We start from the raw sequence: 111916 nt of genomic DNA on the forward strand, positions 1-111916 counted from the left end.
CCACACCGGGGCCGCCCCCCGGGGGCCCCCCCCCACCTTGGGGGGCGGGGCCGCCCCGCGCTTTTCCCGTACGGCGAGCCGCGGCATGTGCCCGGCGTCTCCCGTACGGCGAGCCGAGGCGTGTGCCCGGCGCTTCCGGTACGGCACGCCGTACGACGACCCGTGTGGTGAATGGCCTCGGGAGTGGGAAGTAGCAGGTATGCTTTCCTCCGGGCCTATTGCGGCCGGGGAATCCGGGCGCGAGGTCACGGCACGAAAGCCACGGTCGCTCGCAAGTGAACGGCCGGGAGTGCGGTCGTTTTGACGTCCTGCGCTGGGCTGGTAGTCTTTCCCTTCGTGCCCGTGGCTTCATGGGCTTTCATGCGTGCGCTCGTAAGAGTCTCCTCTGGAGGCTGAGAGCGTGGCGTGGTCTCTTCCCGGAGTCCGGCTTCGCAGGGTGTGGTGTGGCAAGAGCGCGACACACCCGACCGCGTGGGTCGGAGCGGGAGGAAAAACAGCAGGTCATGACACCGGCAGAACCTGCAAATGAACGACTTGGGCGAGAAACCGTGTCATCGGCACGGCGGATCTGCCCGACCAAATGACGAAACACCGGCCAGAGTACGAACGGAGACGCGGTGCCCACGATTCAGCAGCTGGTCCGCAAGGGCCGCCAGGACAAGGTCACCAAGACCAAGACTCCGGCGCTCAAGCAGAACCCTCAGCGGCGCGGTGTCTGCACGCGTGTGTACACCACGACCCCCAAGAAGCCGAACTCGGCGCTCCGCAAGGTGGCCCGTGTGCGGCTCACCAACGGCATCGAGGTCACGGCCTACATCCCGGGTGTCGGTCACAACCTTCAGGAGCACTCCATCGTGCTCGTGCGCGGCGGTCGTGTTAAGGACCTGCCGGGTGTTCGCTACAAGATCATCCGTGGTTCGCTGGACACCCAGGGTGTCCGCAACCGCAAGCAGGCCCGTAGCAAGTATGGCGCGAAGAAGGAGAAGAGCTGACATGCCGCGTAAGGGCCCCGCAGGTCGCCGGCCGCTTGTCGCCGACCCGGTGTACAGCTCCCCGCTGGTCACCGCTCTCATCAACAAGGTGTTGATGAGCGGCAAGCGTTCGCTGGCGCAGACGATCGTTTACAACGCCCTTGAGGGTTGCCGCGACAAGACCGGCAACGACCCCGTGGTCACCCTCAAGCGTGCGCTCGACAACGTCAAGCCCACCCTGGAGGTGCGCAGCCGCCGGGTCGGTGGCGCCACCTACCAGGTGCCGGTGGAGGTGCGCGCGGCGCGCAGCACCACGCTGGCGCTCCGCTGGCTGGTGCAGTACTCCCGCGCCCGCCGCGAGAAGACCATGACCGAGCGGCTGATGAACGAGCTGCTCGACGCGAGCAACGGCCTCGGCGCCAGTGTCAAGCGGCGCGAGGACACGCACAAGATGGCCGAGTCCAACAAGGCCTTCGCCCATTACCGCTGGTAGTTCCCAGCATCTAGACGAGACGACGAGGACGCGAGAGAAGTGGCCACCACGACCGCTCTTGACCTGGCGATGGTCCGCAACATCGGGATCATGGCCCACATCGACGCGGGCAAGACCACGACGACTGAGCGCATCCTGTTCTACACCGGTATCAACTACAAGATCGGTGAGGTCCACGAGGGCGCTGCCACGATGGACTGGATGGAGCAGGAGCAGGAGCGCGGCATCACCATCACTTCCGCCGCGACGACCTGTAGCTGGCTGGATCACACGATCAACATCATCGACACGCCCGGCCACGTGGACTTCACCGTCGAGGTGGAGCGCTCGCTGCGCGTTCTCGACGGTGCCGTCGCGGTGTTCGACGCGGTCGCGGGTGTTGAGCCTCAGTCGGAGACCGTTTGGCGTCAGGCCGACAGGTATGGCGTGCCGCGCATCTGCTTCGTCAACAAGATGGACCGGGTCGGCGCGGAGTTCCACCGTTGCGTGGACATGATCGTGACCCGTCTGGGCGCGACTCCGCTGGTCATCCAGCTCCCGCTCGGTGTCGAGGCTGACTTCAAGGGCGTCATCGACCTGGTGAAGATGAAGGCGCTGGTGTGGAGCACCGAGGCTGCCAAGGGTGAGATGTACGACACCCTCGACATCCCGGCCGACCACCTCGACGCCGCCCGCGAATGGCGCGACAAGCTCATCGAGACCGTGTCGGAGAACGACGACGAGCTGATGGAGCTCTACCTGGAGGGCATCGAGCCCACCGAGGAGCAGCTTGCCGCCGCGATCCGCCGGGCCACCGTGTCGAGCGCGCTCAACCCGGTCCTGTGTGGCACCGCCTTCAAGAACAAGGGCGTGCAGCCCCTGCTCGACGCGATCGTCGCCTACCTCCCCGCCCCGCTTGACATCCCGGCCATCAAGGGACATGCGGTCGGCAAGGAGGACGAACTCGTCGAGCGGCACCCCGACCCGGATGAGCCCTTCTCCGCGTTGGCGTTCAAGATCATGAGCGACCAGCACCTGGGCAGGCTCACCTACATCCGCATCTACTCGGGCACGCTCGAGACCGGCACGGGGGTCGTCAACTCCGTGAAGGGCAAGAAGGAGCGGATCGGGAAGATCTACCAGATGCACGCGAACAAGCGCGAGGAGCGCCCGTTCGCGAAGGCCGGGTCGATCGTCGCCGTGATGGGTCTGAAGGACACCACCACCGGCGACACCCTGTGCGACCCGACGAAGCAGGTCGTGCTGGAGTCGATGACGTTCCCCGCGCCTGTCATCAACGTCGCCATCGAGCCCAAGACGAAGGGCGACCAGGAGAAGCTCAGCACCGCCATCCAGCGGCTGGCCGAGGAGGACCCGTCCTTCCAGGTCCGTCGTGACGAAGAGACCGGTCAGACGGTCATCTGGGGCATGGGCGAGCTGCACCTGGAGATCCTCGTCGACCGCATGCGGCGCGAGTTCCGGGTCGAGGCCAACGTCGGCCGCCCGCAGGTGGCCTACCGCGAGACCATCCGCCGCAAGGTGGAGAAGGTCGACTACACCCACAAGAAGCAGACCGGTGGGTCGGGTCAGTTCGCGCGGGTCATCATCAACCTCGAGCCGCTGGGCGAAGGCAACGACGGCTACGAGTTCGCCAACAAGGTCACGGGCGGCCGCATCCCGAGGGAGTACATCCCCTCGGTCGACGCGGGCGCTCAGGAGGCAGCCGAGTTCGGCGTGCTGGCCGGCTACCCGATGGTGGGCGTGAAGGTGACGCTCACCGACGGTGCGGCGCACGACGTCGACTCCTCGGAAATGGCCTTCAAGATCGCCGGCTCGATGGCCTTCAAGGAGGCCGCGCGCAAGGCGGACGCCGTAATCCTGGAACCGATGATGGCCGTCGAGGTCCTCACGCCCGAGGATTACATGGGTGACGTCATCGGTGACCTCAACGGTCGCCGCGGGCAGATCCAGGCGATGGAAGACCGGACCGGGGCCAAGGTGATCACGGCCCTCGTCCCGCTGTCGGAGATGTTCGGTTACGTGGGTGACCTGCGAAGCAAGACCCAGGGCCGGGCCGTGTACAGCATGCAGTTCGACTCCTACTCGGAGGTGCCCCCGGGCATCGCCAAGGAGATCGTCGCGAAGGCGCGAGGCGAATAACACCGGCCTCGAGCCCGAGTGAGAAGAAGTCCAGTCAGAATCTCTAAGGAGAAAGACCAGTGGCCAAGGCCAAGTTCGAGCGGACCAAGCCGCACGTGAACATCGGCACCATTGGGCACATCGACCACGGCAAGACCACTCTGACCGCGGCGATCACCAAGGTGCTTCACGACCGTTTCCCCGACATCAATGAGTCGACTCCGTTCGACAAAATTGACAAGGCTCCCGAGGAGAAGGCGCGTGGAATCACCATCTCCATCGCGCACGTCGAGTACCAGACGGAGAAGCGTCACTACGCTCACGTCGACTGCCCCGGTCACGCCGACTATGTGAAGAACATGATCACGGGTGCCGCGCAGATGGACGGCGCGATTCTCGTGGTCGCCGCGACCGACGGCCCGATGCCGCAGACCAAGGAGCACGTGCTCCTGGCGCGCCAGGTCGGCGTTCCCTACATCGTCGTCGCTCTCAACAAGTCCGACATGGTGGACGACGAGGAGATCCTGGAGCTCGTCGAGCTCGAGGTTCGTGAGCTGCTCTCGGCTCAGGAGTTCCCCGGCGACGACCTGCCGGTGGTCCGCGTCTCCGCGCTGAAGGCGCTGGAGGGCGACACCAAGTGGGGCGACAGCATCATCGAGCTCATGAACGCCGTGGACGAGAGCGTCCCCGAGCCGGTTCGTGACATCGACAAGCCGTTCCTGATGCCGATCGAGGACGTGTTCTCGATCACCGGCCGCGGCACCGTCGTGACCGGCCGTATCGAGCGCGGCATCGTCAAGGTCAACGAGACCGTCGACATCATCGGCATCAAGGAGAAGGGCACCACGACGACCGTCACCGGCGTCGAGATGTTCCGCAAGCTCCTTGACGAGGGCCGGGCCGGAGACAACGTCGGCCTGCTCCTGCGCGGCATCAAGCGTGAGGACGTCGAGCGCGGCCAGTGCATCATCAAGCCGGGCACGACCACCCCGCACACCGAGTTCGAGGCCCAGGTCTACATCCTGGCCAAGGACGAGGGCGGCCGCCACACACCGTTCTTCAACAACTACCGCCCGCAGTTCTACTTCCGGACCACTGACGTGACCGGAGTCGTGAACCTGCCCGAGGGCACCGAGATGGTCATGCCCGGTGACAACACCGAGATGGTCGTGAACCTCATCCAGCCGATCGCGATGGAGGAAGGCCTCAAGTTCGCGATTCGTGAGGGTGGCCGCACCGTCGGCGCCGGTAACGTAATCAAGATCATCAAGTAGTTCGATCGCGGGCCGGCGGTCGGCCCCAGGGAAACCGGGGACCGACCGCCGAACCACGAGGGGCCGCCGGCCCATATGACCGGCGCTCCTGGCCCACGCGAACCGGGCCGTGATCTCGCAGCGGTTTCGACTCGATCGAAACACCTGCAAGATCACGGAGAGGGTTGGCAGGGCCGGCAATGACGGCGACACGCCGCATGATGCTTTCACAGGACGACAGCGAAGGACACCGAGGCCACTATGGCGGGACAGAAGATCCGCATCCGGCTTAAGGCCTATGACCACGAGGTCATTGACAGTTCGGCCAAGAAGATCGTCGAGACGGTGACGCGGACCGGCGCGAAGGTCGCGGGCCCGGTGCCGCTGCCGACCGAGAAGAACGTGTACTGCGTCATCCGTTCGCCGCACAAGTACAAGGACAGCCGCGAGCACTTTGAGATGCGCACGCACAAGCGGCTGATTGACATCATCGATCCGACGCCGAAGACGGTCGACTCGCTCATGCGGCTCGACCTTCCGGCTGGCGTCGACATCTCGATCAAGCTCTGAGGGAACGCACTGACATGGCTAACCAGATCAAGGGCGTCCTGGGCAAGAAGCTCGGCATGACCCAGGTCTTCGACGCGGACAACCGGATGGTCCCGGTCACCGTCGTCGAGGCCGGTCCGTGCGTGGTGACCCGGGTCCGCACCGCCGACAACGACGGTTACTCGGCCATCCAGCTTGGCTTCGGACAGGTCGACCCGCGCAAGGTCAACAAGCCGCTGGGTGACTACCTGCGCAAGCACGACATCACCCCGCGCCGTTACTTCGCCGAAGTCCGTACGGACGACGCCAACGAGTACACCATCGGTCAGGAACTGCTGGCCGACACCTTCGAAGCCGGCCAGTTCGTCGATGTGACGGGCAAGAGCAAGGGCAAGGGCTTCGCGGGTGTCATGAAGCGCCACGGTTTCAAGGGCCTGAGCGCCTCGCACGGTACCCAGCGCAAGCACCGCTCGCCGGGTTCCATCGGCGGCTGTGCCACTCCGGGCCGTGTCTTCAAGGGTCTGCGCATGGCGGGTCGGATGGGCAACATCCGCACCACCATCCAGAGCCTGAAGGTGCACGCCGTGGACGCCGAGAAGGGTCTCATCCTGATCAAGGGTGCGATTCCCGGCGCCAACGGCAGCCTGGTCATGATCCGTACCGCCACCAAGAAGGGGGCTGCCAAGTGAGCACGGTAGACGTCCTCGACCTGAGCGGTGCGAAGACCGGCTCCGTCGAACTGCCGGCGGAGATCTTCGGCACGAAGGTCAACATCCCGCTGATCCACCAGGTCGTCGTAGCCCAGCTCGCCGCTCGCCGGCAGGGCACCCACAAGGCCAAGACGCGTGGCGAGGTCCGCGGCGGCGGCAAGAAGCCGTACCGGCAGAAGGGCACCGGCCGGGCCCGTCAGGGTTCGACCCGCGCCCCGCAGTTCGCCGGCGGCGGCGTCGTCCACGGTCCCCTTCCGCGTGACTACGCGCAGAAGACGCCGAAGAAGATGAAGTCGGCGGCCCTGCGTGGCGCTCTGTCCGACCGCGCGAGCGGCGGCCGGATCCACGTGGTCAGCGGACTGGTGACCGGCGAGACCCCCAAGACCAAGGCGGCCATCGAGTCGCTGCGGAAGATCACGCAGGCCAGGACCGTGCTGGTCGTGGTGGACGAGGGTGACGAGCTCACCTGGCTCAGCCTGCGTAACGTGCCCGACGTCCACCTTCTGGACGCCGGTCAGCTGAACACTTATGACGTGCTCTGCAACGACGACCTGGTCTTCACCCAGGAGGCGTACGACCAGGTCGTGGCGCGGCTGAGCAACAGCGGGAAGGATGACGCCTGATGGAGAAGATCGCCGACCCGCGCGACATCATCATCAAGCCGGTTGTCTCTGAGAAGAGCTACGGCCTGATCGATGAGCACAACAAGTACACGTTCCTGGTGAAGAAGACCGCGAACAAGACCCAGGTCAAGATCGCGGTCGAGCAGATCTTCGGCGTCAAGGTCACCAGCGTGAACACCATCAACCGGCAGGGCAAGCGCAAGCGCACCCGGCAGGGCTTCGGCAAGCGGCCCGACACCAAGCGCGCGATCGTGAGCCTGGTGGACGGCGACCGGATCGACATCTTCGGTCAGGTCGGCTGAGCCGCCGACTAGCCAGAAGCCAGAACCGACGAGGGATGAACGAAAAAGATGGGCATCCGTAAATACAAGCCGACGACTCCTGGTCGACGCGGCGCGAGCGTCTCGGACTTTGCCGAGATCACGCGTAGCACGCCTGAGAAGTCGCTGCTTGCTCCCCTGCACAGCAAGGGTGGCCGCAACGTCCACGGCCGGGTTACCGCCCGGCACCAGGGCGGCGGTCACAAGCGCGCCTACCGGATCATCGATTTCCGGCGGAACGACAAGGACGGCATCCCGGCGAAGGTCGCTCACATCGAGTACGACCCCAACCGCACGTCCCGTATCGCGCTGCTGCACTTCGCCGACGGCGAGAAGCGCTACATCATCGCGCCGACCGGCCTCAAGCAGGGGGATCGCGTCGAGAACGGCCCCGGGGCCGACATCAAGCCCGGCAACTGCCTGCCGCTGCGCAACATTCCGACCGGTACCTTCATCCACGCGGTGGAGCTCCGGCCGGGCGGCGGCGCCAAGCTGGGCCGCTCCGCGGGAGCGCAGATCCAGCTCCTGGCCAAGGAGGGGCAATACGCCACGCTGCGTATGCCCTCCGGCGAAATGCGCATGGTCGACGTGCGCTGCCGGGCCTCCGTCGGCCAGGTGGGCAACGCCGAGCAGGCGAACATCAACATCGGTAAGGCCGGCCGTAACCGCTGGAAGGGCAAGCGCCCGACCGTCCGCGGTGTCGCCATGAACCCGATCGACCACCCGCACGGTGGTGGTGAGGGCAAGACCTCCGGCGGTCGCCACCCGGTTAACCCGAACGGTAAGCCGGAGGGTCGTACCCGCCAGGCGAACAAGTCAAGCGACCGGCTGATCATCCGTCGTCGGAGCAAGAGGAAGAAGCGGTAGGAGCAGCCGAAATGCCACGTAGCCTTAAGAAGGGCCCCTTCGTGGACCACCACCTGATCAAAAAGGTGGACGTCCAGAACGAAAAGGGCACCAAGAACGTCATCAAGACGTGGTCGCGGCGCTCCATGATCGTGCCCGACATGCTCGGCCACACGATCGCCGTACACGACGGCCGCAAGCACGTCCCGGTGTTCATCACCGAGTCGATGATCGGCCACAAGCTGGGCGAGTTCGCTCCTACGCGAACCTTCCGCAGCCATGTCAAGGAAGACCGCCGCAGCCGGCGATAAACGCCTTCAGAAGGTCAGAGGAGTAAGCGATGGAAGCCAGGGCTCAGGCGCGGTTCGTCCGCGTCACGCCCCAGAAGGCCCGCCGCGTGGTGGACCTTATTCGCGGGCTGCCCGCTTCGGAGGCGCAGGCCGTGCTGCAGTTCGCTCCCCAGGCGGCGAGCGAGCCCATCTTCAAGGTGCTCTCGAGCGCGATGGCGAACGCAGAGCACAACAACAAGCTCGACCGCGAGACGCTGGTCGTGAGCCGTGCGTGGGTCGATGAGGGCCCGACGCTCAAGCGGTTCCGTCCCCGCGCCCAGGGCCGTGCCTATCGGATCAACAAGCGGACGAGCCACATCACAGTGATCGTCGAGTCCCGGCCTGAGGGCCAGGGCAAGCCGAAGGGAAGGACCCGCTAGTGGGCCAGAAGGTTAACCCGCACGGGTTCCGCCTCGGCATCACGACCGACTTCAAGAGTCGGTGGTACGCCGACAAACTCTACAAGGCCTATGTCGCCGAGGATGTGTCGATCCGCCGCATGCTGCAGAAGGGCATGGAGCGGGCCGGCATCTCCAAGGTAGAGATCGAGCGGACCACCGACCGGGTTCAGGTCGACATCCACACCGCACGGCCGGGCATCGTCATCGGCCGCCGCGGCGCCGAGGCGGACCGTATCCGTGGCGATCTCGAAAAGCTGACCAAGAAGCAGGTTCAGCTCAACATTCTCGAGGTCAAGAACCCCGAGATCGACGCGCAGCTCGTCGCCCAGGGCGTGGCGGAGCAGCTGTCCAGCCGTGTCTCCTTCCGCCGGGCCATGCGTAAGGCCATGCAGTCGGCGATGAAGAGCGGCGCCAAGGGCATCCGGGTGCAGTGCTCGGGTCGCCTCGGTGGCGCTGAGATGTCCCGTTCGGAGTTCTACCGCGAGGGCCGCGTGCCCCTGCACACGCTCCGGGCGGACATCGACTACGGCTTCTACGAGGCCCGCACCACCTTCGGTCGGATCGGCGTGAAGGTGTGGATCTACAAGGGTGAGGCCCCGACCTCCCGCGCCGAGCGTGAGGCGGCGGCAGCAGCCGCGGCCGGCGCCCGCGCCGGGCAGCGCAGGGACCGCACCGATCGGCCGGCTCGCGGCGGTGGCGGTGGCCGCGGCGGCCGCGGCGGTCGCGACGGCGGCGCCCCGCGCAGCGGTGGCGGCGGTCGTGGACCGAAGACCGAGTCAACCGCGCCCGCAGGGGCGCCCGAGTCCGGCCCGGCGGAGCAGCCCGGTGCTGAGGGGAGCTGACCATGCTGATCCCACGCAGGGTCAAGCACCGCAAGCAGCACCGGCCCGACCGTCACGGCATGGCCACGGGCGGCACCAGGGTCGTCTTCGGCGAGTTCGGCATTCAGGCCGTTGAGCACAGCTATGTGACCAACCGCCAGATCGAGGCCGCTCGTATCGCGATGACCCGCCACATCAAGCGTGGCGGAAAGGTCTGGATCAACATCTACCCGGACCGTCCGCTCACCAAGAAGCCTGCCGAGACCCGGATGGGTTCCGGTAAGGGTTCGCCGGAGTGGTGGATCGCCAACGTCAAGCCGGGCCGCGTCATGTTCGAGCTGTCCGGTGTGGCCGAGCCTGTGGCCCGTGAGGCCCTCAGGCGCGCGATGCACAAACTGCCCATGAAGTGCCGTTTCGTCAAGCGAGAAGTGGGTGAGGCGTGATGGCACAGGGCCTGACCGCCGCTGATCTGCGTCAGCAGGACAAGGACGAGCTGGTCATCAAGCTGAAGGAAGCCAAGGAGGAGCTGTTCAACCTCCGCTTCCAGTCGGCGACCGGCCAGCTCGAGAGTTACGGGCGGCTCCGCGCCGTCCGTCGAGAGATCGCCCGTATCTACACCGTGATGCGGGAGCGGGAGCTTGGCATCATCACGGAAGTGAAGGAGCCGAGCGATGGCTGAGACCACGGAGAAGGACGACGCGGCGCGCGCGCGCAACTACCGCAAGACCCGTGAGGGTCTCGTCGTCGGCGACAAGATGGAGAAGACCGTCGTCGTCGCCGTCGAGGACCGCGTGAAGCACCCGCTGTACGGCAAGGTCATCCGCCGTACGACCAAGTACAAGGCGCACGACGAGGCCAACGAGTGTGGTGTCGGCGACCGCGTGCTGCTCATGGAGACCCGGCCGCTGTCCGCTACCAAGCGGTGGCGCGTCGTGGAGGTCCTTGAGAAGGCGAAGTAACGCGTCCCGTGGGGGTCCTCCCCACGAAGACGTCCAAGGGCGCGGGAGCGAGAGCTCCCGCGCCGCCTGCGGCGGCGGGCGTACGGTCCAGCGGGCCGTACGGCTGTCGCCGGGGGATCAAGACCACAGGAAGTTCCGCAAGGCTCACCGTCAGATGGTGAGAACCGGCGCGACACACAGGAGTTGACGTGATCCAGCAGGAGTCGCGACTCAAGGTCGCCGACAACACGGGTGCCAAGGAGATTCTCTGCATCCGCGTGCTCGGCGGCTCGGGTCGGCGCTACGCGGGTATCGGCGACATCATCGTCGCCACGGTGAAGGATGCCCTTCCCGGCGGTGGTGTGAAAAAGGGTGAGGTCGTCAAGGCTGTCGTGGTGCGTACCCGTAAGGAGCGCCGCCGCCCAGACGGCTCCTACATCCGCTTCGACGAGAACGCCGCGGTCATCATCAAGGACAGCGGTGACCCTCGGGGCACGCGTATCTTCGGTCCGGTCGGCCGCGAGCTGCGCGAGAAGAAGTTCATGCGCATCATCTCGCTCGCTCCGGAGGTGCTGTAATGGCGAAGCTGCACGTGAAGAAGGGTGACCTGGTTCAGGTCATCGCAGGTAAGGACAAGGGCGCCAAGGGTCGTGTGATCCTGGCACGTCCGAGCGACCAGCGTGTGGTCGTCGAGGGCGTGAACATGATCAAGAAGCACGCCAAGGAGACCCACCAGGGCCCGCGCGGCGCCAAGACCGGCGGCGTGCAGACCATGGAGGCCCCCATCCACGTGAGCAACGTCAAGAAGCTCAAGGATGACAAGCCGGCCAAGGACGAGAAGCCCGCGAAGAAGGCCGACGAGGCCGACAAGTCGGGTGAGGACAACTGATGACCGCCACGACACCAGAGCGCACGCTCCCGCGCCTCAAGCAGCGCTACCGCGAAGAGATCATCGCGCAGCTGCGTGAGCAGTTCGGTATCGAGAACATCATGCAGGTGCCCGGCCTGACCAAGATCAAGGTCAACATGGGGGTGGGCGAAGCCGCCCGCGACTCCAAGCTGATCGAGGGCGCGGTCCGCGACCTCACCGCGATCACCGGTCAGAAGCCGGCCGTGGCCAGGGCCCGCAAGTCCATCGCGCAGTTCAAGCTGCGTGAGGGCATGCCGATCGGCGCCCACGTCACGCTTCGTGGCGACCGCATGTGGGAGTTCCTGGACCGTCTGCTGTCCACGGCCCTGCCGCGTATCCGTGACTTCCGCGGCCTGTCGCCGAAGCAGTTCGACGGCAACGGCAACTACACCTTCGGTCTCACCGAGCAGGTCATGTTCCACGAGGTGGACCAGGACAAGGTCGACCGGCAGCGGGGCATGGACATCACTGTGGTGACCACCGCGACGAACGATGACCAGGGCCGGGCGCTGCTGAAGCTCCTCGGATTCCCGTTCAAGGAAGCATAGGAGAGGCCGGATCATGGCGAAGAAGTCGCTGATCGCCAAGGCGGGGCGCAAGGCCAAGTTCGATGTGAGGGCGTACACTCGGTGCTCGCGTTGCGGACGGCCCCGTGCGGTCTACCGCAAGTTCGGGCTGTGCCGCGTGTGCTTCCGTGAGATGGCGCACCGGGGCGAGCTGCCGGGCATCACCAAGTCCAGCTGGTAGAGCCCAGCCGTAGGTAAGAAGTCGTATTCACCGGGTGCCGCAATGGCGCCCATGACCACGCCGTAGGTCCTAAAGGAAACCGCGGCGAGGAAGGCCACCGGCCATGACGATGACCGACCCGATCGCAGACATGTTGACTCGTCTGCGAAACGCGAACTCGGCATACCACGAGAGTGTGGTCATGCCGTACTCGAAGATCAAGGCGCACATCGCCGAGATCCTCCAGCAGGAGGGTTACATCCAGACCTGGAACGTCGAAGACGCCAAGGTCGGGAAGAGCCTCGTGGTGGAGCTCAAGTTCGGGCCCACGCGTGAGCGGTCTATCGCTGGCCTGCGCCGGGTGTCGAAGCCCGGTCTGCGGGTCTATGCAAAGAAGGACAACCTGCCTCGCGTCCTGGGCGGGCTGGGCGTCGCGATCATCTCGACGTCCGGCGGGCTCATGACTGACAAGCAGGCCGGCAAGCGTGGTGTGGGCGGGGAAGTCCTCGCCTACGTTTGGTAACGAGGGGAGGAATTTCAGCATGTCGCGAATCGGACGGCTGCCCATCCCCGTACCGAACGGTGTCGAGATCACCATCGACGGCCGGGATGTCAGGGTTCAGGGGCCAAAGGGCACGCTTTCTCACACGGTAGCCGAGCCCATCAATGTGGCTCGCGCCGATGACGGCACCATCGCCGTCACCCGCCCCAACGACGAGAACAAGATCCGTGCGCTGCACGGGCTCTCTCGGACGCTGATCGCCAACATGGTGGCCGGTGTCACGGAGGGCTACTCCAAGTCGCTGGAGATCGTGGGTGTCGGTTACCGCGTCCAGGCGAAGGGCTCGACTCAGCTCGAGTTCTCGCTGGGCTTCAGTCACCCGGTGATCGTGGACGCCCCCGAGGGCGTCACCTTCCGCGTCGAGCGGCCGACTCTGTTCCACGTGGACGGCATCGACAAGCAGAAGGTCGGCGAGGTCGCCGCCAACATCCGTAAGTTGCGCAAGCCTGACCCGTACAAGGGCAAGGGCGTGCGTTACCAGGGCGAAGTAATCCGCCGCAAGGTCGGAAAGGCTGGTAAGTAGGCATGGCTCCCAAGACTGCGTTCGGCAAGCACACGGCCGCCCGCGCCGTCTCGCGGGCCCGCCGACACGGCCGAGTCCGCAAGAAGGTCGTCGGTACCGACCAGCGTCCGCGCATGGTCGTCAACCGTTCGACCCGGCATCTGTTCGTGCAGATCGTCGATGACACCCAGGGTCACACTCTGGTGAGCGCGTCCACCATGGACTCCTCGCTGCGGGTGGCCGAAGGGGACAAGACCGACAAGGCGAAGAAGGTCGGCGAGCTTCTCGCTCAGCGGGCCAAGGCTGCCGGGATCACCTCAGTCGTCTTCGACCGTGGTGGCAACCGCTACGCGGGGCGCCTCGCGGCCCTCGCGGACAGCGCGCGTGAAGGCGGGCTGGAGTTCTGATGACTCTTTCCCGAGGATCGCAACTGATGGTCCGTCGTATGAGCAACGAGAAGAGGAACCACTGATGGCTGCAGCTCCGCGCCGCGGCGCCGGTGGCGGTGGCGAGCGGCGAGACCGTCGTGACGATCGCCGCGGTGGCGCCGCCGACAAGGGCGTCTCCTACATCGAGCGCGTCGTGAAGATCAACCGAGTGGCCAAGGTCGTCAAGGGCGGACGGCGCTTCAGCTTCACCGCCCTGGTCATCGTGGGTGACGGCAACGGCCTGGTCGGCGTCGGATACGGCAAGGCCAAGGAGGTGCCCGCGGCGATCGCCAAGGGTGTCGAAGAGGCCAAGAAGCACTTCTTCAAGGTGCCGCGCATCCAGGGCACCATCCCGCACACCGTGCAGGGTGAGGAGGCCGCCGGAGTCGTGCTCCTGCGTCCCGCCTCGGCCGGTACCGGTGTCATCGCGGGTGGCCCGGTGCGCGCTGTCCTGGAGTGCGCCGGCATCCACGACGTGCTGTCCAAGTCGCTCGGCTCGGACAACCCGATCAACATCGTGCACGCCACGGTGGCGGCGCTGAAGGGCCTCTCGCGCCCTGAGGAGATCGCCGCCCGTCGTGGCCTGCCGATCGAGGACGTGGCGCCGAAGTCCATGCTCAAGGCTCGCGCCGAGGGCATCGCCGAGGCCGCGGCCGCTGCGAAGGCGGTGAGCTAGTCGATGGCGCGTCTCAAGATCAAGCAGGTACGCTCCAAGATCGGCGGCAAGCAGAACCAGCGTGACTCGCTGCGCTCGCTTGGCCTGAAGCGAATCGGCGATGTCGTCGTCAAGGAGGACCGCCCGGAGATCCGTGGCATGGTCTCCGTGGTGACGCACCTCGTCGAGGTGGAAGAGGTCGACTAGTCATGTCTGAGAACAGTCCGCTCCGCATTCACGACCTGCGTCCTGCTCGTGGCGCCAACAAGTCCAAGGTCCGCAAGGGCCGGGGCGAGGCGTCCAAGGGCAAGACCTCCGGTCGTGGCACCAAGGGCACCAAGGCGCGCAGGTCGGTGCCGCTCGGCTTCGAAGGTGGTCAGGTTCCGCTCCAGCGGCGGCTGCCGAAGCTGAAGGGCTTCTCCAACGCGCTCTTCAAGACGACCTATCAGGTCGTCAATCTGGACAAACTCGGCGAGTTGTTCCCCGAGGGTGGCGACGTCACCGTCGAGGCCCTGGTCGCCAAGGGCGCTGTCCGGAAGAATCAGCTCGTCAAGGTCCTGGGTACTGGGGATATCTCCGTCGCGGTGAACGTGCAGGCGCACGCCTTCTCCGCGTCAGCCAAGGAGAAGATCGCCACCGCCGGGGGCTCGACCACCGAGCTGTAGCCGTCATTATGAGGCGCGGGTGCTCGTTATGGGCTCCCGCGCCCATAGTGCGTTAGAGTTCGCTGGGCAGCGGGGCGTTTCGCCGAAGTGTCCCGTGTAGAAATGACTCGATGACAGAGACATTCCATGCACCCTCGCACCATCGCTGACCGATATCGCCTTTCAGGCGCGCAGGAGGGACCGTGCTGACCGCGATTACCCGAGCGTTCCGTACGCCGGACCTGCGCAACAAGTTGCTCTTCACGCTGGGCATCATCGCGCTCTTCCGGCTCGGCTCGGTTCTCCCGACTCCCGGCGTCAACGCCGAGAACGTCCGTCGATGCCTGGAACAGGCACAGGCGGGCGACGCCGGCAACATCTACGGCATGGTGCAGCTGTTCAGCGGCGGCGCGCTGCTGAAACTTTCAGTGTTCGCGCTCGGCATCATGCCGTACATCACCGCGAGCATTATCTTGCAGCTGCTGGTCGTGGTCATTCCACGACTTGAGGCCCTGAAGAAGGAGGGCCAGGCCGGCACGGCCAAGATCACGCAGTACACGCGTTATCTGACCATCGGCCTCTCGATCCTTCAGTCGACCGCGTTCGTCGCGCTCGCCAGGACCGGTCAGCTCTTCCAGCAGTGCCAGGAGGACGTGCTCCTCAACGACGACGTCTTCACCGTCGTGACGATGGTCATCACGATGACCGCGGGCACCGCCGTGATCATGTGGCTCGGTGAGCTCATCACCGACCGCGGCGTCGGCAACGGCATGTCCATTCTGATCTTCACCCAGGTGATCGCGGTCTTCCCGGCCGAGCTGGTCAACATCTTCCGGCAGAACAGCTTCGCCTTCGCCGCGGTGATGGTGGTCGGCGTCTTCATGATCGCCGCCGTCGTCTTCGTCGAGCAGGCCCAACGCCGCCTCCCCGTGCAGTACGCGAAACGCATGGTGGGACGCCGGATGTACGGCGGGACCTCGACGTACATCCCGCTCAAGGTCAACCAGGCGGGCATCATCCCCGTCATCTTCGCCTCGTCGCTGCTCTACCTGCCGCAGCTCGTCACCACGCTGTTCGCCGGCCAGGAGCAACCCAACGTGGTCGTTCAGTGGATCTCCACGAACCTGGCCACGGGTGACACTCCCGTCTACATGGCGACCTTCTTCCTGCTGATCGTGTTCTTCACCTACTTCTACGTGTCGATTACCTTCAACCCCGTTGAAGTCGCCGACAACATGAAGAAGTACGGTGGATTCATCCCGGGCATTCGTCCGGGCCGGCCGACGGCTGAGTACCTCAACTACGTGCTCACTCGCCTAACCGCGCCGGGTGCGTTGTATCTGGGCCTGATCTCCATGGTGCCGATCGTCGCGCTCGCGGTGGCCGGTGCGAGTCAGAACTTCCCGTTCGGAGGGACGAGCATTCTGATCATGGTTGGTGTTGGGCTAGACACCGTGAAGCAGATCGAGAGCCAGCTGCAGCAGCGTAACTACGAGGGTTTCCTGAAGTAGTGCGCCTCGTCCTGGTCGGGCCCCCCGGAGCGGGCAAGGGGACACAGGCCCAGTTCATCGCATCGAACCTGTCCATCCCGAAGATCTCGACAGGGGACATCTTCCGCGCCAACGTATCGGGCGGCACGGATCTCGGCAGGCTTGCCAAGGAGTACATGGACCGCGGCGACCTCGTACCCGACGAGGTGACCATCGCGATGGTCCGCGACCGGCTGGCGGAGGACGACGCGCAGGACGGGTTCCTGCTCGACGGCTTCCCCCGTAACGTGCCCCAGGCCGAGATCTTGAAGAAGATGCTCGCTGAGTGGAACGCCGGGCTGGACATCGTGCTGGAGCTCGTCGTGGACGATGAGGAGGTCGTCCGGCGTCTGGCCGGGCGGCGCACCTGCTCCCAGTGCGGGCGTATCTGGCACGTGGAGTTCGACGACAAGGTGGACGACGTCTGCGACGCCTGTGGCGGCCGTCTCTTCCAGCGCGACGACGACAAGGAAGACACGATCCGCCACCGGCTGGAGGTCTACCAGGAGCAGACGTCGCCGCTGGTCGCCTTCTACGCCGGTGAGCGCATTCTGGTCGGCGTCGACGCGACCGGCCCGGTGGAGGAGATCACCCAGCGGGCGATGGAGGCTCTGAGACCCTTCACCGACTGACATAGGTGTCGCACACGCCACTCAATGGGGTTCGTCCCATGAGTGGCGTGTTGTCGTTTAGGGCAGAATCGGGGGAATTGGGAACCCGTATCGCCCGTTCAACCACCCCAGGGGGTGCCGTAGGTGTTCAAGAAGAACAGGCATGGAATTCAGATCAAGTCGCAGGAGCAACTGGACAAGATGCGGGCGGCGGGTCTCGTTGTCGGGCGCACTCTGGAGCTCCTCCGCGGATCGGTGGAGCCCGGGATGACCCCGCTCGACCTGGACGCGATCGCGGAGAAGGCGATCCGGGCCGAGGGCGCGATCCCGTCCTTCAAGGGCTACCAGGGTTTCCCCGCCACCATCTGCGCCTCGGTCAACGACGAGGTCGTCCACGGCATCCCGAGGAACGCGCGGAGGCTGGCCGAAGGCGACATCATCTCCATCGACTGCGGCGCGATCCTTGAGGGCTGGCACGGGGACTCGGCCATCACGGTCGCGGTGGGCGAGGTCGATCCCCGGCTGACCGAGCTGATGCGGGTCACCGAGGAGGCCATGTGGCGCGGCATAGCGGCGCTCACGGTAGGGCGGCACCTTTCCGACATCGGCCACGAGGTCGAGCGTTACGTGCGTACTCAGGGCCGTTACGGCATACCTCAGGAGTACGGCGGGCACGGCATCGGCACCGAGATGCACATGGACCCCTGGGTGGCGAACCACGGCAAGCCGGGACGCGGGCCCAAGTTCGAGGCGGGGATGTGCCTGGCGATCGAGCCCATGGTCAATCTGGGCACCGACCGGACCAAGGTGCTGGGCGACGACTGGACCGTGGTGACCATCGACGGAAAGCCGTCCGCCCACTTCGAACACAGCGTCGCCGTGACACATAATGGGCCATGGGTGCTCACTGCCCTCGATGGGGGCGAACAACGCCTCAGCGACCTTCTCGGCGCGGGAGTGAATGATGATGGCGTCAAGCCCGGAGATGAGGGCGTCCGACTCTGACCGCGACCGGGTGGCCGGTCTGCTGCGCGAGCACTACGCGCAGGGCCGGCTGACCGTCGAGGAGTTCGACGAACGCCTGGAACAGCTCTACCAGAGCAAGACGTACGGCGAGCTCCAGGTGCTCACCGCGGACCTGCCGGACACCGACATGCGAGCCCTCGCCCGCCGTTCCGCCTCGAAGCCGGCCAAGACCGGCAACGCGGACAAGGGCATGCGGGCGGCCTGGGCGGCCTGGGGCACGGCCAGCGGCATCAACTGGGTGATCTGGCTGATCGTGGGCGTGACCGGGGGAAACATGGTCTATCCGTGGCCGCTGTGGGTGATGGGTCCCTGGGGAGTGGTTCTGCTGGTGGCGACCATCTCCGCGGGCGCCGGTAAGGGGCGGAACCGGTAATGATCCACGCGCGCCGGTGAGAGCGCGGTCCTGCCGGCACTTCGACCCGCGACTTCGACATCCGGGTGCGCGAGGGTGAGTCCTCACCCGGCTCCTCGTCCGACGGCCGGCCCGACGTCTTCCAGGCGTCTTCGTCGCCCCGGCGGGGTGTCTCTGACCTGGAAGGACCCGTCGATGACTTCGGTCATCGGCGGGTCCTCCGTCGTATGAACCCTTTTGTGGGGCAAGAGACACACTCTTTACCGCTGGTCGCAGTTGGCGGGGAAGCGGGTGGGTAACTGATCTTTGGGCGATAGGCCCACCGTGCCCGCTCACCTCCGGTATCGGCGGTACCAGAGGTGTGCGGGCACGGTCCCCGTGTGCGGTAGCCTTAGCGGTGGTGTCCTGACATCGGTCCGTGCGTTTCGCATTTCTGCACCGGTGCCGTACACTTCTTTGTCGGCTCACTATGACCATTGCGCATCGGCGGCCGAATTCGGCCGCCGCTCTCTCGAAGTTCGCGTGGTCGCGGCTGCGTAGTGATCCGATGCCTCAGACGACCGATCAGTGAAACGCGAGGGACATGGCCAAGAAAGACGGCGCCATCGAGATCGAGGGCACTGTGGTTGAGTCGCTCCCGAACGCGATGTTCCGGGTGCAACTCGACAACGGCCATAAGGTCCTGGCCCACATCAGCGGGAGGATGCGGATGCACTACATCCGGATCCTGCCTGACGACAGGGTTGTCGTCGAACTGAGCCCCTACGACCTGAGTCGTGGGCGGATCGTCTACAGATACAAGTAAAGCCGTCTGAGGAACAACGAGGACTATGAAGGTCAAGCCGAGCGTCAAGAAGATCTGCGACAAGTGCAAGGTGATCCGCCGGCACGGTCGCGTCATGGTGATCTGCGACAACCTGCGCCACAAGCAGCGCCAGGGCTAGTCGCCGCATGGCCCCGTTGAGTCCGCTCTCGTAGCGGGCTCGTCCCATGGGGCCGTGCAAACGTAATAGCGCGTCACACCCGTGCAGGCGGCGTAAGCCGTACCACGCGGGAGACCCCCGGTCGGAGGCCGGGGCCCTCGCTCCGGGCATTGGGGAGGGGAAGTGAGGCGCAAGACCTCCGCCACAAAGAAGGAGAATGCCCGACCATGGCTCGCCTGGTTGGCGTCGACCTCCCCCGCGACAAGCGGCTCGAGGTCGCTCTCACCTACATTTTCGGAATCGGCCGCACCCGTGCGCTGGAGACCCTCGCGGCCACCGGCGTAAGCGGGGACCTGCGGGTTCACCAGCTGTCGGACGAGGAACTCGTCCCGCTGCGTGACTACATCGAGGCCAACTTCAAGATCGAGGGCGACCTCCGCCGCGAAGTTCAGGCTGACATCCGACGCAAGATTGAAATCGGCTGCTACCAGGGCATCCGACACCGCCGCGGCCTCCCCGTGCACGGTCAGCGCACGCAGACCAACGCACGCACCCGCAAGGGCAAGAAGAAGACCGTGGCCGGCAAGAAGAAGCCCGGTAAGAAGTAGTCCCGCGCAGCAGGACCGACCACCTTTCGGAGATAGCGCTACATGCCTCCTAAGAGCCGCCAGGGTGCACCCAAGAAGGTGCGCCGCAAGGAAAAGAAGAACGTCGCTCACGGGCACGCCCACATCAAGAGCACGTTCAACAACACGATCGTCTCGATCACTGACCCGACGGGGAACGTGATCTCCTGGGCCAGTGCCGGCCACGTCGGGTTCAAGGGCTCCCGTAAGTCCACCCCGTTCGCCGCTCAGATGGCTGCGGAGAACGCCGCGCGCCGTGCCATGGAGCACGGCATGCGCAAGGTCGACGTGTTCGTCAAGGGTCCGGGTTCCGGCCGTGAGACCGCGATCCGCTCCCTCCAGGCCACCGGCCTCGAGGTGGGTTCGATCCAGGACGTCACCCCGGTCCCGCACAACGGCTGCCGTCCGCCCAAGCGCCGGCGCGTCTGAGCCCCAGGAGAAAACAGAGAAATGGCTCGTTACACCGGAGCGGACTGCAAGCTCTGCCGTCGTGAGAAGACCAAGCTCTTCCTCAAGGGCAAGAAGTGTGAGTCCGCGAAGTGCCCCATCGAAATCCGTCCTTACCCTCCGGGTGAGCACGGCCGCGGGCGTCCCAAGGAGTCTGAGTACCAGCTCCAGCTTCGTGAGAAGCAGAAGACGCGCCGCATCTACGGCATTCTCGAGAAGCAGTTCCACAACTACTACGTGGAAGCCAACCGCAAGTCGGGCAAGACCGGCGAGAACCTCCTCCAGATCCTGGAGAGCCGTCTCGACAACGTGGTCTACCGCGCGGGCTTCTCCGAGTCGCGTGATGCCGCTCGCCAGCAGGTGCGCCACGGCCACATCCTGGTGAACGGCAAGAAGGTCGACATCCCGTCGTACCGGGTGCGCGAGCACGACATCATCGAGGTCCGCGAGAAGTCGCGGAACCTGTTGCCGTACGAGGTCGCCAGGGCGACCGCGGGCGACAAGATCATCCCAGCCTGGCTGGGCGTGGTGCCGGACTCCATGCGAGTCCTCATCCACCAGCTCCCGGTTCGCCAGCAGATCGACACGCAGGTCCAGGAGCAGCTGATCGTCGAGCTCTACTCCAAGTAGTCGCTCGTTGGATGCGGTACGGCTGGCACAGCCGTACCGCATCTATGCTGTATGTATCGGAGTGGCGTCAAATAGCGGGCGCCACTTGAACAAGGGAATCACCACATGCTGATTGCTCAGCGCCCGACTCTTCTCGAGGAGTCCCTCGAAGAGACCCGCTCCCGGTTCGTCATCGAGCCGCTGGAGCCCGGATTCGGCTACACCATCGGCAACTCGCTGCGGCGCACGCTGCTGTCCTCCATTCCGGGGGCGGCCGTCACCAGCATCCGCATCGAGGGCGTGCTGCACGAGTTCTCGACCGTGCCGGGGGTCAAGGAGGATGTCACCGACATCATCCTGAACCTCAAGGAGCTGGTCGTCTCGTCCGAGCACGACGAGCCCGTCGTGATGTACCTGCGCAAGCAGGGTCCGGGTGAGGTCACCGCGGCCGACATCGCGCCGCCGGCCGGTGTCGAGGTGCACAACCCCGAACTGCGGATCGCCACGCTGAACGGCAAGGCGAAGCTGGAGATGGAGCTGACCGTCGAGCGCGGTCGCGGCTACGTCTCCGCCGCGCAGAACAAGCAGCCGGGTCAGGAGATCGGCCGGATTCCGATCGACTCCATCTACTCCCCGGTGCTCAAGGTCACCTACAAGGTCGAGGCGACCCGTGTCGAGCAGCGCACCGACTTCGACCGTCTGATCCTCGACGTCGAGACCAAGCCCAGCATGAAGCCGCGCGACGCCGTGGCCTCGGCGGGCAAGACCCTGGTCGAGCTGTTCGGCCTGGCCCGCGAGCTGAACGTCGAGGCCGAGGGCATCGACATCGGCCCGTCCCCGACGGACGCCGCGCTCGCCGCCGATCTGGCGCTGCCGATCGAGGAGCTGAACCTCACGGTTCGTTCCTACAACTGCCTCAAGCGCGAGGGCATCCACACCGTGGGTGAGCTCGTGGCCCGCAGTGAGCAGGACCTTCTCGATATAAGGAATTTCGGCGCCAAGTCGATCGAAGAGGTCAAGCAGAAGCTGCACGAGATGACGCTCGCGCTCAAGGACTCCCCGCCCGGGTTCGACCCGAGCGCGGTGGCCGGCGACTACAGCGACGACGACGACAGCCGCTACGTCGAGACCGAGCAGTACTGAGCTAGATCATCGGGGGCGCTCCACCGGGGCGCCCGCCGGCCCGACCCCGGTACCTAGTACGGCCGGGGCGGGTTCATCCAAAGGAGAACGCGATGCCCAAGCCCGCCAAGGGTGCCCGTCTCGGCGGCAGCCCGGCTCACGAGCGGCTGATCCTGTCGAACCTCGCGACCGAGCTGTTCCAGCACGGCCGTATCCGCACCACCGTGTCCAAGGCCAAGCGCCTCCGCCCGGTGGCGGAGCGCCTGATCACCAAGGCCAAGAAGGGCGACATCCACAACCGTCGCCAGGTGCTGACCGTCGTCAAGGACAAGGGTGTGGTTCACCACCTCTTCACCGAGATCGCCCCGACCTTCGCGGAGCGTCCCGGTGGCTACACCCGGATCACCAAGATCGGCCCGCGTAAGGGCGACAACGCGCCCATGGCGGTCATCGAACTCGTCACCGAGCCGATGAACCCGGTCAGCGTCTCCCGCCCGACCCCGGCCCCCGCCGCTGAGGCTCCGGCCCCGGTGGAGGAGAAGGACGAGGCCAAGGACGAGGTCACCGAGGCACCCGCCGAGGAGACCGCGGACGCCGCCGAGACCGACGCCCCCGCGGCCGAGGACAAGAAGAACGACGCCTGATCCATCAGGTCGCAACGGGCCCGCCGCCATCCGCGGCCGGGCCCGTTCCTTTTCCCGCGCCGGCACCGCACGGCGTGTGATCGTGAGTGTTGGAGCATGTGATGGAGTCCGTACGGCTTCGGCTTGATCTTGGATATGACGGCACGGACTTCTCCGGCTGGGCCGTGCAGCCCGGCCGGCGAACCGTGCAGGGTGAGATCGAGACGGCGCTCGGGAAGATCCTTCGGCTCGATCCGGCGCCGGCGCTGACCGTGGCGGGCCGTACGGACGCCGGGGTGCACGCGCGTGGTCAGGTCGCCCATGTGGACCTTCCGGTGGCGGCCGTGCAGGCCATCGGACGCGACGCGACGGCGGGAGTCGCTGAGCAGCTCCCTGGGCTGTTGAGACGCCTTGGTGGTGTTATGCCACTGGATGTGCGGGTTCGTCGGCTCAGCGTGGCCCCTGGGGGCTTCGACGCCCGGTTCTCCGCCCTGCACCGCCGCTACGCCTACCGGGTGAGCGACGCGCCCGGCGGCGTCGACCCGCTCCGCCGCCGCGAGGTCCTGTGGCACTCCCGTCCGCTGGACGCCGACGCGCTCAACGCCGCCGCCGCCCGGCTTCTCGGCGAGCACGACTTCGCCGCCTTCTGCAAGAAGCGGGAGGGCGCCACGACCATCCGCGAGCTTCAGAGACTCACCTGGGCACGAGGGGACGACGGGATCCTGGTCGCCACCGTGGTCGCCGACGCGTTCTGTCACTCGATGGTGCGGGCGCTGGTCGGCTCCCTGCTCTTCGTCGGGGACGGCCGCCGGGGGGTGGAGTGGCCCGGCGAGGTGCTGGCCAATGCCGTACGGGATGCCGGGGTGAACGTCGCACCCGCCCACGGGCTGTGCCTCGAAGAGGTCCGTTACCCGCCGCCTGGCGAGCTCGCCGCCCGCGCCGCAGAGACCCGCCGGGTACGCACCCTCGGCTCGTGACCTGCGGCTCGTGACCTGCGGCTCGTGACCTGCGGCTCGTGACCTGCGGCTCGTGACCTGCGGCTCGTGATCTGCGGCGCGCGTGCGGTGCGGGCCTTCATGTCCGCGTCGGGGTTCGCGTGAGCGTTGGGTTTCGGATGCGCAGTGTTTCGGGTGAGCCGCGTTTCGGGTGGGAGACGGTTTCGGGTGTCGGCTTTCCGGGTCGGGTGCCGCGTGGTGTCGGTGGCGGGGCGGGTCGCCGGGTCCCGGGAGCGGCTGGAGCGGGTGCGGATCGTTCTTCGGCCTGGTCGGTCTCAACGGAGCGGGCAAAACCACCTCGTTGTCGATGGCGGCGGGATTGCTGCGGATTTCGGGCGCGGGTGGTCGAGGGGTCAGCCGGTGATGCGGCGTTCCAGGACCAGGGCGGTGGTGTCGCGGAAGTCGCCGCTGATCTTGCCGATGGCCTTCTCCTTGGTGGTCGGGGTGTGGCCGTCGGCGTTCGTGGCGTAGCTGAACACGACGTAGCGGCCCCAGACGAGTCCGGACGCGTAGCCGCCCGCGATGTGGATCCGTTCCGCGCCGGTCCCGGCCTTGGCGGGCAGCGGCTTGAACCAGATGTTGTCGCCCAGCTTCTTCGCCTTGTCGGCCTGCATCGCGGTCTCCCGGGTGGGGAGCACGGCGATCCCGGTCGTCACGGCGTAGCGCTTCTTGCTGTCGACGTAGGTGGCGCGCAGCACACGGCTGCAGGCGTTCTTCTTCAGGGCGACCGCGAAGTCACCGGTGGCGGCCTTCGTGCAGTCGCCCACAAGGGACGTCTTGACCAAGGTGAACGTCATCCCGGAGACCTTCACCTTCTTGTCGGGGAAGGCCTCGTCGAGCGCGAGCGCCTGCGGATCGGTCTCCTCCGAGTTGAGCACCGACTTGCCGGCGTCGGGCGGCGCCGTGACCGGTGGCTCGGGGGCCGGTTGCGTCGCCGCCGTCGTGCCGTCCGGGTTCCCGGTGGGGGCCTGTCCCGTCCACGCCTGGTAACCCAGGTAACCGCCCGCGCCCACCATGGCGACCAGCACCGCCGCGCCCGCGGCGATCACCGCGGTCTTCCGCTTCGGCGGCGGGGGCCCGGCCGGGGCCCCGGGTTGCGGCGGCACGAACGGCCCGCGCGGCACCTCGGGCGTCAGCGTGCCGCCATCCGGCGGCGTCGGCAGGTCCGCGAACCCGGTGGATCCGGCGGGCGGCGTGCCGCGTCCGCCCGTGTTCGGGGCCCAGGGTTGCCAGCCGGTGTCCGTCTGGGGTCCCTGGGGGCCGGGGGGACGCGCCTGGCCCTGGGTGTCGGCCTGCGGTGTCCGGCTGTCCGGCCGACCGACCTTGGACGGGTGGCCTGCCCTGGCCCCGCGGGTGTCCGGCGGGAACGGCGGGAGCGTCTGGTTCCGGGCAGGCTGGTTCCACGGGGCCGGATCGTTCTGTGGCGCTCTGGTCTCGGACGGCTTCCCCGGCGACGCTGCATGGGGAGGCCGGTTGCCCAGGCTCGGCGGTGGCATGCCGGGACCGCCGTGGTTGGGCTGCGCCGGATCGCGCGTCGGAGGACCGGTCGGCGGGGCGTTGTGCGACGCCGTACCAGGAGCCCTCGGGCCGGACGCCTGGCCCGGCTGGTTCTGGCCCGCCGGGCCGCGCCCTGGCTGGGGAGGGGCCGGCCGGCCGGTGCCTGGGTGGTTCGGGTCGGCTGGGATGGGGTCCGCCTGGTTGCCGGTGATCGGATGGGACGGGCCGGCAGGGTGACCGGACTGGGGGAATCCCGTGTTCTGGACGCCGTGGGGCGGTCCGTGCGGGTCGTGCCGGGGAGCCGGTGCGCCTGGAGGCGGCGGGGGGAAGGGGCGCGGGTCTCCGGGCGCTGGTTCCACCCGGCCCTGCAGAATCGGTGGCCCGTCGTGGTCGCCGTGTGCCGGTGCCGCGTCGTGCTCGGGGGCGCGATAGGGAACCGGGCCGGCGGCGGGAGGGCCGGGAGGATGCTCGGGGCCGCCTCTGGCGGGCCGGGAGCCGTTGGTCTCTGAAGGCGATTGCTGGGTCACAGGAGATTCCGGCGGGGTCGGGGGAGCGAGCGGCGGTGCCGTGCCGTCATTACTCGCGATGGTCGGGGGGGTGGTCCCGCGTGGTGCGGGAACGGCGTGCTCTCCTGCGTCGTCGGTGATCGCCGGCAGCCGGGGGTTGGTGTCGTCTTCGGCTGACAGGGGCGGCCAGACATGTACGTCGCCGGGCTCCAGGCCGCGCTCCACGCGGTGGGTGGCTTCGCCCGGGGCCAGGTCGTGGGCTTCGTGGTGGGTCTCACGCTGCTCCAGGTCGTGTCCCGCGTGCTGGGCGGCTTCGCCTGGATCGGGGCCGAAGTCCGTGGGGTGGGTCGGTCCGCTCGGGTCGGGACGGGGGGCGCCGCCGCCGGCCCGGTCCGTTTCCGAGGGGCTCACGGCGGTGGCTGACCACTCGGTCGCGGCGTGCCGTTCCGCATCGGCAGGAGGTGGGTCGGCGCCCGGGTCCGTGCGGGCGAGCGTGGGGGAACCGGTGCCGGCGGGCGGCGCGGCGAGCGGGAGCACGTCAGGGGTGTGCGTCGTCCTCGACGTGTCGCGTGCGTCGCCGGTGGGAGTGCCGGGCGGGTTGTCGTGGTCGTGGTCGTCGCCGACGGGGGTGGTCCCGGACGGGAGATGATCGTCGGCGGCTGGAAGGTCTTCGACGGGTTCCCCGGTGGCGGCGGGCCAGGACAGGACGTCGGGGGCGGCGGGGCCGATCGACATGCCGGCGGCGGCGGCCGTGAAGGCGGGGGAGGGCTGCCACGGGAGGGAGCCGGGCTGGGCGGACCAGGGGGCGTTCGGATCGGGCGTCGAAGGGGATCGCTGCGCGCCCCAGGGCTGGTCGGGCACGGCGAAGCCGGGCTCCGCGTACCAGTAGCCGGGTTCCGGTTCGGCGTGCCAGTCGTAGGGGGAGCCGCCGTCGCCTGGCACTTCCCACGGGTCCGCTCCACCGGTCGAGAACCCCGGCGCGGACCGGTCGTCGGCCGACGACCGGGACACCTGGTCGGGCGTGCGCGCGGCCGGTGTCCCGGCAGGCTGGTGCCAGGGGGCCGCCGGTTCCGATGACCGGCCGGGCGAGGTGGGGGCCGACGGTGGGTACGGCGGGGCCGACGGTGGGTACGGCGGGTCCGCCGTGCTCCCGCCGGGCGCCCCGGGAGCGGTCTCCGGCCGGCCTTCAGGCCAGGACGCCGCGTCGCCCGCGAACGGGGACGCGGACACGGACGGGGACACGGACGGGGACACGGACGGCGGCGCGTGGGCGGCGACGTGACCTGGGTCAGGAGGCGTCACGGGCGCGGCGCCGGTGGACGGCCAGACCGGCGCGTCGGGGGCGACGGCGGGCCGAGCCCCCGGGCTCGTGAGTGATTCGTCCGGGATGTCCGGGGTCGTGGGTGGTGCGGGTGGGATGCCGGTAGCCGTGGGCGGCTCGGTCGGGGTGTCGGGGGGTTCGCGGGGTTCGCGGGGTTCGGGGGGTTCGGGGGGTGTGGTCGGTTCGGGTGGGAGGCCCGCGACCGTGGGGTGGCCCGGGCCGGGACTTACGTCGCCGGATGGGCCGGTCGGGGGCGTTGGTGACGCTGCGGGGTGGTCAGGAGACGGCGTGGAGTCGGCGGACGCGGAATCGGTGGGTTGCCCGAAGCTTGGCGGCGGAGTCGCCGGGGCGGTCGCGCCGTCGGTGTCAGATTCGTGATCGGACACGGGATCCTGGCCACGCATACGCCGAAGCGTACAGAGGCTCGAAGATCGTCATGCCGGTATGGCCGGATCCGACGCCCATTTCGTGGTGCTTGGAGGTGAATTAGGGCGTTTTGGTGGTCAGGTGGGGCGCCGTCCCGTCAGGGCTCTGGAGTCCAGTGCCGGGAATACGGTGGCGTCGGTGATGTCGCGGGCGGCCTGGTTCAGTTTCTTGCGCTCGGCGTCGGTCGGCGTGTGCCCGTCCTTGAACTGGAACCAGAGCAGCACCGCGTAGTGGCCGTGCCGCCAGGCGCCCGCGTTGGCCTGCCCGCTGCCGAGGGCCTTGGTGACGTCGTCCTTGCCGGGCAGCGGCTTGACATAGTCCTCCAGCTTGCCGCCGCCCGCCGCGCTGACGACCTTGGCGGCGAGCTTCGCCGTCTTCAGGTTGGCCACTCCCACGGTTCCGATGAGTTTTCCGGCCTTGTCGCGATAGCTGGCCCTCAGCACCTGGTTGCATTTCGCGTCCTTCAGCGCCTTGGTGAGCTTGCTCCCGGTGGCCGCCTCCTTGCAGGTCTTGTCCGAGCGCCGGGTCGTCATCGTGTAACTCCTGCCGGAGCTCTTGATCTTCTCCTTGGAGAACAGCTCCTTGAGGGTCAGCGGATGCTTGTCCGTGGACCGCGAGGCGGCGTATCCGTCCTTGCCCTCGGGGCCCTGGGGCGTCGGCGCGGGCGACGCCTGACTGGACGGCCGGTCGGCGGTCACGCTGGTGTCGGGATCCATGTTGCCCAGCATCCAGAGTCCGACGCCCCCCGCCACCAGCAGGAGAAGCCCGCCGATCGCGATGTAGATCGGCCGCCGCGACCGTGGCCCCTCGTCATAGGGGCTCCACATGTCGCGGCGCGGCGGCGGGGTCAGGCCCGAAGACTCCTTCCCCGACGACTTCCTGCCCGCGGGATCCTTGCCCGCCGGGGACTCCGCCGGCTTCGCGGCCTCAGGATCCTTCCCCCGCCGGCGCCTCCCCGGCGTCCCCTTGCCCTTGTCGCCCGGACCCTCCGGGCCGCCGGCCTCCTCCGGGCCGCTCCCGCCGTACGGGTGGCCGGCCTCGCCGCCCGGAGGCCGGGAGTCGGGCCCGGGGCTGAAGAAGGGGCCTGCCTCGCGCGCGCGGCGGCCGGCAGCGCGCGGCGGCCCGTCGTCGGGGCCGGGGCCCGGCCCGGGAGCCGGGCCTCTGCCCTGCGGCTGGCCGGGCTCCGGCTCCTTGCCGTACGGCAGGACAGGCTCAGGACCGGCTCCCCGCTCGCGGCGGCCCGGTTCGTCGCGCGGTGCGGCGTCGAACCAGCTCTCCCCAGGTGGGGCGGAGTCAGGGTCGTGGTACGGCTGGCGTCGTGGCGGTTCCCCGGGAAAACCCATGCGCCGAGATTAGCTGTGAACCCGCACAGAACAGGTCACGAATATCCGAAGTCCTGCGTCCACCATGGTCCGCCGGCCCCGTCGGCGACGCCCACGCCGATGGCCGTCAGGGAGCAGTTGAGGATGTTCGCACGGTGGCTGGGGCTGCCCATCCAGCCGCGTACCGCCTCTTCGGCGCTCTGATAGCCGCGGCCGATGTTCTCCGCGCCGCCGTTGGGATAACCGGCCCGTTCCATGCGCGTCCACGGTGAGGTTCCGTCGGGGGAATTGTGCGCGAAATGATTGCTCTCGGCCATCTCCGCCGAGTGCAGCCGCGCGGACTGGGCGAGCCTGGAGTCGATCCTGAGCGGCCGGCACCGCTGCTTGCGCCGTGCGTTGTTGGTCAACCGGACGACCTCGTCCTCCATCGTGGAGAACTGGCCCTCGTCCGCCTTCTCGCCCAGGTCGGGGCCCACGACCGTCTGGCTCTGCGTGGTCTCCAGGGAGCCGGGGATGGAGTTGCGCGGCGGCTGCTTGGTGACGCTGGTGGGCGGCTTGGTCCGTTTGGCGGTCAGTGTCCTGACCGGGGTGGGGCGGATCACCACCCCTAGGGGGGCGCGGCTCTGCGTCCCCTTCTTCGCGTGGTCCTCCTTCGGCTCGCGCGTGGGTTCGGGCGAGAGGACGCGAGGGGCGGCGTTGTTGAGGTAGACCTGATCCGGTACGTCGGGGCCGCGAGACTCCCGGCCGATCACGATTCCGGTGATCAGCACCGCCACGAGGCACGCCAACGCCCCCAGATGATTCCGGCGCCGGAAGTTCCGCTGGGGATGCCGGGGGCGAGAGGGCTGGCGCATACCGCAATCAACGATAGAGATGTTAGGTCTTGGGGTAGAAGAGGATAGACGTAACGAGATTCAACCGTTCTGTCATTCGTAGTCGGAACCCTCGACGGATCCCGGTAAGCTGTTGGTCGGCCCTGTCGTTTTGACCTGTGAGTGCCAGGGTCGGTAGTCTGCTATTTCGTTGTGTGCGGACCAGTCCTCTCGTGACTGGTGTGCGGCGCGTCCGGCGTCATCTCCCGTTGCGTGGAGACGGAAGGTCCGGGCTGTCGTGTGCCCGCACCTCCGACCACCAGCTGTCTCTTCCGACAGCCCAGAAGACGCGAGCAAAGAAGGCCTACGACCGTGCGCACGTACTCACCGAAGCCCGCCGACGTCCAGCGTCAGTGGTACGTCATCGACGCCGCCGATGTCGTCCTGGGCCGGCTGGCCAGCCACGTCGCGACGCTGCTCCGCGGTAAGCACAAGGCGATCTTCGCGCCCCACGTCGACACCGGTGACTTCGTCATCGTCATCAACGCCGACAAGATCGTGCTGACCGGCAACAAGCTTGAGCAGAAGAAGGCGTACCGCCACTCGGGTTACCCCGGCGGCCTGCGTGCAGTGCCCTACAGCGAGCTCATGGAGAAGCGTCCCGACCGCGCCGTGGAGAAGGCCGTCAAGGGCATGCTGCCCAAGAACGCCCTCGGCCGGAGGATGGCCAAGAAGCTGAAGGTCTACGCCGGCTCCGAGCACCCGCACCAGGCGCAGCAGCCGGTGCCGTTCGAGATCACCCAGATCGCCCAGTAGCAGCACCGTTGGCCGAGGCTGACGCCGAGCATCGAAACGAAAGTTAGAGGAGAACCGTGGCTGAGCCCACCGGTGTCGAGACGCCCGTCGAGGGCGCGCTGGAGGAACTCTCCGGCGAGAATTTCCCGTCCGAGTACACCAGCGAGTCCGCTGGCAGTAGCGAGACGGCCGTACGCAAGCCCATCACGACGGGCAACTCGTACGGCACCGGCCGCCGCAAGGAGGCTGTCGCCCGGGTGCGCATCGTGCCGGGCACCGGCAAGTGGACCATCAACGGCCGCTCGCTGGACACCTACTTCCCGAACAAGGTCCACCAGCAGCTGGTGAAGGAGCCGTTCGTCACGCTCGGCGCCGAGGACCAGTTCGACATCATGGCCCGCATCGACGGCGGCGGAGTGACCGGCCAGGCCGGTGCCCTGCGCATGGGCATCTCCCGCGCGCTCACCCTGCTCGACGCGGAGACCAACCGCGCGCCGCTGAAGAAGGCCGGCTTCCTGACTCGCGACTCCAGGAAGAAGGAGCGCTACAAGGCCGGTCTCAAGAAGGCCCGTAAGGCTCCCCAGTACAGCAAGCGTTGACGAGCCGCCTTTTCGGCACCGACGGGGTACGTGGGGTCGCGGGTCGCGACCTCACGGCCGAGCTCGCCATGGACCTCTCGGTCGCGGCGGCTCACGTCCTCGGGGATGCCGGCGCGTTCGTGGGCAGCACCGGGCGGCGTGGCCGCCCGGTCGCCGTCGTGGGCCGGGACCCGCGTGCCTCGGGGGAGTTCCTCGAGGCCTCAGTGGTCGCCGGCCTCGCGTCGTCAGGGGTCGACGTGCTCCGGCTGGGCGTGCTGCCCACGCCCGCGGTCGCGTACCTCACCTCCGCGCTCGGAGCAGACCTCGGCGTCATGCTCTCGGCCTCGCACAATCCCGCGCCGGACAACGGCATCAAGTTCCTGGCCAGGGGCGGCTTCAAGCTTCCCGACTCGGTCGAGAACGAGATCGAGCAGCGGCTCGGCGAGAAGTGGGAGCGCCCTGTCGGGTCCGCCGTCGGCCGGGTGCGGGAGGCGTACGGCGAGGCCGACCGCTACATCGCGCACCTGCTGACCACGTTGCCCCGCCGTCTTGAGGGCCTCAACGTCGTCGTCGACTGCGCGAACGGCGCGGCCCACGTGGTCGCCCCGGAGGCGTTGCTGCGTGCGGGAGCCCAGGTGGAGGCCATCGGGGCGCGTCCCGACGGGCTGAACATCAACGAGGGCTGCGGTTCGACCCATCTGGACAAGCTCCAGCAGGTCGTCGTGTCGCGCGGGGCCGACCTCGGGATCGCCTACGACGGTGACGCCGACCGTTGTCTCGCGGTGACCCACACCGGTGAGATCGTCGACGGTGACCAGATCATGGCCATCCTGGCGATGGCGATGCGCGCGCAGGGACAGCTCGCCGAGGACACGGTGGTGGCGACCGTCATGTCCAACCTGGGCTTCAAGATCGCACTGCGGAACGCCGGGATGCAGGTGATCGAGACCGCCGTGGGCGACCGTTACGTCCTGGAGGCGATGAAGGCCGGGGGCTACAACCTCGGCGGCGAGCAGTCGGGACACGTCCTGCTGCTCGACCACGCCACCACCGGGGACGGCCTGCTGACCTCGCTGCACCTGCTGGCCGAGGTGGCCCGTGAGGGACGCTCGCTGGCCGACCTCGCGTCGGTGATGACCCGGCTGCCCCAGGTGCTGATCAACGTCAGGGACATCGACAAGGCCAAGGCCGTGGCCTCCGCCGATTTGGCCGCCGCCATCGCGCGGGCCGAGGCCGACCTGGGCGAGACCGGCCGGGTCCTGATCCGTCCCAGCGGCACCGAGCCCATGATTCGCGTCATGGTCGAGGCCTCCTCCCACGACCAGGCGAATCTCGTGGCCACCGCGCTGGCCGACATCGTCCGTACCACCTGCGTCTGAACACGTCGAACCCCCGGCGCTCTCGCGAGAGAGGCCGGGGGTTTTTCGCGTTGGTCACTCGTCGCCGGTCAGGGAGAAGGAGCGCAGGCGCTGGCCGGACCAGACGACCGCGCCGAGGGTGACGATGATCAGGGCGGGAATGGCGAAGCCCAGGGCGACGGTGGAGGTCTGGTAGCTGGAGACGGAGATCTGGTCGGCGATCGACTGGGCCCACTGCTGGATGGAGAAGTCGCGGGCGCCGGGGACGAAGCCGCCGACGACGGACTCCCAGATCAGGGCGTAGACGAGGCCGATTGCCACCGCGTGTTTGGTGAACACGCCCAGCAGCAGGAACAGGGCCGCGTAGGCCACGCCGCCGGCGAGGGAGCCGACCGCGAAGCCGAACGCGATGCCGGACTCACCGCTGACCAGGAGGTAGGCCGCGACGAAGGTGGGCACGGCGGCGAAGAGGATCAGCAGGGAGGCCGCGACCAGGAACTTCGTCTGGGCGATGACGGGCCGGGAGATCGGCTTGGAGAGCAGGTGGATGATGGTGCCGTCGTCGATCTCCGGCGCGATCACCCCGGTGCCGACGATCAGGCCGAGCAGGGGCAGCATGGTGCCGATGGCGAACTTCTCCATGAGCAGCACCGCCGACCGCTCGTCGGCGCTGCCGAAGGCGAGCAGCAGTGCGGAGAGGCCGATCAGCACCAGCGGCAGCAGGATCAGCAACCAGACGCGCCGCCGCCCGAGCACGGCCCGGTAGCTGATTCCGGCGACAACAGGGTTCATCAGCTACTCCGGTTGATCAGATAGGAGAACACGCTTTCCAGGTCCTCGTCGGATGGGGCCACCTGGTAGACGTGGACACCGGCGTCGCGGGCGACGCGCGGGAGCAGCCAGGTGAAGCGCCGGAAGTCGACGGCCTGGATCTCCAGGCCGCCCGCCGAGACGGAGACCGAGCCGGAGGAGGCGTCGGCGATCAGGGCGGCGGCCAGGCGGCGGTCGTCGCTCGACTTGACGCGGAACAGGTGCGGCCGGTCGGTCATCCGCCTGCGGATCTCGCGGAAGTCGCCGGAGGCGGCGTGCCTGCCCGCGACGAGCACCTCGATCTGCTCGGCGACCCGCTCGACCTCCTCCAGGATGTGGGAGCTGAACAGGATGGTCTTCCCGGCGGCGCCCATCGCGCGGACCAGGTCCATCAGGTGCATGCGCTGGCGCGGGTCCATGCCGTTGAACGGCTCGTCGAGGAGCAGCACCTGCGGGTCGTGGACCATGGCGGCGGCGACCTTCACCCGCTGGCGCATGCCCTTGGAGTAGGTTTCGATCCGCCGGTCGGCGGCGTCCTCCATCTCCACGGTGGCCAGCGCGCGCCGTGCGGCCTCCTGCGGGTCGGGCAGGCGGTGCAGCCGGGCGCTGGACAGCACGAACTGCCGGCCGGTGAGGAAGCCGTAGACGGCCTCCCGCTCGGGGACGAGCCCGATCAGGCGGTAGATGTCGTGGTTGCGCCAGATGGGCCGGTCGTTCAACGTGACGACCCCGCCCGACGGCGCGAGGAACCCGGCCATCATGTGCAACAGCGTCGACTTGCCCGCCCCGTTGGGCCCGAGCAGCCCGGTCACGCCGGGGCCGATGCGCATGGTGACGTCGTTGACCGCCACCACGTTGCCGTACCAGCGCGAGACCTGGCGCAACTCGATGGCGGCGCCGGCGGTGGCCGTCGGGGTGTCCACGGTCTGCGCGGTCATGAGGAGGCCGCCTTCCGGTAGCGCATGATCAGAGCCAGTACGGCGAGCGCGATCAGGGCCAGCACGCCCAGCAGGGCGATGGGGCCGCCGAGCCCGTCGGGATAGCCGACGCCGTTCCCCGGCGGGGTGTCGAACAGCCACACCTGCACGGCGTCGACGGCGAAGAACGGGTTGATCAGCATCGCCCACTCCGCGGCGCCGTCGCGGCTCAGCGAGGCGAGCACCCCGTAGATCACCCCGGAGATGGCGGAGGTGAGCAGGTAGAAGGCGATGACGGCGGCGACGCCGAGTCCGCGCCTGGGGGTGAACGAGGCGATCGCGGTGCCCACGCAGGCCAGCATCACCGCGTAGAGCACGGAGGTGGCGAGGGCGGCGAAGAATTCCCCGGTGTGCCCCGGTCCCGGCAGGTCGGCGAGGAGTTCGCCGAGGAACATCACGGTCAGCGGGAGGACCATCAGCACCAGCATCGCCAGCGTCATCGCCGCCAGCTTCGCGCCGACGTAGTCGAGCACCGTCACGGGCCTGGACAGGTAGAGCGGCAGCACGCGGAAGCGCAGGTCGGGTGCGACCAGGTAGGGGGCCTGGGTGGCCAGGAAGATGGCGAGCACGGTCTGCATGGTCGCGGTGAAGCCGGGGTAGCCCATCCCCTGCTGTTTCACCAGCATCATGATGGCGACGGTCACCACGGCCGGCAGCAGCATGACGACCAGCAGCCCGAACGGCATGATCTTCGAACGGGCTGGCCGGCCGAGCCCGAAGACGCCGCGCAGGCTGTGCAGGGTCAGCGCGGCGACCGCGCTGCCGCGGCCGAGCCGCCGCCCGTCGTAGTGGCGGTAGCCGATGTCGTGGATGACGCCGGTCGGCTCGTGGATCGGGGTCGCGGTCATGCGGGCACCTGTCCTGCCAGGTCGAGCGCGGCGGCCGAGCCGCGGAAGACGTCCTCGATGCGCTGCCGGCCCTGCTCCAGGCGGATCAGGCGCAGGTCGAGGTCGCACACGGCGTCACGCACGGCGTCGTACGTCTCGGGTCCGGCGACCTGCACCATCAGCAGGCGGCCGTGCGGGGTCACGGTCTGCCCGAGGTCGGCGAGCCGGGCGGCGAGCTGCTCCTGGCCCTCCTCGACCTCCACCGCGACGGTCTGCGTGGCCTGGGTGAAGTCCGAGATCGCGGAGGAGCGCAGCAGCTTGCCCCCGTCGATCACGATCACGTGGTCGCAGACCCGTTCCAGCTCGCCGAGCAGGTGTGAGGTCACCAGCACGCTGATGCCGAACTCGGTGCCGATCCGCCGGATCAGCCCGAGCATCTCGTCGCGGCCCTGTGGGTCGAGGCCGTTGGTGGGCTCGTCGAGGAAGACGAGACGGGGGTCGTGCACCAGCGCCTGGGCGAGCTTGACCCGCTGTTTCATGCCGGTGGAGTAGCCCCCGATGGGGCGGTAGCGCTCTTCGTAGAGGCCCACGTGGCGCAGTGTGTCGGCGGCGCGTTCCCGGGCGTTGGTCCGTGGCAGGCCCGACATCTGGGCCATGTGCACCACGAACTCGGTCGCGGACACGTCGGGTGGCAGGCAGTCGTGCTCGGGCATGTAGCCCACGGCTCGCCGGATCTCCGCGCCTCTGGTGGTGACATCCATGTCGAGCACCTGGGCGTTGCCGGCGGTGGGTTCGAGAAGACCCAGCAGGATCTTGATGAGCGTGGACTTGCCCGCGCCGTTCGCGCCGACCAGGCCCGTCACGCCGGGCCCGACGGTGACCGAGAGCTGGTCGAGTGCCGTGACCCGGGGGAAGCGTCTGGTGAGCCCCTCGGTGGCGAGGATCGTCATGATCCGGACACTACCCCCCGCCGGATGGCCGCCACCTCGTCCAAACGTAGGAAGTCTCGCTCATCCTTCAGGGCCTGGGCCCCCTCTGAGGTGCCGCATGAGCTGGGTCGGGGCCTGCCTGCCGTACCTGGACCACAGGAAGCGCTGGAGGTAGAGCGTCGCGGTGCCTGAGATGATCATGCCGGTGATGTTGACGGCGAGCTGCGTCACCGATCCGCCGACCTCTTCCCACTGGCCGAGGGCGAGGGCCAGGGCCGCGTATCCGGCCGCCGGAACGGTCGTGACCGAGATGAACACGCCGATCAGCGCCGACGACTTGCCCGCCGTGGTCGACAGGACTCCGGCCGCCCCGGCGAGCAGCGCGACGATGAACGACCATCTGTCCGGCTTGACGATGAACTGCACTTCCTCGTGCCCCTCCAGGAGCATCTGGTAGTCGAGCCAGCCCAGGCCGCGCGAGACGGCGGTGCACGCGAGGGTGATGGCGATCGCCAAGGTGAAACCGATGACGAGGGTACGGCTCGCCTGCGCGACCAGCCGCCATCTGCCGTTGAGCAGTCCGAAGCAGACGGCGGACACCGGGCCGAACTCGGGCCCGAGCACCATGCCGCCGACGATCAGGATGGTGGAGTCGACCAGCACCCCGATCGCGGTGATCTGCACAGCTATCGCCAGGAACGCGAGGTACGCCCAGGTGACCCGGCTTTCCTGCGAGACCCGCCGGGCCAGCGCCTCCCAGACGACGGCGTCGTCGCTCTCGCCCGGCGCCTCCTCCTCCGCCCGCGCGGCGGCCTCCGACAGCGACAGGTCGATATGCCCGACGGAGATGGAGCCGACCACGTTGAGACGGAGCTGCTTGAGATGCCGGATCACGTCGTTGGCGGCCTCCCGCGCCACGTCGAAGAGCAGCAGGTCGCCCTCGGGCTTCCGGGCCGCGCCCGGCAGCGTCACGAGGTTGGTGACGCCCGTCGCCTTCTCCAGGAAGGAGACGGCCTCGCCGGTGAGCGAGGCGGGGCTGATCACCCTGATGTGTAGCACGAGGTCAACACTATTCAGGTGCGGCGCAGCCGTACCCTGCGCACCGCGTGGTCGGCGCCTTTCTGGAGGACGAGCCCGGCCCTGCCCCGGGTGGGCGCGATGTTCTCCACCAGGTTGCGCTCGTTGACCTCGCGCCACACGTTTCGCGCGAACTCGACGGCCTCGGTCTCGGACAGCGCGGCGACGTATTTGAAGTAGGACTTGGGATCGGCGAAGGCCGTGCGGCGCAGCTTCTGGAAACGCTCGATGTACCAGGTGCGGACGTCCTCGACCTTGGCGTCGACGTAGATGGAGAAGTCGAAGTAGTCGCACACGGCGAGGGAGGTGGGCGGCGCGGGCTGCAGGACGTTGAGGCCCTCGACGATGAGGATGTCGGGCCTGGTGACGGTCTGCCGGGCGCCGGGCACGATGTCGTACTCCAGGTGGCTGTAGACCGGCGCGGCGACCTCGGCCTGGCCCGCCTTGACCGCCGCGATGAACCTCACCAGCGCCCGGCGGTCGTAGCTCTCGGGGAACCCCTTGCGTTCAGTGATCCCCTTGTCGGCCAGGACCTGGTTGGGATACAGGAAGCTGTCGGTGGTGATCAGCTCGACCTTGGGGTGCTCGGGCCAGCGGGCCAGCAGCGTGTGCAACAGCCGGGCCGTGGTCGACTTGCCCACCGCGACGCTGCCGGCGATGCCCAGGATGTACGGCGGGGGCGGTTCCTTCTCGCCGAGGAAGGCGCTCACCGCGGCGCCACGCTGCCGCGCTCCGGTGAAATGGAGGTTGAGCAGCCGGGTGAGCGGCAGGTAGATGTCGGTGACCTCGGCCAGGTCGATGGGGTCCTGTACGCCGCGCAACTCTTCGAGCTCTTCGGCGGTGAGTGTGAGCGGGGTGCTTTTGCGCAGATCGCGCCACTGCTCCCGGCTCAGCTCGACGTACGGCGATGCCGTGACCGCAGGTGACCCGTTGACCATGACGGGCAGCCTACTGAGTGCCCGTCCGCCGGTTGGACCTGGGTCCTCCACAGGCTGTGGATAAATACATGGGATTACTTCGGGGCCGAATGGGGAAAGAGACGTGCTCGGGCGAGGGTGGATAAGCGAAATCCCGACATACGGTCATTCACGGTCATTTCATGGTCATTCGTGGTGTCATACGCGTGTCGTGAGCCGCCACGTGAGCAGGGAGCCGCACATGGAGCGCCGCCTTTTCCTGGCGGGGAGTGCCGTGCTGGCCGCGGCGGGCTGCGCCGACGGACCCTACGCCGGGGTCGCCCAGGCGGGGCGGCAGGGCAGTCCGCGTCCGGTGCACGGCTACGGGCCGCTGACGAAGGTCCCCGACGCGCGCGACGGCGAGGTCCGGCTGCACCTCCCCGAGGGCTTCGCCTACCGCTCGTTCAACGGGGCGGGCGAGCGGTTCACCGACGGGAGCGTGACGCCGGGGCGACACGACGGGATGGCCGCCTTCCGCGGGCCGGGGGGCGACGCGATCCTGATCCGCAACCACGAGGTCAACGGGCCGGTGGGCGCGTTCGGCGACCTCGGCAGGGCCTACGACCCGGCCGCCGGGGGCGGGACGGCGACACTCCGGGTCACCCGGCGCGGCAAGGTGATCGAATCGAGGCCGAGCCTGAACGGCACCCTGCTCAACTGTTCCGGCGGGCCCATGCCCTGGGGATCATGGGTGAGCTGCGAGGAGACGGTCAACGGGCCTGACGTGGGGAACGACTTCTCCGGCGGCGACAACTCCAAGCTGAAGAAGAAGCACGGATACATCTTCGAGGTGCCGCTGCGCGGGGCCGCGTCGGGGCCGATCCGCTCGGCCGGGCGCTTCGCCCACGAATCCGCCGCCTTCGATCCGGCCACCGAGGCGATCTATCTCACCGAGGACAACTTCAATTTTCCATCGGGCTTCTACCGCTATATCCCGCCGAAGAACCCGATGCGGGCCGGGCGCATCCTCGACGGGGGCCGGCTGCAGATGCTCGCCGTACGAGGCGAACCCGGCAAGGACCTGTCCACCGGTCAGCGGCGCGGCGCGGCCTTCGACGTCACCTGGGTGGACATCGAGGACCCCGATCCGGCCTTCACCGGCAGGCCCGACAACGACACGGCGATCCAGGCGGTCGGCGCGCAGGGCAGGAAGCGGGGCGCGGCGATCTTCTCCCGGCTCGAAGGGGCGATCACCCATCGCGGGAGCGTCTACTTCACCTCGACCCAGGGCGGGGCGACCGCCAGGGGCGACGAGCCGCAGCCGGGGTTCGGCAAGGGACGCGGCCAGGTGTGGGCCTACGACACCGCGCGAGGCAGGCTGCGGCTGGTCTACGAGTCGCCGGGCTCGATGGCCCTGGACCTGCCCGACAACATCACCACCAGCCCGCGCGGCACCCTGATCCTGTGCGAGGACGGCGCCGGCGACAACTACCTGCGCGGCCTCACCCGCAAGGGCGAGATCTTCGACTTCGCACGGCTCGCACCGGTCGCCGGTGACACGGGGGCCGAGTTCGCGGGCACGACCTTCGGCCCCGGCGGCCACACCCTCTACGTGAACGTCCAATCCATCCGAGGCCTGTCCTACGCCATCTGGGGCCCCTGGAGTCGCGGCGGCCTCTGACGATCCGGGCGCGTCGGGTGGCTGGGCGGGGGAAGCCGCCGGGTGTGAGCATCTGGGTCGCGGGGTGGGTTCGGGCGTGTCGGTGGCTGGACTGAGGAGCGTCTGAGTGACGGGGGAAGCCGCCGGGTGTGAGCATCTGGGTCGCGGGGTGGGTTCGGGCATGTCGGTGGCTGGGCCGAGGAGCGTCTGAGTGACGAGAGAAGCCGCCGGGTGTGAACGTGTGGGTGGCGGTGCGCGGGGTCCCGGTGTGAGCGTCCGAGTCCCGGCGCGTGGCGTCGTAGCCAAACAGATCCGGATGGGGCGCCCGAACCGGGGCGTGCGGTCGCATCTCAGGGTTAGCCTGTGCGGGTGATCGTGGGTATCGGGATCGACGTCGTGGACCTGCCGCGGTTCGCGGCCACGCTGGAACGCACCCCCCAACTGCGGACGCGGCTGTTCACCGAGGGCGAGCGCGGGCTGTCCGTCGAGTCGCTGGCGGCGCGGTTCGCGGCCAAGGAGGCGGTGGCCAAGGCGCTCGGCGCGCCGCCGGGGTTGCGGCACCTCGACGCGGAGGTGGTGACGGTCGAGCACGGCCGTCCCGAGCTGAAGGTGTCGGGCTCCGTCGCCGAGCGGGCCGCCGAGCTCGGGGTGCGCACCTGGCACATCTCCCTCACCCACGACGGGAGCGTCGCCATCGCCTACGTGATCGCCGAGAGATAGCGTCGGCACCATGCGTGCCGCCTACACCTCCGACCAGATCCGGGCCGCCGAGCGGACGCTCATGGCGCTGTTGCCCGAGGGCGCCCTCATGCAACGCGCCGCCGCCGGCCTCGCCGCCGCCTGCGCCGGAGCCCTCGGCAGGGGCCTGTACGGCGCGCGGGTGGTCATCCTGGCCGGCGGCGGCGACAACGGCGGCGACGCCCTCTACGCCGGAGCCAGGCTGGCCCGCAGGGGAGCCAGGGTCGAGGCGGTCCTCGCCGGGTCCCGCACCCACCAGGAGGCGCTGGCGGCCCTGCGGCAGGCGGGCGGCCGGGTGGCGGATCTCGCAAGGGCGCGCGAGGTGGCCGGGCGCGCCGACCTGATCGTGGACGGACTGGTCGGCATCGGCGGCTCGGGCGCGCTGCGCGAGCCGTACGCCGGGCTGGCCGCGGTCGCCTGCGAAGCGCCGGGCGTGGTGGTCGCGGTGGACGTGCCGAGCGGCGTGGCGGCGGGCAGCGGCCAGGTCGAGGGGAACGCCGTCAGGGCGAGCCTCACGGTGACCTTCGGCGCGCTCAAGACGGGCCTGCTGGTGGATCCCGGCGCGGAGTACGCCGGGCGGGTCGAGTTGGTCGACATCGGCCTCGGCCCGTATCTGCCGGACCCGGACGTGACCGCGCTGACCGACGCCGACGTCTCCGGCCTGCTGCCACGGCCGGGGGCCGAGTCCGACAAGTACCGCAGGGGGGTCGTCGGCATCGCGGCCGGTGGAGCCCGGTTCACCGGCGCGGCCGTGCTCTCGGTGGGCGGCGCGATCCGTTCGGGAGCGGGCATGGTCCGCTACGCCGGGCAGGAGCAACCGGTGTCGGTCGTCAGGAACCACTGGCCCGAGGCGGTGATCACGACGCTGCGGCCGGGCGAGGGCGTCGGCGGCGTGGGCCGGGTCCAGGCGTGGGTGCTCGGCCCCGGCCTGGGCACCGATGCCGACGCGCACCAGGTGGCCGCGTCCGTGCTGGCGAGCGACGTCCCCGTGCTGATCGACGCCGACGGGCTGACCGTGGTCGCCGCCGACAGGTCGCTGCTCCGCCGCAGGGCGCCGGTGCTCGTCACGCCGCACGCGGGCGAGCTGTCCCGGCTGCTCGGGGTGCCCAGGGAGCACATCGAGGCGGCGCGGCTGGAGCATGTGCGCGCGGCGGCGGCGGAGCTGGGGGTGACCGTCCTGCTCAAGGGCTCGACGACCCTGGTCGCCGAGCCCCTGACCGGGTCGGGCCCACCGGTGCGGGTCAACACCACCGGCTCGCCCTGGCTGGCGACCGCGGGCACCGGCGACGTGCTGTCCGGGATCGCGGGCACGCTGCTGGCCGCCGGTCTGAGCTGTTACGACGCGGCGTCGTGCGCGGCCTATCTGCACGGCGTCGCCGGCGGGATCGCCGCCGGGGGCACGGCGATCGCGGCGGCGGACGTGGTCACCGCCCTGCCCGCCGCGCTCAGGAAGGTGTCTCATCGGGAAGGCGCGCCTGCCAGACTGGGTGGATGAGTTCCCCGACTGAGGCGCGAGTCGATCTCGCGGCCATCCGGCACAACGTCGGGCTGTTGCGCGAGCACGCCGGTGGCGCCGAGATGATGGCGGCCGTCAAGGCCGACGCCTACGGTCACGGCCTGGTCCCGTGCGCGCGCGAGGTCATCGCCGCCGGTGTGGACAGGCTCGGCACCGCCTTCGTCGCCGAGGCCCTGGAGCTGCGGCAGGCCGGCGTCACCGCGCCGATCCTGTCGTGGATCATCACGCCGGGCGAGCGCCTCGACGACGCGCTGATCGCCGACGTGGAGCTCTCCACCGGCACGGCCTGGCTGCTCGACGACATCGTCGCGGCCGCGCGGCGCACCGGCCGTACGGCGATGATCCACCTGAAGGCCGACACCGGCATCACGCGCGGTGGGGCCACGGCCGCCGAGTGGGGCGGCCTCGTCGACCGGGCGATGGCCGCGGCGGCCGAGGGAGCGGTGCGGATCGTCGGGCTCTGGTCGCACCTGGCCTGCGCCGACATGCCCGGCCATCCGTCGATCGAGGTGCAGATCGCCAGGTTCGACGAGGCGCTCGCGGTGGCGGAGAAGGCCGGCGCGGGCGGTTCCCACGTCATCAGGCACCTGGCCAACTCGGCGGCCACCATGACGCTGCCGCAGACCCGCTACGACATGGTGCGGCCGGGCATCGCCGTCTACGGGCTGAGCCCGATCCCCGAGCTGGGCGACTTCGGGCTGCGCCCGGCGATGACGCTGGTGGCGAGGATCGCGGTCGCCAAGCGGGTGCCCGTGGGCACCGGTGTCTCCTACGGACACCATTACGTCACCGATCGCGAGACGACGCTTGGCCTGGTGCCGCTCGGGTATGCCGACGGCATTCCGCGGCAGGCGTCCGGCCGCGTCGAGGTGCTGGCCGCCGGGCGCAGGCGCGGGATCGCCGGGCGGATCTGCATGGACCAGTTCATGATCGATGTCGGCGACGACACACTGGCGGAGGGCGACGAGGTGCTCCTGTTCGGTTCCGGCGCGTACGGCGAGCCGACCACGCAGGAATGGGCGGATTCCCTCGGGACGATCACCCATGAGATCGTGACAAGGATCGGGGCGCGTGTCCCGCGCGTTTACCGATGAGACGGGGAAGAGGATGACGGTTCGGGTGGATGTGGCGGGGGCGGCGTTCGCGTGTCCGGACGCTCAGGGCAGAATGCCCGAGACTTCGCAGCCCCGGCGAAACCCGGTGCCGGGCACTCGGTGGTCGCAAGGAGGCCGGGGATGAGCACACGGCGCAGGGTCGGGATCGCCAGCGCGGTCGTCGGCATCGCCTCAGCGAGCGTGGCCGCCGCCGCGTTCGCCAAGCGGTACGCCGTGGGGCGCATCCGGCTGAGGCCGGACCCCGAGGCGAGCGAGCCCTTCGGGGAACTGCTCGGAGAGGTGGCCGAGGTCACCACCTCCGACGGAGTGGTGCTGCACGCGGAGATCGACGGCCCGGCGGACGCACCGCTGACCGTGGTCTTCTGCCACGGCTACACCCTGAGCCTCGACTCGTGGCACTACCAGCGGCGCGACCTGCGCGACTCCTACCGGCTCGTGTTCTGGGACCAGCGCTGCCACGGCCGGTCGCCGAAGACGGCCGCGGAAGACTGCACCATCGACCGGCTGGGCGACGACCTGGCGGAGCTGCTCGACGCGCTGGCCCCCGGGCCCTGCGTGCTGGTCGGGCACTCCATGGGCGGCATGACCATCATGGCGCTCGCCGACCGTCACCCCGAGCTGTTCGGCGACCGGGTCCGCGGGGTGGCGCTGATCTCCACCTCGGCGGGCAAACTGGCCGAGCTTTCCCTGGGCCTGCCCGCGCTGGTGTCGAAGGCCGTGCACAAGCTGGCGCCGGCCACGGTCTCCGCGATCGGCCGCAGCGGCAAGCTGGTCGACAGGGGCCGCCAGGTCGGCAACGACGTGTCCTTCCTCGCGGTCCGGCTGTTCGGCTTCGGCGACTCCAGGAACGTCAGCCCGACCGTCGTCGACTTCGTGGAGTCGATGATCCGCTCCACGCCCACCGAGGTGATCGCGGACTTCTACCCCGCGCTCATGTCGCACGACAAGCTGACCGCGCTCAACGTTCTCGACGACGTGCCGACGGCCATCCTGGTGGGCGAGAAGGACTGGCTGACTCCGCCCGAGCACAGCAGGGCCATCGCGGCGGCGCTGCCGCGTGCCCACTTCACCGAGGTCCCGGGCACCTCCCACCTCGTCCAGCTCGAACGTCCCGGCGTGGTCAACGACGCGCTGCGCGACCTGTTGAAGCGGGCGGCCCGGGAGGAATGACCATCGACGGCAGGCGGGTCGCCACCGCCGGGGAGATGCGCGAGTTCGGCGCCGAGCTGGCCGGTCGGCTGCGCCCGGGAGACCTGCTGGTCCTCTCCGGGCCGCTCGGCGCGGGCAAGACCACACTCGTCCAGGGCATCGCGGGCGGGCTCAAGGTACGCGGGCCGATCACCTCGCCGACGTTCGTGATCGCCCGCGTACACCCGTCCCTGTGCGGCGGCCCCGCGCTCGTCCACGCCGACGCCTACCGCCTCGGCGGCGACCTGGAGGTCGACGACCTCGATCTCGACGCCTCCCTGGAGGAGTCGGTGACGGTCGTGGAATGGGGGGAGGGCCTGGTCGAAGGGCTCGCCGACGACCGCCTGGAGGTCGCGATCGACCGCGGCGCGGCCGACGAGGAACGCGTCGTACGGCTGCGCGGCGTGGGAGATCGCTGGGCCGGCGTCTTCGTCTGACATATCCGCTTGGCCACGGCTTACTTCTTCGGCCACCATCGGGCACGGAATGCTGGCACGCTTGACGTCAGTCCCACTTGGTATAGATCATCGAGAATGAAGATCGCTTGGGGCGGGTTGGCCTGATTTTTCTGGGTATTCAGGATGGCAAGCGGTCCGGGTCGGACGGCGGAGCGGAGCGCGCGGTGTCAAGGGTCAGGCATGTCGCGATAGTCGGGGCCATCGCGGTGTTCGGCGCGGTGGGATGCACGGCGGAAGCGGGCACGGGCGGTTCGGCCCCCACTCCGGCGGCGACTCCCACGGCCTCACCCATGGCGGGCCGTGAGGACATCACGGTACGGCTCAACCCGGACCGGGTCATCGAGGGCGAGACGTCCACCGTCTGGATCCTGGCCAACTGCCCGGTGCCCACCGGCGGACCCGAGCACAGCGGCACCGGTAACTCCGACGCGTTCGTCCGCGCGGTCACCCTGGAGCCCGTGCCCCCGCCGACCTCCAAGGCGAGCCCGACGTCCACCGCCGCGCCCGAGGCCGTGCCGTGGGTGCGCGGCGACGCCCGGGTGCCGAGGGGCACCGACAAGGGCACCTACAACGTCGACGTCAAGTGCGAGGGCACCAACGACACCGGCAGGGCCAAGCTCCGGGTGGCCGCCGAGCCGAGCGTCGTGCCCACCAAGGCGCCACGGGCCGGCGGCGGTGGCACCGCGGCCGCCGCCGAGGACACCGGGGTGCCGATGGGTGTGACCGGGCTGGCGCTCGTCCTCGCCCTGGCGGGCGGCATCGGTGTGGCCGTGGTTCGCCGCCGCCGTTCCTGACCCTCGATGGCAGAGTCCCCCCGTTGGCTCAAGATCGTCGCGGCCGGCGCGATCACCGGCATGGTCCTGTTCGCGATGCGCGCCGCCGGCGACGGTGACCGCGATGACGACCAGGCCGAGCCGCGCGCCGCCGTGGTGCCGCGCAACCTCGACATCCCCGCCCTCGACCTTGAGGCGCCGTTGATGAAGCTCGGCATGACCAGCGGGGGAGAGGTCGAGCTGCCGCCGTACGAGAAGCCCTCGACGGCCGGGTGGTTCAAGCACAGCGCGGTCCCCGGCGACGACGGCGCCTCGGTGATCATCGGGCATGTGGACACCAAGACCGCGCCCGCCGTCTTCTACAAGCTGAAGCAACTGCGCAAGGGACAGAAGATCCGGGTGGAGCGCAGCGACGGCAAGACCGCGGAGTACAGCGTCGACTCGGTGGAACAGGTGCACAAGGACCGCTTCCCCACCCGCCGCGTCTACGTGGAGGACGGGCTCCGGCTGGTGACCTGCGGCGGAACCTTCGACTGGGCGACGCACGAATACCGCGACAACATCATCGTCTACGCCTCCCGCACCTGAACAACCACCCCACATCCCTTCGTACGGCAGCCCAGGCCCCTTGAGGCATTTGTACGGCAGGCCAGGCTGGCGCTGCTCGCCGTAGGGGGTTTCGGGTGTGGGTTCATGGTGCTGTGGAGTGGGTGGCCGGTCGCCGTGACCACTCGGACCCCGGCCATGGTCTCCGGTTCAGGCCCAGCCGGCGAAGCGGACCACGTGGGACGGATGCGTCCTCGTCGGGGATGACCAGATCGCCGCCCTTCGGTTTGGTCGGCTGGTCGGCATGTCGCTGACGGCGGGGAAGGGCCGGAGGTGGTCATGGGGGCGGGGATACGGACTAGGCTTGAGGTTTGTGCTGGTCCTGGCCTTTGATACCGCGACACCCGCCGTCACCGCCGCTCTGCACGACGGTGAACGGGTGCTCGCCGAGTCCACCACGGTCGACGCTCGGCGGCACGGAGAGCTGCTCATCCCGGCCGTCGAGATCGTGCTGCGCGAAGCCGGCGTCGTGTTGCGGGAGGTGACGGCGGTCGTCGCGGGTTCCGGCCCCGGGCCGTACACCGGGCTGCGCGTGGGGCTGATGACCGCGCAGGCGCTCGCCTCGACGCTGGGGGTGCCCGCGTATGGCATCTGCACGCTCGACGCCGTGGCGTACGCCTCAGGGCTGTCTGAGCCCTTTCTGGCGGTCACGGACGCCAGGCGGAAAGAGGTGTTCTGGGCGAGTTACGCCGACGCGCGGACCCGTCTCGGCGATCCTTCCGTCGACCGGCCGCAGGATCTGCCCACGGAACCGCCGCTCGTCGGCGCAGGCGCGCGGCTGTACGCGCCGGACCGGCTCGCGGAGAACGCCCCCGACTACCCGTTCGCGGGGGCACTGGCAGCGCTCGCGGCCGAGCGTCTCGCGGCCGGTGACGAGCTCGGCCCGGCCCGGCCCATCTACCTTCGCCGTCCCGACGCCAAGGTCCCCGGAGCCCCGAAGAAGGTGACGGCGTGACCGAGGCCGAGGCTTCCCGGAGAAGCGGCGAGGGCGACTCCGCGCGGGCGGCCGTGTTGCGCGGCATGACGGTCGAGGACGTGCCCGCGGTGCTCGTGGTGGAGCGGGCGACCTTTCCCGCCGACGCGTGGAGCGAGGGGATGCTCCGCGGTGAGCTGGCGGACCAGCCCCGCACCCGGCACTACGTCGTGGCGCTGGTCGCGGGCGAGATCGTGGGATACGCCGGGCTCGCCGCCGCGGCCGACCAGGCCGACGTCCAGACCATCGCGGTGGTCGCCGAGCACCAGGGCGCGGGCATCGGCGGGCTGCTGCTGAACGAACTGCTGGCCGAGGCGTCCCGGCGCGGGGCCGGCTCGGTGTTCCTCGAGGTCCGCGCCGACAACCCGCAGGCGCGTGGCGTCTACGACCACTTCGGCTTCGAGAAGGTCGGCATCCGGGCGCGTTACTACGAGGACGGCACCGACGCGATCATGATGATGAGGAAGCTCGGTGATTCCAATGGCTGACGAACCGCTGGTGCTCGGGATCGAGACCTCCTGCGACGAGACCGGCGTGGGCATCGTGCGCGGCCACACCCTGCTGGCCGACACCGTCGCCTCCAGCGTCGAGGAGCACGCCAGGTTCGGCGGGGTCGTGCCGGAGGTGGCGTCCCGCGCCCACCTGGAGGCGATGACGCCGACCGTGGAGCGGGCCCTCGAACGCGCGGGCCTGGCCTTCTCCGACCTCGACGCGATCGCCGTCACGGCCGGCCCGGGGCTCGCCGGAGCGCTGCTGGTCGGGGTCGCCGCCGCGAAGGCGTACTCGCTCGGCCTCGGAGTGCCGCTCTACGGCGTCAACCACCTGGCCGCGCACGTCGCGGTAGACCAACTCGAACACGGCCCGCTGCCCAAGCCGTGCATCGCGATGCTGGTCTCGGGCGGCCACTCCTCGCTGCTCCTGGTGCCCGACGTGGCCAAGGAGGTGATCCCGCTGGGCTCGACCGTGGACGACGCGGCGGGCGAGGCGTTCGACAAGGTGGCCAGGGTGCTCGGCCTGCCTTTCCCCGGCGGGCCGTACATCGATCGCGAGGCCCGGCAGGGCTCGGGTACGGCGGTCGCCTTCCCCCGGGGCAAGTACGACGACGGGACGCTCGACTTCTCCTTCTCCGGTCTGAAGACGGCCGTCGCCCGCTGGGTGGAGGCCCGTGAGGCGTCCGGGCAACGGGTGCACGTGCCCGACGTGGCGGCGTCGTTCCAGGAGGCGGTCGTCGACGTGCTGACCCGCAAGGCCGTGGCCGCCTGCCGCCGGCATGGCGTGGACGACCTGCTCGTCGGCGGCGGGGTGGCGGCCAACTCGCGCCTGCGCGCCCTGGCCCAGGAGCGTTGCGACGCGGCGGGGATCCGCCTGCGCGTGCCGCGTCCCGGCCTGTGCACCGACAACGGCGCGATGGTGGCCGCCCTCGGCTCAGACCTCGTGGCGGCCGGGATCGCCCCCTCCCACCTCGACCTCCCCGCCGACTCCTCGCTCCCGATCACCACGGTCCACGTCTAGCCTCCCCGGCGGGTCGTCGCCGGCGTCCCGGCGGGTCAGTCCTTGGGGTTGCGGGTGGGGCGCAGCAGGGTTTCGGCGAGGGCGAGCATGGTCTCCTCCAGGGCGCCGAGGCGACGGGTGAGGCCGTCGGTCTGGGCGCCGAGCAGGTCGCCGATCTTGAGCGTGGCGGGGAGCTGGCCGACGCGCTGGTTGACGGCCTCGACCCGGTCGTCCATCGACTCCAGCTGCTCGCCGGTGAGCTCGGCCCTGGCGGTGAGGCCCGCCAGCCGGGTGCCGACCTCACCGAGGTGGTCGTCGAGGAGGTCGAACCTGCCGTCCTGGCGGACGGCGGCCTCCACGATCCGCCCGTCGACGGTGCCCATGCGATCGTCGAGGAGGTCGAACCGCCCGGCGTGGTCGGCCGCGGTCTCCGCGAGCCGTCCTTCCACGGTCCCGAGCCGTCCCTCCACGGTCCCGATCCGGTTGCCGAGGGTGGTGACCATGCCGTCGATGTCGGTGAGGTGCTGGGTGGCGCCCTCGATCCCGGCGTGCACGGTGCCGACGCGGCCCTCGATCCGGTCGAGCCTGCCGCCCGTCCTGGCCTCGGCCGCGTCGATCTTCTCGCCGGTGTCCTCCAGACGCGTGGTGTTCTCCGCCAGCCGGGCCGACAGGTCGGCCACGGAGCCCTCGATCCGCTCGGTGCGCTGCGTCAGCTCGGCCATGGACTTGTCGAGGCGGGTGAAGCGGCCGGCCGCCACCTCCATGCTGCCCTGGAGCCGGCCGAGGCACTGGGTCAGCTCGCCCATCCGCTCGGCGATGCCCTGGGTGCTCTCGACGACCGTCTGCAGGCGGGCGAGGACCGTCTCCACGTTCTCCCCGACGCTGCCGACGTCGGCCCACAGGCTGGGCAGCTCGGCGACGGGCTTGACCTGCTGGCCCACCGTGTCCACGTGGTCGCGGACCGCCTCGACGTGCTGGGCCAGCCCCTCCGCCCACGTGGGCGGGCGGGTGGCGATGCCCTCAAGCTGCTCGGTGACGGCGTCCAGGGTGCCGCTGAGCCCGCCGAGCTCGCGCTCCCGGACCTCGCGAAGCAACCACTCCATGCCCTCAAGCCGCTGTCGGATCTCGTCGAGGACCGCGCCCTGAGTCCGCTGTTCGTAGACATGGTCCTGCGCCGCGCGCGCGAGAAGCTCGCGCATGCGGTCGGAGATGGCGGTCTGGCTGCCTGCCTGGAGCAGGGTGTGGTTGGCGTGATCCACCGAAAGCTCCTTCACTCGCCGACGGGTCAGCCGAACAGCGGTGGGATTCCAAGAGAGCATTGAACGACCGGCCAGAACTGTAGTCCTTGGAAGCCCGACGCTGGTAATCGAAAAGATTATGAATTGCCCTGGTTCGCCGTGATTAATGGCTGGCATAGCAATGCGAAAGGCCTGTTCGCGATGCGAGTCAGAACCACCACCATGGATTTGTCGCCGGACGGTTTGAGGTCTTTTCTCAGTTGATCTATGTCAACCGCCGATCCGCGTTTCTTGATGGTCACTTCGCCGACCCCGCGTGTCCTCAGGGCCGCTCTCAGGCGTTTCCCGGAGAAAGGCATCATCTCTAGTATCTCGTAATAGGACGCCCACGGAGTCGGGATCAGATCGTCGCTGGTGATGTAGGCGATTCTGGGATCGAGCAGACGTCCCCGGACCGAGGCGGCGACCTCGGCGACCAGGTGTGCCCGGATGGCCGCTCCGTCGGGTTCGTACAGGTAACGGCCCACTGTGCCGTGCTCGGCCGGTCCGAGCTCCGGGTCGGCCACCAGCGTCACCCCCGAGGGCAGCAGCGTCGCGCGCCGGAGAAACCTCTCCTTGCCCGCCTCCGCCGCCGTACCCGTCCAGATCGCCGCCTCCTTGACCTCACCGCGGTAGGAGACCCACTCGACCTCCGCCCCTTCGGGCACGAACTCGTACGGCAGGCCGGGCGCGACCTTCAGACAGGCCATCTTCGCCGCGCTCGCCAGTTCCATCACCTCCGGCCACGGCGGCGAGTAGGCCATCGGGTCGAACACCCGCCTGGCCGAGGTCCGCCTGGCCGGGTCGAGGAAGAGGGCGTCGTAGCTCCGGGGGTCGGCGTCGCCGGCGCTCGCCGTACGGACGCTCGCTTGGCTGGAGAGGCCCAGTGCGTCGAGGTTCGCCTGGGCGACCGCCGAGGTCAGCGCGTCGCGGTCGGACGCATCGACCGTGCAGCCCGCCCTGGCCAGCTCGATGGCGTCGCCGCCGATGCCGCAGCACAGGTCGGCCACCCGCGCGTCCGGACGAGTGCGGAAGCGGTGTGCGCGGTGGGCCGCGACCTGGGGGCGGGTGGCCTGTTCCAGCCCTTCGGGCGTGAAGTACATACGAGCCGCGTCGGCGCCGAACTTGGCTGCCGCCCGCCCGCGCAGGCTCGCCTGGGTCAGTGCGGCCGACGCCAGCTCGGCGGGATGGGACCGGCGCAACACGGTCGCCGCGGTCACCGGCCGGCTCCTCGACGCGAGCTCGGTCGCCTCGGCCAGCGCCCGCTGGCCCCGGGGCGTCAGCAGCTCAAGGAAAGCGTCAAGGTTCATGTCTCAGACGTTATCGTGACCGGTCGTCCGGCCAGGCTACGGGCGGCCCTGCTGAGGAACAAAAGAGTCATTTATCCGGACATTGTCGACGTGTCTTGCGAAGTGGTTATTTGCCTAGTGCTAACGCCAATACCGGCGCACCTTAAACAGGTGGCAAGGAACGCTGTGACCGATATGTCCACCCTTGTTTATGGCCTGGAGTCGAGAGGTATTGATAGCCGTGGAAGTCGATATGTCGGGTTGATCATGTATTTGAATCAGCCTTTGCCTGATCAGCACGCGATCCGGGGGTCGTAGAAAAATGGTTAAAAATCTGGCAACCGCCGCTGCCGTTGCCGTCCTGGGCATGGCCTGCGCCGCCACCCAGGCCAACGCCAGCACGGAGCCGAAGGACGACGGCAAGGACATCTCTGTCGTCAACCTGTGTGACAGCGGGCCCGAGTTCGGCCCGTGGGTGGGCAACAACTTCGAAGGCATCATCAGCAACGAGAACAGGCCCACGAACAAGTACGAGGACTCCTGCAACAAGGAGTCCTTCAACAAGGACTCGTACAACGACGAGTCCTTGACCAAGGACTCCTACAACGACGAGTCCTTCAACAAGGACACCAAGCAGTCCTTCAACGACGACAACGAGGACTCCTTCGTCGAGAACGACAAGAAGGCGCCACCGAAGCACGACAAGAAGGCACCGCCGAAGCACGACAAGAAGGCGCCGCCGAAGCACGAGAAGAAGGCACCGCCGAAGCACGACAAGAAGTCCTACGGCATGGACGAGGCGGAGTTCTCCAGCACGCTCGACCAGGAGTCCTCCACCAGGTTGGCCACCCACCCGCACCCGTCGAAGAAGGACGTGGATGTCGACGTGGACGTGGACGTGGACAACGAGAACTCCTTCAACAAGGACGTCAAGAAGTCCTTCAACAAGGACACCAAGGATTCCTTCAACGAGGAGTCGTTCAACAAGGACTCCTTCAACAAGGAAGAGAAGAAGAAGAAGTCCCACGGCTACGCTGAGGAGGCGAGTGAGGAGTCGTCCTTTGTCGCCCCTGAGGAGGCGGCCAGCGAGGAGGCGGCCAGCGAGGAGACCAGCGAGGAGCCGTCGACCTTCGCCGAGGCAGCTCCGAAGAAGAAGTCCAAGGACGTCAAGGTGGACGTCGACGTGGACGTGGACAACAAGAACTCCTTCAACAAGGACATCGATGAGTCCTTCAACAAGAACACCAAGGGTTCCTTCAACGAGGACTCGTTCAACAAGGACTCGTTCAACAAGAGCTGAACGACCGTAGGACGTCGACCGACGGCTGAGTTGGTTTGACGGTCGCGAGGGGCCGGCGCAGGCATACGCCGGCCCCTCGTGGTGTCACCTGGCGGTCCCCGGTGGGCGACCGGATACGGGCTCGCCGCCCCCTGTGGCCGGGCGAGTCCCGATCTGCCCGACGCCACAACGGCGAGACGTGACGTGGTACGGCCGGCACCCGATCAGCGCCGCCTGACCTGACGGGCCTTCGGCAGACCGCCCACCAAGGCAGATCGCCCAGCAGGCAGACCGCCCAGCAAGTCCGGCAAGGGTTACCGACAGCGCCCCGCAGGACTCCGTACGCGCCGCGTGTCGCGCACAGTCGGTAACGCTCAAGCAGTAACGCTCAATTGCCCGCTCGCGACGGCCTGCCCGGCGTAGTGGCCGGCCGGGGAGGTTCCTGGACTCATCAGCGGCATCCGCCCTCCGGCCTCCGGGTCCCCGCGTGGCGGACCTCATGGGGCTCCGCTCCTGGCGGATCCCTGCGCCGCCCCTCCCGTTCGCGCGGCCGACCCGCGCGGACCGACTCGACGGGCGCGACAGGCCGTGCCCGGGCCGGCGCGCCACCGGTTGGAACGCAGCCTCGATGGACGGCGAGCCGAGGCCGTTCCTGGTGCTCGTCGACGCCCTTCGCGCCGTCTCCGCGCGGCTTCGTGCTGCCCCGCTCACGCGGGCGGTGTGTGCCCATGCCCTGGTTCCGGCGCCGGTCGACGCTGACCGCCGTCGATGTCCGGCGTGGTGCCCGTGGAGTCGCCCCCCGCGGGCGACTTTCTCGCGCCGTCGGTGTCGTGACCGGCCTCTCGACGCCTGTCAACGCCAACCGGGTCGATCAAGCGCGTCCAACTCACCCTCATGAGCGGGGACGCCACGTCCGACCAGGCTGCGCGTCCACTATCTGACCCCGGGCCACGCCGCGCCGGTTGTCGCCGACCCGGCGCTCAGTGTGGGGCGGGAACCGGGTGGCACTGTGGACACCGTTTCGTGCACCGGCGTCTGATCGTGCCGAGCCCTCTTTCGCCGAATGCGCCCTACTCCCGCGCGGCACACCGCGCCCGGTGGCCGCCGCCGGCCACTCCCGCGCCACGATGGTGCGACGTCACGCGGTGCTTCTGTTCCGATCAGCGGCCTGTGACCCGGTCAGTGTTCTGTGGGCGCTCGCTGGGACCGATTATGTGGACGCCGCGCCACGGCCATCATATCTGCGAAAAATGGTCTCTAACTCGTGGCAGTGGAGCAAATCGGGCGGCTAGTTTATGTTCCAAAGGGATTTGTTCGTAATGGGGTCTGGTTCGACCGGATATCGCCCGTCAAGATGTCCCGTTTATACCTCTAAATCATAGCGAAGAGGGCTTAGTGTTTCTTTACTGCTATCCGCTTGTCATTTACGCTAAGTGTCGGTCTACTGGCTAGTGGCTCGGCCTTTCACGTGGTGCGGGTCGAGTGATCCATCCAAGATCGAACGGGGAGTTTGAGATGCTCAAGAAGTTCCTGGCCAGTGGTGCCGTTATCGCAGGGTTCGCCGGCCTTGGTTTCGCCGCTCCGGCTCACGCGACGACACCGTGGCCTCAGCCCGAGAACCACAGCAACGTCTCTTCGCAGAACGACAACGTGTTCGTCTGCGGCAACAAGACCATCGGCGACATCACCGCCGCGGTCATCACCCTCGCGCCGGTGACCACTGCCGACAACGACTCGACGGACTGCGGCGTCCGGAACAACCAGAACAACTAGCAGGATCCCGCCGGACCTCATGGGTGATGTCGAGGCGTTGGGCCTCATGTGGACGCGAACAAGTGGAGGTCGCACCTGGCCGGCTTGTCCGCGGTCGATTCATGGATAGTTCGAAGGTCTGTGCAATCAGCATCAAGGCGACGTTTCCATGCTGATACTTCGTTGATGTTACGGAATATCTCTCATATGAGATGCATGTACATCGTGAGGTTGATGTCGGGATTGCGGGCGCCGCGGCGGGCGCCGCGGCGCCCGCGCTTTTCTGTGCGGGAAGAGACCTCGCCGTGGCCGATTTCGGTGACGGGGTTTGTTCCGGGCGAAGATCGGTCAAGAGGGCACTCGTTCCCTATTGGCATTCCCGGCCACAACGCCGCATGCGCTTTGTGGAGAAGTGGAAAGGGCTTGTGTTTTCCTTTACGATGATCGGCGTGCCATTTGCTTGCTATTCGATTCGGGCGTGGGTCTAATTGCTAGCGGCTCGGCCGTTGGGTGGTACGAGTCGAATCCTCAGACCGAGATCGGGAGATTTAGATGCTCAAGAAGCTCGCACTTGGCGGAGCCGTTGTCGCAGCGTTCGCCGGCATGGGGTTCGCCACTCCGGCGCAGGCGGCGACGCCGTGGCCCGGCGGGGACAAGATCAACGTCTCGCAGCAGAACGACAACACGCTCGTCTGCGGCAACAAGACCATCGGCGACATCACCATCCCCATCATCCCCCTCACTCCGGTGACCCTCGTCGACCGTGAGCCGGTGAACTGCAACATCAGTAACAACCAGAGCTAGGAAATTCCCGCGATCAGCGAGAGTCCGATCGCTCGCAGTCGCCGACGAAAGCGGCCGACTGCTTGCGGATGGCTCGGGTCCGGCGCAAGGGCGGGAGTTCTTCCGCCGGACCTGTTCGGCTGGTTCATGATCGATCTTTGGAGAGCTTGAGGGTCTGCGCTGTCGATATTGCAGGGCTTTGAGTGATTATCCCAATGATGTCCGGATCATTCTCCTTGTCGGGAGGTGATTCCGCTTCGCGGGGTAATTCCAGACTGCGGGTGCCGTGGCGAGGGCTACGGCACCCGCTTTGGTTTGCGTGGAGTCGCAGGGATTCCGTTTCTGCGAGGCAGTGGGCAAAATGGACTAAATTCACTTAGTATCTTATGTCAGCATTAAGGAAGGTTCTGTTGGATTTGCAGTTTCTTTGCGATGATGCGTGTGCTGTTGGCTTGATATCGGCTTCACGTATGGGTCTAATTGCTAGCGGCTCGGCCATGGGTGGTATGAGCCGAATCCTCAGACCGAGATCGATCGGGAGATTTAGATGCTCAAGAAGCTCGCACTTGGTGGGGCCGTGATCGTAGCGGCCGCCGGCCTGGGTCTCGCCACCCCGGCTCAGGCGGAGACGCCGTATCCGAGGGACAACAACGTCAACGTCGCAAGCCAGAACGGAAACGTGATCGTCTGCGGCAACAGCGCCATCGGCGACATCGTCGTCACCCTTATCAGCCTGGCTCCGGTGACCGTCGCCGATCGCCAGCCGGTGGACTGCAGCGTGCGCTCCTACCAGAACAACTAGGGCGCACCGCGTAATGATGAGGTGCGGGTGTCGTGGCGAGGGCCACGGCACCCGCCTCATATGGCATCTGGGCGTGCGGAGATTCTGGTGGTGAGCCGGTTTTCGGAGGTGTCGGGCAGTCGGTCGACGTTCTCTGGATGCCTTAATTTTTGTTAAGGAAGGTTCTGTTGGATTTGCAGTTTCTTTGCGGCGCTGCGCGTGCTGTTGGCTTGCCAATCGCTTCACGTATGGGTCTAATTGCAAGCGGCTCGGCCATTGGATGGTACGAGCTGAATCCTCAGACCGAGATCGATCGGGAGATTTAGATGCTCAAGAAGCTCGCACTTGGTGGGGCCGTTGTCGCAGCGTTCGCCGGCATGGGGCTCGCCACTCCGGCGCAGGCGGCGACGCCGTATCCGAAGGACAACCACGTCAACGTTTCAAGCCAGAACGGAAACGTGTTCGTCTGTGGCAACAAGGCCATCGGCGATATCACCATTCCGATTCTCAACCTCAGCCCTGTCACCTCCGCCGACCGTGAGCCGGTGGACTGCAGCGTCCGCAACAACCAGCAGAACTAGAGAATTTCCACGATCAGCAGCACTGATCGGCCGCAGGGGCCGGGACCGAAAGGGCTCCGGCCCCTGCGGCGTGTTCCCTGAATTATCGACGCCGCTGATTTGGGTCCGCGATGGTCCGTCCCGTGGGGGTCGCCCGTCTCGGGCATCCTGCGCGCGTGGGAGCGGCCGCCCCGAGGGATGCGGGTCGTGATGGGTGCAGTGCCGCCGCAGGCCCGGTCCGTGATCACCTTGTCGACCGTCCGGGCCCGCTCCCTTGCGCGGGCGCGGGGGGAGAGGGTGCAGGGAGAGGCCGTGCAGGTGAGAGGCCGCGCCCTCAACGGTCAGGATGGGAGCTCGCCTGCGGGCGGTTCGTGTTGACGACCAGCGCAGGCTTGCATACTGTTTCGTGTTGGCACTCAACCATCGAGAGTGCCAATAGCGACGAGGCAGGTCTGACACCCGCGACGGCAGACCGCTGGTCGCCTCTTCAGCTCGACATCACAATCTGAAGGGGAGGTCCGATCGTGACGACCGCCACTAAGGTTCCTGTTAAGCCGCTTGGCGACCGCATCGTGGTTCAGCCGCTTGAGGCAGAGCAGACGACCGCGTCCGGCCTGGTTATTCCGGACACCGCCAAGGAGAAGCCGCAAGAGGGCAAAGTCCTCGCGGTGGGTCCGGGCAACTGGGACGAGGACGGCGACAAGCGCATTCCGCTGGACGTCGCCGAGGGGGACATCGTCCTCTACAGCAAGTACGGCGGCACCGAGGTGAAGTACGGCGGCGAGGAGTACCTGGTGCTCTCCGCCCGTGACGTGCTCGCGATCATCGAGAAGTAAGCGCCCCAATCCAGCGGGACTTACCAGACAAGTGACGTATCGAGCCCCGGGCGCTTCAACCAGAAGCCCCGGGGCTCGATGCGCTCAAGTGAGGAGTGCTTGATGCCGAAGATCCTTGCGTTCGAGGAAGACGCGCGCCGCGCTCTGGAGCGCGGGGTGAACGCCCTTGCCGACGCGGTGAAGGTGACCCTCGGGCCGCGCGGCCGTAACGTGGTCATCGACAAGAAGTTCGGTGCGCCGACCATCACCAACGACGGTGTGACCATCGCCCGCGAGGTCGAGCTGGACGCGCCGTACGAGAACCTCGGCGCTCAGCTCGCCAAGGAAGTGGCGACCAAGACCAACGACGTCGCCGGTGACGGCACGACCACGGCGACCGTCCTGGCCCAGGCCATGGTCAAAGAGGGACTGCGCAACGTAGCCGCGGGCGCCCAGCCGATGTCGCTGAAGCGCGGCATCGACCTGGCGGCCAAGGCCGTCAGCGAGAAGCTGCTCGAGACCGCCCGCCCGGTCGAGGACAAGAAGGAGATCGCGAACGTCGCGACGATCTCCGCGCAGGACGCCAAGATCGGCGACCTGATCGCCGAGGCGTTCGACAAGGTGGGCAAGGACGGTGTCATCACCGTCGAAGAGTCCAACGCCATGGGCCTGGAGCTGGAGTTCACCGAGGGCCTCCAGTTCGACAAGGGCTACCTGTCGCACTACATGGTGACCGACCCCGAGCGGATGGAGGCCGTCCTGGAGGACGCCTACGTCCTGCTCACCCAGAGCAAGATCGCTTCGGTGGCCGACTTCCTGCCGCTGCTGGAGCAGGTCGCGCAGACCAAGAAGTCGCTCTTCGTGGTGGCGGAGGACGTCGAGGGCGAGGCCCTGGCCGTCCTGGTCACCAACAAGATCCGCGGCACCTTCACCTCCGTCGCGGTCAAGGCGCCCGGCTTCGGCGACCGGCGCAAGGCCATGCTGCAGGACATCGCGACCCTCACCGGCGGTCAGGTCATCGCCGAGGAGGTCGGCCTGAAGCTGGACAGCGCGGGTCTCGACGTGCTCGGCTCCGCCCGGCGCATCGTGATCACGAAGGACACCACCACGATCGTCGACGGCGCCGGCGACCCCAAGGCGATCGAGGACCGGGTCCGCGAGATCAAGATCGCGATCGAGCAGAGCGACTCCGACTGGGACCGTGAGAAGCTCCAGGAGCGCCTCGCGAAGCTGTCGGGCGGCGTGTGCGTGCTCCGTGTCGGCGCGGCCACCGAGGTCGAGCTGAAGGAGAAGAAGCACCGCCTGGAGGACGCGATCTCCGCGACCCGCGCCGCGATCGAGGAGGGCATCGTCTCCGGCGGTGGCTCGGCCCTGGTGCACGTCGGCAAGGAGCTCGACGACCTGGGCCTGACCGGTGACGAGGCCACCGGCGTCGCCATCGTCCGCCGCGCGCTCGTCGAGCCGGCCCGCTGGATCGCCGAGAACGCCGGCCAGGAGGGCTACGTCGTCACCGCCAAGATCACCGACCTCAAGCCGGGCTCCGGGTTCAACGCGGCCACCGGCGAGTACGGCGACCTGATCGCTCAGGGCGTCATCGACCCGGTCAAGGTCACCCGTTCGGCCGTGCAGAACGCCGCGTCCATCGCGGGCATGCTTCTCACGACCGAGGCGCTCGTCGTGGACAAGCCCGAGGACGAGTCCCCGGCCGCCGGTGGCGGTCAGGGTCACGGCCACGGTCACGGCCACTGATCGTTCCGCCCGTACGGCCCGCGTTCCCCTCGGGGACGCGGGCCGTACGCATGTGTGGCCGACTTGGATTCGTTTCCCGGTAAACCGAAAGTAGGCCCAAAGCGTCCCCCGGACGCTACTGCTCAATTGGCGTCAAAATAGGTAATGGCGTGAAATATTTCGCCAGATTTAATCCTCTGAGTTGTCGATCGATTACGCCGGGTTATCGTCCCTTCAATGTGACCAATCCGTAGCCGTTCGCTATGACGACAGGCCCGATCAGGGCGGGCATCATGCCTAACGTGACCGAGGGAAGCGTCGCCGACGCCAAAAATGGGGTAAGGCTTGCGACGAGATCGGACGAGTCCGACCTCAGGGAACTGACGAGCCTCGCCGTTCAAGGGGATCGCGGTGCGATCGAATCACTGCTCGGGCAGTTGCGCCCGATGGTGGTGCGTTATTGCCGTGCCCGCCTTGGGCGAGTTTCAGGTCAGTATCACATTGCCGATGACGTGGCTCAGGAAGTATGCATAGCCGTCTTGTCGGCTCTGCCCCGTTATCGCGACATGGGACGCCCGTTCGCATCGTTCGTGTTCGGCATCGCCTCGCACAAGGTGGCCGACGCGCTGAGAAGTTCTGTCCGCTGTGCCGTACCCACTCAGGACCTGCCCGACGGTCCTGACGACGGTCCGGGGCCGGAGGAGACCGTGGTTCGTTACATAGAGGCCGAGCACGCCCGGCGGTTGCTGTCCCGGTTGCCGGACAACCAGCGGGAGCTCATCATCCTGCGGGTCGTGTCGGGACTGTCGGCCGAGGAGACCGGTAATGTACTCGGCATGTCACCAGGTGCGGTTCGGGTCGCCCAGCACCGGGCGCTGGCACGGCTGCGAGCGATGGCCGAGCTGGAGTCGATCGCTTGAATGCGGTCCACCCGGGACGCCCGGTCCGGAGATACGGGCGGGGCGAACAGATCGACACGCTAGCCGAGGATCTGATCCTCGGCGCGCTGTCGCGCAGGGAGCCGCTTCCCGTTCCGGGAGATCCGGCGGTGCGGCTGCTGGCGGCGCTGATCGACGACGTCGATCAGCGGCGCTCCTCGGTGTCGATGACCCCGTCGACGTAGCCCCTGGCGTACTCCCAGCTCACGTAGTCGGTCGGGTCGGGCCGGAAGGCCGGCTCGTGCACCTGGGGCTGCCCGTTGTCGATCATCTGCCGCAGGTTGCCGCGCAGCAGCTCCCAGTCGAAGTAGTGCTGTTCACCGCACTCCGGGCAGTCGAGCACCAGCCCGAGCACCCCCTGAGGTTCGAGCAGGGACCGGAACACCTCGACATCGGCGAGGTCGGTGATGGCCTCGTCACGCTCGGCGGGGCTCAGCGGCTCACCGTCTTCGAGCCCGCCGAGGGCCTCAGCCGGGTCATCAGGATCGTCCGCGAACGGGTCGCGGGGGAGATCTTCCACGCATCCCACCTTGTCAACGACTATGGGGAAAGAGCCTATAGTCTGCTCCCCGCTCTCGCTGGGGGAGTGACGTGCTAGTTCGAGGGATCATTCGCCCTCGGTGAGCCAGCCCCGCCTGGCGGCCGCCACCCCGGCGTGGAATCTGGACTGGGCGCCGAGGTCGATCATCGCCTCGGCGAACCTGGCCCGCACGGTCCGCACCGACACACCCAGCTGACGGGCGATGGTCTCGTCGCAGAGGCCCTGCGCGGCCAGCCGCAGCACCTGGACCACCCCGTCGCTCCCGCCGCTCCAGGGCAGCGGCTGGGCCCGCGCCCACAGCTCCCCGAACAACGACCGGAGCACGCCCACCACGATCGGGGCGCGGACGAAGTAGAAGTTGTACGCGTGGTCGGGAAGGTTGCCGCCCCAGCGGGCGGGCAGCCCGGCCGCGTCCTGGCCGGCGGTGAAGAACCAGCTCGGCACCGCGTCGAGCGTGCGGATCCGGGCGCCGCTCCCGGCGAGCGCGATCAGCTTGTCGCGCAGCCCCGGGACGGTCAGCGCGCTGACGGGGATGACCGTGCTCAGCGAGAGCAGCCCGTGCTCGTGCGCGTCGACCCACGTGTCAGCGTATTTCCTGGTGAAGTCGGCCAGGGTGCGGTGATCGGGGATCGCGATGAACAACTCCAGCGGCGGCGCGTTCACCGCCATGCCCATGATGCTTTCGAACAACTCGTCCGCCCCGCTGACCAGCTCCACGGGGAAGGGCCCCCGCCGGTAGTCGTGGCCGGCGTCGTAGTCGCGGATGAGCGGCCGGATGGACCCGAGCACCGAGTCGATCTGCCTGCTCTCCTCCGCGAGCCGGTCGAGCCGCTCGGCGATCAGGCGGCCGAGCGCGGCGGCGGGATGGCGGGCGAAGTACTCGCCCGACTGCTGGTCGACCACGCCCAGGCGGACCAGCGCGGCGAGCTGCTCGCCCAGCGGTTCCTCGGGCCGGTTGATGGCCTCGGCGAGTTCGGCGAGCGAGGCGCGGTGCAGGCGGAGTACGGCGGTGTACAGGGTGCTCTGCGCGGGACTGAGGCCTAAGCTTTCGAGGGGATCCGGCAGTGTACGGGAGTCATTGCGCATCTGCTGGCACTCCTGGGTGGACACGACGTGGTCGCGAGAATAACCCGAGCACGCCCCGATGTCCCGGGCTTGCGCCGACTCCTCGCAGGGTGGTGCAACTTTGTGCAATTGCACATTCTCACATTGCATATGGACGCGTCGTGACGCACTCTTGACGCAGCGTCGGCATCGATCATGATCGGTTGCCCGTTACCCGGAGACGGAGGGGGATCCGGTGGCGGGCGCCGTAGTCATGATGTCGGCGGCCGGAGGATCAGACGGATCACCGACCGTCTGATCCCCCGGCTTTTTCGTGGGTGCGTGACCGGGCGGCGGTTCGTGGGGATCGTCGCCCGGCCACGCGCCTGCCCACCCCCGCGCAGAGGTCGAACGGCGCCGCCCCGGCTGGGCGTACAAGGCGTGTACGTGCCGGTCTCGCATCTGTCCCGGGCAGGTCCGTGCCCGGCGTGCCCGAGGCGCATCCGGTGAAGGCTTGGGACCGCCTGCCCGCCGCGCCTGGGGCGCGTCCGGCGGCCGTTCTCGCCGAGGCGTGGGACCGCCCGCCCACCCCGCCGCGGGTCGCATCTGGGAATCCCCGATGGAGCGGTGGCGACCGCCCACTAAACTTGGTCTCGGGGGTCGGCGCCTTTCCCCACCCATAGAGCGCCGCGGCAGAGGGGCAGCAGGATGGCGAAGTTCACCGAGACAGGTCTCACGTTCGACGACGTGCTGCTCGTTCCCGCGTATTCGGACCTGCAACCCGGTGATGCCGACACCTCCACCAGGCTGTCGCGGTCCATCACGCTGAGCATCCCGCTGATCTCCGCGGCCATGGACACCGTGACCGAGGCCCGGATGGCCGTCGCGATGGCCCGCCAGGGCGGCATCGGCATACTGCACCGGAACCTGTCCATCGAGGAGCAGGCCCAGCAGGCCGACCTGGTCAAGCGGTCGGAGGCCGGGATGGTCACCAACCCGGTGACCTGCTCGCCCGGCGACACGCTCGCCGACGTCGAGCGGCTCTGCGCCAAATATCGCATCTCGGGTGTTCCGGTGACCGATGAGAGCGGCGTGCTCGTCGGCATCGTCACCAATCGCGACATGCGCTTCGAGGCCGACCAGAGCCGCGAGGTCCGCGCGGTCATGACGCCGATGCCGCTGGTCACCGCGCCCGTCGGGGTCAGCGGCGACGAGGCGTTCCGGCTGCTGCGCTCGCACAAGGTCGAGAAGCTCCCGCTGGTCGACGCGGACGGGCGGCTGCGCGGTTTGATCACCGTCAAGGACTTCACCAAGAGCGAGCAGTACCCGCTGGCCACCAAGGACGCGGACGGCCGGCTCGTGGTCGGCGCGGCGGTCGGCGTCGGCGGCGACGCCGACCAGCGCGCCATGGCCCTGATCGAGACCGGCGTCGACGTGATCGTGGTGGACGTCGCGCACGGGCACTCCAAGGGCCTCGCCGACATGGTCGCCAAGCTCAAGGCCAACAGCCGCGTCGACGTGATCGCCGGCAACATCGCGACCAGGGCCGGCGCCCAGATGCTGATCGACGCCGGTGCCGACGCGGTCAAGGTCGGGGTCGGCCCGGGCTCCATCTGCACCACCCGGGTCGTCGCGGGCGTCGGCGCCCCGCAGGTGACCGCCATCCACGAGGCATCGCTCGCCTGCCGTCCGGCCGGGGTCCCGGTGGTGGGCGACGGCGGCCTGCAGTACTCCGGCGACATCGCCAAGGCCATCGCGGCCGGCGCCGACTCGGTCATGCTCGGCAGCCTGCTGGCCGGGTGCGAGGAGTCGCCCGGTGAGCTGATCTTCATCAACGGCAAGCAGTTCAAGTCCTACCGGGGGATGGGCTCGCTCGGCGCGGTCCGCAACCGCGAGCGCGGCGGCGTCTCCTTCAGCAAGGACCGCTACGCGCAGGCGGGCCCCGGAAGCGACGACAACTACATCCCCGAGGGAATCGAGGGCCAGGTCCCCTACCGAGGCCCGGCCGCGGCGGTCGCCCACCAGCTCGTCGGCGGCCTCCGCCAGGGCATGTGGTACACCGGATGTCGCACGATCCCCCACATGCACGAGAGCTGCGAGCTGATGCCGATCACCTCGGCGGGGCTCAAGGAAAGCCACCCCCACGACATCCAGATGACGGTCGAGGCACCTAACTACCACCGTCGTTAGATCGCGTTCAGTTCAGGAAGACAGGCACCATGACTCAGGTGGAGATCGGCCGTGGCAAGAGCGGCCGCCGGGCCTACGCGCTCGACGAGATCGGCATCGTGCCGTCCCGGCGTACCCGTGACCCGGAGGAGGTCTCGATCGCCTGGCAGATCGACGCCTACCGGTTCGAGCTGCCCGTGGTGGTGAGCCCGATGGACAGCGTGGTCTCGCCGAAGACCGCGATCGAGGTCGGCCGGCTCGGCGGTCTGGCGGTGCTCGACCTCGAAGGGCTGTGGACGCGCTACGAGGACCCGGAGGGCCTGCTCGCCGAGGTCGCCGCGATGCAGGGCGAGGCCGCGACCCGGCGGTTGCAGGAGATCTACGCGGCGCCGATCGACGAGGAGCTGATCGGCCGCCGGATCGAGGAGATCCGCGGGGCCGGGGTCACCACGGCGGTACGGCTGTCGCCGCAGCGCACGGTCCAGCACCACAAGGCCGTCATCGACGCCGGTGTCGACATCTTCGTCATCCGCGGCACCACGGTCTCCGCCGAACACGTCTCCGGCCGGGCCGAGCCGCTCAACCTGAAGCAGTTCATCTACGAGCTCGACGTGCCGGTGATCGTGGGCGGCTGCGCGACCTACACCGCCGCGCTGCACCTGATGCGGACCGGCGCGGCCGGGGTCCTGGTCGGGTTCGGCGGCGGCGCCGGCCACACCACCAGGACGGTGCTCGGCGTCGCCGTGCCGATGGCCACCGCGATCTCCGACGTCGCCGCCGCCCGTCGCGACTACATGGACGAGTCCGGCGGCCGCTATGTCCACGTCATCGCCGACGGCGGCATGGGCACCTCGGGCGACATCGCCAAGGCCATCGCCTGCGGTGCCGACGCGGTCATGGTCGGCTCACCGCTCGCCCGCGCCAGCGAGGCCCCCGGCCGGGGGTTCCACTGGGGCTCCGAGGCGCACCACCCCGAGCTGCCGCGCGGCAAGCGCATCGGCTTCGGCACGATCGGCTCGCTCGCGGAGATCCTGCACGGCCCGTCGTCGCTGAGCGACGGCTCGATGAACCTCATGGGCGCCCTCAAGCGCACCATGGCCACGGCCGGCTACTCCGACATCAAGGAGTTCCAGCGCGTCGAGGTCGTCATCGCCCCCCACGCGCGCCCGTCCGGGACGTAGAACCCCGGGGAATCGCGCCGGGGCCGGCCGGACGACCGGCCCCGGCGGCGGCTACCACGCTTCAGCACGCCAGGGCCGAACGGTTCGCCCGTCTGAAGCATGCCGGGCAGGCCGCGGTGCCGGTGCTGAGAAAGGTCCGCCCCGCCTGGAGCATGCTGAGCAGGCCTGAAAGCGGCTTCAGGACCGCCAGGGCCCGGGAGCCGGGCTCACACCCTGGCTGAGGGCGTCCAGCGGGCCGGTGACGCCGGGGGTGCGGGCCTGGGAGTGGTTCGCTCAGCCGAGGATGCCGAGCAGGTGGGTGACCTCGCGGGCGACGGCGTCGCGGCCCGCGGCGAGATACTTGCGGGAGTCGACCACCTTGGGGTCGGCCGCCAGATGGTCGCGGACCGCCCCGGTGAACGCCTTGTTCAGGTGCGTCGCGATGTTGATCTTCTTCATGCCGTGCCGTACGGCTTCGCGGAGGGTGTCGTCGGGCACGCCGGAGGAGCCGTGCAGGACGAGCGGGACCGGTACGGCGGCGCGCAGTGAGGCGATCAGGGAGAGGTCGAGCACCGCGTCCCTGGTGGTCATGGCGTGCGAGCTGCCGACCGCCACCGCGAGGGCGTCGACGCCGGTGCGCGCCACGTAGGCGACCGCCTCGTGCGGCTTGGTGCGTACGCCGGGGGCGTGCACGCCGTCCTTGCCGCCGACTTCGCCCAGCTCGGCCTCGACCCAGACGCCGCGCTCGTGACACCAGGCGGCGATCTCGGCCGTGCGTGCCACGTTCTCCTCGTCGGGTGACGCGGAGGCGTCGAACATCACCGAGCCGACGCCCAGCCGTACCGCCTCCTCCACCAGGTCGCGGTCGGTGGCGTGGTCGAGGTGCACGGCCACCGGCACGGCCGCCGCGCGGGCCACGGCGAGCGAGGCGAGCGCGATCGGGGCCAGCGCGCCGTGGTAGCGCACGCAGTTCTCGCTGATCTGGAGCACCACGGGGGCCGCCGCCGCCTCGGCGCCGCTGACGATCGCCTCGGCGTGTTCGAGCTGGATGACATTGAACGCGCCGACCCCGGCGGTGGCGTCGCTGATGATGTCGCCGATGGCGGCGAGGGGCATGGTGAGCTCCGATCTAGGACACGTCGATGTCGCGCTGCACGGTCAAGAACGTCTGGTGGTCGATCTCGCCCGCGACCGGCCGTGCCACGGCGGCGGCGCCCAGCGCGGCGGCCAGCGCCAGCCGCTCCGGCCACGGCGTTCCCGCGACGACGCCCAGCGCCAGCCCGGCGACCAGCGCGTCCCCCGCCCCCGTCGGGTTGCCCTCCACCCGGTACGGCATGCGCGCCCGCCAGCGGCCCTCGCCGGTGACCGCCAGCAGGCCGTCCGCGCCCATGGAGACGACCACCGCGCCCGCGCCCGCCTCCCGCATGAGCTCGGCGGCCGACTCCAGGGGCGTCCGCGCGGGGAAGGCCCTGGTCAGTTCGTCCAGGTTCGGCTTGATGATGGCGGGCCGTCCGGCGGGGGCGTGCCTGAGCGGTTCGCCGTCGGCGTCCACGATGGCCGGGACGCCGTGTTCGCCGGCTCGGGCGGCGAGCGTCGCGTAGAAGTCGTCCGGCACGCCGCGCGGCAGGCTGCCCGAGATGACCACGGCGTCGGCGTCGGCCAGCAGCCCGTCGTAGGCGTCGGCGAACCGCGCCAGCTCCTCCCCGGTCACCTCGGGTCCCGGTTCGTTGAAGAGCGTGGTGTCCTCGCCGGTGACGGCCAGGGTGGTGCGGGAGTCGCCGGCGATGGAGGTCAGGGCGTGGGGCAGCCCGGCGGCGGTGAGGTCGGCGGTGACGGCCTGACCGGTGGGTCCGCCGGCGAGCCCGGTGACGAGCACGTCATGGCCGAGCGCGGCGAGGACGCGGGCGACGTTGACGCCCTTGCCGCCCGCCCGGCGGTGGACGGCCCGCACCCGGTTGACGCCGTTCCAGTCGACCCGGTCCACCTGGTAGGTGACGTCCAGGGCGGCGTTCAGCGTGACGGTGACGATCATCGCGTCACAGCGGTTCCACCAGCCAGGTGCCGTGCCGCATGACACCGGCGACGCCGAGGTCGTCGTCGAGGACCACCAGGTCGGCGTCCTTGCCGACGGCGATGGAGCCGACGCGCTCGTCGAGGCCCAGCACGCGGGCGGGAGTGAGGGAGGCGATCTCGGCGGCCTCGACGAGGGACAGGCCGACGAACTCGACGGCGCGCCGGAAGGCCACGTCCATGGTGAGCGTGCTGCCCGCGATGGAGCCGCCCTCGACGAGCCTGGCCACGCCGTTCTGCACGGAGACCTCCATCGCGCCGAGCACGTAGGTGCCGTCGCCGACGCCGGTGGCGGCCATCGCGTCGGTGACCAGCGCGGTACGGCCGGCGCCCGCGACCTCGTACGCGAGGCGGGCCATGGCGGGGTGCAGGTGGACGCCGTCGTTGATGAGCTCGACGGTGACCCGCTCGTCTTCGAGCAGCGCGGCGATCGGGCCGGGGCTGCGGTGGTGGAGGGGAGGCATCGCGTTGTAGAGATGGGTGGCGACCGTGCCGCCCGCCTCGATGCCGGCGATCGTCTGGTCGAAGTCGGCGTCGCTGTGGCCGAGCGCGGCGATCACGCCGTCGGCGACGACGTCACGGATCACGTCGAGCGCGCCGGGCAGTTCGGGGGCGATGGTGAGCATCCGCGCGTGGCCGCGCCCCGCCTTGATCAGCCTGGCGACCTCGCCCCTGTCGGGCAGCCGGAGCCGGGCCGGGTCGTGCGCGCCGCAGCGGGCGGCGGCGATGTAGGGCCCTTCGAAGTGGATGCCGGCGAACACTCCGTCGGCGCACAGGTCGGCCAGTGCGGAGGTGGTGCTCGCCAGCTCGTCGAGCGCACCCGTGACCAGGCTTGCCATGATCGTCGTGGTGCCGTGCTCGGCGTGGAACGCCGCCGCGCGCAGGGCTCCCTCCAGGTCGCCCGCGGGGAAGGAACCCCCCGCTCCACCGTGGTTGTGGATGTCGACGAAGCCCGGCACGACGTGCCTGCCGGAGAGGCCGTGGCCGTTTCCGGGGGCGGTGCCCTGGCCGATGTGGGTGATACGGCCGTCTTCGATGGTCAGCCAGCCCTCGTGCACTCCGCCAGGGGTGACGATGCGGGCGTCCGCGAGTGTGATGCTCATGGAGAAAGGATCACAGATCGCGTGAGGTGCAGGGGCTGGTCGGGGTCGAGTCCACGGGCGTGCGCCCGGGCGACGGCGACCCGCTGGGCGGTCACCAGCTCGGCCATGGCGTCGGCGTCCGAGGCGCGGAAGACGCCGCCGGTGCTCCTGACCTCGTCCGCGAGCCCGTCGGGGGCGGTGCCGAGCATCCAGGTGACCCTGCCGGGCCCGGCGATGCTGATCGGGCCGTGGCGGTACTCCATGGCGGGGTAGGACTCGGTCCAGGAGCGGGACGCCTCGCGCATCTTGAGCGCGGCCTCGTGGGCCAGGCCGCAGCTCCAGCCGCGGCCGAGGAAGGTGATCTGCTCGGCCGTCACCAGCTCCTCCGGCAGCGGGGCGGCGAGCGCGGCCTCGGCGTCGCGGATGGCCGGTGCGAGGTCCTCGCCGAGGTGGGCGCGGAGCAGCGCGAGCTGGGTGGTGGCGAAGCGGGTCTGCACGACGGACGACTCGTCGGCGTAGTCGAGCACGACGGTCTCGTCCGCGAGGGTCATCACCGGGGTCGCGGGGTCGGCGGTGATCGCGGTGGTCTTGGTGGTGGCGTCGGCGAGCAGGGCCAGTACCTCGCTGGTGGTGCCCGAGCGGGTCAGGGCGAGGATGCGGTCGTAGGAGCGGCCGGTGGGGGCCTCGGAGGCGGCGAAGGCGTCGGTCTCGCCGTGCCCGGCCTGCTCACGGAGCACGGCGTACGCCTGGGCGATGAACCACGAGGTGCCACAGCCGACGACGGCGACGCGCTCGCCTCGCCGAGGCAGGGCGGCCTGCGGGGCGGCGGTGACCGCGCGGCGCCAGCACTCGGGCTGCGAAGCGATCTCCGCTTCGGTGTGGGTGGTCATTGCCTGCCTCCAAAAGGATTATTTCTGCATATTTTATAGCAGAAACGAGCAGGTTTCTGCATGAGTGTCGCCTGCCCATCGGCATGTGTCACGCTTTGACGATCAGGCGGTCGAGGGAGGTTCACCGGTGGCCCGCTATGAGCGCTGGAACGCGATACTCGAACTCCTCACGCACGAGGGACGGCTGACCGTCGAGGAGGCGGCGGCCTCGCTCGCTGTGTCGACCGCCACCATCAGGCGTGACTTCGACCAGCTCGCCCAGCAGCAGATGCTGATGCGCACCCGGGGCGGTGCGGTCTCCCAGAGCGTCAGCTACGACCTCCCGCTGCGCTACAAGACCGCCAGGCACGCCGGGGAGAAGCAGCGCATCGCCGCGCGGGCCGCCGAGCTCGTCTCGCCCGGCTCCATCGTCGGCATGAACGGCGGCACCACCACCTCCGAGCTGGCCAGGGCGCTGGCCACCCGCGCGGACCTCAACGTCGAGGAGGCCCCGCCCGTCACCATCGTGACCAACGCGCTGAACATCGCGAGCGAGCTGACCGTCCGCCGGCACATCAAGATCGTGGTCACCGGCGGCGTCGCCCGGCCGCAGTCGTACGAGCTGATCGGTCCGCTCGCCGTGGGAGTGCTCGAACAGGTCGCCCTGGACGTCGCCTTCATCGGGGTGAACGCGATCGACCTCGACAACGGCGCGAGCACCCACCACGAGGGGGAGGCGAGCGTCAACCACCTGCTCGTCAGCCGGGCCGCGAAGGTCGTCGTGGTGGCGGACGCCTCGAAGGTGGGGGCCAGGGCGTTCGCCAGGATCTGCCCGATCTCCGCGATCCACACCCTGGTCACCGACTCCGGTCTGGCCGACGAAGACGCCGCCCGGTTCGCCGAGGCCGGCGTCGAGGTGATCAGAGCCTGAGACCGCCAGGTAGATAGCGGTGGGCATAGGGGGTAGAAAGGCAACACAGGCTGCCACACCGCTGAGGGGAGCAGGATGACAGCGCGAATGGGCACTGCGAGGCTCGGCCCCGCCGAAAGATCTGCGGCGCTGGCCCAGATGGCCGCGCAGGAACTGGACCTGATCGTGGTCGGGGGTGGCGTGGTCGGCGCGGGAGTCGCGCTGGACGCGGTGACCCGGGGCCTGAGCGTGGCGCTGGTCGAGGCGCGCGACTTCGCCTCCGGCACCTCCTCGCGATCCTCCAAGCTGATCCACGGTGGTTTGCGCTATCTGGAGCAGCTCAACTTCGACCTGGTCAGAGAGGCGTTGCAGGAGCGCGCGTTGCTGTTGCAGCGGATCGCGCCGCATCTGGTGCGCCCGGTCCCCTTCCTCTTTCCGCTGACCCATATGGGGTGGGAACGGCCCTATGTCGGAGCCGGTCTGGCGTTGTACGACATGCTGGGCTTCTCCTTCGGATTCACCCGTGGCGTGCCCGGTCACCGCCACCTGTCCAGGAAGCGGGCCCTGCGGCTCGCCCCCGCGCTGCGCAGGAGCGCCTTCACCGGCGCGGTGCAGTACTGGGACGCGCAGATGGACGACGCCCGCTACGTGATGACCATGCTCCGCACCGCCTCCACGTACGGCGCGCAGATCGCCTCGCGGTCGCAGGCCGTCGGCTTCCTCCGCGAGGGGGAGCGGGTCACCGGCGTCAAGGTGCGCGACCTGGAGGGCGGCAACGAGTTCGACGTCCGGGCCCGGCAGGTCGTCAACGCCACCGGCGTGTGGACCGACGACATCCAGGGTCTGGTCGGCGGTCGCGGGCAGATCCACGTGCGCGCCTCCAAGGGCGTTCATCTGGTGGTGCCGCGCGACCGCATCCAGTCCGTGACCGGCATCATCCTGCGCACCGAGAAGTCGGTGCTGTTCGTGATCCCGTGGGGGCGGCACTGGATCGTCGGCACCACCGACACCGAGTGGTCGCTCGACAAGGCCCACCCGGCGGCCTCCCGCTCCGACATCGACTACGTGCTCGACCATCTGAACGCCGTCCTCTCCGTCCCGCTGACCAGGGACGACGTCGAGGGCGTCTACGCGGGGCTGCGGCCGCTGCTCGCCGGGGAGTCGGACGAGACGTCCAAACTCTCCCGGGAGCACGTGGTCGCCCATCCGGTGCCGGGCCTGGTGATGATCGCCGGTGGGAAGTACACCACCTACCGGGTGATGGCCAAGGACGCGGTCGACGCCGTGGCGCACGGCCTCGACCAGCGGGTCCCCTCGTCCTGCACGGACCGCGTCCCGCTGGCCGGGGCGGAGGGCTACCAGGCGCTGTGGAACTCCCGGTACCGCCTGGCACGTTCCTCCGGGCTGCACGTCGCGCGGATCGAGCACCTCCTCCAGCGGTACGGCTCGCTGATCGACGAGGTGCTGGTGCTGATCGAGGAGGACCCGTCGCTCGGCAGGCCGCTGACCGGGGCCGACGACTACCTCCGCGCCGAGATCGTCTATGCCGCCACCCACGAGGCGGCCCGCCATCTGAACGACGCGCTGACCCGCCGTACCCGGATCTCGATCGAGACGTTCCACCGTGGTGTCGCGGTGGCGCGTGAGGCGGCCGAGCTGATGGCGGGCCCGCTGGAGTGGGACGACGAGCAGATCAAGCGCGAGGTCGAGTACTACACCAAGCGGGTGGAGGCCGAGCGGGCCTCCCAGGAGCAGGACACCGACCAGGAGGCCGACGCCATCCGGCTCGGCGCGCCCGAGATCGTTCCGGTGGACGTGCCCTGATCAGAGCTGGTTCGTGCGTCCGGGGTTGTTCTGGTGGACGTGCCCTGATCAGAGCTGGTTCGTGCGTCCGAGGTCGTTCCGGTGGGCGTGCCCTGATCAGAGCTGGTTCGTGCGTCCGGGGTCGTTCCGGTGGGCGCCTTGATCAGAGCAGGTTCTGCGCGTACTGCTGGGCGTCGTGCACGTCGAGCAGCGGCTCCTTGACGCCGTCCGGGGCGTCGTCGGTCCAGTTCTGGTTGCCGCTGTTGACCAGCCGCTGCCGGATGGCCTGCACGTCCGCCCGGTTGCGCGGCTTGTCGCCGGCGGCGGCCAGGATGCCCACGGCCCCCGCGACGTGCGGGCTGGCCATCGAGGTGCCGCTGATGGTGTTGTAGCCGCCGTTCGCCCAGGTCGAGTAGATGCAGGTGCCCGGGGCGGCGATCTCGATGGTCATGCCGTAGTTGGAGGTGGCGGCCAGCGAGTCGTCCCTGTCCTGGCCGGGCCGGCACGGCGGCCGGTCGCCGCCCAGGCCGCCCGCCCGCCCGTCGAGGTCGGTGAGCGCCGAGACGGTGATCACGTCGGGGTGGTTGGCGGGGAAGAACGTCGAGGCGTCCGTCGCGCTGTTGCCCGCCGCCGCGACGACGACCACGCCGTTGTCGATCGCGCCGGTGAGCGCCGCGCTGATCGCGGTGCTCGAACAGCCCTCGCAGCCGAGGCTCAGGTTGGCCACCTCGATGCTCTGCGCGCGGGCGATGACATAGTCGATGGCGGCGGCCAACGCGGACAGGGTGCCCGACCCCTGCTCGTCGAGCACCCGCACCGAGTGGATCCTGGCGCCGGGCGCGACGCCGACCGCGCCCACGCCGTTGTCGATCGCGCCCACGATGCCCGCGACGTGGCTGCCGTGGCCGTTGGGGTCGTCACCCGAGTTGAGTACGCAGGCGCCGGTCGTGCAGTCGGCGCGGGAGACCACGTTCAGGTCGGGATGGTCGTGGTCGACGCCCGAGTCGATGACGGCGACGTCCACGTCCACCCGGATGTCGTCGACGCCGTCGATGGCCAGGTTCCGGTTCTCCGGGGCGAACACCCGTCGCACGCCGGACGGCACGGTCTGGGCGAAGGCGGTCACCACGGCGTCGCGTTCCACGCTGAGCACACCGGGCGCCCGCTTGAGCTTCGCGGCCTCGGCCGCGGTGAAGGTGGCGGAGTAGCCGTTGAACGCGTGCCGGTAGACGCCGACCAGCTTGCCGTCGTGCGCTTTGACCTGGTCGTACGCGACGGCCTCGGTGCTCCGGACGGTGGGCTCCAGCATGACGATGTAACAGTGGGTCTCCTCGCCTTCCGGCACGGTGTCCGAGAGCGCCGGGGCGCAGAAGAGCAGTACGGCCAGGGCGGCAGCCAATGGGGCGAACCGGTTCCAGAAGTGACGGTGGCGGACGCCACCCGCAATATCACGCATAGTGAGCATGTTTTCCGGGGGTGCGCCACGCGTGATGTACCGGCTCGCGGTCTTTTGGATTCTCTTGCCGTGAAGGTGCGAAGACCCGCGCCGCCGGATGCGGCGCGGGTCCCGAAGGCGGCGCTTCGTCAGCTGAACGCCTGGAACTCGGCGGCCCTGACCTGGTTTCTGGCCGGGCTCGCCGTGGCGCAGTCGGTGGCGGAGTTGGGGTCGTTGTCCTGCTCGCCCAGGTAGAGCGGGTTGCCGGTGCACTGGCTGGAGACGACCCGCAGCATCAGGTGGGTCGCCTTGGCCGTGCGCACGTCGAACGACTTGACGATCAGGTCGGCGCCGCGCGGGCGGGGGAGCCGGGTGGCGAACGCGTCGGACCGGCTCTTGTGGATGACGGAGTAGGAGGCGGGATCGGCGCAGTCCTTGCCTGCCGTACTGTCGCAGGCGAGGACTTCGAAGGCGCGCAGTGCGCTGAAGCGGTTCTGCGCGCCGGGGTCGTTCGGGTCGCCGACGTTGGGCCGGAGCATGGCGCTGACCTGGACCCTGCGGACCTTGACGGGCTCGGTGCCCGCGAGGTCGACCGTGACCGACCGGCCCTGGACGGGGGCGGTGAGGGAGGCCCAGCCGGTGGCCTCGGTCTCGTCGATCAGCAGGCCGTGGTTGACGCCGTCGCCGGCGGCGGTGGCGCCCGAGGCGGCGGCGGCCACGTTGCGGTCGAGCTTGACCCGAAGCGTCTCCGAACCCCTTCCGAAGCTCTCCGCCAGACGCTTGTGGCCGAAGCCCTTGGCCACTGCGACCAGCGAGTATCTGCCCGGAACGATCTCGAAGGCGTCACCCAGCGGGGTCGCCGGGTCGGTGTCGGCGACGGGGGTGGCCCGCGCCTCGTAGTCGCCGACGTACAGCCGCACCGGCGTGCCCTGCGCGTCGCCGGTGGGCCGCAGGGTGACCGTGACGTTGCCGCCGCGCGGGGAGGCGAAGCTCGGCGTCGGGTCGGGGTCGGCCGGGCCGTTGCTGGCCGCGTCCCTGCCCAGCCCGTGCTCGGCGAACGCGTTCCACATGATGTCGTGGTTCTTCCCGCCGAAGCGGATGGTGTCGGCGGCGAGCAGCGCGTCCCGGTGATCGACGTAGCTCACCGCGCCCGACGCCATCAGCAGCAGCGCGTCGAAGGAGATCTGGGCCCAGCGCCGGTTCCCCGGGCACTTCTCCAGCGCCAGCCTGCCCTCGGCACAGGCCCGCTGGGAGGCCGCGTTGCCGTCGCCGTACCTGCGGAGGAACGCCTGCCGTACGTCGAACTGGGTCGCCGACCAGATCTCGCCGTCCGCGTGGACCTGCTGGCCCACCAGGTCGTACGCGATGTCGCTGTAGTTCAGGGGAGAGCGGGACATGTCGTAGTTGCGGATCCCCGCCTTGTGGTCGCCGGTGACGTAACCGCCGGTGACGTACGGCGTGTCGCCCGCGGGGCGGAAGCCGTTCTCGAAAAGGTACTCCATCGCGAACAGGTCGGAGGTGCTCTCGTTCATCGCACCCGCCTGGGCCCCGCTCCAGCCGGAGACCGGTCCGCCGATCATGCGGCCGGAGATCGCGTGGGTGTACTCGTGGCCGATCACCGACATGTCGTAGTCGCCGTCGACGCACGGGGAGTAGAACGAGCCCGCGATGGGCTGCCACAGGTACATGTTGGTGATCGGGGCGACCCCGTCGGGGCCGGTGATCTGGTTGGCGTTGTCACGGACGCTCAGCACCCGCGCGCCCGCCTGGGCGTTGCCCTGCTCCGGGTCGCCGCCCAGGCCGCCGTGTTCGCCGTTGCTCGTCTGCATGTTCCACGCGGTCTCGGTGAAGCCGAGCCGGTAGGACCAGTCGTGCATCCGGTTGTGCATGACGTGCAGGTTCGTGATCGCCGCCTCCAGGTCGGCCTCGCCCGGCTGGTCGAAGGTCGCCGGGTCGCACTTGTCGCGGTACCACCGGTTGGTCCACGGATAGGAGTAGTCACGGCTGGGTGTGGCCACGTTGCTCCGGGTGCCGACCGTGAAGGCGTCGCCGCTGGCCCGGTTCTCGAAGGTCCGCGCGGCGTTGCCGAGGCTGGTGCCGGTCGGCTGGTCCGTCGTGTGGTCGACGTCCCACGGCTTGCCGGTCGAGGTGTCCCCGACGATGAGGTCGCAGCCGCGGGCGGGCGTGAAGCACCACGTCTTGCGGGTGTCGGTGGAGGAGTAGTTCGCCGGCGGGTTGGCCGGGAAGCCCTCCCACGTCGGGTTCTCCGGTTCCCAGCCGTGATCGACCAGGTTTTCCCTGACCAGGATCGCGCCGCTGACCGCGTCCACGTGCGTGGTGTAGGCGGCGGGTTCGCCCGCGCCGCCCCCGATCAGCGTCACCTGGAACGCGTTGTGCACGCCGTCCGGCGCGGGCACGGCGGCGGCCGAGACCTGCTTGGTGGTCGCGGTCGTCAGGTTGATGCCGCCGTCTCGGGCGGCGATCTCCAGGGCCTGCGCCTCGGAGATCGCGGCGGCGGGCGGCGCCCCGGTGTCCCGGGAGAGCGTCGAGGTCACGTGGCGGATCTGGCCGTCGAAGACGCCGATCGCCACCTGCCCGTCGACCCCGGCGGGCAGGTCGCCGAAGCGCTGGCGCAGGAGCACGGCGTGTCCCTGGCCCAGCGGGTTGACCGCCACCTTCTCCAGCGCGTCGACCGCGCCGGCGGACAGCCCGAACATGGCCTCGTTGGCCTTGAGGTAGGCGCGGGCGGCCTGTTCGGGATCGGCGCCGAGGGCTTCGGCGAGGGGGGCGGAACCGGTGATCACCGCGGGGGTGCCGAGCGTGTTCCACCGGATGGTGGCCGCGCCGTCCGCCCTGATCAACTTGGGTGGTGGTACGGAACCGCGCCGATGGTCCAGGTCGGGTTTGCCGTGTTCCTCGGACTGGAAGTCGTGGGTTCTGGGGGTCGGCTCGCCGGGTTCGCCCAGGGCGACTCCGGCGACGGGCAGGGCTAGCACCGCGACGATCGCGGTGACGAATGTGGCACGTAACCAGGGCTGGGAAGACACCGAACCTCCTGCGCAGACGTTGCCGCGTGATGCGCAAGAGGTAACACTGTCAAGGCGTCATGACAAGACCTTGTAAAGCGTGATAAGTCAGTGTAATACGGTCAGTCGAACGGGATCCATGCCTGGTCGGCAAGGGTTTTCAGATCGGAGACCTTGAGACCGCCGTCGGAAACTGTCCACAATGTGTCACCGATCACCAGCGAGCGCCGGATCCCCGGGTCCACTGGGGCGAAGCCGTTGCCGGCCTTGGCCTTGGGGTGCTTCACCTCACCCTGCTTGGTGATCCCGTCCGCGCTGATGGCCAGCACCATGGCGCTGCTCTCGCCGTCGTGGGTGTTCAGCGGGAGTACGGCCTGGCCGGTCGCCGGCCAGTAGAGGAAGGCGTGCGGGTCCCATTCGACCTCGCTGCCCGACTCCTTCTGGAAGAGTTGCGACAGGCGGCGCGGCGCGGCCGGGTCGCTCACGTCGAACAGCGAGACCTGGTTGCCGAGGGTCCGGCCCTTCTCGCTCGCCTCCTGGCCCACGCCGATCAGCCGTCCCTCGCCCGCCGCGTGCAGGTAGGCGGAGTAGCCGGTGATCTTCAGCTCGCCGGTCACCCGGGGGGCGGCGGGATCACGCAGGTCGAGCGTGTAGAGCGGGTCGACCTGGCGGAAGGTCACCACGTAGCCGACCGGGCCGATGAAGCGCACCGAGTAGATCCGCTCGTCCTTGCCCAGCCCCGTCACCTTCCCGGTCGTGGTCAGGTCGTCGGCGGCGAGCACGTGGACGCCGCTCTCGCTCTCCCGGCCGTCGGGGGAGGTGGCGGTCGTGGCGACCCGCAGGTGGCCCTCATGTTCCGACAGGGAGTACTGGTTGAGCACCCGTCCGGGCACCTTGCCCGAGGCGACATAGCGGGGCGGGCCCGCCGCGCCGACGTCGAACCGGTGGATCTCCGTCTCCTCCGGCGGCGCGGTGGGCGTCGGCGCGGCCGTGGCCTCCAGCGTGATCGTCGGCTTGTCCGTCGGCGTGGACGTGATCGTCAACCCGGTCGTCGGCTCGGTCGTCGGCTTGTCCGCCGGCAAGGTCGAAGTCGGGTCGCTCGGAGCCGGGTCGGGTGAGGTCTGGCCGGCCGGAGTCGGGTCGGCCGGGGTCGTGCCCAGAGGTGGTTCCGTGGGTGTGGGATCTTCCCTGGGAGCGGCGGGCGTGCCGGAGGGCTCAGGCAGGAGCGACGGCATCGACGGGTCGCCGGACGGGCGCGGGTCCGGCGGGGGCTCCTGGATCACCGGCGGTGACCACCAGCGCGGGTTGCTGGTCACGTAGAGGCTGTCACCGGTCCCGTAGACCGTGTCGCCGTCGGCCGCCACGCTGATCGGGTCGTCGCCCGCGAGGGTGTCGTCGCCGGCCGCCAGGTCGAGGCTGTGCAGGCTGAGCATCGAGGTGCCCGTGTAGTCATTCGGGTGGCTGACCTGCTCGCACTTCACACTCTCCGTACGGCCGGCCCCCGCCGCGTCGGTCACCTCGTACTTCGGCAACCAGGCGTCGATCGGAGCCTTCTTGACGAACTCCTGGTTGAGACGGGTCCGCTCGGCCTCGGTGACGTCGTCCGACGGCTCGGGCACGGGGAAGGTGAGATCCGGCTGGCTCCTGACCACGATCCTGACCGTCGAGCCGACCATCCGGGCGTCCACGTGCTCGCCCCGCGGGGTGATCGTCCCGGCGATTCTGGGCTTGCCCGCCAGGTCCACGAGGACGTAGCGGGGCCCCTCCATCCCGGGCCGCTTGTCCGCGCGGAACGACATGATCCCGCCGCCGGAGACCAGCACCAGCGCCCGGTCGCCGTGCACCAGCAGGTCGGCGGGCGCGAAGCCCTGGTTCTTGTCGACCAGCCTCAGCGAACCGGTGACCTTCCTGGTCGCCGCGTCGACGACCCGCAGTACCCCGCCGTTGACCGTGATGACCCGCTTGCCGTCCGTCTTGACCAGGTCGGGCTCGTCGACCCCGGCCTCCTGGACGTTGGTGGTCGAGTGGTCGGGCGTGCTCTTGGCCATCGCCTGGTCTTGGATGGCCTCGCGGAACATGACGGGCTGGCCGAACCCCCAGGGGCCGACGTTCGCGGCGGCCTTCTCGCGCAGGCCGGTCAGCATGTCGTCGCAGCTCGAATACGACACCAGCCGGGCGTTGCCGAGGTTCACCGTTCCCTGGCCGGCCGTACGGCTCGCGGGTTCCGGACCGCCCGTGCCCGAGCAGGCTGCGCAGGCCGTCGCCAGGGTGACCGCGATGGCGGCGGCGCGGGCCGTACGAATCGAAGGGCTCATGTTCCTACGACGGATGCGGTCTGTGCGCGGTTCAGGAGATGCCGCCGGGTTTCCGGGTGAAGGCCGCGCTCAACTGGTAGTCGTCGGAGGTCTCCAGCAGGGTGCGGACGGACTGGCCCTGGTGGTCGATCACCAAGATCTTGTCGGTCTGGCCGCTGACCTCCCAGCAGAACAGGTGCCGCTCGTCGTACCAGCCGAGCACCTTGTCGCATTCGGAGGTGTAGCGCGTGACCTCCTTGCCCGAGGCGGTGTCCCAGATGCAGTGGTTGCTGGCGTTGCCGCCCCGGCAGTCGGTCACGAACTGCTTGCCGGAGGGCGAGAAGAAGTCCATCGTGTCGGGGACCTTGCCGATGCCGCGGATGCTGCGCTGCTCGGTGCCGTCGGTGCCGTAGAAGCGCAGCGTGCTGGTCTCCCCGGAGGTGGCGATCGCCACCGCGCCGTCGCCGCCGGGAGCCCAGCCGTAGTAGGAGTCCTTCACCGTCCGGTCGCTGATCGTGACCGGGTCGGTGGTGGACTGGCCGACCGTGGCGATCACGAAGCCACGGGTGTCCCACTCGTCGTTGCCGACCTCGCGCTCGATGGCGAGCAGTACCTGGGTGCTGTCCTTCGACCACAGCCAGACGCTGGCGATCAGGGGCTGCTTGACGGTCTTGATCGTCGTCTTGTCGCCGGTCTCGCGATCCGTGATCACGACGGAGTCGTAGTTGTCGCTGGTGTAGTTCTTGCCGCGGCTGGCCAGGTAGCGGCCGTTGGGGGAGACCTTGGACTCCCAGTTATTCGGATATTTCGAGAACTGTCCGGTTAGCGAGCCGCGCGCGTAGTCCACCCACTCCTTGGTCTTGGCGTCCTGGACCTGGTACGACGTGAGCGTGATCGGGTCGGCCGGGTGCTCGAAGAGCGTGACATCCCCGCCGCCGGGCAGCGCCGTCTCCGTCAGATCCGAGGTGGACACCGGCGCCGGGGTCGGCGTCGGCGTGGGCGTCGGGGACGCCGGGGCGGTCGACTGGGCGAGCGTGCCCGTCGGGTTGGGATCGGGCTCCGCCGGCCGGTTGTTGAGCACCACCACCAGCGTGACCGCGAGCGCCACCGCCAGGACGCCGCCCACGATCGCCGCGATCAGGGCGCCCCGCTTCGACCCGCCGCCCGCCTGCGTCGGCGGGCCCTGCTGCGGGGGATAACCGCCGTAGCCCGGGGCGTTCGGCGGCGCCTGCTGCAGGCCGTAGGGCGCGGGAGCCTGATGCTGCTGCCGGCCGTACTGCTGGTCCTGCCGGCCGTACGGGCCGGGCTGTGGCGAGGCGCTGCCCGCCGGTCCGTACGGCGTGGCGCCGGGACCGGGGTAGGAGGGCTGGCCCTGGTTGCCCGGGTACGAAGGCTGGCCCTGGGCGGGGTAGGAGGGCTGACCCTGGTTGCCCGGGTAGGAGGGCTGGCCCTGGGAGCCGGGGTACGGCTGCTGGCCGGGAGCCGCCGGGAAGGACGGCGGTCCCTGGGCGGCGGGGTAGGAGGGCTGGTCCGGGCCGTTCGGGAGGATCTTGGTGTGGCCGGGCTGCTCGGACGCCGCGGCGGCGGCCTCCTTCAGGATGCCGGGGGCCGAGACGGGGTGCTGGAGCAGGCCGAGGATCACCTGTTCCGCCGTCGGCCGCTGGGCCGGGTCCTTGTTGAGGCAGGCCGCCACCAGGTCGAGCAGCGAGCCGTCGAGACAGGAGAGGTCGGGCTGGACGTTCAGCACCCTGTTGATCACGGCGGGCAGCGTGTCGCTGCCGAACGGCGCGTTGCCGCTGGCCGCGTAGAGCATCGTGCTCGCCCAGGAGAACAGGTCCGCGGCCGGGCCGACCGTGTGACCGAGGATCTGCTCGGGCGCCATGTACGCGGGCGTGCCGACCGGCATCGAGCTGATCGTCGAGGTGGCGTCGAGCGCCCTGGCGATGCCGAAGTCGATGACGCGGGGCCCGTCGGAGGCGAGCAGGACGTTGGCGGGCTTGAAGTCACGGTGCACGATGCCGGCCTGGTGGATGGCCGCGAGGGCGGTGGAGGTGCCGATGGCCAGCCGGTGCAGCGAGGGGCCGGTGCGCGGGCCCGCCTCGGTGACGACGGCCTGCAGGGAGGGGCCGTCGATGAACTCGCTGATGATGTAGGGCCGGTCGTTCTCGATCCCGGTGCCCAGGACCGTCGCCGTGCAGAAGGGGGAGACCCGCTCCGCGACCGCGACCTCGCGGACGAAGCGTTCGACCATCACCGGATCGCCGGACATCTCAGGACGCAGCCACTTGATGGCGACCAGCGTGCCCGAATTGTCGGCGGCGAGGTACACGACCCCCTGCCCGCCTTCGCCCAGGCGCCCGCGGAGATCGTGACCTCCCAGTCGTGTGGGGTCTCCGGATCTCAGCGGCGTGAAAGAAGGCATAAGGGGATTGTTGCGCTTCATGCTGGCGACGGCCACCTGGCTACGTCCGAAATGAGAGCTTTGGGCCATGGGGCGGGATTCAGGGCGGCGCATGCGTGGCCACGGATACGATGTGCTGGGATGCGAGAGGGGTGCGGGCCGTGGCCGACGAGTTCCAGACCGCCTTCTGGACGGCCAAGCGGGCGATGATGACGGCGGCGGAGACCGCCTACAACCGCCACGGTGTCCGGTCCGGCCAGCAGTTCATCCTGCAGTGCCTGTGGGAGACCGACGGCCTCACCCCCGGCGAGATCGCCCGCCGCCTGGGCCTGGCCACTCCCACCGTGACCAGGGCCGCGACCCGGATGGCCGCCGCCGGCCTGCTACGCCGCGAGCCGCACCCGACCGACGCCAGACTCGTACGGCTCCGCCTGACCGAGCGCGGTCACGAGTTGGAGACCGTGATCGACCAGGAGATGAGCGCCCTCAGCGAACGCGCCCTGCGCACCCTGACCCCCGCCGAGCGCGAGCAGTGCATCCACTTCCTCCACGAGATCAAGGCCAACGCCACCTGACCCGGCTGCCGCCCGGGCGCGGTGGCCTGGTGGAAATCGACCGATCCCGCCGAAGATCAGCCGCAGAACCCCGGCCTGGATCACCACCGCCGCGTGCCCCTGTGGGTGGCTCAGAAGACTGTGGAGCGCCCGTTCCACCGCGTCGCCGCGTGCGCTGGAACCGGGTGTGACGTCCATCGGGCCATCACGTCGAGGAACGCGGTGAAGGCCGCCCGCGACGGGGGCCTGGCGAACCGCGATGGATGTCGAGCCGGCGCATAGGGTGGGGCACCATGACGCCTGCTCAGAGGTTCTGACCACGATGCCGATCTCCCCGTTCCTCGCAGCTCTGCGGGTCCATGTCGGAAACGCGCTCCTCGTGCTTCCCTCGGCGTGCGCCTGCGTGTTCGACGACCAGGGCCGGCTGCTCCTCGCCCGCCACGAGCGCGGCGTGTGGGCCCCGCCGGGCGGCGCGATCGAGCCCGACGAGCGGCCCGCCGACGCCGCCGTGCGTGAGGTCGCCGAGGAGGTCGGCCTGAAGATCGGAGTCGACGGCCTGGTCGGCACGTGGGGCGGGCCCGAGTTCCGGGTGCTGTATCCCAACGGCGACCAGGTCTCCTACGTGATGAGCGTCTACGCCTGCCACCCCTTGTCCGGCGACCCCACCCCCGACGGCGACGAGATCTTCGAGGCCCGGTACGTCGCCGAGGACGACCTCGCGGGCTACGGGCTCGCCTCCTGGACCGCGCTCGTCCTTCCCGACGTCTTCGCCTGGCACCGCGCGAACGCCGGCCGCTGACCGCCCCGCCGCGCGAACGGCGGCCGCTGAGCGCCGCGCCACGCGAACGGCGGCCGCTGACCGTCGCGCCGCGCGAACGCCGGCCGCTGACCCGCCCCGCCGGGGATTCGCCGGTCGACGGGCGTGCCCGGCCGCCGAGAACCTTCCACACCCCGGTGGCGGGTTCACGCCGCCGTACGGGGAGGATGATCGGATGACGCGTGCGTGGGTGGCCGAGGCGATGGCCCGTCTGGCTGCGGAAGAGGCGGGCTGCGAGGTCACGCCGTTGCGGGAGTTCCCGTTGCCGACGAGGGTCCGGCTCCTGATCAAGGACGAGTCCGCGCACCCCACCGGGAGCATGCGGCACCGGCACGCCAGGGCGTTGTTCCGGCATGCCGTCGCGAGTGGCCGGATCGTCGAGGGCACGACCGTGGTGGAGGCCGCGGGCGGCAACGCGGCGGTCGCCCAGGCGCACTTCGCGCGTCTGCTCGGCCTGAGGTACGTCGTGGTCATGCCCGGCACCCGTACGGCGGCGCGCGCGGCGGCGGTGCAGGAACTTGGCGGCGAGTGCCGCTTCCACACCCCGCCCGCGGCGATCTACGAGGAGGCCCGCCGGCTGGCCGGCGAGCTCGGCGGGCACTACCTCGACCAGTTCGCCTGGGCCGACCGCGCCGTCGACTGGCAGGACCCCGGCCTGGCGGGCGAACTGCTGGACGACGGGCACCCAGCCGGTCGGCGCGAGCCGCCGCATGACGGGCCCCCTCACGACTGGGGTCCGGCGGACGACGGGATCGCTGTCGGCCGGTCGGCCGGCGGGCTGTCCGGCGGGCGGGGTTCCGGGCCGGGTGGGGCGCCCGCGTGGGTGGTGGTCGGTGCGAGCACGGGCGCGACGTCGGCCGCGCTCGGCCGCCGCGCCCGGCTGCTCGGACTGTCGACCAAGGTGGCGGTCGCCGACCCGGAGAACTCCGCCTACTTCCCCGGCTGGACGCTCGGCGCCGCCGACTACGCGACGGGGATGCCGTCACGCATCGAGGGCATCGGCCGCCCCCGGGTCGAGCCCGGCTTCGCGTATCCCCTGGTCGACATGGTCGTGCCCGTCAAGGACGCGGCGAGTGTGGCGGCGGCGCGGCACCTGCGGGCGGTGACCGGCCTCCCGGTCGGCGGCTCGTCCGGCACCACCCTGTGGGCGGCGATCGAGCTGATCGCCCGCATGCACACCCGGGGCGAGACCGGCACGGTGATCGCCGTCCTGGGCGACGCGGCCCCCCGGCACCTCCGGACCTACCACGACGACGAGTGGACGACCGGGAGGTCGCTGGACCTCACGCCGCACAGCGACGCCCTGGCGCGCTTCGTCTCCGATGCCGTCTGGACGGTGTGATACCCCGGTGAATCGTCGTGCCCGGGCTACGGGCTCCACGGGCGCGGGGTTGACCAGGGAAGACGGTCAACGGTTCGTTGTCGCGGCGGCCGGCCATCCACGCCACAGCACCATGGGCCCGCACACCGTCACCATCGGCGGCGAGTGGCGCCGGGGTGGCCTGCCGTACGTCTGGGCGCAGTTCGGCCGCGCTGCGTAGCGGCGGCGGTGGGGGTCGGCGCCCTTGACATCAACCTTGGTTGAGGTTGGAGGCTGGCGGGGTACAGGCGATCGACCAGAGGAAGGGTTCACATGCGCGCGATCCAGGTGCGGGAGTTCGGCGGTCCCGAGGTGCTGGTGCCGGCGGAGGTGCCCGCGCCGGTGGCGGGTCCGGGTGAGGTCGTGGTGCGGTTGGCCGTCGCGGACGTCATCTACCTCCATACGCTGTTGCGCGGCGGCTGGGGAGGCGACTTCTTCCCCCTGAAGCCTCCGTACGTGCCAGGAGGCGGCGGTGCCGGACGGGTGAGCGCCACGGGCGAGGGTGTGGATCCGGGGTTGGTGGGGCGGCGGGTCGTGGCGAGGGCGTCCACCGGTTACGCCGAGCAGATCGTCGCCGCCGTGGGGGACGTGGTCGAGATTCCGGACGGTCTGGGTTTCGCCGAGGCGGCGTCCATGCTGCATGACGGTGCCACCGCGTTGAGCCTGGCGCGCAGCGCGCGAATCGGGAAGGGCGAGTGGGTGCTGGTGACGGCCGCCGCCGGCGGGGCGGGTTCGTTGCTCGTTCAACTGGCACGCGACGCCGGGGCCCGGGTGGTCGCGGCGGCTCGTGGGGAACGCAAGCTGAGCCTGGCCCGCGAGCTGGGCGCCGAGGTCACCGTCGACTACTCGCAGGAGGGGTGGCAGCACCGGGTGCGCGAGGCGACCGGGGGCAGGGGAGCCGACCTGGTCTTCGACGGCGCGGGCGGCGCGCTCAGCCAGGCCGCCTTCGAAGCGACGGCCGAGGGGGGCCGGTTCGTCACGTACGGCACCGCCGACGGAGGGTTCGCCGAGATCGATCCGCAGGCGGCCGAGCGGCGGCGGGTAGAGGTGCGCAACGCGCTGGCGGCCGGGCCGCCCGAACAGGCGGACGTCCGCGAACTGCTCACCGAGGCGCTCACGCTGACGGCTCAGGGACGGATCCGGCCCGCCATCGGCGCGACCTACCCCTTGGAGCTGGCCAGGGACGCCCACGTCTCGCTCGCCGAGCGCACGACGGTCGGCAAGTCGCTGCTGCTCATCTCGGAGGAGTGACGCGGGCGGGTTCACGGCATGCCCAACGGGCTGGATCTCTCACCCGCGCGAACGGGACGGGCTGGTAGCCCGCAAGCGGTTCTAACCACCATCATCTCGACATATGTGGAACATTGAGCAGTTCAACCAGGCCGCAGCCGCCACGGTCGAGCACCTCGCCGCCTACGTTGACGAGAGCCAGCGCGGTGTGCCCCCCGTGCTGCGCAACAGGCCGCCGAAGGAACTGGCCGTACGGCTGGACCTGGCGCGATGGATCCGCGACGGCGGGATGACGCAGGACACCTACCGGGAGTTCCTCGCGACCTACCTGGACGAGGGCACCCGGCTGCACCACCCCGCCTACCTGGCCCACCAGACGGCCGCGCCGGACTTTCCCGCCGCGCTCGCCGACTTCGTGCACGGCGCCACCAACAACCCGATGGCGATCTACGAGATGGGCGCCTCGGCGGCCACCGTGGAGTTCGAGGTGCTGCGGTGGATGCTGGAGAAGGCCGGGTTCGGGCTGGGGGGAGGCGGGGTGCTCACCCACGGTGGCTCGCTGGCCAACTTGACCGCCATGCTCGCCGCGCGGGCGGCGATCGCGCCCGACGCGTGGACCGAGGGCGTGCCCGCCGACCTCGCGCTGCTCGCCCCGCCGTCGGCGCACTACTCGGTGACCAGGGCCGCCGCCATCCTCGGCCTCGGCGAACGCGCGATCTTCCCGCTGCCCGCCGACTCCCTCGGCCGGATCGACGTCACCCGGCTCCCGGACGCCCTCGCCGCCGTACGGCAGGCGGGACGCCGCCCGATGGCCCTGGTCGCCTCGGCCTGCTCGACGGGCACCGGCCTGTACGACGACCTGCGGGCGGTCGGGGAGTTCTGCGCCGAGCACGGCATCTGGTACCACGTCGACGGTGCGCACGGGGCGTCGGCGCTGCTCAGCGAGGACCACCGGCACCTGCTCGACGGTCTGGACCTGGCGGACTCGATGATCTGGGACGCCCACAAGATGCTCCGCACCTCCAGCCTGGCCGCCGCCGTACTGGTCAGGCGGGAGGCCGATCTCGACCACGCCTTCCAGCAGGACGCCAGCTACATCTTCTACGGCGACCAGGGATTCGACCTGATCGGCCGGACGGTCGAGTGCAGCAAGGCCGAACTCGGCCTCAAGATCTTCATGAACCTCGCCTGGCGCGGCGAACGCGGCCTCGGCGACCACGTCGCCGCGCGGTACGCCACGGCCCACCGCTTCTGGGAACTGGCCGCCCAGCGCCCCGGCTTCACCTGCCCGTACGAGCCGGAGAGCAACATCGTCTGCTTCACGTACGGCACCGGCGACCAGGCGGAGATCCGGCAACGCCTCCTCGCCGACGGCACCTTCCATCTGACCTCCACCGAGGTCGACGGCACCCGTCACCTACGCGTCACCGTGATGGCCCCGGCCACCGACGACAAGACCCTGGAGAACCTGCTCGACACCGTGGCGGAGGTCGCCGGCTGAGACGTCCCCGGCGATCGACGCCTGCGCCGGACCCGCACACGGCGGACGGTGTCGAACCGCTCTGCGCCCGGCCATGCGGACTGGTTCGGACTAAGTGGCATACGCGGTCGAGTCGGTTCTTAATGGGGCGGGACAGTCAGTGGCCGTGGCCGTGGCCGACGAAGGCTCCGGCTGGTTTGCCCGGTGGGACCAGGGCGAGCGCGATCACGGCCGCGACTCCCGCGACCACGGCGCACGCGGTCAGGGCGGTGGTGAAACCGCCGATGCCGGTCGCGGCGGGTGCGAGGCTGGCCGCCGCCATGGTGGAGACGACGGCGACGCCGATGGATCCGCCCAGCTCGTGGAAGGTGTTGATGACGCCGGAGGCCACGCCGGTCTCACCGGGCGGGATGTTGGCCATGGTCGTGGTGGTGGCGGCGACGAAGGCGGGGCCGATGCCGAAGGCGGCCAGCACGAAGCCCGGCAGCAGGGTGGTGTAGGCGTTCGCGTCCGGAGTGACGCGGGTCATCAGGGCCGCGCCCACGGCGGTCAGCGCGAACGCCGCGACGGCCACCGGCCGGCCGCCGATCTTCCCGATGAGGTGGCCGCCGAGCTGGGCGCCGAGGGTGATCGCGATCGCGACGGGCAGGAACGTCAGGCCGGTCCGCAGCGCGCTGAAGCCGAGGACGTCCTGGAGGTACAGGGAGCTGAGGAAGAACAGGCCGAGCATCAGCCCGGTGGCGACGAGCATGACGAAGGTCCCGGAGATCACCGGGCGGCGCACGAGCGTGTCGGCACGGATCAGCGGTGCCCGGACACGGCGCTCGACCAGCACGAACGCGGCGTAGAGGGCGGCGGCGACCACGAGGGGGAGGACGGTCGTCGCCGCGCCCCAGCCCGCGTCGCCCGCGTTGACCAGGCCGTAGATGAGAAGGGCGGTCGCGCCGGTGAGGACGAACGCGCCGGGGAGGTCCACCGGCTGCCGTACGGCGCGCGGGCCGTCGGCGCGTACGACGGCCGGGATGGCGAGCAGGACCAGCAGGCCGATGGGCACGTTGACGAAGAACACCCATCTCCAGCCGGGACCTGCGGTGAGGACGCCGCCGAGGAGCACGCCGAGCGCGGCTCCGGTGCCGCCGATCGCCGCCCAGACGCCGAGTGCCCGGTTGCGCCGCTCGCCGTGGAAGGAGCCGGTGATGATCGCCAGCGCGGCGGGGGAGAGCAACGCCGCGCCGACGCCCTGCGCGGCCCGGCCCGCGATGAGCATGGCGCTGTCGCCCGCCAGGCCGCACAGCAGCGAGGCGAGGGTGAACAGGGCGAGCCCGGCCAGCAGGGTACGGCGGGCGCCGAGCAGGTCGGCGAGTCTGCCGCCGAGGACCATCAGGCCGCCGAAGCACAGGGTGTAGGTCGTCACCAGCCAGGTGAGGGCCTGCCGGTCGAGGGAGAGGGAGGTGCCGATGGTGGGCAGCGCGACCTGGACGACGGTGATGTCGACGATCAGCATGAACTGCGCCAGGCAGAGCAGGGTCAACGTGGTCCAGCGGCCACGATCGGGTGGCGCGGCCTCGTGCGTCTGCGAGGTCACTGGGTGGGGGTGGTGCCCGTGGCTCATGGCGATTCCTTAACTCGTACATCGCTGTTCGAGATAAGTTAACCATACCCCGGTACGGCATATATCGAGGCTGGAGTGGGTGACGCCGGCGCGGACGCTGTGGCCCGTCGCTGTGTTATGAAGTGGCGGAGAGCAGGGAGGTCAAGGTCCGGACCAGCACTCGCTCGGCGTCATCGTGCGCGAGGCGTCCGGCCTCGACCTCCAGGGCGGCGCTGTGCAGGATGCTGAAGAAGGTCGCGGTCAGCCACGACAGGGGCAGGTCCGTGCGGAACTCGCCGTCGCGCCGGCCCTGGGTGATGAGGCGCTCGACCCGCACCATGGGCAGGTCGTGGTGGCGGCGGATCCGCTCGGTGGGCAGGACGCGGTCGGCGGCGACGAACAGGCGGCGATGCCGGTCGAGGATCCGCCACGACGTCCGGACCAACTCGGCCAAGGCCGTGGAGGCCGGGAGCCGGTCGAGGGCCTCGTCCGCCAAGGCGGTCTCGGCCAGCGCGATCGTGTGGTCGAGCACCGCCTCCACCAACGCCTCCCTGGAGGGGAAGTGCCCGTAGAGGGTCACCCTGCCGACCCCGGCCGCCTTGGCGATCTCGGCGACGCTCGCGGTGGGATCGGTGCTCAGCAGGCGCATCCCGGCGTCGAGGATGGCGCCGACGTTACGTTCGGCGTCCGCGCGGCGCGGTGCGGACGGCGAGGCGGCATTCATGATCACGATCTCCGGCGGGTGGCGGCGGACTCCAGGTGGGCAGCGGGTTCGCGGCCTGCCAGAGAAATGGGACGAATCGGGGGAGTCTCGCAGAGATGACCATTGACGAGAACACCAAGAGGCATCGACGTTACGCACGGCTCCTCGGTCCACCCCGAAATCAGCCGAGAGATCATTGCTGTCGCCCGGCGTTCCGGGCGGCCAGGTGCTGCTGCCACTGCTCCATGGCCTGCCTGTGGGCCTCGCTCACGAGGAGCAGGAGTTCGGCGGAGGATGCGAAGCGGGCGCCCGCCGGGGTCGCGACCCCGAGGATCTCGCTTCCGCGCTGCGATGCGGCCACCAGGGCGTCGTTCATCTGCACCGACGCAAGGATGGACCGGAGCCAGATCTCATCGTCCATGACATAGCGTTCGCGGCGCCCGCCGGGAGCTCGTTCCCGCTTGAGCATTCCCTGTTGTTCGAGGAAGGTGACGGCGTGCGAGACCGACGCCGGGCTGACGCGAAGCCGCTGGACCAGGTCGGCGGCGGTGAGAGTGCCGGAGTCGGTGATGTACAGGCAGGCCAGCACCCTGGCCGCCATCCGGGGCAGCCCCTGCTGAACGAGGAGATCGGTGAAGGACTGCGTGAAGTCCTGGACCGCTTGGGGATCGCGCCCATGGCCGCTGTCGGGGGTCGGTGGCGCGGGAGGCTGTGCCTGCTTGTGCCGGCGCGCACGATGCCGTGTGGCCTCGTGTGCCTGGTCCGCCCCGTAGCCGTCGGGTCCGCCGTTCCGGGTGACCTCGCGCATGATGGTCGAGGCGGGCCGCCCCAGACGCCGGCCGATCTCTGCGTATCCGAGCCCCTCGGCCAGCCACGCGGCGATGTGCTGTCGATCCTGGCCGGTCAGTCTGCCTCCGGGCATCGGTGCTCGGCTCCTGTCTGTCGACATGCGCGAAGCTCGGCGCCCGCACACTCCGCTGCACAGTATGCATTCACCCGCAGCCCATTGCAATTCTCATCCTGATCTCCTATTGCATTCATCATAACAATAATTGCAATATCCGCCATCATGTCTCCTGTAAAACGAGAAATTGACTCTCTTTGCATGTTGACTCATCTATGAACGCAATGTCGTGTCGCAGATGTTCAGGGATTTCCGAACATCTCGGGTGCCGGTGGCGCTCGCCGTAGCCAGCGGAGTTCTGGGCCGAGCCGGTCGGGCGGGCGTGGCGGTCGTGTCCCTGGACCGCTCGGTGGCGTGGTCCGGTGCTCGGCACCCATGGCGGAGATCGGGAACCGACGGATACCGTTTCCGCATGAGCGACATCGACGCCAGGCTTCGCGCGGTCTGCGACCTGGTCATGGCGGACGTCAGGGAGTCGGCGGGCAGGCACGAGTACGACGGGCAGGTGCAGGACCTGTCGCCGGAGGGGGTGCGCGCGGGACTACGCGCCCTCGGCGCCGGACCCCTGCCGGACGACCCCTACGACGCGGCCCATCTCCAGGTCTTCGAGAAGTCCATGGCGGTCGGCTTCGGCGAGCTGGAACTCCACCGCCGTAACGTCATCAGCCACCTGGGCAACCTCGACCTGGCCTGCTACGACCGCGACTACGCGCCGGAGCCCGAGCGCGCCGCCGCCAGGCGTGCCCATCTCGCCCGCTGGCCCGAAGCCGTGGACGGCTCCATCGCCTCGCTCGACCGGCTGAGCGCCCCCGTCGCGAAGGCCCTCCTCGGCGCGGTGCGCGGCCTGGCCGCCGGAATCGACGACGCCGACGCGCTCAAGGCCCACGCCCGGCTCGTCGCCCACGTCGAGCAGGCGGCGGCCGACGGCGACCCCGACGCCTCCCTCGGCGCCGACGGGCTGACCGCGCTGATCAGCGCCGGTGACGGCCTGCCGGTCGACCTGGGCGAGCTGGCCCGCCGCGCCGACGCCGAACGCGACCGCCTGATGGTCCGGCTCACCGAGGCCTGCAGGCGGTACGGCGAGCCGGACCGGCCCCCGCTCGACGTCGCGAGGGAGCTGGTCAGGCAGCATCCCGGCATCGACGGCGTGATCGACGCCGCCCGCCACTGGACGACCAAGGCCATCGCCTTCACCAGGGAGCACGACCTGGTGCCCTATCACGACGGGGAGTGCCTGGTCGGTCTCGCGCCCGAGTCACGCCGCTGGGCGATGGCGATGATGAGCTGGGCCGCTCCCGGCGAGCCCGAGGGCCCGTCGTGGTATCACATCACCCCGCCCGACCCCTCCTGGCCCGAGCGCGACATCGAGGAGTGGCTGGAGGTCTTCAGCGACACCACGCTGCCCGGCATCACCGTGCACGAGGTGGCCCCCGGCCACTTCTCACACAGCCGCGCGCTCAGGCACGCCCCGGCGGGCGTACGGCGGACGCTGCAGAGCTCGGCCTTCATCGAGGGCTGGGCGCACTACGCGGAGGAGCTCTGCGTGGAGGAGGGCTTCGAGGCGCACGATCCGCGCTTCGAGATCGGCGTCTGGCTGGAGGCGCTGGTCAGGGTCACCCGGCTGGCCTGCGCGATCGGCGTCCACACCGGTGCGATGACGGTCGAGGACGGGGCTCGCCGGTTCACCGACGACACCCATCTGGTCGGCCCCGCCGCCCTCTCCGAAGCCTCCCGTGCCTCCTACGACCCCACCTATGGCCGCTACACCTGGGGCAAGCTCGCCATCCTCGACCTCCGTGACCAGGCCAAGGCCGCGTGGGGCACCGGCTTCACCCTCCAGCGGTTCCACAAGTCGATGCTCGACCTCGGCTCCCCACCCCTCGGCCTCCTCCACCACGTCCTCTGACCTGTCGGCCCGGCGCGAAGCCGGGGATCGGGCCGGCCTGCTCGCCATCGAGGCAGCGGAAGCGCTCCTCGGTGGCGGCTCATCGAAGCTCCTTGAGCGTGGAGACCCCGGGCTTCAGGCGTGGGGAGGATGTCAAGACTCCTCCATGTCCGGCACCGGTGAGATCGTCGCACCGGCCGCCAGCAGTCTCTCCGCCAGCGCGCGGCAGCGCCTCCCGAGCTCCGGAGGGTCGAGTACCTCGAAGTCGTGCCCCAGCAGGAGCACGTGCATGAGCACGAAGTCGAGGCTGGCGGCGCCGCTGCGCACCTCGCAACGCTCGCTCCCTCGCTCTCGTACGACGGCCGCCGTCGCCGGAATCTGCGCGCGCACCGTGTCGGCCGGCGCGTGCACGAGGAAGCGCGCCTGGTGCGGGTAGACCCGACTCGCCACGCCCTCCTGCACGTACGTCGCCGCGTCGGGCGCCGCGCGCGGGCGGAAGCGCCAGGTCCGTGCCGACACCTCGGTCATCCGGTCGACGCGGAAGCTTCGCCAGCCGTCGCGATCGAGGTCGTAGGCGAGGAGGTACCAGCGCCGGTCGGAGGCGACCAGGCGGTAGGGCTCGACCCGCCGCCGTCGCACCTCGCTCCCGGACGGGTAGTCGAAGTCGGCCTCGACCTCGTCGCGGCAGGCTCTGGCCAGCGTCATGAGCCGCTCGGGGTCGACCCGCGTACGGCCTCCGCCGAAGGACTCCACCGAACCGGAGAGAGCGCGCACCTCGTGGCGCAGCCGTGTGGGCAGCACCTGGTCGAGTTTGGTCAGCGCCCGGAGCGCGGCGTCGTCGGCGCCGGCGACCGCGCCACCCGCGCCGGCGAGCAGGGAGACCGCGGTGGCGATCGCCTCCTCGTCGTCGAGGAGCAGCGGCGGCAGATTCTGCCCCGGGCCGAGCCGATAGCCGCCGCCGACGCCCTGGCCGGCATGCACCGGATAGCCGAGCGTGCGCAGCCGCTCCACATCACGCCGTACCGTGCGCGGCGTGACCCCGAGCCGGTCGGCGAGTTCGGGGCCGGTCCAGACCTGGCGCTGCTGCAGCAGCCCGAGCAGGGTGAGCACCCGCTCCGTCGTCCCCCGATCGCCACCGCTTGCCCCGTCCATGTCGCTCACCCTGCCAGATAGCGGACCGATTCTGTCCGCTAGGGGTGTCAGGGTGGCTCTGTGGATACGGACAAACTCGACTGGAACCGGACACTGCGCGAGCAGTGGGAGTTCCACTGGAACCATCAGCTCCGAGCCCGGCTCAACGGCCTCACCGACGACGAGTACTTCTGGTCGCCGGTGCCGGACGCCTGGAGCGTGCGGCCGCGCGGCAGCTCGACGACGCCCATGCAGGTCGGTGCCGGAGACTTCGCGATCGACTACACCTTCCCCGAGCCGGTCCCCGCGGCCTTCACCACGATCGCCTGGCGACTCGGTCACGTCGTCGTCGGCGTGCTCGCCGCGCGCAACGCGGCGCACTTCGGCGCGCCGGCGGCGTCGTACGAGACCTGGGCGTACGCTGGCAGCGCGGCCACCGCGCTCGACCAGCTCGACGCCCAGCTCGACGTCTGGCTGGCCGGGGTGCGCGACCTCGGCGAGGCCGGGCTCCAGGTCCCGCTCGGCGCGAAGGAGCCCTTCCCCGAGGCGCCCATGGCCGATCTGGTGCTGCACATCCACCGCGAGCTGATCCACCACCTGTCCGAGGTCTGCCTGCTGCGCGATCTCTACCGGCACACGAAACCCGCTACGACCGGAGCAACCCGATGAGCCGCCACATCCAGATCACCTTCGACGCCCACGACCCGCAGACGCTGTCGTCCTTCTGGCGTGACGTCCTGGGCTACGTCCACCCCGGCCCGCCCGGAGTCGACCTGCCCGAGGGCGCCGACCCGCTGGCCGCGTGGGACGACTTCCTCGCGCGGGTCGGCGTACCGGAGGAGGAGCGCAACACGAGATCGGCCATCGAGGACCCGGACGGGCACGGCCCACGGCTGTTCTTCCAGCGGGTGCCGGAGGACAAGGTCGCCAAGAACCGCGTCCACCTCGACGTTCGTGCGGCTCCCGGACTGCGGGGAGAGGAGCGGATGGCGGCGCTGGAGGTCGAGTGCGACCGGCTCGTCGCGCTGGGAGCGACGCGGGTACGTCGCGACGAGCCCGCTCCCCCGATGAGCGCCGGTTTCATCGTGATGACCGACCCCGAGGGCAACGAGTTCTGCCTGGACTGACGCGGCTCAGCAGCGGTCGCGGAAGCCGCGGCCGCTCGTGCGGCCGAGGCGACCGGCGGCTCCGGCAGCGGGCAGGGCGTGCAACCGGGCTCGCGGAGCGGGGCGATCGTCCTGTTCGGTCGCGCGGGCTGAGCGATCACACCCGAATTCCAGGAGATCGCACGGTACGGCCGGCGGTCAGGCGAGGAGGTCGCGGATCCTGGTGATGACCTCCACGATGACGGTCACCTCGGCGGCCCTGGCGGCGAGGCGTTTGAGGGCGTCGGCGACGCGGCTCCGGTCGGGGTCCGGTGTCTCCAGTTCGCCTCTGATGTCGGCGGCGTCCCGCGCGGCGTTCCGGGGCTGGTCGAGGGAGCCGGCGTGGTCGGCGATCAGCTCGTCCAGGCGGTCGAGGAGGGCGGCCAGTTCCGGCGGGAGGGCGGGGTCGCCGAAGTTGTTGACGGTGGCCCTGGCATGAGGGCCGAAGGCGACCGCACCGCTCATTTCGCCGCCGGTGATGTGGACACCGCCGTACTCGGTGCTCATCTGGGGTCCTTCCGGTGCGTGTTGGTGACGGTGGCGGAGGAGTGGCTGCCGAAGCTGACGGAGCCGCTGAAGGTGCCTCCGGCGCCGACCGAGATCACGCTGGCGGCCTGGAGACGGTACGCGCCGGTGTCCACGTCGCGTTCCTCCAGGTAGTCGAGGACGGCCTCGGTGAGCCGCTGCTCGATCAGCTTGGTGTACTTCGCGGTGTCGAGGATCTGGATGTAGGTCTGGAGGTCCGGGCTGGCGCCCAGCTCTCTGACGCTGAGGCGGGCGCCGTAGGGATAGACGAGATACCTGGCGGGATCCCGGGCGACGAGCGCTTCGCGTACCTCCTGCCACGCCAGCCGGCCGAGCCGGAAGGGGGCCGCCAGCACGTCGCGCAGCAACTGGAGCTTGAGCACCTTGACGGCCTCCCAGGCGATGCGCGGGACCGTCATCGCCGGCAGCAGGTCGATCACGTGGTAGAGCGGGTGCGCGGGCGGCAGCACGGTGACCACGAACTGCGTGTAGAGCATCCGGCCCTCGACGGCCAGGTAGATGAAGGCCGAGGTGAGGGCTTCCTGGTCTTCGGCGGGGGCGACCAGCGCGCCGTTCGTGTCGCGGATCTCCTGGCCGGAGCCCGAGATGGTGACGCGCTGGTAGTAACGGACACCGCCCTGGGGGTGGCGGATGATCGCCGCGATCTCCTCCGGGGTGGCCAGGTGGCGAGGCCGGCCGGTGGACCGGTCGATCATCGGGTGCGCGACGCTGCCCTGCTGCCCGTGGCCCCGCCAGTCGGCCACGGTGAAGATCCCGCGGGTCACCACGTGGTCGCCGATGTCGAGCCGCTGGATGCTCTCGTTGGGGCGCAGTACCTGGTCGCGCATCTCGATGAGCCGGTCGCGGATGTAGGCGTGCAGGTCGACCGGGTCGATGCCGACGGGCGCCCGCTCCCGCCGGCGGCTGGTGGGGTCCTCCGAGCGCACGCGGTCGAGCTCCACCGCGATGGACCAGACGCGTTCGATGCCACCGGCGCCCATGAACGCGTCCTCGTTGGCGTACATGGTGATGTTGCCCCATTGCGCCCTGCGGACGTAGTCCATCCGGCGTGCCGTCCTGAGCTGGGTGGGCGGCACCACGGGCTCGGGGGAGCCGGGGCGGAGCGACCCCGCCAGCGTCAGGTAGGTGGCGATGCGGTAACCGATCGCGACGAGAAGCGTGGCGAGGGCGATGAACGGGAACCCGAGCCCGATTCCCCGCCCGGAGGAGCCGATGGGGAAGAGGCCGGGAAGGAGGACCTGCAGTGCGAACGAGCCGATCACCAGGACGATCAGGTAGAACGCCGTGTAGACGGCGAACCCCCACAGCAGGGCCCGCAGGATCCACGGCCCCTTGCGCACCCGCCGCGCCGTGAGAAGGACGAACGGGAGCAGGAACACGAGCACGGTGAACGTCGGCAGCGGCTGGACGAAGATTCCGATGAAGAGCAGCAGGCTGATCGCGATGTCGCGGACGACGAGAACGGTCCGGGAGCGCCGGCAATGGTGGATCACCGGCCCGATGTCGAACCCGCCATAGGACGGCGCGACGGCCCGGTAATCGTCTTGCAGTGATTCGGCGAGCACTTTATCGCGGAATTCACTGTCCAGATATGCGGCGGCGCACAGATAGCGCGTCACATTGCTCATCGGGGGCGCGGCCGTCGGCGGGGGCGTGAAGGAGGGAGGAGGCGGCGGGGGAGGGGGCTGGTTTTCTTCGGGAGTGCCGGGAACCACCGGAGTCCTCCTGGCAGCGCGTGGGGGGCACGCCACGGTGAGCGCTTGAACTCAAAATGCTGTCATATGAAGCATCCCGCGCACCAGATTTCCGACAATGTCAAAGATGTGTCGTCGGTGAATGTCTTTCGTTATAGAAGGCCGGTGGTGTTCAAAGGTCGCGCACACATGTGAGTGCCGCGCGATATTCGTCCAGAAGCGGATGCGCAGGCAGCGCCTCCAGCGCATTCTCGAACGCCGTGAACCTGGCGAGCTGCGCCGTACGGCCGCGCTTGAACATCGCCCACGGATCGCCGTGGTCGCGGGCGCAGACCACGATCGACCAGAAGTTATCGATCTTGTCGGCCAGGCTGATCGCCTGCGCCTCCCACGGTTTCGCCGTGAAGTGGGCGAGATATCGCCGTTTGCGCTCCTCCCACGGCAGCGACCTGTCCTGCTCGGTGACGTGCGCGACGAGCTCCGCCACCCGCGCCCCGAAGAGATCGCGCACCTGCTCGATGGTCGCCTCGGTGTCCTCCACGACGTCATGAAGCACCCCCGCGGCGACGACTTCGGAGTCGAAGCCGTGCCGCGACAGGATCGTGCCCACCCCCGCGGGATGACTGAGGTACGGCACCGCCACACCGGGATACTTGCGCAGCTGGGTGCGGTGCCAGACGGCGGCCTGGTCGAGCGCTCGCTTGAGCAGAAGGTCCATCCGCGAAGGCTAACGGTCGGTGGAGGTGGTGCCCCCGTCGACGACCAGCTGGGTGCCGGTGATGAAGGACGCCTCGTCGCTCAGCAGGAAGCGCACGGCGCCGGCGACTTCCTCGGGACGTCCCAGCCGTCCGAAGACCGACTTCGCGGCGAACGCGGCGACCATCTCCTCGCCCGCCCTGGCCAGCAGCGGGGTGTCGATGAAGCCGGGGCAGACGGCGTTCACCCGGATGCCGTCGGAGGCCAGCTCGTGGGCCATCGAGCGGGTCAGGCCGAGCAGCCCGGCCTTGGAGGAGCAGTAGGCCGCGATCCAGGCGGCGCCGACGATGCCCTCGATGGAGGAGATGCCCACGATGGCCGCCCCCGGAGCCGCCCGGAGGTCGGGGAGCAGGGCCTTGGTGAGCATGGCCTGGGCGCGCAGGTTGACGTTGAGCACCGCGTCCCAGTGCTCCTCGGTGATGTCGGCGACGGTCGCCGCGTCCGCGATGCCGGCGGCGTGGACCAGGCCGCCGATCTCGCCGAGCGTCTCGCGGGTCGCGTCGATCGCCCTGGCGAAGCTGGAGCTGTCGGTGACGTCCACGCCCAGCCCCAGGGTGGGCAGTGGCGTCAGCATCGCCGCCTCCTTGGCGACACCGAGCGCGCCGGACTCGTCTCGGTCCCACACGGCGACCGGGCGCCCGGACTCGGCCAGCGCCAGCGCGCACGCCCTGCCGATCCCCGACGCTCCACCCGTGATGATTACTCCGGTCAACGCACTCTCCTCGTTCGATACTGGCCGACCTTCAGCCGTACCCCCTTCTCGCGGTTTCTCACCAGCAAAGAGGGGGCAATGTGAGCGGCCGCCTGGCCGGCTCGGCGTGGCCGATAGACTTGCCGTACCGCATTCGCCTTTGGGGGGTTCTCTCGGTGTCTGAGTTCGACACAGTTCTCGTCGTCGACTTCGGCGCGCAGTACGCGCAGCTCATCGCCAGGCGCGTGCGCGAGTGCCATGTCTACTCCGAGATCGTCCCTTCGACGATGCCGGTGGCGGAGATGCTGGCGAAGAAACCGAAGGCGATCATCCTGTCCGGCGGTCCCTCGTCGGTCTACGCCGACGGCGCTCCGCTCGTGCCCGCCGGGCTGTTCGAGACCGGTGTGCCCACGTTCGGCATCTGTTACGGCTTCCAGGCGATGGCCAGAGACCTCGGCGGCCGGGTGGCCAAGACCGGCGTCGCCGAGTACGGCGGCACCGCGCTGGCCGTCCAGCGCGAGGGCGTGCTGTTCGCCGGGCTGCCCATGAAGCAGACGGTCTGGATGTCGCACGGTGACAGCGTCGCCGCCGCCCCCGAGGGTTTCACGGTGACCGCCTCCACCGGCGAGACGCCGGTCGCCGCCTTCGAGCACCCGGGCAAGGGGCTGTACGGCGTGCAGTTCCACCCCGAGGTGCTGCACTCCGAGCACGGCCAGACCGTGCTCAAGCACTTCCTCGACGCGGCCGGCTGCCGTCCCTCCTGGACCATGCTCAACATCGTCGAAGACGCCGTCGAGGCGGTCCGCGCCCAGCTCGGCCCGCAGGGCAGGGCGATCTGCGCGCTGTCGGGCGGCGTCGACTCCGCGGTGGCGGCAGCCATCGTGCAGCGGGCCATCGGTGACCGGCTGACCTGCGTGTTCGTCGACCACGGGCTGCTGCGTAAGGGCGAGGCCGAGCAGGTCGAGCGTGACTTCGTGGCCGTCACCGGGGTCAACCTGAGGGTGGTCGACGCCGCCGACCGCTTCATCAAGGCTCTCGACGGCGTCACCGACCCCGAGGACAAGCGCAAGATCATCGGCCGCGAGTTCATCCGGGTCTTCGAGGACGAGCAGCGCGCGATCCTCGCCGACGGGCCCGCCGACTTCCTGGTGCAGGGCACCCTCTACCCCGACGTGGTGGAGTCGGGCGGCGGCACCGGTACGGCCAACATCAAGTCGCACCACAACGTCGGCGGTCTGCCGGACGACCTGAAGTTCGACCTGGTCGAGCCGTTGCGCACGCTGTTCAAGGACGAGGTGCGCCGCGCGGGCGAGGAGCTGGGCCTGCCCGCGGCGATGGTCTGGCGTCAGCCGTTCCCCGGCCCCGGGCTGGGCATCCGGATCATCGGCGCGGTGACCCGCGACCGGCTCGACATCCTGCGCGAGGCCGACGCGATCGCCCGCGAGGAGCTGTCCCGCGCCGGGCTCGACCGTGACATCTGGCAGTGCCCGGTGGTGCTCCTCGCGGACGTGCGTTCGGTCGGGGTCCAGGGCGACGGCAGGACCTACGGCCACCCGGTCGTGCTCAGGCCCGTCACCTCGGAGGACGCCATGACCGCCGACTGGGCGAGGGTGCCCTACGACGTGCTCTCCCGCGTCTCCACCCGGATCACGAACGAGGTCCGCGAGGTCAACCGCGTGGTCGTCGACGTCACGAGCAAGCCGCCGGGCACCATCGAGTGGGAGTGATCCCCGCCGCCGGACGACCGACCCGGCATGGTGTTCGACCGCTTTGACCAACGCCGTCATCACCTGGAGCACGGAGTACCACTCGCCGGCCGTACGGCGGCTGCGGGCCGCCGACGGGGCCGTGCTCCGGCTCAGTCGCTCCAGGTTCCCGCAGCGGCGGCCGTCTTGACGTAGTCGGCGAAGGGCCGTGGGTCGCGTCCGAGCGCGCGCCGTACGCCATCGCTGACGTGCTCGCCGGCGCCGTCGCGGATCCGGCCCAACAGGTCCGCCAACAGATCGGCCACCTCCGGAGGCACTCCCTGAGCCCCCAGCGCGGCGGTGAACTGGGAGGCCTCCAGCGGCGTGTAGCGGATGCGCCGCCCGGTGGCCTCCGAGATCATCTCGACCGCGGTGCGGAACGACACCGGTTCGGGGCCGGACAGCTCGTAGATCTCGCCCGCGTGACCGTCCCGGGTGAGCGCGGCGGTCGCGACGTCGGCGATGTCCTCGGCGTCGACGAACGGCTCCCGGCCCTCCCCGGTCGGCAGCGCCAGTTCCCCGGACCGGATCGGCTCCAGGAACAGGTCCTCGCCGAAGTTCTGCGCGAACCAGGCCGGCCGCAGGATCGTCCACTCCAGGTCCGTCGCGCGCAGGGCCAGCTCGACCGGCTCCTGGTACGGGTCCACCGCGCCGCCTACGCCGCGTGCCGACAGCAGCACCACCCGGCGGACACCGGCCTGCGCCGCGGTCGTGAGGAACTCCCCCACAGTGGCGGCCGACACGGCCTCGTTCATCGGTATGAGGTAGACCGCCCCCGCGCCGGCCAGGGCCGGCCCCCAGGTGTCACGGTCGGCGAAGTCGAATCTGGTCCCGCTGGAACGGGAGGCCGCGCGGAAGGGACGGCCGAGCCGGTCGAGCCGGGCGACGACGCGGCGACCGGTCTTACCCCGGGCGCCAAGTACAAGAATGGGTGAATCGGACATGGGACCAGCACATCAGATGCCGCAGGAGACGACCCATGGCCATTCATCTCGTATGCATGTGAAATCGTCTCACCATGGATCTCCTGGAGGACTATCTCGCGGGCGTACGAGCGCACGGCGCGGTCTTCGCCCAGTCGGTCGCCGAGCCGCCGTGGGCGATGCGTTTCAGTGATCCCGCCCCGTTGGCGCTGGGCGCGATGCTCCGCGGCGAGTCCTGGATCGTCCGCGACGGTATGGCTCCCGTCCAGGTCCGGGAGGGCGGCGTCGTCCTGGTTCGCGGACTGCGGCCGTTCACCGTGGCCGATCGCCCGGGAACGGAGCCCCAGGTGGTGATCGACGGCGCGGAGAGCTGCTGGACGACGGCCGACGGCCCCGCTACGGCGGGGCTCAACCTCGTGCTCGGACCGCGCACGTACGGGTTCAGCGCCGATGGCGCCGACCTGTTCGTCACCGCGGAGTATCCGCTGCGTGGCGACGTGTCCGAGCGCTTGCTCAAGGCCCTGCCGGAGGTGGCCGTCATCCCGTCGGAGCCCGAGTTCACGCCGCTGCTGGACCTGCTGGCGGTCGAGATCGGCCGCGAGGAGCCCGGCCAGCAGGTCATCCTGGACCGGCTCCTGGATCTGCTCCTCGTACGGGCCCTGCGGTCGTGGTTCGCGCGGCCCGACGCTGAGCCGCCGTCCGGCTACCGGGCCCTGGCCGACCCGCGGATCGGGCGGGCGCTGCGCCTGGCGCACGAACGCCCTGCCCATCCGTGGACCGTCGCGGGGCTGGGCGCGGAGGTGGGGATGTCGCGGGCGGTGTTCGCCCGGCGCTTCACCGAGTTGGTCGGGCAGCCGCCGCTGGACTACCTCACGGAGTGGCGGATGACGCTCGCCGCCGACCTGCTCCGCACGTCCGGCGCCACCGTCGCCGCGGTGGCCCGGAGGGTTGGGTACGCCGACGGCTTCGCCTTCAGCCACGCCTTCAAACGGGTTCGCGGCATACCGCCCAGCGACCTGGTCCGTTCCCCGAAGTAGGACCCGGACGAAGACCCCCGCCGATGGCGGGGGTCTTGTCGTGCGGGATCGGCCCGGCCCGTGGCGCGGGCGATCACCTGATCTGAGCGGCCGGAGCTAGACCTCGGGAGACTCCAGCTCGTCCTGCTTGACCTCGGGGTCGGGATAGATCTCGCCGGCCTCCAGCTTCCTGTCGCCGCGGAGCAGCGAGGAGACGCCCACCATGTGGTAGCCCTGCTGCTTCAGCGTGGTGAGGATCTTCGGCATGACCTGGACGGTCTGCGCGACCCAGTCGTGCATGAGGATCACGCCGTCGCGCTTGGCGCTCCGCATGACCTCCTGGAAGATCGCGTCGGTGTTCTTGGTGGCCCAGTCGCGGGAGCCGCCGTTCCACAACACCAGCGGCTGGCCCATCTCCATCGCGATCTGCCGCACCCGCTCGTCGAACTCTCCGTACGGCGGGCGGATCATCGTCGGCTTCTTGCCGGTGGCCTTGAAGATGATGTCCTCGGTCCGCTTCAGTTCGTCGCGGATCTGGTACTCGCTGATGTCGCGCAGGTGCGGATGGGTGTAGCTGTGGTTGCCCAGCTCGTGGCCCTCGGTGGCCATGCGCTTGGCGAAGGCGGGACGCGACTTGACGTACTGCCCTTCGAGCAGGAACGTCGCCTTCGCCTTGTGCTTCTTGAGGGTGTCGAGCAGTACGCCAGCGTACTTGCCGGGACCGTCGTCGAAGGTCAGTGCGATGCACTTGACCTTCGCGCAGTCGACTTTCGCCTCCTTCTTGGGGGTCTGAACGATGTCGGCCTGGGCGGGTGCTGCCGCCAGGCCGAGCAGTGCGGTGGTGAGCGCCACGGCGAGGGGAAGCCGGGCGCGCTGATGGCGAGCCATCGGGGTGCTCCTCGGAAAAAGGGAATAACTCGGGTAGCGATACACCGTATCGCCCCTTCTGTCCCACGAGCATCGGAGTTACCTGAAGAAATGCTCCGAATCTGACAGCCGAGTAGACGCCGTGTCAGCGCGAGGGGAACCTTTCGCCCGCGTCGGGCAGCCGGTTCCTGAGCACCTCGGAGACCGTCACCACGTGATAGCCGCGCTTCTTCAGCGTGCTGAGGATCAACGGCATCGCCGCGACCGTGCCCGGGACGATGTCGTGCAGCAGGACGACCCCGTCACGCCTGGCCAGGCGCAACACCTTCTTGGCGATCGCCTTCTTGTCGCGCAGTTCCCAGTCTCTGCTGCTGTCGGTCCACAGGATCACCGGCACTCCGGCGAACCCGGCCACCGACTCCACCCGCTCGTCGGTCGCGCCGAACGGCGGGCGCATCATCTTCGGGCGCACCCCCGTCGCCTTCCTGATGGCCTTCGACGTCTTGTCGAGCTGGTCGAAGATCTTCTGGTCCGGCAGTTCGGTGAGCCGTGCGTGGTCGAAGGTGTGATTGGCGATCTCGTGCCCCTCGCGGCGCATCCGGCGCGCCACTGCGGGTCGCTTCTGCACTTCCCGGCCGACCAGGAAGAAGGTCACCTTCAGCCGGTTCTTCTTGAGGGTGTCAAGGAGCTTGACGGTGTGCGGAGAGGGACCGTCGTCGAAGGTCAGCGCGATGCACTTGACCCTCGCGCAGTCGACCGTCTTGGCTTCGGCTGGAGTCGCCACCGCCACTAAGACGCAGATCGCCGTCACCGCAACACAGATACGCCGCCACATACACCCTCGCCCCATTCGATCAAGCCCAGCTGACCGTATCCCACGCCGGACCGCGTCAGGACCACCCAGAACGGACAGGTCTGCCAGTCGTTTCGCTACCCAGCGTGATTAGTTCGCTACAGTTCTTGTCCGCCGGTGAACTGGGAGCGCACGATGACGATCACGGCCCCTGAACGGGTGGCGGAAGCAAGCGGGCGGCGGCCGTCGCGGTACGGCCCCTGGCTCGGCGGCCTGTCGGCCGCGGCGGTCCTCGCCGGCACCGCGCACGCGCTGCTGGCCTACGACACTCCCGCAGCTCAGGCGGGTGTTTTCGGCGTCTACGTCGTCCTCGGCCTGATGATTCCCGGCACGCTGATCTGGCGCGCGTGCTCGCCGATCCGGTGCGTCCTGGCCGTCGACCTGGCCGCCGGAACCGCCGTCGGCTATGCGGCGGAGGTGCTCGCCTACATCGTGGCCCGCGCCCTGGACGCCCCCCGATGGTTCCTGCTGTGGCCGGTGGTCACCATGGTGATATTCCTCACTGTTCCCCGGTTGCGACGGCACTGGCGGGGCGGGCCGGAACGCATGCCGGCGACGGCGGCCTGGTCGCTGTCCGGCCTCGTCACGATCGCCGTGGTGTGGGCCGCCACCCTCTTCTACCGGACCCACGGCCTGAGCTGGCCCGCCAACGGCAGCCCCTACATCGACATGCCGTACCACCTGTCGCTCATCGGCGAGCTCAGACACCACATGCCGCCGGAAGTCCCGCAGGTCATCGGCGAGCCCCTGTCCTACCACTGGTTCGTCTACGCCGATCTGGCCGCGACGACCTGGGCGACGGGGATCGAACCGGAGACGCTGCTCTACCGCCTGGCGATCCTGCCGATGGGGCTGGCGGTCATGGTCCTGATCGCCGGGCTGGCCCGCCTGATCAGCGGGTCGTGGTGGGCGGGCGTCGGCGCGGTGCTCCTGACCGCGTTCGTGGGCTCCCCGCCGCTCTACTCGTGGCGCACGACCCCGCTGCCGAGCGGGTCGCCCGCCGCGGTGTCCTGGCTCAGCCCCACCCACACGTTCGGCGCGCTGCTGTTCGGGGCGCTGGTGCTCGTCGTCGCGGGCATCCTGACCACCCGTTCGGTACGGCCGGCCACGATGATCCTGGTGGTCGGCCTCCTCATGGTGGTGGCCGGGGCCAAGTCCACCTACATTCCGCTGCTGGTGGCCGGTCTCGCGCTGCTGCTCGTGTTCGGGCGCGGGCTGCGCCGTACCGCGTCGCTGTTGCTCGTGCCGGCCCTCGCGGTCCTGGCGTTCGCGCAGGTCGTGCTGTTCGGCGGGAAGACGCAGGGGACGGCGGTGCAGCCGGGGGCCACCGGGGTCAAACTGCTCGCCTCCTTCGTCCCGCCGGACCAGCAGGTGGATCTCGGGATGCTGCCGGCGGTGTTCTGCCTGGCGCTGGTCATCGGGTGGATCGCGGCCTTCGCGGGAGTGACGGGGTTGTGGCGGGCCCGCGGGGCGTGCGAAGGGGCGGTGGTGATCCTGTGTGCGGGGATCGGACTGGGCGGGGTGGGCGGGGTGCTGCTGCTCGGCCACCCGTCGCTGAGCCAGTTCTACTTCCTGCGCGGGGCGTGGCCGTGGCTCGCGGTGATCGCGGCGGTGGGGCTGTGGGCCGCGCTCCGGGAGGCGCCGCCGCGGGTACGGCCCGTGCTGGTCGTCGCCGGGGCGGCGGCGGGTACGGCGGCGGCCCTGATGATCGGCGGCGACGGCGCGGCGGAACCCGATCTCACGCTGGGCGTCTCCGGGATGGTGTGGCCGCTGCTCGGCCCGCCGCTGATCCTGGCCGGGCTGGTCATGGCGGCCGTGCTGATCCTGCACCGCGTAACGGGCGGGCCGGCCGTGATCCTGCTCGCGGTGACGGCCCTGTGCGTCACCGGCACCGTGGACTCGCTCGTGCAGGCCGAGGCCCGCCGGCCGGTCGCCGAGCAGATCCCCGAGATCCCGGAGGGAGCCGCGCCGGCGGCCCACTGGCTGCGCGCCAACACCGGCCCCGACGAGGTCGTCGCGACGAACGCGCACTGCCGCGGCGCGGGCCTCAAACGATGCGAGAACCGCCATTTCTGGATCTCCGCGTATACCGAGCGCCGGATGCTCGTCGAAGGCTGGGCCTATACGGCGACCAATATCGGACAGGTGGTCGGCTCCGCCGATGACAAATACACCCAATTTCCCTTCTGGGATGTGAAAAGGCAGGCGGTGAACGACGCGGTCTTCCGCGACCCGTCGCGCGCGGCGATCCGGCGGCTGGTGGAGGAGTACGGCGTGCGCTGGCTCTTCGTGGACGAACGTGACCGGCGGCTGAACCCGAGAGTGGGAGAATTCGCCGCACTGAGGTACAGGAGCGGTTGGTGCGCGGTTTACCAGATAATCCCCTGGGCGGTGAACCCCACGGTTTTCTCCCCGGTCGTGTAAACGGTTCCCCATCAATGGAATAACCGGCGCGTCACTCTGCCACCGTAATCCGGTGACCTCACAAACTGGCTGGGAAACGCGGTTCCGAGTCAGCCGGAGGGTACGGGTGTTGGACAACGATGTAGCCCTGGATGACAGGGCGACCCCCGGCGGAACCGCCGTGGACATGCGCCCGCCCACCGTCGACATCGTGATCCCCGTCCTGAACGAGGAACGCGCCCTGCGCGGGTGCGTCGAGACGTTGCATGCCTTCCTCAGCACGTCGTTCCCGCTGACCTGGCGGATCACCATCGCCGACAACGGCAGCACGGACGACACATGGACCATCGCCGGCGAACTCGCGGCCGATCTGCCGTACGTTCACGCGAGCAGGATCGAGGTGCGCGGCCGGGGGGCGGCGCTCAGGGCGGCGTGGAGCGAGAGCCCGGCGGAGATCGTCGCCTACATGGACGTCGATCTCTCCACCGACCTCGACGCGTTGCTTCCGCTGGTGGCGCCGCTGGTCAGCGGGCACTCCGAGATCGCCATCGGGTCACGCCTGGTGCGCTCCTCGCGGGTACGGCGCACGGCGAAACGCGAGCTGATCTCGCGCTGCTACAACCTCGCCCTCCGGGTCAGCTTCGGCATCGGGTTCAGCGACGCCCAGTGCGGCTTCAAGGCCGTGCGGGCCGACGTGGTCCGGCCGCTGCTCGCGAAGGTGCAGGACGACGCCTGGTTCTTCGACACCGAACTGCTGCTGCTCGCCGAGCACAACGGGCTGCGCGTGCACGAGACGCCGGTGGACTGGTTCGAGGACGTCGACTCGCGGGTGAAGGTGATGAGCACCGCCTGGGAGGACGTCCGCGGGATGGTCCGGGTCGCGCGCGGCATCTCGCGCGGGGCCGCCACGATCGACGTGCCGCGCCGCCGCGAACTGGCGCCCGTCCACCCCCAGGCCGTGATCGCCCCGCCGCCCAACCCGCTGCTCGCCAAACTTGTCTCCTTCGCGCTGATCGGCCTGGTCTCCACCGTCTTCCACACGGCCCTCTACGCGGCGCTGCGCACGATGTGGTCGCCCGAATGGGCCAACCTGGTGGCACTCGCGATCAGCGCGGTCGGCAACACCGAGGCGAACCGCCGCTGGACCTTCGGCCGACGCGGCGGCACCCGGATGCGCGCGCACTCCCGCGCAGGGCTGATCTTCGCGCTCAACTACCTGGTCACGACGCTCTTCGTGGTGTCGGCCGTGCAGGCACTGCCGGAATACGGCCGAGGACTGGAACTGGCGGCGCTGGTCTCCGCCTACATCATGATGGCGATCCTGCGCTTCGTCGCCCTGGACCGCTGGGTCTTCCGCGTCCCCCGCACCTCGTGACCGGTACGCTCCGCACCTCGACACCCGTCCGCCGGCGCGCGCCGTCCGGTCGTGACGCCTGGACCGGTTCGCGAGCGGAAGCCGTCGGTCGGGGGGTGTGAGCCGCCGGTTTCGGGTACGTGGTCCGGTTGGAGAGCAGGGGGTCGTGTCCGGTTCGCGAGCGGAAGCCGTCGGTCGGAGCGTGTGAGCCGGCGGTTCGGACGCGACCGGTCAGGCGCACGCGGACCGGTTCGCGAGCGGGAGCGGGCCGGTCAGGTGGAGATGGTCACCAGGCGGGTGAACTCCGCCAGCAGGTCGGTGCCGTCCCACACGCCGTTGAAGCTCAGCGCCGACCCGAACGGGACCATCCGGTCCACTCCCCGGCCCGCCAGCGCGCGGGCGAGCGCCTGCAGCTCGGGTACGGCGAAGCCGAAGTGGGTCATCGTCTGGTCCTTGCGCCGCACCACCGCCAGCAGGTCGTGGAGGCTGCCGAGCCGGGCATGGGCGAAGGTGCCCGCGCCCAGCCAGCGGCGCGGCAACCCGGCGGGGTCGGCGAGGTCGAGCATCGTCAGCGCGTTGCCGTGGAAGGCGACCCGGCCCACCGCGCCGTCGGCGGCCAGGCCGTACGCCGCGACCCGCTTCTCCACCGCCATCGCCGCGTCGACCGGCCAGCGGCTCGCGGCCACGGCGGCCAGCCGTCCGGTGAAGTCGGCCATGGCCTCCTCGGCGTGGGACGCGCCCACCCAGAAGATGGCCCGCGGTGAGGCGCAGGCCGCCTGGCCGAACCAGTAGGCGTCGTTGGCGAAGCCCTCGATCGCCCGCTGCCGGGTCTCCTCGGCCGCCGTCAGCCAGGCGGAGATGCTGATCACGGCGAAGGACGAGCGGTCGGGGAAGGTCAGATCCCGCGCGTGCGGCGGCAGCGGATGGCGCCTGACCTCACGGACCGTCGAATCGCCGCCCCACACCACCCGCAGGTCGCACGCCGCGGACAGCCGGGCGGTCACCTCGCCGGAGCGGTCGTAGGAGACGATCCGCTGGGAGTGCGCGACGGCCGGATGGGTGTCGGGCAGGACGTCGAGCAGGACGTCGAGGACCGTGAGCGCGGCGGCCCCCGAGCGGGGCGACAGCCGTACGACGTTGTGGTTGCCGACGAGGGCGGACAGCGCCCAGGAGTAGACGAAGACGGTGTCGACGTTGGCGGGCGGGATGTGGAAGACCAGGCCGCGCGGCACCCTCAGGTGGTTCTCCGCGTCGGGGCGCAGCCGGTCGAGCGCGCGGGAGACCTCGCCCCTGCGCAGGAAGAAGCCGAGCGCGGCCAGTTCGGGGTGGCGGCGCGCGACGTTCGGCGCGATCAGGCGACGGGCCACGGCCTCGAGGAAGCCGCGGACCCGCTCGTCGCCCACCGCGAGCGGCCCGTCGGGCGGTTCGGCGCGGGACTCGGTCACCATCGTCTCGACCCCGACCGGCGGCCCGGCGGGAAACCTCGACTCCACGATCACGCCGTCCCCCTGAAGTGTCGTGCGGACCGGCCGCCGTGCCCTGCCGCCGCCGTCTCCCGGCTCACGCCGCTGCCCCGAAGCCTCGCCCGGAGCGGCGGTCGCGCCCGGGTTCTGTCGCCGTCGCCTTCGCGTGCACGGTGTCCGGGAGGAAGGGCCGTGTGGAGTGATGCTCGGGCTCCACCGCGGTCGTGCCCGGGTTCTGTCGCCGTCGGCTTCGCGTGCACGAGGCCTGGGTGGAAGGGCCGTGTGGAGTGGTGCTCGGGCTCCACCGCTGTCGGCTCCGTGGTCACGCCGCCTCCCGGAAGGTGTCGCTGCAGCCGCGGGACTCCGCCTGGGGCAGCCGGCCGAGCACCGAGAAGCGCTTGCCCGGCCACGTGCCGTCGTCGACGCCGTGCACGACGCCGAGGTCCTCGGTGAGCAGCAGGTGCCCGGGATACGAGGTGGGGAGCGTGCTGACCACTTCGATCAGGCCGGGTGTGCCGGTCGGCGTCTCCAGCCAGGTCTCCGGATCCCTGATCACCACGTCGGCGAAGTCGGGGCAGTAGAGCCCGTCGCCGGCGGGGCCTTCGAGGAAGGTCGTGCCGATCTGCTCGACCATCCCGTAGAAGTCGTGGATCCGGGTCAGCCCGGTGTCGGCGGCGAACCTCCGGCGGTACTCCTCGTTGACCACCGCCTCCCCGGCCATCCGCTTCCAGCCGCCGGAGTGGATCAGGATGCCGTTCGAGAGGTCGAGGCCGTGCTCACGAGCGGGCTCGTAGAGGTAGCGCCAGGTCATGAACGTGAACCCGAAGACGAGGTACGGCTCGCCGCCGTGCCGGGACAGGAAGGCACTGATCGCCGCCACGTCGGGAACACCCTCCTCGTCGAGGACGAAGACGTGCTCGCGCCCGAAGTTCATCATGCCGAGCACCCCGGCGCCGCGCGCGCTGAGCGTCGGATCGCGGACCACCGACCGGCTGTCGACCACCAGCATCGGCAGCCGCCGCTCACCGAGCACGACCCGTAGCGTCGCCGCGAGCATCTTGGGCTGCGCGGCGGCGGCGGCCCGGTCGAGATGGATCCGGCTGGACCGGTTCCCCGTGGTCCCGCTGGACGTCAGCACCCGGAACACCTCGTCGTCGGGGATGCTCTTCAGCTCATGCGTCTTGAACAGCCGGACCGGCAGCCACGGCAGCTCCGCCACCGAGTCGTACGGCGGCGCGGAGCCGATCGCGTCGAGGATGCGGCGGTAGGGCAGGCAGCAGAGGCGGTGGTGCTCGGTGAGCGCGGCCAGCTCGGGCAGCAGCCTGGCCTCCTTGACCGGCTGGGGAAAGGTGAACAGGCTCATTCGCGTGCCTCCAGCGAGCGGTAGTCGACCTTGCCGGTGCCGAGCAGCGGCAGCCGGTCGATGCCTCTGACGTCGAAGCCGCTCCAGTGCACGTTGAGGCGGGTGGCCAGGTCGTGGGCCAGCTCCCGGCAGGCGATCTCGCCGGTGCCCTCGGCCCAGACGACGATCCGGTCGTCGTCGCCGCTGACGGCGGCGACGGGGCCGTGCCCGCGCAGCAGCCGCTCGATGTCGTCGAGGTTCACCCGGATGCCGAAGACCTTCGCGATGCGCTTGAGCCTGCCGTCGAGATAGAGGTAGCCCTCGTCGTCGAGGTGGCCGAGGTCGCCGGTGCGCAGCACGCCGCCGAGGTCGTCGCCCCGCTCCAGATCGAGGGCGTTCTCCGCGTAGCCCATCATCACGTTGGGGCCCCGGTAGACGACCTCGCCGCCGTCGACGGACAACTCCCCGCCGGGGATCGCGCGCCCGACCGAGGTGAGCTTCTCCGCCAGCCGTTCCGGCGGCAACACCGCGATCCGCGGCGCCTCGGTCATGCCGTACATCTTGACCAGGTGTCCGCCGGTGCCGGCCATCCGGGCCGCGAAGTCGGTGATCAGCTCGGTGCGCAGCCTGGCGCCGGACTGGGTGATCATGCGCAGCTTGGGGTGCGCGGCCGGGTCGAAGCGCAGCCGGCGCAACATCTCGAACTGGTACGGCACGGCGGCGAGGGAGGTCGCGCCGCAGGAGTCGACCAGTGCCCAGAACGACCGGGCGAGCAGTCCGTCGCCGGTGACCAGGACGCCCGCGCCCGCGGTGAGATGGCAGTTGAGCGTGGTCAGGCCGTAGGTGTAGTGCAGCGGGAGGGTGGTGGGCCACAGGTCGCCCGGCGTGATCCGCAGTGCCTGGGCGACGGCTCTGGCGTTGGCCAGCACGGCGCGGGCGGCGAGCCGTACGAGCTTGGGGTTGCCGGTGGAGCCCGAGGTGGTGAGCAGGACCGACAACTCGGAGTGGGGGATCGGCGCGCCCCAGCGGGTCCAGCATTCGCCCGGCGGGTATCCGGCCGGCAGGTAGCGGCTCGGCAGGTATTCGCTCGGCGCGTCGGCTCCGGCGGGAGGCGCGGCCACGATGGCGGGGGCGAAGCGCGTGATGAGGTCGAGCAGTGTCGCGACCGGGATGGACGGGTCGAGCAGGGCGATCGGGCGGCCGGTGGCCAGCGCGGCGAGGTAGCGGATGACCGCGGAGGTCTCGGCGGGCATCGGGCTGAAGAGCAGCCCGGGCGGCAACGCGGCGAGGTGTTCGGCGGCCGCGTCGATCCGGGAGGTCAGGGCGGCGCCTGACAGCTCCTCGCCGGAGGGGCCGTCGATCAGCCGCGCGTCGGGATGGGGGATCAGAGGATCACCCCGCCGTCGACTCCCAGGACCTGCCCGGTGATGAAGCCGGCGTCGCCGGACAGCAGGAAGGCCACCGCGGCGGCGATGTCACCGGGCTCGGCGAGCCGGCCCAGCGGGGTCGCTCGCACCCGTTCGGCGCGGCCGTCCTCGTCGAGCGAGGCGAGCATGTCGGTCTCGACGAAACCGGGGGCCACCGCGTTGACCCTGATGCCCGCAGGGCCGAGCTCCTTGGCCGCCGACCTGGTCAGGCCGAGGACCGCCGCCTTCGTGGCGCCGTAGACGGCCTGACCGGTCGAGCCCCTGGTGGCCATGACGGAGGAGAGGAAGACGACCGCGGGCGCCACGCCCCGGCGCAGCAGGCTCGCCGCCGACTGCAGGGTGTGGGTCGCGCCGATCGCGTTGACCTGGAACAGCCGCTCGACGGTCTCGCTGCCCATCATGCCGATCATCGCCGCCGCATGGATGCCGGCGTTGACGACGAGCGAGTCGAGCCGCCGGTGCCGCCGGTGGATCTCGCGCATCATGTCCGCGACGGCGGCCGGGTCGGCGACGTCGCCGTGCACGGCGTCGGTCTTGGCTCCGGTGTCGCGGGTGAGGGCGGACGCCGCCGCGGCGGCGGACTCGTAGGTGCGGCCGTGCAGGACGACGGTGTGACCGCCGAGCGCGAGCCTGCGGGCGACGGCGTTGCCGATGCCCCTGGACGAGCCGGTGACCAGGCTGACGCGAGCCTCGACGGGCTCAGCCGCTGACGACGGCACCGTGCTTCTCCAGCAACGCCACGGCCTTCGCGAACGAGCTCATGTCGAGCACGTCGTCGGTGTCGATCATGACGTCGAACTCCTCCTCGATCGCCGCGATCAGCGACATGTGCGCGAGGGAGTCCCACTGGGGGACCGAACGGTATTCGAGCGCGTCCACGCGCGCGTCCGGCGCAAGGCCCAGCGCGCCGCGGAAGACGGTGCTCAGGCGGTCGAGGTGCTCCATGCTGCCTCACAGTTCGTATTGAAGTATCCACGGAGTGTAGCTGGGATGGTTCGCGGCCGCGCGAGGTTCCGCCGCGGCGCGTGGCCACGCCGAAATCCGGGCCCGCTCGGCTAGTGTGACTTCATGTGTTCAGATGATTACTCAAGGTAATGGAAGGGTATAGGGCGGCGCGTGTGACGGGGATGGGTGCCAATGTCGTCGGCGGGGGCCGCGTTCATGGTGCGGCGATGCGTGCGTGCTGAGGGGGTGCGATGGACGAGTCCAACCATTGGTATGGGCATTCGCGGATTTTCGCCAGATATTGCGGATTTGGAGCGGAAAACGCGCTGAGAATCCAGGGTTTCGTGCAGCACGGGTGGAACTATCTGCACGGCTACGCGCCCAACGACGCCTGGTGCACGCCTGGATACCCGCGCTTCGTGTGGTCGGAGGTGCTGGCCCGTCGTGGCTGGTCGATGGGTCGCAGGGGGCACTACGTGATCGGTTCCCCGTGGGCCTACCTCCTGGCGATGGAGCCCGCGCAGGCCGAGGTCCCCGAGCGGGCCGGCACGATCTGGTACCCCTTCCACGGCTGGGAGAAGCACGCCGTTCGCGGTGATCACGCGCGCTTGGTGGACGAGATCAGGGGCGTCGAGAAAGGCCCGGTTACCGTGTGCCTTTATTGGCTGGAATATCGCGATCCCGAAATTCGGAAATGGTATGAAAGGGCGGGGTTTCGGGTGATTTGTCATGGGGATCGGGGGTCTCGCTGGGACGGGCGGGGGAGCGGCTTCC

The 111916-nt window shown here is 69.5% G+C and carries 115 protein-coding genes (1 of these 115 cut by a window edge); 78 read left to right on the forward strand and 37 right to left on the reverse strand.

What is annotated here, in order from left to right:
* Window positions 1-617 precede the first annotated feature (617 nt).
* The 37 genes from rpsL (at window position 618) to truA (ending at window position 23644) form a co-directional block, all read left to right on the forward strand.
* Window positions 618-992 carry a 30S ribosomal protein S12 gene (gene rpsL, locus MBA17_RS28095; protein ID WP_238499611.1) on the forward strand — a complete coding sequence of 125 codons (375 nt, stop codon included), beginning with the start codon at window positions 618-620 and terminating at the stop codon, window positions 990-992.
* Between the two features lies 1 nt (window position 993).
* A complete protein-coding gene (rpsG, locus tag MBA17_RS28100) occupies window positions 994-1464 on the forward strand; it encodes a 30S ribosomal protein S7 (RefSeq protein ID WP_238499612.1) in 471 nt (156 codons plus the stop codon).
* Between the two features lie 39 nt (window positions 1465-1503).
* A complete protein-coding gene (fusA, locus tag MBA17_RS28105) occupies window positions 1504-3603 on the forward strand; it encodes an elongation factor G (protein ID WP_455432871.1) in 2100 nt (699 codons plus the stop codon).
* Window positions 3604-3662: 59 nt separating this feature from the next.
* Window positions 3663-4856, forward strand: a complete 1194-nt coding sequence (tuf, locus tag MBA17_RS28110; protein ID WP_238499613.1) for an elongation factor Tu — start codon at window positions 3663-3665, stop codon at window positions 4854-4856.
* A 240-nt stretch (window positions 4857-5096) separates the two neighbouring features.
* On the forward strand, window positions 5097-5405 hold the full coding sequence (gene rpsJ, locus MBA17_RS28115) for a 30S ribosomal protein S10 (RefSeq protein ID WP_012887830.1): 309 nt from the start codon (window positions 5097-5099) through the stop codon (window positions 5403-5405).
* Window positions 5406-5419: 14 nt separating this feature from the next.
* The gene (gene rplC, locus MBA17_RS28120; protein ID WP_238499614.1) at window positions 5420-6073 is read left to right on the forward strand and encodes a 50S ribosomal protein L3; all 654 of its coding nucleotides are present in this window, start codon (window positions 5420-5422) and stop codon (window positions 6071-6073) included.
* Window positions 6070-6717: a 50S ribosomal protein L4 gene (rplD, locus tag MBA17_RS28125; RefSeq protein ID WP_238499615.1), complete on the forward strand. Its 648-nt coding sequence runs from the start codon at window positions 6070-6072 to the stop codon at window positions 6715-6717. The genes rplC and rplD overlap by 4 nt, the downstream gene beginning before the upstream one ends.
* Window positions 6717-7019, forward strand: a complete 303-nt coding sequence (gene rplW / locus MBA17_RS28130; RefSeq protein ID WP_238499616.1) for a 50S ribosomal protein L23 — start codon at window positions 6717-6719, stop codon at window positions 7017-7019. The genes rplD and rplW overlap by 1 nt, the downstream gene beginning before the upstream one ends.
* Before the next feature lie 48 nt (window positions 7020-7067).
* Entirely contained in the window at window positions 7068-7904 is an 837-nt protein-coding gene (rplB, locus tag MBA17_RS28135; protein WP_238499617.1) for a 50S ribosomal protein L2, read from the forward strand.
* An 11-nt stretch (window positions 7905-7915) separates the two neighbouring features.
* Window positions 7916-8194, forward strand: a complete 279-nt coding sequence (rpsS, locus tag MBA17_RS28140; RefSeq protein WP_238499618.1) for a 30S ribosomal protein S19 — start codon at window positions 7916-7918, stop codon at window positions 8192-8194.
* Window positions 8195-8223: 29 nt separating this feature from the next.
* Window positions 8224-8592, forward strand: coding sequence for a 50S ribosomal protein L22 (gene rplV / locus MBA17_RS28145; protein ID WP_238499619.1), 369 nt, complete (start codon window positions 8224-8226; stop codon window positions 8590-8592).
* Complete coding sequence (gene rpsC / locus MBA17_RS28150; RefSeq protein ID WP_238499620.1) at window positions 8592-9455, forward strand: 30S ribosomal protein S3; 864 nt, start codon at window positions 8592-8594, stop codon at window positions 9453-9455. The genes rplV and rpsC overlap by 1 nt, the downstream gene beginning before the upstream one ends.
* Before the next feature lie 2 nt (window positions 9456-9457).
* Window positions 9458-9877: a 50S ribosomal protein L16 gene (rplP, locus tag MBA17_RS28155; RefSeq protein ID WP_238499621.1), complete on the forward strand. Its 420-nt coding sequence runs from the start codon at window positions 9458-9460 to the stop codon at window positions 9875-9877.
* A complete protein-coding gene (gene rpmC / locus MBA17_RS28160; RefSeq protein WP_238499622.1) occupies window positions 9877-10113 on the forward strand; it encodes a 50S ribosomal protein L29 in 237 nt (78 codons plus the stop codon). The genes rplP and rpmC overlap by 1 nt, the downstream gene beginning before the upstream one ends.
* Complete coding sequence (rpsQ, locus tag MBA17_RS28165; protein ID WP_238499623.1) at window positions 10106-10393, forward strand: 30S ribosomal protein S17; 288 nt, start codon at window positions 10106-10108, stop codon at window positions 10391-10393. The genes rpmC and rpsQ overlap by 8 nt, the downstream gene beginning before the upstream one ends.
* Window positions 10394-10581: 188 nt before the next feature.
* On the forward strand, window positions 10582-10950 hold the full coding sequence (rplN, locus tag MBA17_RS28170; RefSeq protein WP_238499624.1) for a 50S ribosomal protein L14: 369 nt from the start codon (window positions 10582-10584) through the stop codon (window positions 10948-10950).
* Between the two features lie 8 nt (window positions 10951-10958).
* A complete protein-coding gene (gene rplX, locus MBA17_RS28175; protein WP_238499749.1) occupies window positions 10959-11261 on the forward strand; it encodes a 50S ribosomal protein L24 in 303 nt (100 codons plus the stop codon).
* A complete protein-coding gene (gene rplE / locus MBA17_RS28180; protein ID WP_238499625.1) occupies window positions 11261-11830 on the forward strand; it encodes a 50S ribosomal protein L5 in 570 nt (189 codons plus the stop codon). Before rplX ends, rplE begins: the two co-directional genes overlap by 1 nt.
* A 13-nt stretch (window positions 11831-11843) precedes the next feature.
* Complete coding sequence (locus tag MBA17_RS28185) at window positions 11844-12029, forward strand: type Z 30S ribosomal protein S14 (RefSeq protein WP_238499626.1); 186 nt, start codon at window positions 11844-11846, stop codon at window positions 12027-12029.
* 103 nt (window positions 12030-12132) lie between these two features.
* A complete protein-coding gene (gene rpsH / locus MBA17_RS28190; protein WP_238499627.1) occupies window positions 12133-12531 on the forward strand; it encodes a 30S ribosomal protein S8 in 399 nt (132 codons plus the stop codon).
* A 19-nt stretch (window positions 12532-12550) separates the two neighbouring features.
* Window positions 12551-13093, forward strand: a complete 543-nt coding sequence (gene rplF / locus MBA17_RS28195) for a 50S ribosomal protein L6 (protein WP_238499628.1) — start codon at window positions 12551-12553, stop codon at window positions 13091-13093.
* Between the two features lie 2 nt (window positions 13094-13095).
* A complete protein-coding gene (rplR, locus tag MBA17_RS28200) occupies window positions 13096-13479 on the forward strand; it encodes a 50S ribosomal protein L18 (RefSeq protein ID WP_238499629.1) in 384 nt (127 codons plus the stop codon).
* Window positions 13480-13543: 64 nt separating this feature from the next.
* Window positions 13544-14176: a 30S ribosomal protein S5 gene (gene rpsE / locus MBA17_RS28205; RefSeq protein ID WP_238499630.1), complete on the forward strand. Its 633-nt coding sequence runs from the start codon at window positions 13544-13546 to the stop codon at window positions 14174-14176.
* 3 nt (window positions 14177-14179) lie between these two features.
* Window positions 14180-14362, forward strand: coding sequence for a 50S ribosomal protein L30 (rpmD, locus tag MBA17_RS28210; RefSeq protein ID WP_238499631.1), 183 nt, complete (start codon window positions 14180-14182; stop codon window positions 14360-14362).
* Between the two features lie 2 nt (window positions 14363-14364).
* Window positions 14365-14820, forward strand: a complete 456-nt coding sequence (rplO, locus tag MBA17_RS28215) for a 50S ribosomal protein L15 (RefSeq protein ID WP_238499632.1) — start codon at window positions 14365-14367, stop codon at window positions 14818-14820.
* Window positions 14821-15002: 182 nt separating this feature from the next.
* Window positions 15003-16310 carry a preprotein translocase subunit SecY gene (gene secY, locus MBA17_RS28220; protein ID WP_238499633.1) on the forward strand — a complete coding sequence of 436 codons (1308 nt, stop codon included), beginning with the start codon at window positions 15003-15005 and terminating at the stop codon, window positions 16308-16310.
* A complete protein-coding gene (locus MBA17_RS28225; RefSeq protein ID WP_238499634.1) occupies window positions 16310-16960 on the forward strand; it encodes an adenylate kinase in 651 nt (216 codons plus the stop codon). Before secY ends, MBA17_RS28225 begins: the two co-directional genes overlap by 1 nt.
* A gap of 123 nt (window positions 16961-17083) precedes the next feature.
* The gene (map, locus tag MBA17_RS28230; RefSeq protein WP_238499635.1) at window positions 17084-17944 is read left to right on the forward strand and encodes a type I methionyl aminopeptidase; all 861 of its coding nucleotides are present in this window, start codon (window positions 17084-17086) and stop codon (window positions 17942-17944) included.
* Complete coding sequence (locus tag MBA17_RS28235; protein WP_238499636.1) at window positions 17925-18338, forward strand: DUF1707 SHOCT-like domain-containing protein; 414 nt, start codon at window positions 17925-17927, stop codon at window positions 18336-18338. Before map ends, MBA17_RS28235 begins: the two co-directional genes overlap by 20 nt.
* A gap of 562 nt (window positions 18339-18900) precedes the next feature.
* The gene (gene infA / locus MBA17_RS28240; RefSeq protein ID WP_012887858.1) at window positions 18901-19122 is read left to right on the forward strand and encodes a translation initiation factor IF-1; all 222 of its coding nucleotides are present in this window, start codon (window positions 18901-18903) and stop codon (window positions 19120-19122) included.
* Between the two features lie 25 nt (window positions 19123-19147).
* Window positions 19148-19261: a 50S ribosomal protein L36 gene (gene rpmJ, locus MBA17_RS28245; protein WP_003956441.1), complete on the forward strand. Its 114-nt coding sequence runs from the start codon at window positions 19148-19150 to the stop codon at window positions 19259-19261.
* A gap of 206 nt (window positions 19262-19467) precedes the next feature.
* A complete protein-coding gene (gene rpsM, locus MBA17_RS28250) occupies window positions 19468-19848 on the forward strand; it encodes a 30S ribosomal protein S13 (RefSeq protein ID WP_238499637.1) in 381 nt (126 codons plus the stop codon).
* Between the two features lie 42 nt (window positions 19849-19890).
* Complete coding sequence (rpsK, locus tag MBA17_RS28255) at window positions 19891-20295, forward strand: 30S ribosomal protein S11 (protein ID WP_091090131.1); 405 nt, start codon at window positions 19891-19893, stop codon at window positions 20293-20295.
* A 21-nt stretch (window positions 20296-20316) separates the two neighbouring features.
* Entirely contained in the window at window positions 20317-20943 is a 627-nt protein-coding gene (rpsD, locus tag MBA17_RS28260; protein WP_238499638.1) for a 30S ribosomal protein S4, read from the forward strand.
* Between the two features lie 105 nt (window positions 20944-21048).
* Window positions 21049-22065 carry a DNA-directed RNA polymerase subunit alpha gene (locus MBA17_RS28265; RefSeq protein WP_238499639.1) on the forward strand — a complete coding sequence of 339 codons (1017 nt, stop codon included), beginning with the start codon at window positions 21049-21051 and terminating at the stop codon, window positions 22063-22065.
* Window positions 22066-22157: 92 nt separating this feature from the next.
* Window positions 22158-22688, forward strand: a complete 531-nt coding sequence (gene rplQ, locus MBA17_RS28270; RefSeq protein WP_238499640.1) for a 50S ribosomal protein L17 — start codon at window positions 22158-22160, stop codon at window positions 22686-22688.
* Between the two features lie 101 nt (window positions 22689-22789).
* Complete coding sequence (gene truA / locus MBA17_RS28275) at window positions 22790-23644, forward strand: tRNA pseudouridine(38-40) synthase TruA (protein ID WP_238499641.1); 855 nt, start codon at window positions 22790-22792, stop codon at window positions 23642-23644.
* Window positions 23645-24015: 371 nt separating this feature from the next.
* Here the strand turns inward: truA and MBA17_RS28285 are convergent, their stop codons facing one another.
* Window positions 24016-26676, reverse strand: coding sequence for a hypothetical protein (locus MBA17_RS28285; protein ID WP_238499755.1), 2661 nt, complete (start codon window positions 26674-26676; stop codon window positions 24016-24018).
* 10 nt (window positions 26677-26686) lie between these two features.
* Here MBA17_RS28285 and MBA17_RS28290 point away from each other — a divergent pair, with 10 nt between their 5' ends.
* Window positions 26687-26947 (forward strand): hypothetical protein, encoded by a 261-nt coding sequence (locus MBA17_RS28290; protein ID WP_238499642.1) that lies wholly within the window; start codon window positions 26687-26689, stop codon window positions 26945-26947.
* A 542-nt stretch (window positions 26948-27489) separates the two neighbouring features.
* On the opposite strand, the gene MBA17_RS28295 is transcribed toward MBA17_RS28290, so the two are convergent.
* Together MBA17_RS28295 and MBA17_RS28300 are read right to left on the reverse strand one after the other, a co-directional pair.
* A complete protein-coding gene (locus MBA17_RS28295; protein WP_238499643.1) occupies window positions 27490-28755 on the reverse strand; it encodes a hypothetical protein in 1266 nt (421 codons plus the stop codon).
* A 35-nt stretch (window positions 28756-28790) separates the two neighbouring features.
* A complete protein-coding gene (locus tag MBA17_RS28300) occupies window positions 28791-29510 on the reverse strand; it encodes a CAP domain-containing protein (protein WP_238499644.1) in 720 nt (239 codons plus the stop codon).
* Between the two features lie 408 nt (window positions 29511-29918).
* Here MBA17_RS28300 and rplM point away from each other — a divergent pair, with 408 nt between their 5' ends.
* Genes rplM through glmM form a run of 3 tightly spaced genes read left to right on the forward strand, consistent with a single transcriptional unit; the run spans window position 29919 to window position 32298 of the window.
* Window positions 29919-30362 carry a 50S ribosomal protein L13 gene (gene rplM, locus MBA17_RS28305; RefSeq protein WP_238499645.1) on the forward strand — a complete coding sequence of 148 codons (444 nt, stop codon included), beginning with the start codon at window positions 29919-29921 and terminating at the stop codon, window positions 30360-30362.
* 56 nt (window positions 30363-30418) lie between these two features.
* On the forward strand, window positions 30419-30940 hold the full coding sequence (gene rpsI, locus MBA17_RS28310) for a 30S ribosomal protein S9 (RefSeq protein ID WP_238499646.1): 522 nt from the start codon (window positions 30419-30421) through the stop codon (window positions 30938-30940).
* Entirely contained in the window at window positions 30937-32298 is a 1362-nt protein-coding gene (gene glmM / locus MBA17_RS28315) for a phosphoglucosamine mutase (protein WP_238499647.1), read from the forward strand. The genes rpsI and glmM overlap by 4 nt, the downstream gene beginning before the upstream one ends.
* Window positions 32299-32352: 54 nt before the next feature.
* On the opposite strand, the gene MBA17_RS28320 is transcribed toward glmM, so the two are convergent.
* Genes MBA17_RS28320 through coaA form a run of 6 tightly spaced genes read right to left on the reverse strand, consistent with a single transcriptional unit; the run spans window position 32353 to window position 37835 of the window.
* Window positions 32353-33069 (reverse strand): ABC transporter permease subunit, encoded by a 717-nt coding sequence (locus tag MBA17_RS28320; RefSeq protein WP_238499648.1) that lies wholly within the window; start codon window positions 33067-33069, stop codon window positions 32353-32355.
* Window positions 33069-34025 carry an ABC transporter ATP-binding protein gene (locus MBA17_RS28325; RefSeq protein ID WP_238499649.1) on the reverse strand — a complete coding sequence of 319 codons (957 nt, stop codon included), beginning with the start codon at window positions 34023-34025 and terminating at the stop codon, window positions 33069-33071. Before MBA17_RS28325 ends, MBA17_RS28320 begins: the two co-directional genes overlap by 1 nt.
* A complete protein-coding gene (locus MBA17_RS28330) occupies window positions 34022-34912 on the reverse strand; it encodes an ABC transporter permease (RefSeq protein ID WP_238499650.1) in 891 nt (296 codons plus the stop codon). Before MBA17_RS28330 ends, MBA17_RS28325 begins: the two co-directional genes overlap by 4 nt.
* Window positions 34909-35841 carry an ABC transporter ATP-binding protein gene (locus MBA17_RS28335; RefSeq protein WP_238499651.1) on the reverse strand — a complete coding sequence of 311 codons (933 nt, stop codon included), beginning with the start codon at window positions 35839-35841 and terminating at the stop codon, window positions 34909-34911. Before MBA17_RS28335 ends, MBA17_RS28330 begins: the two co-directional genes overlap by 4 nt.
* Window positions 35842-35901: 60 nt before the next feature.
* Window positions 35902-36879, reverse strand: coding sequence for a DUF389 domain-containing protein (locus MBA17_RS28340; protein WP_238499652.1), 978 nt, complete (start codon window positions 36877-36879; stop codon window positions 35902-35904).
* Window positions 36880-36893: 14 nt separating this feature from the next.
* A complete protein-coding gene (gene coaA, locus MBA17_RS28345; protein WP_238499653.1) occupies window positions 36894-37835 on the reverse strand; it encodes a type I pantothenate kinase in 942 nt (313 codons plus the stop codon).
* A 220-nt stretch (window positions 37836-38055) separates the two neighbouring features.
* Between coaA and MBA17_RS28350 the strand changes: the two genes are divergently transcribed.
* From MBA17_RS28350 to tsaD, 11 genes are all read left to right on the forward strand, one after another.
* A complete protein-coding gene (locus MBA17_RS28350; RefSeq protein WP_238499654.1) occupies window positions 38056-39474 on the forward strand; it encodes a PhoX family protein in 1419 nt (472 codons plus the stop codon).
* A gap of 348 nt (window positions 39475-39822) precedes the next feature.
* Window positions 39823-40173, forward strand: a complete 351-nt coding sequence (locus MBA17_RS28355) for a holo-ACP synthase (RefSeq protein WP_238499655.1) — start codon at window positions 39823-39825, stop codon at window positions 40171-40173.
* Window positions 40174-40183: 10 nt separating this feature from the next.
* Entirely contained in the window at window positions 40184-41686 is a 1503-nt protein-coding gene (locus tag MBA17_RS28360; protein ID WP_238499656.1) for an NAD(P)H-hydrate dehydratase, read from the forward strand.
* Complete coding sequence (alr, locus tag MBA17_RS28365) at window positions 41683-42801, forward strand: alanine racemase (RefSeq protein ID WP_238499657.1); 1119 nt, start codon at window positions 41683-41685, stop codon at window positions 42799-42801. Before MBA17_RS28360 ends, alr begins: the two co-directional genes overlap by 4 nt.
* A gap of 141 nt (window positions 42802-42942) precedes the next feature.
* Window positions 42943-43992: an alpha/beta fold hydrolase gene (locus MBA17_RS28370; RefSeq protein ID WP_238499658.1), complete on the forward strand. Its 1050-nt coding sequence runs from the start codon at window positions 42943-42945 to the stop codon at window positions 43990-43992.
* On the forward strand, window positions 43989-44447 hold the full coding sequence (gene tsaE / locus MBA17_RS28375) for a tRNA (adenosine(37)-N6)-threonylcarbamoyltransferase complex ATPase subunit type 1 TsaE (protein WP_238499659.1): 459 nt from the start codon (window positions 43989-43991) through the stop codon (window positions 44445-44447). Before MBA17_RS28370 ends, tsaE begins: the two co-directional genes overlap by 4 nt.
* 185 nt (window positions 44448-44632) lie before the next feature.
* A complete protein-coding gene (locus MBA17_RS28380; protein ID WP_238499660.1) occupies window positions 44633-45262 on the forward strand; it encodes a hypothetical protein in 630 nt (209 codons plus the stop codon).
* 6 nt (window positions 45263-45268) lie between these two features.
* Complete coding sequence (locus MBA17_RS28385; protein ID WP_238499661.1) at window positions 45269-45829, forward strand: class F sortase; 561 nt, start codon at window positions 45269-45271, stop codon at window positions 45827-45829.
* Window positions 45830-46160: 331 nt separating this feature from the next.
* A complete protein-coding gene (gene tsaB / locus MBA17_RS28390) occupies window positions 46161-46802 on the forward strand; it encodes a tRNA (adenosine(37)-N6)-threonylcarbamoyltransferase complex dimerization subunit type 1 TsaB (protein ID WP_238499750.1) in 642 nt (213 codons plus the stop codon).
* Between the two features lie 65 nt (window positions 46803-46867).
* Entirely contained in the window at window positions 46868-47308 is a 441-nt protein-coding gene (rimI, locus tag MBA17_RS28395) for a ribosomal protein S18-alanine N-acetyltransferase (protein WP_238499751.1), read from the forward strand.
* Complete coding sequence (tsaD, locus tag MBA17_RS28400) at window positions 47301-48332, forward strand: tRNA (adenosine(37)-N6)-threonylcarbamoyltransferase complex transferase subunit TsaD (protein ID WP_238499662.1); 1032 nt, start codon at window positions 47301-47303, stop codon at window positions 48330-48332. The genes rimI and tsaD overlap by 8 nt, the downstream gene beginning before the upstream one ends.
* Window positions 48333-48367: 35 nt before the next feature.
* Here tsaD and MBA17_RS28405 read toward each other — a convergent pair whose 3' ends face one another.
* Both MBA17_RS28405 and MBA17_RS28410 read right to left on the reverse strand, forming a co-directional pair.
* On the reverse strand, window positions 48368-49570 hold the full coding sequence (locus MBA17_RS28405; RefSeq protein WP_238499663.1) for a hypothetical protein: 1203 nt from the start codon (window positions 49568-49570) through the stop codon (window positions 48368-48370).
* 116 nt (window positions 49571-49686) lie between these two features.
* The gene (locus MBA17_RS28410; RefSeq protein WP_238499664.1) at window positions 49687-50898 is read right to left on the reverse strand and encodes a class I SAM-dependent methyltransferase; all 1212 of its coding nucleotides are present in this window, start codon (window positions 50896-50898) and stop codon (window positions 49687-49689) included.
* A 301-nt stretch (window positions 50899-51199) separates the two neighbouring features.
* Here MBA17_RS28410 and MBA17_RS28415 point away from each other — a divergent pair, with 301 nt between their 5' ends.
* The 9 genes from MBA17_RS28415 to MBA17_RS28455 all read left to right on the forward strand — a co-directional run bounded on the left by MBA17_RS28415 (window position 51200) and on the right by MBA17_RS28455 (window position 59698).
* Window positions 51200-52177: a hypothetical protein gene (locus tag MBA17_RS28415; protein ID WP_238499665.1), complete on the forward strand. Its 978-nt coding sequence runs from the start codon at window positions 51200-51202 to the stop codon at window positions 52175-52177.
* A 1494-nt stretch (window positions 52178-53671) separates the two neighbouring features.
* Complete coding sequence (locus MBA17_RS28420) at window positions 53672-53929, forward strand: hypothetical protein (RefSeq protein WP_238499666.1); 258 nt, start codon at window positions 53672-53674, stop codon at window positions 53927-53929.
* Between the two features lie 531 nt (window positions 53930-54460).
* Complete coding sequence (locus MBA17_RS28425) at window positions 54461-54712, forward strand: hypothetical protein (RefSeq protein WP_238499667.1); 252 nt, start codon at window positions 54461-54463, stop codon at window positions 54710-54712.
* 526 nt (window positions 54713-55238) lie between these two features.
* Window positions 55239-55493 carry a hypothetical protein gene (locus MBA17_RS28430; RefSeq protein ID WP_238499668.1) on the forward strand — a complete coding sequence of 85 codons (255 nt, stop codon included), beginning with the start codon at window positions 55239-55241 and terminating at the stop codon, window positions 55491-55493.
* A 305-nt stretch (window positions 55494-55798) separates the two neighbouring features.
* Window positions 55799-56053 (forward strand): hypothetical protein, encoded by a 255-nt coding sequence (locus MBA17_RS28435; protein WP_238499669.1) that lies wholly within the window; start codon window positions 55799-55801, stop codon window positions 56051-56053.
* A gap of 503 nt (window positions 56054-56556) precedes the next feature.
* Window positions 56557-56868, forward strand: a complete 312-nt coding sequence (groES, locus tag MBA17_RS28440; RefSeq protein ID WP_184958020.1) for a co-chaperone GroES — start codon at window positions 56557-56559, stop codon at window positions 56866-56868.
* A gap of 102 nt (window positions 56869-56970) precedes the next feature.
* Entirely contained in the window at window positions 56971-58596 is a 1626-nt protein-coding gene (groL, locus tag MBA17_RS28445) for a chaperonin GroEL (protein ID WP_238499670.1), read from the forward strand.
* A gap of 272 nt (window positions 58597-58868) precedes the next feature.
* The gene (locus MBA17_RS28450; RefSeq protein WP_238499671.1) at window positions 58869-59495 is read left to right on the forward strand and encodes a sigma-70 family RNA polymerase sigma factor; all 627 of its coding nucleotides are present in this window, start codon (window positions 58869-58871) and stop codon (window positions 59493-59495) included.
* Entirely contained in the window at window positions 59492-59698 is a 207-nt protein-coding gene (locus MBA17_RS28455; protein ID WP_238499672.1) for a hypothetical protein, read from the forward strand. Before MBA17_RS28450 ends, MBA17_RS28455 begins: the two co-directional genes overlap by 4 nt.
* On the opposite strand, the gene MBA17_RS28460 is transcribed toward MBA17_RS28455, so the two are convergent.
* Entirely contained in the window at window positions 59659-60033 is a 375-nt protein-coding gene (locus MBA17_RS28460) for a DUF5319 family protein (RefSeq protein ID WP_238499673.1), read from the reverse strand. The two genes, MBA17_RS28455 and MBA17_RS28460, sit on opposite strands and share 40 nt — an antisense overlap.
* An 87-nt stretch (window positions 60034-60120) precedes the next feature.
* Window positions 60121-61140, reverse strand: coding sequence for a helix-turn-helix transcriptional regulator (locus tag MBA17_RS28465; protein WP_238499674.1), 1020 nt, complete (start codon window positions 61138-61140; stop codon window positions 60121-60123).
* Between the two features lie 666 nt (window positions 61141-61806).
* Here MBA17_RS28465 and guaB point away from each other — a divergent pair.
* Together guaB and MBA17_RS28475 are read left to right on the forward strand one after the other, a co-directional pair.
* Complete coding sequence (gene guaB / locus MBA17_RS28470) at window positions 61807-63288, forward strand: IMP dehydrogenase (protein ID WP_238499675.1); 1482 nt, start codon at window positions 61807-61809, stop codon at window positions 63286-63288.
* A 29-nt stretch (window positions 63289-63317) separates the two neighbouring features.
* Entirely contained in the window at window positions 63318-64448 is a 1131-nt protein-coding gene (locus MBA17_RS28475) for a GuaB3 family IMP dehydrogenase-related protein (RefSeq protein WP_238499676.1), read from the forward strand.
* 273 nt (window positions 64449-64721) lie between these two features.
* On the opposite strand, the gene MBA17_RS28480 is transcribed toward MBA17_RS28475, so the two are convergent.
* From MBA17_RS28480 to MBA17_RS28495, 4 genes are read right to left on the reverse strand one after another with little or no spacing between them, the layout of a single operon-like run.
* On the reverse strand, window positions 64722-65543 hold the full coding sequence (locus MBA17_RS28480; RefSeq protein ID WP_238499677.1) for a class II fructose-bisphosphate aldolase: 822 nt from the start codon (window positions 65541-65543) through the stop codon (window positions 64722-64724).
* A gap of 13 nt (window positions 65544-65556) precedes the next feature.
* Window positions 65557-66459 (reverse strand): 1-phosphofructokinase family hexose kinase, encoded by a 903-nt coding sequence (locus tag MBA17_RS28485; RefSeq protein ID WP_238499678.1) that lies wholly within the window; start codon window positions 66457-66459, stop codon window positions 65557-65559.
* A 4-nt stretch (window positions 66460-66463) separates the two neighbouring features.
* The gene (gene nagA / locus MBA17_RS28490) at window positions 66464-67600 is read right to left on the reverse strand and encodes an N-acetylglucosamine-6-phosphate deacetylase (RefSeq protein ID WP_238499679.1); all 1137 of its coding nucleotides are present in this window, start codon (window positions 67598-67600) and stop codon (window positions 66464-66466) included.
* Window positions 67597-68469 (reverse strand): SIS domain-containing protein, encoded by an 873-nt coding sequence (locus MBA17_RS28495; protein ID WP_238499680.1) that lies wholly within the window; start codon window positions 68467-68469, stop codon window positions 67597-67599. The genes nagA and MBA17_RS28495 overlap by 4 nt, the downstream gene beginning before the upstream one ends.
* A gap of 127 nt (window positions 68470-68596) precedes the next feature.
* Here MBA17_RS28495 and MBA17_RS28500 point away from each other — a divergent pair, with 127 nt between their 5' ends.
* Both MBA17_RS28500 and MBA17_RS28505 read left to right on the forward strand, forming a co-directional pair.
* A complete protein-coding gene (locus tag MBA17_RS28500; RefSeq protein ID WP_238499681.1) occupies window positions 68597-69379 on the forward strand; it encodes a DeoR/GlpR family DNA-binding transcription regulator in 783 nt (260 codons plus the stop codon).
* An 87-nt stretch (window positions 69380-69466) separates the two neighbouring features.
* Window positions 69467-71182, forward strand: coding sequence for a glycerol-3-phosphate dehydrogenase/oxidase (locus MBA17_RS28505; protein ID WP_238499682.1), 1716 nt, complete (start codon window positions 69467-69469; stop codon window positions 71180-71182).
* A 142-nt stretch (window positions 71183-71324) separates the two neighbouring features.
* On the opposite strand, the gene MBA17_RS28510 is transcribed toward MBA17_RS28505, so the two are convergent.
* The 4 genes from MBA17_RS28510 to MBA17_RS28525 all read right to left on the reverse strand — a co-directional run bounded on the left by MBA17_RS28510 (window position 71325) and on the right by MBA17_RS28525 (window position 80338).
* On the reverse strand, window positions 71325-72617 hold the full coding sequence (locus tag MBA17_RS28510) for a S8 family serine peptidase (RefSeq protein WP_238499683.1): 1293 nt from the start codon (window positions 72615-72617) through the stop codon (window positions 71325-71327).
* A gap of 128 nt (window positions 72618-72745) precedes the next feature.
* Window positions 72746-75643, reverse strand: a complete 2898-nt coding sequence (locus tag MBA17_RS28515; RefSeq protein WP_238499684.1) for a M36 family metallopeptidase — start codon at window positions 75641-75643, stop codon at window positions 72746-72748.
* 101 nt (window positions 75644-75744) lie between these two features.
* Window positions 75745-77937 carry a beta-propeller domain-containing protein gene (locus MBA17_RS28520; protein WP_238499685.1) on the reverse strand — a complete coding sequence of 731 codons (2193 nt, stop codon included), beginning with the start codon at window positions 77935-77937 and terminating at the stop codon, window positions 75745-75747.
* Between the two features lie 31 nt (window positions 77938-77968).
* The gene (locus tag MBA17_RS28525; RefSeq protein ID WP_238499686.1) at window positions 77969-80338 is read right to left on the reverse strand and encodes a protein kinase domain-containing protein; all 2370 of its coding nucleotides are present in this window, start codon (window positions 80336-80338) and stop codon (window positions 77969-77971) included.
* Window positions 80339-80478: 140 nt separating this feature from the next.
* Between MBA17_RS28525 and MBA17_RS28530 the strand changes: the two genes are divergently transcribed.
* The 5 genes from MBA17_RS28530 to MBA17_RS28550 all read left to right on the forward strand — a co-directional run bounded on the left by MBA17_RS28530 (window position 80479) and on the right by MBA17_RS28550 (window position 85779).
* Window positions 80479-80892, forward strand: coding sequence for a MarR family winged helix-turn-helix transcriptional regulator (locus MBA17_RS28530; RefSeq protein ID WP_238499687.1), 414 nt, complete (start codon window positions 80479-80481; stop codon window positions 80890-80892).
* 301 nt (window positions 80893-81193) lie between these two features.
* Window positions 81194-81670 carry an NUDIX domain-containing protein gene (locus MBA17_RS28535; protein WP_238499688.1) on the forward strand — a complete coding sequence of 159 codons (477 nt, stop codon included), beginning with the start codon at window positions 81194-81196 and terminating at the stop codon, window positions 81668-81670.
* A gap of 193 nt (window positions 81671-81863) precedes the next feature.
* A complete protein-coding gene (locus MBA17_RS28540; RefSeq protein WP_238499689.1) occupies window positions 81864-83030 on the forward strand; it encodes a PLP-dependent cysteine synthase family protein in 1167 nt (388 codons plus the stop codon).
* A 291-nt stretch (window positions 83031-83321) separates the two neighbouring features.
* Window positions 83322-84299: a zinc-binding dehydrogenase gene (locus MBA17_RS28545; protein ID WP_238499690.1), complete on the forward strand. Its 978-nt coding sequence runs from the start codon at window positions 83322-83324 to the stop codon at window positions 84297-84299.
* 103 nt (window positions 84300-84402) lie between these two features.
* The gene (locus tag MBA17_RS28550) at window positions 84403-85779 is read left to right on the forward strand and encodes a pyridoxal phosphate-dependent decarboxylase family protein (RefSeq protein WP_238499691.1); all 1377 of its coding nucleotides are present in this window, start codon (window positions 84403-84405) and stop codon (window positions 85777-85779) included.
* A gap of 136 nt (window positions 85780-85915) precedes the next feature.
* Here MBA17_RS28550 and MBA17_RS28555 read toward each other — a convergent pair whose 3' ends face one another.
* From MBA17_RS28555 to MBA17_RS28565, 3 genes are all read right to left on the reverse strand, one after another.
* Window positions 85916-87370, reverse strand: a complete 1455-nt coding sequence (locus MBA17_RS28555; RefSeq protein WP_238499692.1) for an MFS transporter — start codon at window positions 87368-87370, stop codon at window positions 85916-85918.
* A gap of 115 nt (window positions 87371-87485) precedes the next feature.
* Window positions 87486-88073 (reverse strand): TetR/AcrR family transcriptional regulator, encoded by a 588-nt coding sequence (locus MBA17_RS28560; RefSeq protein WP_238499693.1) that lies wholly within the window; start codon window positions 88071-88073, stop codon window positions 87486-87488.
* A 172-nt stretch (window positions 88074-88245) separates the two neighbouring features.
* Window positions 88246-88974, reverse strand: coding sequence for a GbsR/MarR family transcriptional regulator (locus MBA17_RS28565; protein ID WP_238499694.1), 729 nt, complete (start codon window positions 88972-88974; stop codon window positions 88246-88248).
* Window positions 88975-89368: 394 nt separating this feature from the next.
* On the opposite strand from MBA17_RS28565, the gene MBA17_RS28570 reads away from it, so the two are divergent.
* Entirely contained in the window at window positions 89369-90862 is a 1494-nt protein-coding gene (locus MBA17_RS28570; RefSeq protein WP_238499695.1) for a DUF885 family protein, read from the forward strand.
* A gap of 132 nt (window positions 90863-90994) precedes the next feature.
* On the opposite strand, the gene MBA17_RS28575 is transcribed toward MBA17_RS28570, so the two are convergent.
* The gene (locus MBA17_RS28575) at window positions 90995-91993 is read right to left on the reverse strand and encodes a helix-turn-helix transcriptional regulator (RefSeq protein WP_238499696.1); all 999 of its coding nucleotides are present in this window, start codon (window positions 91991-91993) and stop codon (window positions 90995-90997) included.
* Between the two features lie 60 nt (window positions 91994-92053).
* On the opposite strand from MBA17_RS28575, the gene MBA17_RS28580 reads away from it, so the two are divergent.
* Together MBA17_RS28580 and MBA17_RS28585 are read left to right on the forward strand one after the other, a co-directional pair.
* Window positions 92054-92641: a DinB family protein gene (locus MBA17_RS28580; protein WP_238499697.1), complete on the forward strand. Its 588-nt coding sequence runs from the start codon at window positions 92054-92056 to the stop codon at window positions 92639-92641.
* Window positions 92638-93099: a VOC family protein gene (locus MBA17_RS28585; RefSeq protein ID WP_238499698.1), complete on the forward strand. Its 462-nt coding sequence runs from the start codon at window positions 92638-92640 to the stop codon at window positions 93097-93099. Before MBA17_RS28580 ends, MBA17_RS28585 begins: the two co-directional genes overlap by 4 nt.
* Window positions 93100-93276: 177 nt before the next feature.
* On the opposite strand, the gene MBA17_RS28590 is transcribed toward MBA17_RS28585, so the two are convergent.
* The 4 genes from MBA17_RS28590 to MBA17_RS28605 form a co-directional block, all read right to left on the reverse strand.
* Window positions 93277-93624, reverse strand: coding sequence for a hypothetical protein (locus MBA17_RS28590; protein WP_238499699.1), 348 nt, complete (start codon window positions 93622-93624; stop codon window positions 93277-93279).
* On the reverse strand, window positions 93621-95282 hold the full coding sequence (locus MBA17_RS28595) for a hypothetical protein (RefSeq protein WP_238499700.1): 1662 nt from the start codon (window positions 95280-95282) through the stop codon (window positions 93621-93623). The genes MBA17_RS28590 and MBA17_RS28595 overlap by 4 nt, the downstream gene beginning before the upstream one ends.
* 247 nt (window positions 95283-95529) lie before the next feature.
* On the reverse strand, window positions 95530-96075 hold the full coding sequence (locus tag MBA17_RS28600; RefSeq protein WP_238499701.1) for an HD domain-containing protein: 546 nt from the start codon (window positions 96073-96075) through the stop codon (window positions 95530-95532).
* A 9-nt stretch (window positions 96076-96084) separates the two neighbouring features.
* Window positions 96085-96825 carry an SDR family NAD(P)-dependent oxidoreductase gene (locus MBA17_RS28605; RefSeq protein ID WP_238499702.1) on the reverse strand — a complete coding sequence of 247 codons (741 nt, stop codon included), beginning with the start codon at window positions 96823-96825 and terminating at the stop codon, window positions 96085-96087.
* Window positions 96826-96980: 155 nt separating this feature from the next.
* Between MBA17_RS28605 and guaA the strand changes: the two genes are divergently transcribed.
* Window positions 96981-98531 carry a glutamine-hydrolyzing GMP synthase gene (gene guaA, locus MBA17_RS28610; RefSeq protein WP_238499703.1) on the forward strand — a complete coding sequence of 517 codons (1551 nt, stop codon included), beginning with the start codon at window positions 96981-96983 and terminating at the stop codon, window positions 98529-98531.
* A gap of 131 nt (window positions 98532-98662) precedes the next feature.
* Here the strand turns inward: guaA and MBA17_RS28615 are convergent, their stop codons facing one another.
* A complete protein-coding gene (locus MBA17_RS28615; protein WP_238499704.1) occupies window positions 98663-99493 on the reverse strand; it encodes an NAD(P)H-binding protein in 831 nt (276 codons plus the stop codon).
* Between the two features lie 74 nt (window positions 99494-99567).
* On the opposite strand from MBA17_RS28615, the gene MBA17_RS28620 reads away from it, so the two are divergent.
* Window positions 99568-100509, forward strand: a complete 942-nt coding sequence (locus MBA17_RS28620; RefSeq protein WP_238499705.1) for an AraC family transcriptional regulator — start codon at window positions 99568-99570, stop codon at window positions 100507-100509.
* Window positions 100510-100605: 96 nt separating this feature from the next.
* Here the strand turns inward: MBA17_RS28620 and MBA17_RS28625 are convergent, their stop codons facing one another.
* Window positions 100606-101376 (reverse strand): polysaccharide deacetylase family protein, encoded by a 771-nt coding sequence (locus MBA17_RS28625; protein ID WP_238499706.1) that lies wholly within the window; start codon window positions 101374-101376, stop codon window positions 100606-100608.
* 124 nt (window positions 101377-101500) lie between these two features.
* On the reverse strand, window positions 101501-102139 hold the full coding sequence (locus tag MBA17_RS28630) for a polysaccharide deacetylase family protein (protein WP_238499707.1): 639 nt from the start codon (window positions 102137-102139) through the stop codon (window positions 101501-101503).
* Between the two features lie 204 nt (window positions 102140-102343).
* Here MBA17_RS28630 and MBA17_RS28635 point away from each other — a divergent pair, with 204 nt between their 5' ends.
* On the forward strand, window positions 102344-104632 hold the full coding sequence (locus MBA17_RS28635) for a hypothetical protein (RefSeq protein ID WP_238499708.1): 2289 nt from the start codon (window positions 102344-102346) through the stop codon (window positions 104630-104632).
* Window positions 104633-104741: 109 nt separating this feature from the next.
* The gene (locus tag MBA17_RS28640; protein ID WP_238499709.1) at window positions 104742-105986 is read left to right on the forward strand and encodes a glycosyltransferase; all 1245 of its coding nucleotides are present in this window, start codon (window positions 104742-104744) and stop codon (window positions 105984-105986) included.
* Window positions 105987-106237: 251 nt separating this feature from the next.
* Here the strand turns inward: MBA17_RS28640 and MBA17_RS28645 are convergent, their stop codons facing one another.
* From MBA17_RS28645 to MBA17_RS28665, 5 genes are all read right to left on the reverse strand, one after another.
* Entirely contained in the window at window positions 106238-107464 is a 1227-nt protein-coding gene (locus MBA17_RS28645; protein ID WP_238499710.1) for an acyl-CoA reductase, read from the reverse strand.
* A gap of 286 nt (window positions 107465-107750) precedes the next feature.
* The gene (locus MBA17_RS28650; RefSeq protein WP_238499711.1) at window positions 107751-108791 is read right to left on the reverse strand and encodes a LuxE/PaaK family acyltransferase; all 1041 of its coding nucleotides are present in this window, start codon (window positions 108789-108791) and stop codon (window positions 107751-107753) included.
* On the reverse strand, window positions 108788-110158 hold the full coding sequence (locus tag MBA17_RS28655) for an AMP-binding protein (protein ID WP_455432874.1): 1371 nt from the start codon (window positions 110156-110158) through the stop codon (window positions 108788-108790). The genes MBA17_RS28650 and MBA17_RS28655 overlap by 4 nt, the downstream gene beginning before the upstream one ends.
* Entirely contained in the window at window positions 110155-110916 is a 762-nt protein-coding gene (locus MBA17_RS28660) for an SDR family NAD(P)-dependent oxidoreductase (protein ID WP_238499713.1), read from the reverse strand. Before MBA17_RS28660 ends, MBA17_RS28655 begins: the two co-directional genes overlap by 4 nt.
* Complete coding sequence (locus MBA17_RS28665) at window positions 110897-111142, reverse strand: acyl carrier protein (RefSeq protein WP_238499714.1); 246 nt, start codon at window positions 111140-111142, stop codon at window positions 110897-110899. The genes MBA17_RS28660 and MBA17_RS28665 overlap by 20 nt, the downstream gene beginning before the upstream one ends.
* Window positions 111143-111486: 344 nt before the next feature.
* Here MBA17_RS28665 and MBA17_RS28670 point away from each other — a divergent pair, with 344 nt between their 5' ends.
* On the forward strand, window positions 111487-111916 hold the 5' portion of the coding sequence (locus tag MBA17_RS28670; protein ID WP_238499715.1) for a hypothetical protein. It continues 320 nt past the right edge of the window; the window shows 430 of its 750 coding nt (coding positions 1-430); it begins with the start codon at window positions 111487-111489; its stop codon lies off the right edge, out of view.

It is taken from the genome of Dolomitihabitans soli, assembly GCF_022213955.1.
GTDB classification, from domain to species: Bacteria; Actinomycetota; Actinomycetes; order Streptosporangiales; family Streptosporangiaceae; genus Streptosporangium_A; species Streptosporangium_A soli.

Coding starts and splice junctions, on each gene's coding strand:
- MBA17_RS28525 (WP_238499686.1), bottom strand. CDS start 80,338: ATGCCTTCTTTCACGCCGCTGAGATCCGGAGACCCCACACGACTGGGA.
- guaB (WP_238499675.1), top strand. CDS start 61,807: ATGGCGAAGTTCACCGAGACAGGTCTCACGTTCGACGACGTGCTGCTC.
- MBA17_RS28235 (WP_238499636.1), top strand. CDS start 17,925: ATGAGGGCGTCCGACTCTGACCGCGACCGGGTGGCCGGTCTGCTGCGC.
- MBA17_RS28550 (WP_238499691.1), top strand. CDS start 84,403: ATGTGGAACATTGAGCAGTTCAACCAGGCCGCAGCCGCCACGGTCGAG.
- MBA17_RS28585 (WP_238499698.1), top strand. CDS start 92,638: ATGAGCCGCCACATCCAGATCACCTTCGACGCCCACGACCCGCAGACG.
- MBA17_RS28545 (WP_238499690.1), top strand. CDS start 83,322: ATGCGCGCGATCCAGGTGCGGGAGTTCGGCGGTCCCGAGGTGCTGGTG.
- truA (WP_238499641.1), top strand. CDS start 22,790: ATGGAGTCCGTACGGCTTCGGCTTGATCTTGGATATGACGGCACGGAC.
- alr (WP_238499657.1), top strand. CDS start 41,683: ATGAGTTCCCCGACTGAGGCGCGAGTCGATCTCGCGGCCATCCGGCAC.
- tsaD (WP_238499662.1), top strand. CDS start 47,301: ATGGCTGACGAACCGCTGGTGCTCGGGATCGAGACCTCCTGCGACGAG.
- rplC (WP_238499614.1), top strand. CDS start 5,420: ATGGCTAACCAGATCAAGGGCGTCCTGGGCAAGAAGCTCGGCATGACC.
- rplR (WP_238499629.1), top strand. CDS start 13,096: ATGGCTCCCAAGACTGCGTTCGGCAAGCACACGGCCGCCCGCGCCGTC.
- rpsQ (WP_238499623.1), top strand. CDS start 10,106: ATGGCTGAGACCACGGAGAAGGACGACGCGGCGCGCGCGCGCAACTAC.
- MBA17_RS28425 (WP_238499667.1), top strand. CDS start 54,461: ATGCTCAAGAAGCTCGCACTTGGCGGAGCCGTTGTCGCAGCGTTCGCC.
- MBA17_RS28185 (WP_238499626.1), top strand. CDS start 11,844: ATGGCGAAGAAGTCGCTGATCGCCAAGGCGGGGCGCAAGGCCAAGTTC.
- MBA17_RS28575 (WP_238499696.1), bottom strand. CDS start 91,993: ATGGACGGGGCAAGCGGTGGCGATCGGGGGACGACGGAGCGGGTGCTC.
- MBA17_RS28625 (WP_238499706.1), bottom strand. CDS start 101,376: ATGGCTCGCCATCAGCGCGCCCGGCTTCCCCTCGCCGTGGCGCTCACC.
- MBA17_RS28485 (WP_238499678.1), bottom strand. CDS start 66,459: ATGATCGTCACCGTCACGCTGAACGCCGCCCTGGACGTCACCTACCAG.
- MBA17_RS28495 (WP_238499680.1), bottom strand. CDS start 68,469: ATGACCACCCACACCGAAGCGGAGATCGCTTCGCAGCCCGAGTGCTGG.
- MBA17_RS28465 (WP_238499674.1), bottom strand. CDS start 61,140: ATGCGCAATGACTCCCGTACACTGCCGGATCCCCTCGAAAGCTTAGGC.
- MBA17_RS28265 (WP_238499639.1), top strand. CDS start 21,049: ATGCTGATTGCTCAGCGCCCGACTCTTCTCGAGGAGTCCCTCGAAGAG.
- groL (WP_238499670.1), top strand. CDS start 56,971: ATGCCGAAGATCCTTGCGTTCGAGGAAGACGCGCGCCGCGCTCTGGAG.
- rpsH (WP_238499627.1), top strand. CDS start 12,133: ATGACGATGACCGACCCGATCGCAGACATGTTGACTCGTCTGCGAAAC.
- MBA17_RS28450 (WP_238499671.1), top strand. CDS start 58,869: ATGCCTAACGTGACCGAGGGAAGCGTCGCCGACGCCAAAAATGGGGTA.
- MBA17_RS28295 (WP_238499643.1), bottom strand. CDS start 28,755: ATGGGTTTTCCCGGGGAACCGCCACGACGCCAGCCGTACCACGACCCT.
- rplV (WP_238499619.1), top strand. CDS start 8,224: ATGGAAGCCAGGGCTCAGGCGCGGTTCGTCCGCGTCACGCCCCAGAAG.
- tsaE (WP_238499659.1), top strand. CDS start 43,989: ATGACCATCGACGGCAGGCGGGTCGCCACCGCCGGGGAGATGCGCGAG.
- MBA17_RS28475 (WP_238499676.1), top strand. CDS start 63,318: ATGACTCAGGTGGAGATCGGCCGTGGCAAGAGCGGCCGCCGGGCCTAC.
- MBA17_RS28565 (WP_238499694.1), bottom strand. CDS start 88,974: ATGCCCGGAGGCAGACTGACCGGCCAGGATCGACAGCACATCGCCGCG.
- MBA17_RS28570 (WP_238499695.1), top strand. CDS start 89,369: ATGAGCGACATCGACGCCAGGCTTCGCGCGGTCTGCGACCTGGTCATG.
- MBA17_RS28520 (WP_238499685.1), bottom strand. CDS start 77,937: ATGAGCCCTTCGATTCGTACGGCCCGCGCCGCCGCCATCGCGGTCACC.
- rpsE (WP_238499630.1), top strand. CDS start 13,544: ATGGCTGCAGCTCCGCGCCGCGGCGCCGGTGGCGGTGGCGAGCGGCGA.
- MBA17_RS28370 (WP_238499658.1), top strand. CDS start 42,943: ATGAGCACACGGCGCAGGGTCGGGATCGCCAGCGCGGTCGTCGGCATC.
- rplP (WP_238499621.1), top strand. CDS start 9,458: ATGCTGATCCCACGCAGGGTCAAGCACCGCAAGCAGCACCGGCCCGAC.
- rplF (WP_238499628.1), top strand. CDS start 12,551: ATGTCGCGAATCGGACGGCTGCCCATCCCCGTACCGAACGGTGTCGAG.
- rplE (WP_238499625.1), top strand. CDS start 11,261: ATGACCGCCACGACACCAGAGCGCACGCTCCCGCGCCTCAAGCAGCGC.
- MBA17_RS28435 (WP_238499669.1), top strand. CDS start 55,799: ATGCTCAAGAAGCTCGCACTTGGTGGGGCCGTTGTCGCAGCGTTCGCC.
- MBA17_RS28665 (WP_238499714.1), bottom strand. CDS start 111,142: ATGGAGCACCTCGACCGCCTGAGCACCGTCTTCCGCGGCGCGCTGGGC.
- MBA17_RS28350 (WP_238499654.1), top strand. CDS start 38,056: ATGGAGCGCCGCCTTTTCCTGGCGGGGAGTGCCGTGCTGGCCGCGGCG.
- rplB (WP_238499617.1), top strand. CDS start 7,068: ATGGGCATCCGTAAATACAAGCCGACGACTCCTGGTCGACGCGGCGCG.
- MBA17_RS28360 (WP_238499656.1), top strand. CDS start 40,184: ATGCGTGCCGCCTACACCTCCGACCAGATCCGGGCCGCCGAGCGGACG.
- MBA17_RS28385 (WP_238499661.1), top strand. CDS start 45,269: ATGGCAGAGTCCCCCCGTTGGCTCAAGATCGTCGCGGCCGGCGCGATC.
- MBA17_RS28600 (WP_238499701.1), bottom strand. CDS start 96,075: ATGGACCTTCTGCTCAAGCGAGCGCTCGACCAGGCCGCCGTCTGGCAC.
- MBA17_RS28620 (WP_238499705.1), top strand. CDS start 99,568: ATGGATCTCCTGGAGGACTATCTCGCGGGCGTACGAGCGCACGGCGCG.
- MBA17_RS28615 (WP_238499704.1), bottom strand. CDS start 99,493: ATGTCCGATTCACCCATTCTTGTACTTGGCGCCCGGGGTAAGACCGGT.
- MBA17_RS28635 (WP_238499708.1), top strand. CDS start 102,344: ATGACGATCACGGCCCCTGAACGGGTGGCGGAAGCAAGCGGGCGGCGG.
- rimI (WP_238499751.1), top strand. CDS start 46,868: ATGACGGTCGAGGACGTGCCCGCGGTGCTCGTGGTGGAGCGGGCGACC.
- rpmJ (WP_003956441.1), top strand. CDS start 19,148: ATGAAGGTCAAGCCGAGCGTCAAGAAGATCTGCGACAAGTGCAAGGTG.
- MBA17_RS28480 (WP_238499677.1), bottom strand. CDS start 65,543: ATGCCCCTCGCCGCCATCGGCGACATCATCAGCGACGCCACCGCCGGG.
- MBA17_RS28330 (WP_238499650.1), bottom strand. CDS start 34,912: ATGACCGCGACCCCGATCCACGAGCCGACCGGCGTCATCCACGACATC.
- coaA (WP_238499653.1), bottom strand. CDS start 37,835: ATGGTCAACGGGTCACCTGCGGTCACGGCATCGCCGTACGTCGAGCTG.
- MBA17_RS28415 (WP_238499665.1), top strand. CDS start 51,200: ATGGTTAAAAATCTGGCAACCGCCGCTGCCGTTGCCGTCCTGGGCATG.
- MBA17_RS28650 (WP_238499711.1), bottom strand. CDS start 108,791: ATGAGCCTGTTCACCTTTCCCCAGCCGGTCAAGGAGGCCAGGCTGCTG.
- rpsJ (WP_012887830.1), top strand. CDS start 5,097: ATGGCGGGACAGAAGATCCGCATCCGGCTTAAGGCCTATGACCACGAG.
- MBA17_RS28325 (WP_238499649.1), bottom strand. CDS start 34,025: ATGACCGCGCAGACCGTGGACACCCCGACGGCCACCGCCGGCGCCGCC.
- rpmC (WP_238499622.1), top strand. CDS start 9,877: ATGGCACAGGGCCTGACCGCCGCTGATCTGCGTCAGCAGGACAAGGAC.
- rplQ (WP_238499640.1), top strand. CDS start 22,158: ATGCCCAAGCCCGCCAAGGGTGCCCGTCTCGGCGGCAGCCCGGCTCAC.
- rplW (WP_238499616.1), top strand. CDS start 6,717: ATGGAGAAGATCGCCGACCCGCGCGACATCATCATCAAGCCGGTTGTC.
- MBA17_RS28430 (WP_238499668.1), top strand. CDS start 55,239: ATGCTCAAGAAGCTCGCACTTGGTGGGGCCGTGATCGTAGCGGCCGCC.
- rpsS (WP_238499618.1), top strand. CDS start 7,916: ATGCCACGTAGCCTTAAGAAGGGCCCCTTCGTGGACCACCACCTGATC.
- MBA17_RS28555 (WP_238499692.1), bottom strand. CDS start 87,370: ATGAGCCACGGGCACCACCCCCACCCAGTGACCTCGCAGACGCACGAG.
- MBA17_RS28510 (WP_238499683.1), bottom strand. CDS start 72,617: ATGCGTGATATTGCGGGTGGCGTCCGCCACCGTCACTTCTGGAACCGG.
- infA (WP_012887858.1), top strand. CDS start 18,901: ATGGCCAAGAAAGACGGCGCCATCGAGATCGAGGGCACTGTGGTTGAG.
- MBA17_RS28320 (WP_238499648.1), bottom strand. CDS start 33,069: ATGAACCCTGTTGTCGCCGGAATCAGCTACCGGGCCGTGCTCGGGCGG.
- MBA17_RS28335 (WP_238499651.1), bottom strand. CDS start 35,841: ATGACGATCCTCGCCACCGAGGGGCTCACCAGACGCTTCCCCCGGGTC.
- MBA17_RS28560 (WP_238499693.1), bottom strand. CDS start 88,073: ATGAATGCCGCCTCGCCGTCCGCACCGCGCCGCGCGGACGCCGAACGT.
- rpsK (WP_091090131.1), top strand. CDS start 19,891: ATGCCTCCTAAGAGCCGCCAGGGTGCACCCAAGAAGGTGCGCCGCAAG.
- rpsG (WP_238499612.1), top strand. CDS start 994: ATGCCGCGTAAGGGCCCCGCAGGTCGCCGGCCGCTTGTCGCCGACCCG.
- rplO (WP_238499632.1), top strand. CDS start 14,365: ATGTCTGAGAACAGTCCGCTCCGCATTCACGACCTGCGTCCTGCTCGT.
- rpsD (WP_238499638.1), top strand. CDS start 20,317: ATGGCTCGTTACACCGGAGCGGACTGCAAGCTCTGCCGTCGTGAGAAG.
- rpsM (WP_238499637.1), top strand. CDS start 19,468: ATGGCTCGCCTGGTTGGCGTCGACCTCCCCCGCGACAAGCGGCTCGAG.
- nagA (WP_238499679.1), bottom strand. CDS start 67,600: ATGAGCATCACACTCGCGGACGCCCGCATCGTCACCCCTGGCGGAGTG.
- rpmD (WP_238499631.1), top strand. CDS start 14,180: ATGGCGCGTCTCAAGATCAAGCAGGTACGCTCCAAGATCGGCGGCAAG.
- MBA17_RS28590 (WP_238499699.1), bottom strand. CDS start 93,624: ATGAGCACCGAGTACGGCGGTGTCCACATCACCGGCGGCGAAATGAGC.
- MBA17_RS28410 (WP_238499664.1), bottom strand. CDS start 50,898: ATGAACCTTGACGCTTTCCTTGAGCTGCTGACGCCCCGGGGCCAGCGG.
- MBA17_RS28535 (WP_238499688.1), top strand. CDS start 81,194: ATGCCGATCTCCCCGTTCCTCGCAGCTCTGCGGGTCCATGTCGGAAAC.
- MBA17_RS28505 (WP_238499682.1), top strand. CDS start 69,467: ATGGGCACTGCGAGGCTCGGCCCCGCCGAAAGATCTGCGGCGCTGGCC.
- MBA17_RS28420 (WP_238499666.1), top strand. CDS start 53,672: ATGCTCAAGAAGTTCCTGGCCAGTGGTGCCGTTATCGCAGGGTTCGCC.
- MBA17_RS28540 (WP_238499689.1), top strand. CDS start 81,864: ATGACGCGTGCGTGGGTGGCCGAGGCGATGGCCCGTCTGGCTGCGGAA.